The sequence below is a fragment of the Ramlibacter sp. AN1015 genome, from assembly GCF_037726105.1.
GTDB lineage: Bacteria > Pseudomonadota > Gammaproteobacteria > Burkholderiales > Burkholderiaceae_C > Ramlibacter.
This window is the reverse complement of sequence record NZ_JBBJUM010000001.1, coordinates 222,929-332,258: the sequence shown is the minus strand read 5'-3', so window position 1 is coordinate 332,258 and position 109,330 is coordinate 222,929. Positions and strand designations below refer to the sequence as shown.

The 109,330-nt window shown below is 70.1% G+C and carries 106 protein-coding genes, 1 tRNA gene, 2 pseudogenes and 1 riboswitch (2 of these 110 cut by a window edge); of the genes and pseudogenes, 54 read left to right on the top strand and 55 right to left on the bottom strand.

Features of this window, described 5'->3' with window-relative positions:
• The 3 genes in view from WG922_RS01630 to WG922_RS01620 are tightly spaced (at most 57 nt apart) and all read right to left on the bottom strand, a layout consistent with a single transcriptional unit that may run on beyond the window.
• Positions 1–757: the 5' portion of an HAD-IIB family hydrolase gene (locus WG922_RS01630; protein WP_340280162.1), read on the bottom strand. Its footprint begins 47 nt before the window's first position; only the first 757 of its 804 coding nucleotides appear in the window; its start codon is at positions 755–757; its stop codon lies beyond the left edge, outside the window.
• Positions 758–777: 20 nt separating this feature from the next.
• A complete protein-coding gene (locus WG922_RS01625; RefSeq protein WP_340280160.1) occupies positions 778–2,013 on the bottom strand; it encodes a S41 family peptidase in 1,236 nt (411 codons plus the stop codon).
• 57 nt (positions 2,014–2,070) lie between these two features.
• A complete protein-coding gene (locus WG922_RS01620; RefSeq protein ID WP_340280158.1) occupies positions 2,071–3,702 on the bottom strand; it encodes a peptide chain release factor 3 in 1,632 nt (543 codons plus the stop codon).
• A gap of 123 nt (positions 3,703–3,825) precedes the next feature.
• On the opposite strand from WG922_RS01620, the gene ligD reads away from it, so the two are divergent.
• Complete coding sequence (gene ligD / locus WG922_RS01615; protein WP_340280157.1) at positions 3,826–4,923, top strand: non-homologous end-joining DNA ligase; 1,098 nt, start codon at positions 3,826–3,828, stop codon at positions 4,921–4,923.
• A 54-nt stretch (positions 4,924–4,977) separates the two neighbouring features.
• On the opposite strand, the gene WG922_RS01610 is transcribed toward ligD, so the two are convergent.
• Positions 4,978–6,054, bottom strand: coding sequence for an ATP-dependent DNA ligase (locus WG922_RS01610; RefSeq protein WP_340280156.1), 1,077 nt, complete (start codon positions 6,052–6,054; stop codon positions 4,978–4,980).
• 55 nt (positions 6,055–6,109) lie between these two features.
• A riboswitch (S-adenosyl-L-homocysteine riboswitch) is annotated at positions 6,110–6,181 on the top strand.
• A gap of 64 nt (positions 6,182–6,245) precedes the next feature.
• Between WG922_RS01610 and ahcY the strand changes: the two genes are divergently transcribed.
• The 4 genes from ahcY to WG922_RS01590 are packed head-to-tail and all read left to right on the top strand — an operon-like array spanning position 6,246 to position 9,888.
• Positions 6,246–7,679: an adenosylhomocysteinase gene (ahcY, locus tag WG922_RS01605; RefSeq protein WP_340280155.1), complete on the top strand. Its 1,434-nt coding sequence runs from the start codon at positions 6,246–6,248 to the stop codon at positions 7,677–7,679.
• A gap of 35 nt (positions 7,680–7,714) precedes the next feature.
• Positions 7,715–8,485 (top strand): TlyA family RNA methyltransferase, encoded by a 771-nt coding sequence (locus WG922_RS01600; protein WP_340280154.1) that lies wholly within the window; start codon positions 7,715–7,717, stop codon positions 8,483–8,485.
• A 9-nt stretch (positions 8,486–8,494) separates the two neighbouring features.
• On the top strand, positions 8,495–9,319 hold the full coding sequence (gene metF / locus WG922_RS01595; RefSeq protein ID WP_340280153.1) for a methylenetetrahydrofolate reductase [NAD(P)H]: 825 nt from the start codon (positions 8,495–8,497) through the stop codon (positions 9,317–9,319).
• On the top strand, positions 9,319–9,888 hold the full coding sequence (locus tag WG922_RS01590; protein WP_340280152.1) for a septal ring lytic transglycosylase RlpA family protein: 570 nt from the start codon (positions 9,319–9,321) through the stop codon (positions 9,886–9,888). Before metF ends, WG922_RS01590 begins: the two co-directional genes overlap by 1 nt.
• Before the next feature lie 24 nt (positions 9,889–9,912).
• Here WG922_RS01590 and WG922_RS01585 read toward each other — a convergent pair whose 3' ends face one another.
• From WG922_RS01585 to WG922_RS01560, 6 genes are all read right to left on the bottom strand, one after another.
• Entirely contained in the window at positions 9,913–10,995 is a 1,083-nt protein-coding gene (locus tag WG922_RS01585) for a 2Fe-2S iron-sulfur cluster-binding protein (RefSeq protein ID WP_340280151.1), read from the bottom strand.
• 10 nt (positions 10,996–11,005) lie between these two features.
• The gene (gene paaD / locus WG922_RS01580) at positions 11,006–11,521 is read right to left on the bottom strand and encodes a 1,2-phenylacetyl-CoA epoxidase subunit PaaD (protein WP_340280481.1); all 516 of its coding nucleotides are present in this window, start codon (positions 11,519–11,521) and stop codon (positions 11,006–11,008) included.
• Positions 11,515–12,309 (bottom strand): 1,2-phenylacetyl-CoA epoxidase subunit PaaC, encoded by a 795-nt coding sequence (gene paaC, locus WG922_RS01575; RefSeq protein ID WP_340280150.1) that lies wholly within the window; start codon positions 12,307–12,309, stop codon positions 11,515–11,517. The genes paaD and paaC overlap by 7 nt, the downstream gene beginning before the upstream one ends.
• Positions 12,309–12,629 (bottom strand): 1,2-phenylacetyl-CoA epoxidase subunit PaaB, encoded by a 321-nt coding sequence (gene paaB / locus WG922_RS01570; protein ID WP_340280148.1) that lies wholly within the window; start codon positions 12,627–12,629, stop codon positions 12,309–12,311. Before paaB ends, paaC begins: the two co-directional genes overlap by 1 nt.
• The gene (paaA, locus tag WG922_RS01565) at positions 12,626–13,639 is read right to left on the bottom strand and encodes a 1,2-phenylacetyl-CoA epoxidase subunit PaaA (RefSeq protein WP_340280147.1); all 1,014 of its coding nucleotides are present in this window, start codon (positions 13,637–13,639) and stop codon (positions 12,626–12,628) included. The genes paaB and paaA overlap by 4 nt, the downstream gene beginning before the upstream one ends.
• 235 nt (positions 13,640–13,874) lie before the next feature.
• Complete coding sequence (locus tag WG922_RS01560) at positions 13,875–14,771, bottom strand: 23S rRNA (adenine(2030)-N(6))-methyltransferase RlmJ (RefSeq protein ID WP_340280146.1); 897 nt, start codon at positions 14,769–14,771, stop codon at positions 13,875–13,877.
• Between the two features lie 177 nt (positions 14,772–14,948).
• Here WG922_RS01560 and rplM point away from each other — a divergent pair, with 177 nt between their 5' ends.
• From rplM to erpA, 4 genes are all read left to right on the top strand, one after another.
• Positions 14,949–15,380 (top strand): 50S ribosomal protein L13, encoded by a 432-nt coding sequence (rplM, locus tag WG922_RS01555; protein WP_340280145.1) that lies wholly within the window; start codon positions 14,949–14,951, stop codon positions 15,378–15,380.
• Positions 15,381–15,389: 9 nt separating this feature from the next.
• Positions 15,390–15,782, top strand: coding sequence for a 30S ribosomal protein S9 (gene rpsI / locus WG922_RS01550; protein ID WP_340280143.1), 393 nt, complete (start codon positions 15,390–15,392; stop codon positions 15,780–15,782).
• A gap of 167 nt (positions 15,783–15,949) precedes the next feature.
• Positions 15,950–16,345, top strand: coding sequence for a bactofilin family protein (locus tag WG922_RS01545; RefSeq protein ID WP_340280480.1), 396 nt, complete (start codon positions 15,950–15,952; stop codon positions 16,343–16,345).
• A gap of 60 nt (positions 16,346–16,405) precedes the next feature.
• The gene (gene erpA / locus WG922_RS01540) at positions 16,406–16,774 is read left to right on the top strand and encodes an iron-sulfur cluster insertion protein ErpA (RefSeq protein WP_340280142.1); all 369 of its coding nucleotides are present in this window, start codon (positions 16,406–16,408) and stop codon (positions 16,772–16,774) included.
• 36 nt (positions 16,775–16,810) lie between these two features.
• Here erpA and WG922_RS01535 read toward each other — a convergent pair whose 3' ends face one another.
• Positions 16,811–17,923 carry an anhydro-N-acetylmuramic acid kinase gene (locus tag WG922_RS01535; RefSeq protein WP_340280140.1) on the bottom strand — a complete coding sequence of 371 codons (1,113 nt, stop codon included), beginning with the start codon at positions 17,921–17,923 and terminating at the stop codon, positions 16,811–16,813.
• A gap of 19 nt (positions 17,924–17,942) precedes the next feature.
• Positions 17,943–19,286: a M23 family metallopeptidase gene (locus WG922_RS01530; RefSeq protein ID WP_445322784.1), complete on the bottom strand. Its 1,344-nt coding sequence runs from the start codon at positions 19,284–19,286 to the stop codon at positions 17,943–17,945.
• A 185-nt stretch (positions 19,287–19,471) separates the two neighbouring features.
• On the opposite strand from WG922_RS01530, the gene tyrS reads away from it, so the two are divergent.
• Genes tyrS through dtd form a run of 3 tightly spaced genes read left to right on the top strand, consistent with a single transcriptional unit; the run spans position 19,472 to position 22,123 of the window.
• Positions 19,472–20,707 (top strand): tyrosine--tRNA ligase, encoded by a 1,236-nt coding sequence (gene tyrS, locus WG922_RS01525; protein WP_340280138.1) that lies wholly within the window; start codon positions 19,472–19,474, stop codon positions 20,705–20,707.
• Between the two features lie 31 nt (positions 20,708–20,738).
• Positions 20,739–21,686 carry a cation diffusion facilitator family transporter gene (locus WG922_RS01520; protein WP_340280136.1) on the top strand — a complete coding sequence of 316 codons (948 nt, stop codon included), beginning with the start codon at positions 20,739–20,741 and terminating at the stop codon, positions 21,684–21,686.
• Positions 21,683–22,123, top strand: coding sequence for a D-aminoacyl-tRNA deacylase (gene dtd / locus WG922_RS01515; protein WP_340280134.1), 441 nt, complete (start codon positions 21,683–21,685; stop codon positions 22,121–22,123). Before WG922_RS01520 ends, dtd begins: the two co-directional genes overlap by 4 nt.
• A gap of 126 nt (positions 22,124–22,249) precedes the next feature.
• On the opposite strand, the gene ybeY is transcribed toward dtd, so the two are convergent.
• Entirely contained in the window at positions 22,250–22,702 is a 453-nt protein-coding gene (gene ybeY, locus WG922_RS01510) for an rRNA maturation RNase YbeY (protein ID WP_340280132.1), read from the bottom strand.
• The gene (locus tag WG922_RS01505) at positions 22,699–23,658 is read right to left on the bottom strand and encodes a PhoH family protein (protein WP_340280130.1); all 960 of its coding nucleotides are present in this window, start codon (positions 23,656–23,658) and stop codon (positions 22,699–22,701) included. The genes ybeY and WG922_RS01505 overlap by 4 nt, the downstream gene beginning before the upstream one ends.
• A gap of 26 nt (positions 23,659–23,684) precedes the next feature.
• On the opposite strand from WG922_RS01505, the gene ruvA reads away from it, so the two are divergent.
• From ruvA to WG922_RS01475, 6 genes are all read left to right on the top strand, one after another.
• Positions 23,685–24,260, top strand: coding sequence for a Holliday junction branch migration protein RuvA (gene ruvA / locus WG922_RS01500; protein ID WP_340280128.1), 576 nt, complete (start codon positions 23,685–23,687; stop codon positions 24,258–24,260).
• A gap of 74 nt (positions 24,261–24,334) precedes the next feature.
• On the top strand, positions 24,335–25,825 hold the full coding sequence (locus WG922_RS01495) for an endoproteinase ArgC (protein WP_340280127.1): 1,491 nt from the start codon (positions 24,335–24,337) through the stop codon (positions 25,823–25,825).
• Positions 25,826–25,850: 25 nt separating this feature from the next.
• The gene (gene ruvB, locus WG922_RS01490; RefSeq protein ID WP_340280126.1) at positions 25,851–26,921 is read left to right on the top strand and encodes a Holliday junction branch migration DNA helicase RuvB; all 1,071 of its coding nucleotides are present in this window, start codon (positions 25,851–25,853) and stop codon (positions 26,919–26,921) included.
• Positions 26,922–26,932: 11 nt separating this feature from the next.
• Positions 26,933–28,225 carry an efflux RND transporter periplasmic adaptor subunit gene (locus WG922_RS01485; RefSeq protein ID WP_340280124.1) on the top strand — a complete coding sequence of 431 codons (1,293 nt, stop codon included), beginning with the start codon at positions 26,933–26,935 and terminating at the stop codon, positions 28,223–28,225.
• A gap of 12 nt (positions 28,226–28,237) precedes the next feature.
• A complete protein-coding gene (locus WG922_RS01480) occupies positions 28,238–29,470 on the top strand; it encodes an ABC transporter permease (protein ID WP_340280123.1) in 1,233 nt (410 codons plus the stop codon).
• Between the two features lie 7 nt (positions 29,471–29,477).
• Positions 29,478–30,191 carry an ABC transporter ATP-binding protein gene (locus WG922_RS01475; RefSeq protein ID WP_340280122.1) on the top strand — a complete coding sequence of 238 codons (714 nt, stop codon included), beginning with the start codon at positions 29,478–29,480 and terminating at the stop codon, positions 30,189–30,191.
• Positions 30,192–30,212: 21 nt separating this feature from the next.
• On the opposite strand, the gene WG922_RS01470 is transcribed toward WG922_RS01475, so the two are convergent.
• Entirely contained in the window at positions 30,213–30,800 is a 588-nt protein-coding gene (locus WG922_RS01470) for a 5-formyltetrahydrofolate cyclo-ligase (protein ID WP_340280121.1), read from the bottom strand.
• A gap of 9 nt (positions 30,801–30,809) precedes the next feature.
• Here WG922_RS01470 and WG922_RS01465 point away from each other — a divergent pair, with 9 nt between their 5' ends.
• The 4 genes from WG922_RS01465 to WG922_RS01450 all read left to right on the top strand — a co-directional run bounded on the left by WG922_RS01465 (position 30,810) and on the right by WG922_RS01450 (position 35,454).
• Positions 30,810–32,816, top strand: a complete 2,007-nt coding sequence (locus WG922_RS01465; RefSeq protein ID WP_340280120.1) for a lytic transglycosylase domain-containing protein — start codon at positions 30,810–30,812, stop codon at positions 32,814–32,816.
• A 32-nt stretch (positions 32,817–32,848) separates the two neighbouring features.
• On the top strand, positions 32,849–33,382 hold the full coding sequence (locus WG922_RS01460; protein ID WP_340280118.1) for an MgtC/SapB family protein: 534 nt from the start codon (positions 32,849–32,851) through the stop codon (positions 33,380–33,382).
• 102 nt (positions 33,383–33,484) lie between these two features.
• Complete coding sequence (locus tag WG922_RS01455) at positions 33,485–34,174, top strand: glutathione S-transferase family protein (RefSeq protein WP_340280117.1); 690 nt, start codon at positions 33,485–33,487, stop codon at positions 34,172–34,174.
• 32 nt (positions 34,175–34,206) lie between these two features.
• Positions 34,207–35,454: a multifunctional CCA addition/repair protein gene (locus tag WG922_RS01450; protein WP_340280116.1), complete on the top strand. Its 1,248-nt coding sequence runs from the start codon at positions 34,207–34,209 to the stop codon at positions 35,452–35,454.
• A 219-nt stretch (positions 35,455–35,673) separates the two neighbouring features.
• Here WG922_RS01450 and WG922_RS21945 read toward each other — a convergent pair.
• Positions 35,674–36,099, bottom strand: a pseudogene (locus tag WG922_RS21945) (hypothetical protein); the annotation flags it as partial.
• Between WG922_RS21945 and WG922_RS01445 the strand changes: the two are divergent.
• From WG922_RS01445 to WG922_RS01425, 5 genes are all read left to right on the top strand, one after another.
• Positions 36,020–37,204: a D-alanyl-D-alanine carboxypeptidase family protein gene (locus WG922_RS01445; RefSeq protein ID WP_340280115.1), complete on the top strand. Its 1,185-nt coding sequence runs from the start codon at positions 36,020–36,022 to the stop codon at positions 37,202–37,204. The pseudogene WG922_RS21945 and the gene WG922_RS01445 overlap by 80 nt on opposite strands.
• Before the next feature lie 268 nt (positions 37,205–37,472).
• Complete coding sequence (locus tag WG922_RS01440; RefSeq protein ID WP_340280114.1) at positions 37,473–38,504, top strand: sodium:calcium antiporter; 1,032 nt, start codon at positions 37,473–37,475, stop codon at positions 38,502–38,504.
• A gap of 169 nt (positions 38,505–38,673) precedes the next feature.
• Entirely contained in the window at positions 38,674–38,880 is a 207-nt protein-coding gene (locus WG922_RS01435; protein WP_340280113.1) for a hypothetical protein, read from the top strand.
• Between the two features lie 46 nt (positions 38,881–38,926).
• A complete protein-coding gene (locus WG922_RS01430) occupies positions 38,927–39,421 on the top strand; it encodes a DUF421 domain-containing protein (RefSeq protein ID WP_340280112.1) in 495 nt (164 codons plus the stop codon).
• A 183-nt stretch (positions 39,422–39,604) separates the two neighbouring features.
• Positions 39,605–40,162: a hypothetical protein gene (locus tag WG922_RS01425; protein ID WP_340280110.1), complete on the top strand. Its 558-nt coding sequence runs from the start codon at positions 39,605–39,607 to the stop codon at positions 40,160–40,162.
• A gap of 117 nt (positions 40,163–40,279) precedes the next feature.
• Here WG922_RS01425 and WG922_RS01420 read toward each other — a convergent pair whose 3' ends face one another.
• Genes WG922_RS01420 through WG922_RS01410 form a run of 3 tightly spaced genes read right to left on the bottom strand, consistent with a single transcriptional unit; the run spans position 40,280 to position 42,509 of the window.
• Positions 40,280–41,206, bottom strand: coding sequence for an ROK family protein (locus WG922_RS01420; protein ID WP_340280108.1), 927 nt, complete (start codon positions 41,204–41,206; stop codon positions 40,280–40,282).
• 11 nt (positions 41,207–41,217) lie between these two features.
• Positions 41,218–41,412 (bottom strand): DUF2905 domain-containing protein, encoded by a 195-nt coding sequence (locus tag WG922_RS01415; RefSeq protein WP_340280107.1) that lies wholly within the window; start codon positions 41,410–41,412, stop codon positions 41,218–41,220.
• Positions 41,413–41,414: 2 nt separating this feature from the next.
• Positions 41,415–42,509, bottom strand: coding sequence for a class I SAM-dependent methyltransferase (locus WG922_RS01410; protein WP_340280106.1), 1,095 nt, complete (start codon positions 42,507–42,509; stop codon positions 41,415–41,417).
• An 18-nt stretch (positions 42,510–42,527) separates the two neighbouring features.
• On the opposite strand from WG922_RS01410, the gene WG922_RS01405 reads away from it, so the two are divergent.
• Both WG922_RS01405 and WG922_RS01400 read left to right on the top strand, forming a co-directional pair.
• Positions 42,528–43,313 carry an SDR family oxidoreductase gene (locus tag WG922_RS01405; protein ID WP_340280104.1) on the top strand — a complete coding sequence of 262 codons (786 nt, stop codon included), beginning with the start codon at positions 42,528–42,530 and terminating at the stop codon, positions 43,311–43,313.
• Complete coding sequence (locus tag WG922_RS01400) at positions 43,313–43,678, top strand: dihydroneopterin aldolase (RefSeq protein ID WP_340280102.1); 366 nt, start codon at positions 43,313–43,315, stop codon at positions 43,676–43,678. Before WG922_RS01405 ends, WG922_RS01400 begins: the two co-directional genes overlap by 1 nt.
• 18 nt (positions 43,679–43,696) lie before the next feature.
• Here the strand turns inward: WG922_RS01400 and WG922_RS01395 are convergent, their stop codons facing one another.
• From WG922_RS01395 to WG922_RS01385, 3 genes are read right to left on the bottom strand one after another with little or no spacing between them, the layout of a single operon-like run.
• Positions 43,697–44,926: a Tm-1-like ATP-binding domain-containing protein gene (locus WG922_RS01395; RefSeq protein ID WP_340280101.1), complete on the bottom strand. Its 1,230-nt coding sequence runs from the start codon at positions 44,924–44,926 to the stop codon at positions 43,697–43,699.
• Positions 44,927–44,931: 5 nt separating this feature from the next.
• Positions 44,932–45,372: an SRPBCC family protein gene (locus WG922_RS01390; RefSeq protein WP_340280100.1), complete on the bottom strand. Its 441-nt coding sequence runs from the start codon at positions 45,370–45,372 to the stop codon at positions 44,932–44,934.
• 12 nt (positions 45,373–45,384) lie between these two features.
• Positions 45,385–46,215 carry a phosphoenolpyruvate hydrolase family protein gene (locus tag WG922_RS01385; protein ID WP_340280099.1) on the bottom strand — a complete coding sequence of 277 codons (831 nt, stop codon included), beginning with the start codon at positions 46,213–46,215 and terminating at the stop codon, positions 45,385–45,387.
• 49 nt (positions 46,216–46,264) lie between these two features.
• On the opposite strand from WG922_RS01385, the gene WG922_RS01380 reads away from it, so the two are divergent.
• Positions 46,265–47,131 carry a helix-turn-helix transcriptional regulator gene (locus WG922_RS01380; protein WP_340280097.1) on the top strand — a complete coding sequence of 289 codons (867 nt, stop codon included), beginning with the start codon at positions 46,265–46,267 and terminating at the stop codon, positions 47,129–47,131.
• Between the two features lie 18 nt (positions 47,132–47,149).
• Here the strand turns inward: WG922_RS01380 and WG922_RS01375 are convergent, their stop codons facing one another.
• From WG922_RS01375 to WG922_RS01335, 9 genes are all read right to left on the bottom strand, one after another.
• A complete protein-coding gene (locus WG922_RS01375; protein WP_340280096.1) occupies positions 47,150–48,391 on the bottom strand; it encodes an ABC transporter substrate-binding protein in 1,242 nt (413 codons plus the stop codon).
• A 399-nt stretch (positions 48,392–48,790) separates the two neighbouring features.
• On the bottom strand, positions 48,791–52,009 hold the full coding sequence (locus WG922_RS01370) for a 4Fe-4S dicluster domain-containing protein (RefSeq protein WP_340280095.1): 3,219 nt from the start codon (positions 52,007–52,009) through the stop codon (positions 48,791–48,793).
• A gap of 145 nt (positions 52,010–52,154) precedes the next feature.
• Complete coding sequence (locus WG922_RS01365; RefSeq protein ID WP_340280094.1) at positions 52,155–52,544, bottom strand: response regulator; 390 nt, start codon at positions 52,542–52,544, stop codon at positions 52,155–52,157.
• Positions 52,545–52,568: 24 nt separating this feature from the next.
• A complete protein-coding gene (locus tag WG922_RS01360) occupies positions 52,569–53,987 on the bottom strand; it encodes an RAD55 family ATPase (protein ID WP_340280093.1) in 1,419 nt (472 codons plus the stop codon).
• Positions 53,984–54,790: a sensor histidine kinase gene (locus WG922_RS01355; protein WP_340280091.1), complete on the bottom strand. Its 807-nt coding sequence runs from the start codon at positions 54,788–54,790 to the stop codon at positions 53,984–53,986. Before WG922_RS01355 ends, WG922_RS01360 begins: the two co-directional genes overlap by 4 nt.
• Positions 54,787–55,938 (bottom strand): hybrid sensor histidine kinase/response regulator, encoded by a 1,152-nt coding sequence (locus tag WG922_RS01350; RefSeq protein ID WP_340280090.1) that lies wholly within the window; start codon positions 55,936–55,938, stop codon positions 54,787–54,789. Before WG922_RS01350 ends, WG922_RS01355 begins: the two co-directional genes overlap by 4 nt.
• The gene (locus WG922_RS01345; RefSeq protein WP_340280089.1) at positions 55,935–56,522 is read right to left on the bottom strand and encodes a chemotaxis protein CheB; all 588 of its coding nucleotides are present in this window, start codon (positions 56,520–56,522) and stop codon (positions 55,935–55,937) included. Before WG922_RS01345 ends, WG922_RS01350 begins: the two co-directional genes overlap by 4 nt.
• Positions 56,519–57,358: a CheR family methyltransferase gene (locus tag WG922_RS01340; protein WP_340280087.1), complete on the bottom strand. Its 840-nt coding sequence runs from the start codon at positions 57,356–57,358 to the stop codon at positions 56,519–56,521. The genes WG922_RS01345 and WG922_RS01340 overlap by 4 nt, the downstream gene beginning before the upstream one ends.
• Entirely contained in the window at positions 57,358–60,858 is a 3,501-nt protein-coding gene (locus tag WG922_RS01335; protein ID WP_340280086.1) for a response regulator, read from the bottom strand. The genes WG922_RS01340 and WG922_RS01335 overlap by 1 nt, the downstream gene beginning before the upstream one ends.
• 100 nt (positions 60,859–60,958) lie before the next feature.
• On the opposite strand from WG922_RS01335, the gene ttcA reads away from it, so the two are divergent.
• From ttcA to WG922_RS01315, 4 genes are read left to right on the top strand one after another with little or no spacing between them, the layout of a single operon-like run.
• Positions 60,959–61,876, top strand: coding sequence for a tRNA 2-thiocytidine(32) synthetase TtcA (ttcA, locus tag WG922_RS01330; RefSeq protein WP_340280083.1), 918 nt, complete (start codon positions 60,959–60,961; stop codon positions 61,874–61,876).
• Positions 61,877–61,919: 43 nt separating this feature from the next.
• Positions 61,920–62,549: a DUF4136 domain-containing protein gene (locus tag WG922_RS01325; RefSeq protein ID WP_340280081.1), complete on the top strand. Its 630-nt coding sequence runs from the start codon at positions 61,920–61,922 to the stop codon at positions 62,547–62,549.
• Positions 62,550–62,591: 42 nt separating this feature from the next.
• The gene (locus WG922_RS01320) at positions 62,592–63,236 is read left to right on the top strand and encodes a histidine phosphatase family protein (protein ID WP_340280080.1); all 645 of its coding nucleotides are present in this window, start codon (positions 62,592–62,594) and stop codon (positions 63,234–63,236) included.
• Entirely contained in the window at positions 63,220–64,392 is a 1,173-nt protein-coding gene (locus WG922_RS01315; protein WP_340280079.1) for a DSD1 family PLP-dependent enzyme, read from the top strand. The genes WG922_RS01320 and WG922_RS01315 overlap by 17 nt, the downstream gene beginning before the upstream one ends.
• 41 nt (positions 64,393–64,433) lie before the next feature.
• On the opposite strand, the gene WG922_RS01310 is transcribed toward WG922_RS01315, so the two are convergent.
• Positions 64,434–65,417, bottom strand: a complete 984-nt coding sequence (locus WG922_RS01310; protein ID WP_340280077.1) for a LysR substrate-binding domain-containing protein — start codon at positions 65,415–65,417, stop codon at positions 64,434–64,436.
• 107 nt (positions 65,418–65,524) lie between these two features.
• Between WG922_RS01310 and WG922_RS01305 the strand changes: the two genes are divergently transcribed.
• From WG922_RS01305 to WG922_RS01295, 3 genes are all read left to right on the top strand, one after another.
• Positions 65,525–66,037 (top strand): DUF2917 domain-containing protein, encoded by a 513-nt coding sequence (locus WG922_RS01305; protein WP_340280076.1) that lies wholly within the window; start codon positions 65,525–65,527, stop codon positions 66,035–66,037.
• Complete coding sequence (locus tag WG922_RS01300; protein WP_340280074.1) at positions 65,980–66,642, top strand: TetR/AcrR family transcriptional regulator; 663 nt, start codon at positions 65,980–65,982, stop codon at positions 66,640–66,642. The genes WG922_RS01305 and WG922_RS01300 overlap by 58 nt, the downstream gene beginning before the upstream one ends.
• A gap of 65 nt (positions 66,643–66,707) precedes the next feature.
• Positions 66,708–67,697 (top strand): MBL fold metallo-hydrolase, encoded by a 990-nt coding sequence (locus WG922_RS01295; RefSeq protein WP_340280072.1) that lies wholly within the window; start codon positions 66,708–66,710, stop codon positions 67,695–67,697.
• A 61-nt stretch (positions 67,698–67,758) separates the two neighbouring features.
• Here the strand turns inward: WG922_RS01295 and WG922_RS01290 are convergent, their stop codons facing one another.
• Positions 67,759–68,904 carry an MFS transporter gene (locus tag WG922_RS01290; protein ID WP_340280070.1) on the bottom strand — a complete coding sequence of 382 codons (1,146 nt, stop codon included), beginning with the start codon at positions 68,902–68,904 and terminating at the stop codon, positions 67,759–67,761.
• On the bottom strand, positions 68,904–69,779 hold the full coding sequence (locus WG922_RS01285) for a DUF6279 family lipoprotein (protein ID WP_340280068.1): 876 nt from the start codon (positions 69,777–69,779) through the stop codon (positions 68,904–68,906). Before WG922_RS01285 ends, WG922_RS01290 begins: the two co-directional genes overlap by 1 nt.
• Positions 69,780–69,798: 19 nt before the next feature.
• Here WG922_RS01285 and glmU point away from each other — a divergent pair, with 19 nt between their 5' ends.
• Positions 69,799–71,205, top strand: coding sequence for a bifunctional UDP-N-acetylglucosamine diphosphorylase/glucosamine-1-phosphate N-acetyltransferase GlmU (gene glmU, locus WG922_RS01280; RefSeq protein ID WP_340280066.1), 1,407 nt, complete (start codon positions 69,799–69,801; stop codon positions 71,203–71,205).
• 108 nt (positions 71,206–71,313) lie between these two features.
• Here the strand turns inward: glmU and WG922_RS01275 are convergent, their stop codons facing one another.
• The gene (locus tag WG922_RS01275) at positions 71,314–71,814 is read right to left on the bottom strand and encodes an Lrp/AsnC family transcriptional regulator (protein WP_340280064.1); all 501 of its coding nucleotides are present in this window, start codon (positions 71,812–71,814) and stop codon (positions 71,314–71,316) included.
• Positions 71,815–71,937: 123 nt separating this feature from the next.
• Between WG922_RS01275 and glmS the strand changes: the two genes are divergently transcribed.
• Positions 71,938–73,812, top strand: a complete 1,875-nt coding sequence (gene glmS / locus WG922_RS01270) for a glutamine--fructose-6-phosphate transaminase (isomerizing) (RefSeq protein ID WP_340280062.1) — start codon at positions 71,938–71,940, stop codon at positions 73,810–73,812.
• A gap of 21 nt (positions 73,813–73,833) precedes the next feature.
• On the opposite strand, the gene WG922_RS01265 is transcribed toward glmS, so the two are convergent.
• Together WG922_RS01265 and bla are read right to left on the bottom strand one after the other, a co-directional pair.
• Positions 73,834–74,946, bottom strand: coding sequence for a Fic family protein (locus tag WG922_RS01265; RefSeq protein ID WP_340280061.1), 1,113 nt, complete (start codon positions 74,944–74,946; stop codon positions 73,834–73,836).
• Between the two features lie 421 nt (positions 74,947–75,367).
• Positions 75,368–76,234, bottom strand: coding sequence for a class A beta-lactamase (gene bla, locus WG922_RS01260; RefSeq protein ID WP_340280059.1), 867 nt, complete (start codon positions 76,232–76,234; stop codon positions 75,368–75,370).
• 100 nt (positions 76,235–76,334) lie between these two features.
• Between bla and WG922_RS01255 the strand changes: the two are divergent.
• Positions 76,335–76,518, top strand: a pseudogene (locus tag WG922_RS01255) (LysR family transcriptional regulator); the annotation flags it as partial.
• Between the two features lie 54 nt (positions 76,519–76,572).
• Here the strand turns inward: WG922_RS01255 and WG922_RS01250 are convergent.
• The 4 genes from WG922_RS01250 to WG922_RS01235 form a co-directional block, all read right to left on the bottom strand.
• Entirely contained in the window at positions 76,573–77,550 is a 978-nt protein-coding gene (locus WG922_RS01250; protein WP_340280057.1) for a Bug family tripartite tricarboxylate transporter substrate binding protein, read from the bottom strand.
• An 87-nt stretch (positions 77,551–77,637) separates the two neighbouring features.
• Positions 77,638–78,438, bottom strand: coding sequence for an SDR family NAD(P)-dependent oxidoreductase (locus WG922_RS01245; RefSeq protein WP_340280055.1), 801 nt, complete (start codon positions 78,436–78,438; stop codon positions 77,638–77,640).
• Positions 78,435–79,730, bottom strand: a complete 1,296-nt coding sequence (locus tag WG922_RS01240; protein WP_340280054.1) for a Rieske 2Fe-2S domain-containing protein — start codon at positions 79,728–79,730, stop codon at positions 78,435–78,437. Before WG922_RS01240 ends, WG922_RS01245 begins: the two co-directional genes overlap by 4 nt.
• Positions 79,731–79,818: 88 nt before the next feature.
• A complete protein-coding gene (locus WG922_RS01235) occupies positions 79,819–80,604 on the bottom strand; it encodes an IclR family transcriptional regulator (RefSeq protein WP_340280053.1) in 786 nt (261 codons plus the stop codon).
• A 242-nt stretch (positions 80,605–80,846) separates the two neighbouring features.
• Between WG922_RS01235 and WG922_RS01230 the strand changes: the two genes are divergently transcribed.
• Positions 80,847–81,737, top strand: coding sequence for an alpha/beta fold hydrolase (locus tag WG922_RS01230; RefSeq protein ID WP_340280052.1), 891 nt, complete (start codon positions 80,847–80,849; stop codon positions 81,735–81,737).
• A 156-nt stretch (positions 81,738–81,893) separates the two neighbouring features.
• Here the strand turns inward: WG922_RS01230 and WG922_RS01225 are convergent, their stop codons facing one another.
• Together WG922_RS01225 and WG922_RS01220 are read right to left on the bottom strand one after the other, a co-directional pair.
• The gene (locus WG922_RS01225) at positions 81,894–82,607 is read right to left on the bottom strand and encodes an RNA pseudouridine synthase (protein WP_340280051.1); all 714 of its coding nucleotides are present in this window, start codon (positions 82,605–82,607) and stop codon (positions 81,894–81,896) included.
• Complete coding sequence (locus tag WG922_RS01220) at positions 82,597–82,887, bottom strand: GIY-YIG nuclease family protein (protein ID WP_340280050.1); 291 nt, start codon at positions 82,885–82,887, stop codon at positions 82,597–82,599. The genes WG922_RS01225 and WG922_RS01220 overlap by 11 nt, the downstream gene beginning before the upstream one ends.
• 133 nt (positions 82,888–83,020) lie before the next feature.
• Between WG922_RS01220 and WG922_RS01215 the strand changes: the two genes are divergently transcribed.
• On the top strand, positions 83,021–83,794 hold the full coding sequence (locus WG922_RS01215; RefSeq protein ID WP_340280048.1) for a ParA family protein: 774 nt from the start codon (positions 83,021–83,023) through the stop codon (positions 83,792–83,794).
• 230 nt (positions 83,795–84,024) lie between these two features.
• The gene (locus WG922_RS01210) at positions 84,025–84,819 is read left to right on the top strand and encodes a DUF2189 domain-containing protein (protein WP_340280046.1); all 795 of its coding nucleotides are present in this window, start codon (positions 84,025–84,027) and stop codon (positions 84,817–84,819) included.
• A 46-nt stretch (positions 84,820–84,865) separates the two neighbouring features.
• Here the strand turns inward: WG922_RS01210 and WG922_RS01205 are convergent, their stop codons facing one another.
• Entirely contained in the window at positions 84,866–85,552 is a 687-nt protein-coding gene (locus WG922_RS01205; protein WP_340280045.1) for a DUF3472 domain-containing protein, read from the bottom strand.
• Positions 85,553–86,139: 587 nt separating this feature from the next.
• Between WG922_RS01205 and WG922_RS01200 the strand changes: the two genes are divergently transcribed.
• The 9 genes from WG922_RS01200 to WG922_RS01160 all read left to right on the top strand — a co-directional run bounded on the left by WG922_RS01200 (position 86,140) and on the right by WG922_RS01160 (position 94,385).
• Positions 86,140–86,916, top strand: coding sequence for an HAD family hydrolase (locus WG922_RS01200; RefSeq protein ID WP_340280043.1), 777 nt, complete (start codon positions 86,140–86,142; stop codon positions 86,914–86,916).
• 437 nt (positions 86,917–87,353) lie between these two features.
• On the top strand, positions 87,354–88,535 hold the full coding sequence (locus WG922_RS01195; protein ID WP_340280041.1) for a sialidase family protein: 1,182 nt from the start codon (positions 87,354–87,356) through the stop codon (positions 88,533–88,535).
• Positions 88,532–89,173 (top strand): hypothetical protein, encoded by a 642-nt coding sequence (locus WG922_RS01190; RefSeq protein ID WP_340280040.1) that lies wholly within the window; start codon positions 88,532–88,534, stop codon positions 89,171–89,173. Before WG922_RS01195 ends, WG922_RS01190 begins: the two co-directional genes overlap by 4 nt.
• Positions 89,170–90,012: a hypothetical protein gene (locus WG922_RS01185; protein WP_340280038.1), complete on the top strand. Its 843-nt coding sequence runs from the start codon at positions 89,170–89,172 to the stop codon at positions 90,010–90,012. Before WG922_RS01190 ends, WG922_RS01185 begins: the two co-directional genes overlap by 4 nt.
• 245 nt (positions 90,013–90,257) lie before the next feature.
• On the top strand, positions 90,258–90,605 hold the full coding sequence (locus WG922_RS01180) for a hypothetical protein (protein WP_340280037.1): 348 nt from the start codon (positions 90,258–90,260) through the stop codon (positions 90,603–90,605).
• Between the two features lie 240 nt (positions 90,606–90,845).
• Positions 90,846–91,292 (top strand): tripartite tricarboxylate transporter TctB family protein, encoded by a 447-nt coding sequence (locus WG922_RS01175; RefSeq protein ID WP_340280035.1) that lies wholly within the window; start codon positions 90,846–90,848, stop codon positions 91,290–91,292.
• A 9-nt stretch (positions 91,293–91,301) separates the two neighbouring features.
• Positions 91,302–92,861 carry a tripartite tricarboxylate transporter permease gene (locus WG922_RS01170; RefSeq protein WP_340280033.1) on the top strand — a complete coding sequence of 520 codons (1,560 nt, stop codon included), beginning with the start codon at positions 91,302–91,304 and terminating at the stop codon, positions 92,859–92,861.
• A gap of 129 nt (positions 92,862–92,990) precedes the next feature.
• Positions 92,991–93,371 (top strand): polyhydroxyalkanoate granule-associated phasin, encoded by a 381-nt coding sequence (locus WG922_RS01165; protein ID WP_340280031.1) that lies wholly within the window; start codon positions 92,991–92,993, stop codon positions 93,369–93,371.
• A 255-nt stretch (positions 93,372–93,626) separates the two neighbouring features.
• The gene (locus tag WG922_RS01160; RefSeq protein WP_340280029.1) at positions 93,627–94,385 is read left to right on the top strand and encodes a response regulator; all 759 of its coding nucleotides are present in this window, start codon (positions 93,627–93,629) and stop codon (positions 94,383–94,385) included.
• Here the strand turns inward: WG922_RS01160 and WG922_RS01155 are convergent.
• The 11 genes from WG922_RS01155 to selA all read right to left on the bottom strand — a co-directional run bounded on the left by WG922_RS01155 (position 94,382) and on the right by selA (position 105,915).
• The gene (locus WG922_RS01155) at positions 94,382–97,711 is read right to left on the bottom strand and encodes a PAS domain-containing hybrid sensor histidine kinase/response regulator (protein WP_340280027.1); all 3,330 of its coding nucleotides are present in this window, start codon (positions 97,709–97,711) and stop codon (positions 94,382–94,384) included. The genes WG922_RS01160 and WG922_RS01155 overlap by 4 nt on opposite strands.
• A 136-nt stretch (positions 97,712–97,847) precedes the next feature.
• Positions 97,848–98,240 carry a hypothetical protein gene (locus tag WG922_RS01150; RefSeq protein ID WP_340280025.1) on the bottom strand — a complete coding sequence of 131 codons (393 nt, stop codon included), beginning with the start codon at positions 98,238–98,240 and terminating at the stop codon, positions 97,848–97,850.
• 107 nt (positions 98,241–98,347) lie between these two features.
• A complete protein-coding gene (locus WG922_RS01145) occupies positions 98,348–98,518 on the bottom strand; it encodes a hypothetical protein (RefSeq protein WP_340280023.1) in 171 nt (56 codons plus the stop codon).
• 223 nt (positions 98,519–98,741) lie between these two features.
• Entirely contained in the window at positions 98,742–99,080 is a 339-nt protein-coding gene (locus WG922_RS01140) for a TfoX/Sxy family protein (protein ID WP_340280021.1), read from the bottom strand.
• A complete protein-coding gene (locus WG922_RS01135) occupies positions 99,077–99,697 on the bottom strand; it encodes a DUF938 domain-containing protein (protein ID WP_340280020.1) in 621 nt (206 codons plus the stop codon). Before WG922_RS01135 ends, WG922_RS01140 begins: the two co-directional genes overlap by 4 nt.
• A gap of 43 nt (positions 99,698–99,740) precedes the next feature.
• A complete protein-coding gene (locus tag WG922_RS01130) occupies positions 99,741–100,358 on the bottom strand; it encodes a glutathione S-transferase family protein (protein ID WP_340280019.1) in 618 nt (205 codons plus the stop codon).
• 19 nt (positions 100,359–100,377) lie between these two features.
• Entirely contained in the window at positions 100,378–101,181 is an 804-nt protein-coding gene (locus WG922_RS01125; protein WP_340280018.1) for an aspartate dehydrogenase domain-containing protein, read from the bottom strand.
• Positions 101,181–102,161: a Bug family tripartite tricarboxylate transporter substrate binding protein gene (locus WG922_RS01120; protein ID WP_340280017.1), complete on the bottom strand. Its 981-nt coding sequence runs from the start codon at positions 102,159–102,161 to the stop codon at positions 101,181–101,183. The genes WG922_RS01125 and WG922_RS01120 overlap by 1 nt, the downstream gene beginning before the upstream one ends.
• A 200-nt stretch (positions 102,162–102,361) precedes the next feature.
• Positions 102,362–102,452, bottom strand: a tRNA-Sec gene (locus tag WG922_RS01115).
• Positions 102,441–104,483, bottom strand: a complete 2,043-nt coding sequence (gene selB / locus WG922_RS01110) for a selenocysteine-specific translation elongation factor (protein ID WP_340280015.1) — start codon at positions 104,481–104,483, stop codon at positions 102,441–102,443. The genes WG922_RS01115 and selB overlap by 12 nt, the downstream gene beginning before the upstream one ends.
• A 1-nt stretch (position 104,484) precedes the next feature.
• A complete protein-coding gene (gene selA / locus WG922_RS01105) occupies positions 104,485–105,915 on the bottom strand; it encodes an L-seryl-tRNA(Sec) selenium transferase (protein WP_340280014.1) in 1,431 nt (476 codons plus the stop codon).
• Between the two features lie 223 nt (positions 105,916–106,138).
• Here selA and WG922_RS01100 point away from each other — a divergent pair, with 223 nt between their 5' ends.
• Complete coding sequence (locus WG922_RS01100; protein WP_340280013.1) at positions 106,139–106,399, top strand: hypothetical protein; 261 nt, start codon at positions 106,139–106,141, stop codon at positions 106,397–106,399.
• A gap of 77 nt (positions 106,400–106,476) precedes the next feature.
• Positions 106,477–109,330, top strand: the 5' portion of a protein-coding gene (fdh, locus tag WG922_RS01095; RefSeq protein ID WP_340280479.1) for a formate dehydrogenase. Its footprint extends 266 nt past the window's final position; 2,854 of the gene's 3,120 nt are visible here — the first part of the coding sequence; it begins with the start codon at positions 106,477–106,479; the stop codon falls past the right edge of the window.

Genomic DNA, 109,330 nt, shown 5'->3' with positions numbered 1-109,330 from the left:
CGGCGAAGCCCCGGCCCCGCTCGGAGGGCGTGACGTACTTCGGCGGATGGCGCAGCTGCGCCTCGAAGCGGCGAATGTTGGCGACGCCTGCGCAATGCGTGAAGCGCTCGAACATGCATTCGTCGTTGGTGGAGTCGCCGACGTAGACCCAGTGGTCCAGCTCGGCGTCCAGCTCGCGGCCCAGCAGCGTGCGCAGGATCCAGCGTGCACCGGCGAGCTTGTCGTGCGTGCCGTACCAGCCGTTGACGTGGATGGAGCTGACCGTCGCGGTCATGCCCTCGGCGCGCATCAGCGCCACGACCTCGCGCACCTGCGCCGGCGCCAGCTGCGTGAACTCGCTGTGATCGATCGCGATGTCGGTTTCGCGGCCGGCGCTGTCGCGGGCGAGCTGCGCTCCGGGCACCGTGGCGACGATGCGCGCAGCCACCTGCTGCATGCGCGCGAAGTTGCGCGCGCGGGTGGCGGCGTCCTGCTGGTAGTGCTTGCGCAACGCACCGTCGCAGCCGCGCACCAGGGCGACCGCGCCGTTCTCCGCGACGATGGCGTCGATCGGCCATTGCAGCGCGAAGGGCTCGCTCCAGCCCACCGGGCGGCCGGTGATGGCGATGGCGTGCAGGCCCGCTTCGCGCAGCGCCGCCAGCGCAGCCAGCGCCTCGGGGCTGGCGCTGCCGTCGCTGGTCAGGGTGTCGTCGATGTCGGTCAGGACGCCGGTGATGCCGCGGCGCGCGGCGAGGGGCCAGTCGGAGAGTGGGAGCATGGGGACGCTGGGGACGGCCGTCATTGTGGCGCAAGCAGCCGCCCGGCCAGACCATCCCAGGGGTCGGAGGCGCGCTTCGTGGCGGCCGCTTCCAACGGCGCGGGCGCCGCCGGGCAGGCGCCGGTGTCGATGTGGTGCAGCGCCGCCGCCAGCAGCGGCTCGCGCGCATCGCCCAGCGGGATGCGCCGGTCTTCCTGCACGGGACACTGCGGTGCCATGCCGCTGGCGTAGTCGCCGAAGCCGACGGCGTTGACGCTCTGGAACTCGATGGCGAAGTAGCTCTTGCCGCAGTTGTCCTTGCGATGGAAGCCGTACGGCTTGCCGCAGGTGGGCTGGCCGACCAGCACCACCTCGATGCCGACGCCGCGCAGTCCGTTGACGATCGATTCGCTGGCCGAGCAGGTGGCGCCGGATGCCAGAACGTACAGGCGCGGCAGCCCCAGCTGCGGCAGCGGGTGCCCCTTGGGATAGCGGCTTTCGGCGGTCTGCACGGTGCCGGTGAACTGCAGCCGCGTGCCCGCGCCTTCTGCGCGGCGCTTGTCGCTGTAGCGCAGCTCTTCGAACAGCTTGCCGTTGTGGTCGGCCCCGGCCACCATCGACGCGACGGCCTGCGCCACGTAGAGGTAGCCGCCCGGGTTGTTGCGCAAGTCCAGCACCAGCTCGGGCACCTCTGCTGCCCGAAGGGCTTCGAAGGCGGCGATCAGCGCGTCCTGCGCACCCTTGCCGTGCCGGTCGAACTGCAGGTAGCCGACCGCGCGGCCGCCCGGGCTGGACAGCGTAGCCACCAGCGGCACGCCGGCGCGTCCCGTCGCGAGCACGGCCGCCATGGGCGTGGCGACGGCGGTGAGCATCGCGTCTGCCTGCGATGTCGTGAGCACTGCGCTGTAGCGGTCGGTGGGCCGGCCGCTGGCGTCCGGCTCGCGCAGCAGGAGCGCGCCGAAGTACGACTGCACGCTTGCGTGCTCCTGGGAGGCCACCTCGGGCACGCGGTCCCACCAGAGGTATCGGTCGTTCAGGTAGCTGCGGGCGAAGGCCTGCTCGCCCTGCAAGGTGCAGATGCCGGCCAAGGACGGGGAAGGCGCCAGCGCGGCGGTGGGGGTCACCAGCTTGCCGGGGTCGGCTGCTGCGCCATCTCCTCCGCCCCCGCCGCCGCCGCAGGCGGCGAGCAGCAATGCAGCCGCGAGACCGACCAAGCGGGTGGCCGTGCGCCGGCCGGGAAAACGAGTCGAGAGGGTCGAGGGGGTCGGGTGCGACACGCGGAGCTCCTGATGAGCTCCGGATTATCGAACTGATGAGCTAGCGCGCTGCTGTGCTCAACCTTGCAGGGACAGCCCGGCGTGTTCGCGCAACAGATGGAAGTGGATTTTGGGAAATCGTTCCTGGGCCAGGCGCACGTCGTAGGGCGAGGTGCACAGGAAAGCCAGGGCGTCGGCGGCGTCCAGCGCCATGCGCTGGGGGTAGGCGTCGCTGAAGGCGCGCAGTTCGGCCGGGGTGTCGGCGGTGATCCAGCGCGCGCCCGTGTACTGGCAGCCCTCCAGGCGGATGTCGGCGTCGTATTCGGTGAGCAGCCGGTGCTGCACCACCTCGAACTGCAGCTGGCCGACCGCCCCGAGCAGCATCGCTCCGCCGGCCTGCGGCCGGAACACCTGGATGGCGCCTTCCTCGCCGAGCTGCGCCAGCCCCTGCTGCAACTGCTTGGTGCGCAGCGGATTCTTCAGCAGCACCGTCATGAACAGCTCGGGCGCGAAGAAGGGCAGCCCGGTGAACTGCAGGTTGGCGCCGTCGGTGATGGTGTCGCCCAGCTGCACGCCGCCGTGCGTGGTGAAGCCGATGATGTCGCCGGCATAGGCTTCGTCCACGGCTTCGCGCCGCTGCGACAGGAAGGTGACGACCGAGGTGGGACGCAGCTCCTTGCCGGTGCGCTGCACCTTGAGCTTCATGCCGGGCGTGTAGCGCCCCGACGCCATGCGCACGAAGGCGATGCGGTCGCGGTGGTTGGCGTCCATGTTGGCCTGCACCTTGAAGACCACGCCGGAGAAGGCAGCGTCCTCGGGGGCAATCACCTTTTCGACAGGCTGGCGGTTCACCAGCAGGGAGCTGGTGCGCGGCTGCGGCGCGGGGGCGAGATCGACCAGCGCGTCCAGCACCTCCATCACGCCGAAGTTGTTGACGCCGGAGCCGAAAAATACCGGCGTCTGGCGCCCTTCCAGGAACGCCTGGTGGTCCCAGGAAGGCGAGGCGCCGGTGGCCAGCTCCATGCTGTCGGCGGCAGCCTGCCACTCGTCGCTGAAGCGCCGGCGCAGCACATCGTCCTGGCTCAGCGGAATGGTCTCGAAATCCTGCGGCCGGCGTTCGCTGCCGGACTCGAACACGGTCATGGCCTGGGTGCGCAGGTTCATGATGCCGCCGAAGGACTTGCCCTTGCCCACGGGCCAGGTCATGGGCACGCAGGGCATGCCGAGCTCGCGCTCGACTTCGTCGAGGATGTCCAGCGGCTCGCGCACCTCGCGGTCCATCTTGTTGACGAAGGTGATGATGGGTGTGTTGCGCTGGCGGCAGACCTCGATCAGGCGGCGGGTCTGGGCTTCCACGCCGTTGGCGGCGTCGATCACCATCAGCGCCGAATCGACCGCGGTGAGGACGCGGTAGGTGTCTTCGGAGAAGTCCTTGTGGCCGGGCGTGTCGAGCAGGTTGATCACGTGGTCGCGGTACAGCATCTGCATCACCGACGACGCCACCGAGATGCCGCGCTGCTTCTCGATTTCCATCCAGTCGGAGGTGGCGTGGCGCGAGGCCTTGCGCGCCTTGACGCTGCCGGCGATCTGGATCGCGCCGGAGAACAGCAGCAGTTTCTCGGTGAGCGTGGTCTTGCCCGCGTCGGGGTGGGAAATGATGGCGAAGGTGCGGCGGCGCCGGGTCTCGGCGGCAAAGGGCGAGGCAGACAAGGCAGGAAACTCCGGGGGGATGGCTGGCGGGAGACCGGGGCGCGCGCGTCGGCGTGCGCTTGCGGCCGTGCATTTGGTTGCAGCCAGCCCCGTATTGTGCCCAAGCGGCTTAGCCTGCGATCCATGTCCGCCGAGAGCCCGCGCGCTGCCAAGGAGTCGGTCACCGTCCAGGCCGGCCCGCATGCAGTGCGCGTGTCCAGCCCGGGCAAGCTGATGTTTCCGCAGGCGGGGGTGACCAAGCTCGAGCTGGTGCAGTACTACCTGTCGGTGGCCGAGGGCGCGCTGCGCGGCGCCGGCATGCGGCCCTGCGTGATGAAGCGCTACCCGGACGGGGTGGAGGGCGAGGCCTTCTTCCAGAAGCGGGCGCCAGCCAAGCACCCCGAGTGGGTCTGCGTGACCACCCTGCGCTTTCCCTCGGGCCGCACGGCCGAAGAGGTGGTGCCCTGCAACGCGGCGACGCTTGCCTGGATGGCCAACCTCAACTGCATCGAGCTCCACCCGCACCCGGTGCGCGCCGACGACCTGGACCACCCCGACGAGCTGCGCATCGACCTGGACCCGACGCCCGGCGTGCAGTGGCCGCAGATCGTGGAGGTGGCCGCGGTGGTGCGGGAGGTCCTGCACGAGATGCGGCTGACCGGGTTCGCCAAGACCTCGGGCTCGCGCGGGGTGCACGTGATCGCGCGGATCGAGCGCCGCTGGGGCTTCGACGAGGTGCGGCGCGCCGCCCTGGCGCTGGCGCGCGAGGTCGAGCGTCGGGCGCCGAAGCTGGCCACCAGCGCGTGGTGGAAAGAGGAGCGGCACGGCGTCTTCCTCGACTACAACCAGAACGCCAAGGACCGTACGGTCGCATCGGCCTATTCGGTGCGCCCGCGTCCCGACGCGCGCGTGTCCGCGCCGGTCGGCTGGGACGAGCTGCGCGCCTGCGATCCGGCCGATTTCACGCTGCGCACGATGCCCGAGCGCTACGCGCGGCTGGGCGACCTGCACGCCGCCATCGACGATCAGGCCTGCTCGCTGGACGCACTGCTGGAGCTGTCGGCGCGGCAGGCGGCCGGTGGACAAGGCGACGCGCCCTGGCCGCCGCATTACGCCAAGCAGGCCGGCGAGCCGCCCCGTGCCCCGCCGTCGGTGCGGCGCACGCGCGAGCCCGTGGCCGCCGACGCGAAGGAAAGCGCCTCGGCCAGGCCGCGGACGCAGCGCAAGGCCGGGCCGAAGTAGGGGGGGCCAGCCGCCGACGCAGGCTCGCGCAGGACAGGGCGACGCAAGGCGAGCTCAGGCGCCGAACACCTGCGCCAGCTCGAAGGGCGCCGTGACGTCCAGCTGGTCGTAGCGGCAGTCGGCGGGCGCCTTGTCGGTGCGCCAGCGCAGGAAGGTGGTGGCGTGGCGAAAGCGCCGGCCCTGCAGGTGGTCGTACTTCACCTCGCACACACGCTCGGGGCGCAGCGCCTCCCAGCGCAGGTCCTTGCCGCCGCTCCAGCGGCTCTTGGCGCCCGGCATCCGGTCGGCATCGCCGACGGAGGCGCTGGCCCAGTCGCGCCAGGGGTGGTTCTCCAGCGCCTGCTCGCGCAGCGGCGCAAGCTCGTCCACCAGCTCGGTGCGGCGGGCCATCGTGAACGACGAGGTGATGCCCACGTGCTGCAGCATGCCCTCCTCGTCATACAGGCCCAGCAGCAGCGAGCCGACGGCGTCCTGCTGGTCCTTGTACCAGCGGAAGCCGGCCACCACGCAATCGGCCGTGCGGACGTGCTTGATCTTGAACATCGCGCGTTTCGCCGGCTGGTAGGGCGCGTCGGCCGGCTTGGCGATCACCCCGTCGAGGCCCGCACCTTCGAAGCGCTGCAGCCATTCCTGCGCGGTGGCGCGGTCGCGGGTCATCGGGGTGAGGTACAGCGGCGGGCGCGCCTGGCCCAGCAGGCGCTCCAGCCGCAGCCGCCGCTCGTGCTGCGGCAGCGCCATCGTGCTGCGCCCGCCGGCGGCCAGCAGGTCGAACGCGACGAATGCGGCCGGTGTCTCGCGTGCCAGCCGCGCGATGCGCGACGCCGCAGGGTGCACCCGCTGCTGCAGGGCATCGAAGTCGAGGCCGTTCGGGCCCGCCACCACGATCTCGCCGTCGAGGATGCAGCCCTTGGGCAGCGCTTCGTGCAGCGCCTTCTCGAGCTCGGGGAAATAGCGGTTCAGCGGCTTGAGGTCGCGGCTTTGCAGCGTGACCCCGTCGTTGCCCCGGAACACGATGGCCCGGAAGCCGTCCCACTTGGGCTCGTAGAGCACGGCATCGCCCTGCGGCAGCTCGTCGGCGACCTTCGCGAGCATGGGGTCGATGGGGGTGGCGAAGAGGGCGTTTTCGGGCATCGCCTTTTGTACCCCAGCCAGCCGCGGCCGTGGGGTGGCTGCCTATAATCGCGTCCCATCCGAGGAGCGTTGCAGCACTGTTCAGTGCGAGGCTCGGATTTCCCACCCGCAACGACGCTCACCCACTGTTTCCTGTGTGGTGAGTTCCCCAGAGAAGTAGTGGCCTATTCAAACCCTGTTTTGGAGAATCCATGAACGCCGTTCTCAAACCCGTTTCCGCCGACGACTGCGCCATCGCCGACCTGTCGCTGTCCGACTGGGGCCGCAAGGAAATCCGCATCGCCGAAACCGAGATGCCGGGCCTCATGGCCATCCGCGACGAGTTCGCCAAGGCCCAGCCGCTCAAGGGCGCGCGCATCACCGGCTCGCTGCACATGACCATCCAGACGGCCGTGCTGATCGAGACGCTGCAGTCCCTGGGCGCGCAGGTGCGCTGGGCCTCCTGCAACATCTTCTCGACCCAGGACCACGCCGCCGCCGCCATCGCCGCCGGCGGCACGCCCGTGTTCGCCATCAAGGGCGAATCGCTGGCCGACTACTGGGACTACACCCACCGCATCTTCGACTTCGGCCCCAAGGGCTCGGCCGGCGAAGGCCCGAACATGATCCTGGACGACGGCGGTGACGCAACGCTGCTCATGCACCTGGGCAAGCGCGCCGAGAAGGACGCCTCCGTGCTCACCAACCCCGGCAGCGAGGAAGAGCGCCTGCTGTTCGCCGCCATCAAGGCCAAGCTCGCGCAGGACCCCACCTGGTACAGCCGCAAGAGCGCCGAGATCATCGGCGTGACGGAGGAGACCACCACGGGCGTGAACCGCCTCAAGCAGATGTCCGTGCGCGGCGAGCTGATGTTCCGCGCCATCAACGTCAACGACTCGGTCACCAAGAGCAAGTTCGACAACCTGTACGGCTGCCGCGAGTCGCTGGTAGACGGGATCAAGCGCGCCACCGACGTGATGGTCGCCGGCAAGGTGGCGCTGGTGGCCGGTTACGGGGACGTGGGCAAGGGCAGCGCCCAGGCCCTGCGCGCGCTCTCGGCGCAGGTCTGGGTCACCGAAATCGACCCCATCTGTGCCCTGCAGGCCGCGATGGAAGGCTACCGCGTGGTCACCATGGAGTACGCCGCCGACAAGGCCGACATCTTCGTGACGGCCACCGGCAACAAGGACGTGATCACGCACGACCACATGGCCCGCATGAAGGACCAGGCGATCGTCTGCAACATCGGCCACTTCGACAACGAGATCGACGTCGCGTCGCTCGAGAAGTACCAGTGGGAAGAGATCAAGCCGCAGGTCGATCACGTGATCTTCCCCGACGGCAAGCGCATCATCCTGCTGGCCAAGGGACGCCTGGTGAACCTGGGCTGCGGCACCGGCCACCCGAGCTACGTGATGTCCTCCAGCTTCGCCAACCAGACCATCGCGCAGATCGAGCTGTTCGCGCATGCCGACAGCTACGACGTGGGCAAGGTCTACACGCTGCCCAAGCACCTCGACGAGAAGGTGGCGCGCCTGCAGCTCAAGAAGCTCAACGCCACGCTGACCGAGCTGTCGGACGAGCAGGCCGGCTACCTGGGCGTGCCCAAGCAGGGCCCGTTCAAGCCGGACACCTACCGCTACTGATTGCGCCGCTGCGGCAGCCCGACCCCGGACAGCCGATGCGCGCCGACCAGTTGCTCGTCGAACGCGGCCTCGCCGCCTCGCGCGCGCAGGCCCAGCGCCTGATCGCTGCCGGCGTGCGCTGGCGCGCCGGCGCCGACTGGCGTGCGGTTGCGAAGAACGGCGAAGAGCTGCCGGCCGATGCGCTGTTCGAGCTCGGCGACGCGGCCGAGGCGCGTTACGTCTCGCGTGGCGGACTCAAGCTCGAAGGCGCATTGCGCGCCAGCGGCATCGATCCTCGGGGCTCGCGCTGCCTCGATGTGGGCCAGTCCACGGGGGGCTTCACCGACTGCCTGCTGCAGCGCGGCGCGACCAGCGTGGTGGGCGTCGATGTCGGGCACGGCCAGTTGCACCCGCGCATTGCAGGCGACCCGCGCGTGCGCTGCATCGAACGCGTCAACGCGCGCAGCCTCGACGAGGCGCAGCTCGCTGCCGTCGGTGGCGCGCGCTTCGAGCCGTTCGATCTGGTGGTGGGCGACCTGTCCTTCATCTCGCTCACGCTGGTGCTGCCGGCGCTGGTGCCGCTGCTCGCACCCGCGGGCGACCTGCTGATGCTGGTCAAGCCGCAGTTCGAGCTGCAGCCGGGGCAGCTCGGCAAGGGCGGTGTCGTGCGCGACGCCACGCTGTATGCGCAGGTCGAGCGCCGCGTGCGCGACGCCTGCCGCGCGCTCGGCCTGCGGGTGCTCGGCTGGCACGACAGCCCGGTGACCGGCGGCGACGGCAACCGCGAGTTCTTCATCCATGCCCGACCGGGCGAACACGACACCTGAGGAGGGCGCATGCTGCCCATCAGCCTGGAATTCTTTCCGCCCAAGACCGAGGAAGGCGCAGCCAAGCTGCGCGCGGTGCGCCAGCAGCTGTATGCGCTGCGGCCCGAGTTCTGTTCGGTGACCTTCGGGGCCGGCGGCTCCACCCAGGACGGCACCTTGCAGGCGGTGCGCGAGATCATGGCCGACGGCGTGTCGGCGGCGCCGCACCTGTCGTGCATCGGCCAGAACCGCGAGAGCATCCGCGAACGCCTCGCCGCCTACCGCGAGGCGGGCGTGCGGCGCATCGTGGCGCTGCGCGGCGACCTGCCCAGCGGCTACGGCGCGGGTGGCGAGTTCCGCTATGCGAGCGACCTGGTCGGCTTCATCCGCAGCGAGACCGGGCGCCACTTCCACATCGAGGTGGCGGCGTACCCGGAAACGCACCCGCAGGCGCGCTCGCCGCACAGCGACCTCGAGGCCTTCGTCGCCAAGATCGAGGCGGGCGCCGACACGGGCATTACGCAGTACTTCTTCAACGCCGATGCGTACGCGCGGTATATCGAGGAGTTGCGTCGCCTGCGCATCGATGTCTCCGTGGTGCCGGGCATCATGCCCATCACCAGTTCGACGCAGCTGCTGCGGTTTTCAGATGCCTGCGGCGCCGAGATCCCGCGCTGGATCCGGCTGCGGCTGCAAAGCTTCGGCGACGACACGGCCTCGATCAAGTCCTTCGGGCTGGACGTGGTCGCGCGGCTGTGCGAGCAGCTCGCCCGGGCCGGCGCGCCGGGGCTGCACTTCTACACCATGAACCAGGCCCAGGCCACACTGGCGATCTGCCGCCAGCTGGGCGCCTGATGCATACGACGCGCCTGACGCGCTTCGCACCGGGGCTGCTGGTGCTGATGCTGGCGCTGGGCACTGCGGCATCGATGCCGGTGATTGCGCAGGCGCCGAACGAGGCGGGGCCGAATTCGCACGGCGAACTGGCAGCGCCGCAGCCCGCGGCGGCAACTCGCCCGCCGGGGCCGCAGCCCAAGGCCGCAGCGCCGTCTCCGTCGCCCGACGCCGCCCGCGCACCGGTGCGCGGGCTGGCGTCGTGGTACGGAAAGCCCCTGCACGGGCGGCCGACGGCGAGCGGCGAAACCTACGACATGCACGCGCTCACGGCCGCGCATCCCAGCCTGCCCTTCGGCACCTGGGTGGAAGTGCGCAGCCTTTCGGACGGCCGCACGGTGCGGGTGCGCATCAACGACCGCGGGCCCTACGCCGGCCGCCGCGTCATCGATCTCAGCCGCGCCGCCGCCGCGCGCATCGGGCTGGTCGGTCTCGGCATCAAGCGCGTCGAGCTGCGCGTGCTCGACCCGGAGGAGGCCGCTGCCGCGCGGCTGGACCTGGCCGCAGGTGAGCCCGCCGATTCGAAATAGGCGCTGCTTTGCGCATGACGCGGCTCAGCGCTCGTCGTAGCTCACCACCAGCTTCTCGCCATCGACGGCGCGCGCCTGGCAGGTGAGCACGAAGCCCTGGGCGATCTCGCCGTCCTCGAGCGTGTAGTTGCGCTCCATCTCGGTGCTGCCTTGCAGCACGCGGGCGCGGCAGGTGCAGCACACGCCCCCCTGGCAGGAGTAGGGCAGGTCGAGCCCCGCAGCGAGCCCGGCGTCGAGGATGCGCTCGCCGGGGGCGAGCCGCAGGTGCCAGGTCTTGCCGTCGAGCACGACATCCAGCGGCGTGCTCGCGCCCGTATCGACCGCAGGCGGCGGGCGGTCGCGCGCAACCACCGGCCGGCCGCTCGCGAAGCGTTCGGTGCGGATGCGGTCGGCGGGAACGCCCGCTTCGCGCAGCGCGTCTTCGGTGGCAGCGATCATGCCTTCGGGGCCGCAGACGAAGGCCTCGTCGATGTCCTCGGCGGGCACCATGGTGGCCAGCAGCTCGCGCACCTTCGCGGCGTCGAGCCGGCCGTTCAGGAGCGGCGTCTCCTGCGGCTGGCGCGAGAGCACGTGAATGAGCGTGAGGCGCTCGGGGTAGCGGTCCTTGAGATCGGCCAGCGCTTCGTTGAACAGGATGGTGCCGGCGCGCTGGTTGCCGTAGACCAGGGTGAAGCGCGCCTGCGGATCCGCGGCGAGCGTGGTGGCCACGATCGACAGGATGGGGGTGATGCCCGATCCCGCCGCGAAGCCGACGCGGTGCCGCGCGCCCGGCACGCTGCAGGTGAAGCGCCCGTCGGGCGGCAGGCTCTCCAGCGTGGCGCCTTCAGCGAGTTCGCGCACGGCCCAGTTCGAGAACGCGCCGCCTTCCACCGGCTTGATGCCGACGTCGAGCTCGCCCGCGCCTTCGTAGCGCTGGCGCGGGCTGCAGATCGAATAGCTGCGGCGCAGCTCCTCACCGCCGAGACGGGTGCGCAGCGTGAGGTATTGACCCGGCCGGAAATCGAACAGCGCGCGTGCGGCCGGCGGCACCGCCAGCGTGATGGCGGCGGCGCCGGCCACGTCGGGCGTGATGCGGCGCACGGTGAGCGGGTGGAATTGCGGCGCCATGGGGTGTGACTCAGTAGGGCTTGAAGTGGTCGAAAGGCTCGCGGCACGCCAGGCAACGGTGCAGCGACTTGCAGGCGGTGGAGCCGAAGTGCGAGATCTCGGTGGTGTCGAGCGAGCCGCAGCGCGGGCAGGCGATGGCGCTGCGGGGTGCGCGCGGTGCGAAGCGCAGCGGTCGGGCGCCGCCCTCGCTCTGCGACGCCGGCCCGGCAGGCGGAGCGATGCCGTAAGCGCGCAGCTTCTCGCGCGCCGCCTCGGTGATCCAGTCGGTGGTCCAGGCCGGGGCGAGCTGCGAGCGCACCCGCGCCACCAGCCCGGCCTGCGCCAGCGCGGCATGCACGTCGGCCTCGATCTGCTCCATGGCCGGGCAGCCGCTGTAGGTGGGCGTGATGACCACCTCCAGGCTGCCGTCGGCGTCCTCGCGCACCTCGCGCAGGATGCCCAGCTCGGCGATCGACACCACCGGAATTTCCGGGTCGGGCACCGCCTCGAGCGCGTGGCGTGCGGCCTCGGTGCGCGCACTCACCAGCGCGCTCCCGGGTGCTGACGGGCCAGCGACTGCATCTCGGACAGCAGATAGCCGAGGTGCTCGGAATGCAGGCCTTCCTTGCCGCGCGGCAGATGGCCGCCCGGCGCGGGACGCCGCAGCGTGGCCTCGTGCAGCCAGGCGTCGATCGCCTCGTCCCAGGCGGCACGCAGGGCGCGGGGGTCGTCGCCGGTGCCGTCCTGCAGCGCCTGCGCCTCGTCGGGCGAGAGGGTCCAGAACTCCTGCGTGTACGGCATCAGGTGGTCCAGCGCTGCCTGCGTGCGCGCATGCGAATGCGGGGTGCCATCGCCGAGCTTGACCAGCCAGTCGCAGGCGTGGCGCAGGTGGTAGCGCACCTCCTTGAGCGACTTCGCTGCGATGGCCGCGAGCTGCGCGTCCGCCGAGCGGGCGAGTGCCTCCCAGCGCAGCACCATGAACTGGCTGGTGAGGAAGTTGCGCACGATGGTCGTGGCGTAGTCGCGATCGGCCGCGGCCGTGCCGGCGAGCGGCCCGTGGTGCGGCAGCTCGGCCAGCGTGTGGTTGCGAAACGCGCGCACGTCGCGGAAATAGGCGAGCGTGTCCTCGGTGGCGCCCTCGCCCTGCACGGCGGCGGCGTGCTGGTACAGGAGGCGCGCCTGGCCGATCAGGTCGAGGCTGATGTTGGCCAGCGCGATGTCTTCCTCGAGCACCGGGCCGTGGCCGCACCATTCGGCGTTGCGCTGGCCCAGTATCAGCGCGCTGTCGGCCAGGTGCAGCAGGAAGCCCAGGGGGGCATGCACGGTGGCGAGCATCACATGTGGCCCACGTCGTCGGGAATCGAATAGAAGCTCGGGTGTCGGTAGATCTTGTCCGCGGCCGGCTCGAAGAACTCACCCTTGTCGTCGGGGTCGCTGGCGGTGATCTGCGCCGAAGGCACGACCCAGATGCTCACGCCCTCCTGCCTGCGGGTGTAGACATCGCGCGCCATGCGCAGGGCCTGCTGGGCGTCGGCCGCGTGCAGGCTGCCGCAGTGCTTGTGCTCCAGTCCCTGGCGGCTGCGCACGAACACCTCCCACAGCGGCCACTCGCGCGCGGGGGCGGGCGCCTGCCGAGCGTTGGTCTCCTGGCTCATGCGGCCTCCTTCAGGGCGCGGGCCTGCTGCTTGCGCGCGTGCGCCAGGGCGGCCTCGCGCACCCAGGCGCCGTCCTCGTGCGCCTTCACGCGGGTGGCCAGCCGCTCCTTGTTGCAGGGGCCCTTGCCGTTGACCACGTTCCAGAAATCATCCCAGTCGATGGCGCCGTAATCGTGGTGCCCGCGGGCTTCGTTCCAGCGCAGGTCGGGGTCGGGCAGCGTGACGCCCAGCACCTGGGCCTGCGGCACCGTGGCATCGACGAACTTCTGGCGCAGCGCATCGTTGCTCAGGCGCTTGATGCCCCAGCGCATGCCCTGGGCGCTGTTCGGGCTGTCGGCATCGGGCGGGCCGAACATGGCCAGCACCGGCCACCACCAGCGGTTCACCGCGTCCTGCACCATCTCGCGCTGCGCCTCGGTGCCCGCCATCAGCACCATCAGGCTCTCGAAGCCCTGGCGCTGGTGGAAGCTCTCTTCCTTGCAGATGCGGATCATGGCCCGCGCATAGGGCCCGTAGGAACAGCGGCAGATCGGCACCTGGTTCATGATCGCCGCGCCGTCCACCAGCCAGCCGATCACGCCGACATCGGCCCAGGTGAGGGTGGGGTAGTTGAAGATCGAGCTGTACTTGGCCTTGCCACGGTGCAGCGCCTCGACCATCTGGTCGCGGCTGGTGCCCAGGGTCTCCGCGGCGCTGTACAAGTACAGGCCGTGGCCGCCCTCGTCCTGCACCTTGGCCAGCAGGATCGCCTTGCGCTTGAGAGAAGGCGCCCGCGAAATCCAGTTGCCCTCGGGCAACATGCCGACCACTTCGCTGTGCGCGTGCTGGCTGATCTGGCGCAGCAGGGTCTTACGGTAGGCATCGGGCATCCAGTCCTGCGGCTCGATGCGGCCGTCCGAATCGATCTTCGCGTCGAAGCGTGCCTGGCGTTCGGCGTCGGTCGCGGACGGCTCGGCCGCGACCTGCAGCGCGCGCCGGTTTTCCGGCATGTCGAGGGCTTGGGTGTACATGCGGGCAAGTATAGGGAATTCCCAAACCGAGCGGTCGGGGAATTGGTTGCGCAGCCGCTTGTACGGCCGCTGACGTAAGGCTTCAGGGCCTCGAACCCCCTGTCAATTCGTCCAGCAAACATGGGGTTTCTACATTGGTTAGGTTGCTGTTCTCCCGAAATGCGCGACCCTCCAGTTCGACGCCGCAGCAACCTCGGCTATCGGTGGTTCGCGCCTGCCGTGCGTCGTCGCCAACTCAGCCGCCGCTCTCCAGCGTCTGAGCCTTCCCGCGGCCCCTCCCCAGCACCTCCAGCAATTGAGGCAAGGCCGCCGACAGCGCGGGCTTGAGCGTGTGCGGCGGGTTGATGACGAACATGCCGCTCGCCGTCAATCCGGGGCGCCGGCGCTCCTCGAGGCCGACCGGGTCCGGCTCTTCGCGCTGCCCGATCGCCAGGGTGGCATGCAGCCACGGCTTGCCGGCCTGGTTGGCGAGTGTCTTCAGGCGCCGCGGCACGTCGTGCGCTTCGGGCCGCGGAATGATGGGGTACCACACTGCGTACGTGCCGGTGGAAAAGCGCTTCAGACTGTCCTGCAGGCACGCCACTACCTTGGCGTAGTCGCTCTTGATTTCGTAGCTCGGATCGATCAGCACCAGCGCCCGGCGCGAAGGCGGGGGCAGCAGCGCCTTGAGCGCCTCGAAGCCGTCCTGTCGCGCCACGCTGACCTGGCGGCCCGCCTCGAGCTGCGCCACGTGGGCGACGAGCGCCTGGCTGTCGGTCGGGTGCAGCTCGAACAGCTTGAGCCGGTCGCGCGCCTCCTGGCGCAGCAGCGGCTGGATGACGAAGGGGGAGCCGGGGTACAGCTTGAGAGCGCCGCTGCGGTTCACGCCGCGCACGGCCTCGAGGTAGTCCGTGATGGCCGGTGCAGGCTCCGCCAGCGTGGCGTCCACCAGCTTGAGAATGCCGTCCGCGGCCTCGCCGGAGGTGCGCGCGTAGTCGTCGTCCAGCCGGTACAGACCGGCGCCGGCGTGGGTATCGACCACCAGCAGCGGTGCGGGCTTTTGCGTGAGGTGCTTGACGATCCCGATCAGCACCAGGTGCTTGAGCACGTCGGCATGGTTGCCGGCGTGGAAGGCGTGTCGGTAACTGAACATGCGGGGATGGTAAACCCCCGGCTTGGCCACCGGGCTTGCGGCTTCGTATAATCGCGGGCTCTGCAGCGCCTTGCGGCCCCGCGGCAGATGACAGAAACCCCACCTAAGAGGTCTCCAGCAGAGAGACACCGACCGTGGAAAAGGGCCCGTCAAACCACTTCCCCTGCAGGAAAACTCATGACCAAGACGTTCAGCGCGAAACCCGCTGACGTGACGCACGAGTGGTTTGTGATTGACGCCACCGACAAGGTGCTCGGAAGGATTGCCAGCGAAGCAGCCCTCCGTTTGCGCGGCAAACACAAGGCCATTTACACGCCTCACGTCGATACCGGCGACTACATCGTCGTCATCAACGCGGACAAGATCCGTGTCACCGGCTCCAAAGAGCTCAACAAGAAGTACTACCGCCACTCCGGCTTCCCCGGCGGCATCTACGAGACCAACTTCCGCGACATGCAGGCCCGGCATCCCGGCCGCGCGCTGGAGAAGGCCGTCAAGGGCATGCTGCCCAAGGGCCCCCTGGGCTATGCCATGGTCAAGAAGCTGAAGGTGTATGCCGGCGCCGAGCACCCGCACACCGCGCAGCAGCCCAAGGCGCTGGAAATCTAAGGAGCCGAGATGATTGGTGAATGGAACAACGGCACCGGCCGCCGCAAGAGCAGCGTCGCACGCGTGTTTCTGAAAAAGGGCAGCGGCAAGATCACGGTCAACGGCAAGGACATCGAAGAGTTCTTCGGCCGTCAGACCTCGATCATGATCGCCAAGCAGCCGCTGGTGCTGACCAACCATGTCGAGACCTTCGACATCCAGGTCAACGTGCACGGCGGTGGTGAATCCGGCCAGGCCGGCGCCGCCCGCCACGGCATCACCCGCGCGCTGATCGACTACGACGCAGCACTCAAGCCGGCGCTGTCGGCTGCCGGCTTCGTCACCCGCGACGCCCGCGAGGTCGAGCGCAAGAAGGTGGGCCTGCACTCCGCCCGCCGCCGCAAGCAGTTCAGCAAGCGCTGATCTCCTGTTGCAGCAGCCCTGCTGCTGTACAAGAAAGGCCGCCAGAGCCCCGCTCTGGCGGCCTTTTTCGTTGCAGGCGCCGGCGCGCAGCAAGCTCAGCGTTGTCCGACACGGCTGCTGGCTCGGCCGTGGTACAAAACGTGCCCGCCGTCCTCCAGGAGACCCGCATGTTCGGCAAGAAAGCACAACCGCCCATCAAGGGCTTGCTGGCACAGGGCTGCCGCATCACTGGCCAGCTTGAATTCACCGAAGGCATGCGCATCGACGGCAGCGTGGCCGGCGACATCCGCGCCGTGGCCGACCAGCCCAGCCTGCTGGTGATCTCCGAGTCGGCCGTGGTGGAAGGTGAGGTGGTTGCAGACCATGTCATCGTCAACGGCACCGTCCGCGGCCCGATCCGCGCAGCCGAGCTGCTGGAGTTGCAGCCGCGTGCGCGCGTCGAGGGCGACATGCACTATGGCGTGCTGGAGATCCATCAGGGTGCCAGCATCACGGGCCACCTCTGCCCGCTTCCGGGCGCCGAGGAAAAGCCCTTACTCAAATTGGCGGCAAACAACGGCTGAAGCCGAATACGCGCTGCGATTGGCCTACCATTGCGCGCTGGAACTCAAGGAAACACCAGGATGAGCGCAGTCGCCGAAACCCCCCAGACCGAAGAGATGCCCGCACCGCTGCTGTTCACCGACAGCGCAGCGGCCAAAGTGGCCGACCTGATCGCCGAGGAAGGCAACCCCGACCTCAAGCTGCGTGTGTTCGTGCAGGGCGGCGGATGTTCCGGCTTCCAGTACGGCTTCACCTTCGACGAGATCACCAACGACGACGACACCGTGATGTCGAAGAACGGTGTGTCGCTGCTGATCGATGCCATGAGCTATCAGTACCTGCTCGGCGCCGAGATCGACTACAAGGAAGATCTTCAGGGTGCGCAGTTCGTGATCAAGAATCCCAACGCCACGACCACCTGCGGCTGCGGATCCAGCTTCTCCGTCTGACCCATCCGGCGTAGGCCGGGCACACGCCGGCCGGCCTCAGGCCGGGTACAGACACCCCAACACACGGGCGCCTCGGGCGCCCGTGGTGCTTGTGAGGTCCAGCGGTACGTGCTCGACGAGGCGGCTCGCCAGCCAGGCGAACGCGGCCGCCTCGACCTGCAGGGGCGGCAGTCCACGGTCGGCGCTGGCGACCACCTCCGTGTTGGGCAGCAGGGCCGAGAGACGGCGCAGCAGGTGCAGGTTGTAGGCGCCGCCTCCGCAGACCACCAGTTCGGGAAGGCGCGGCGCCTGCCGGCGCACGGCGTCCGCGCAGCAGCGCGCCGTGAGTTCGGCCAGCGTGGCCTGCACATCGATCGGGGCGGCATCCGGCGCAGCGGCCGCCAGCCGCTCCTGCAGCCAGAGCGGATGAAACAGATCGCGCCCCGTGCTCTTGGGGGGCGGCCGCATGAAATAGGGCTCTGCGAGCAGCGCCGCGAGCAGATCGTCTCGAACGCAGCCCTGGGCCGCCCAGGTGCCTTCTGCGTCGAAGGCGTGACCGCGATGGCGCAGGCACCAGTGGTCCAGCAATGCGTTGCCAGGGCCGCAGTCGAAACCCAGCAAAACACCGTCGGGCTCGAGCACCGTGAGGTTCGAGATGCCGCCGATGTTCAGCACGCCCACGGTGCGGCCCGGCCGATTGAGCCAGGCACGGTGGAAGAAAGGGGCCAGCGGCGCGCCCTGCCCACCGGCGGCCACGTCGCGGCTGCGGAAGTCCGCGGCTACGGCGATGCCCGTGCGTTCGGCCAGCAGCGCGGGTTGCGCGAGCTGGATGGTGTAGCCGGTGCCGTCGAACTCCTGAGGGCGGTGTCGCACGGTCTGTCCGTGCGCACCGATGGCACGTACCTGTGCAGCGCGCAGCCCGGCGCGCTGCAGGAGGTCGAGCACCACCCCGGCGTAGACCTCCATGAGGGCATTGGCCGCCAGCGCGGCACGGTGCAACTCGTCGGATCCGGAGGCGTTCAGCGCCAGCAACTCGCTGCGCAACGCGCTGGGCATGTCGCGGCTGGCGTATGCGTGCACATGGATGGCGCCATCGGCGAAGTCGGCCAGCACGCCATCGACGCCGTCCAGCGAGGTGCCGGACATCAGGCCGGCATAGATCGCTGCCATGGCAAGCGGCGCCGGGGTGCTATTCGGCGCTGGCGACCTGCGCCACGCTGGCGGCCGCATCGAGCTTGAGCCGCATCGCCAGGGCCGCGCTCTGGAAGGCCGGCCGGGCATCGGCGGACAGCTTGACGCCCTCGCTCTTGCGGGCGACCACCAGCGGGTCCTGGTGCTCTCCGTTGACGCGGAATTCGAAGTGCAGGTGCGGCCCGGTGGCCCACCCGGTAGCGCCGACCGCGCCGACGCGCTGACCCTGGTTCACGCTCGCGCCCTTGCGGACATCGATGCGGCTCAGGTGGGCGTAGAAGGTGGTGTCGCTGGCGTTGTGGCGCACGACGACCACGTTGCCGAAGCCGCTTTGCCACCCGGCGAATTCCACCACGCCGTCACCCACGGTCCGCACCGGCGTGCCGGTGGGCGCGCCGTAATCCACACCCAGGTGCTTGCGCCACTGCTTGAGGATGGGATGGAAGCGCATCGAAAAGCCGCTGGTGACGCGCGAGAATTCCATTGGCGAGGCCAGATAGGCGCTTTGCAGGCTCGTGCCGTCCAGCGCGTAGTAGGCGCCTTTCTTGCCGGGCTGCTGGAACCACATGGCCGTGTGGGCCTTGCCGTCGTTGATGAACTCGACCGACAGCACCCGTCCGCTGCGCATGGGCTCGCCGTCGGCGGTCAGCACTTCGTAGACGACGTTGAACCAGTCGCCCTTGCGCAGCCCGCGGTGGAAATCGACGCGGCTGCCGAAGATGTCGGCAACCTGCGCCGCGATCTCTTCGGGGATGTTGGCCTCATCGACGGCGGCGAAGAGCGAACTGCGGATGACACCGCTGCCCAGCCGGGTCGAGGGCTGCAGCAGGCCGCTCTCGACACGCGTTGCCAGGTGCCCGTCGGGCGTGCGCTCCACCACGAGGCGGCGGAACTGGCCGTCCTCGTCGGCAGGCCAGCGCGCGATAAGTTTTTCGAGTCCGTGGCTGTCGTTGGCCTCTGCCGTGATCATGCGGCCGGGACGGCCCAGGATCTTGGTGCGAAACAGGGCGTCCTTGCGCAGATAGGCAGACGCGTCGGGGTCGTGCAGCCCGAGGCGGCCGAGCAGCGACTCGACGGAGTCGGTGGACCGCAGGAATTCGGTGCGGAACAGCCGCAGGGTATGGACTTCGAGCGCTTCGATCTGCGTCTGAATGGGCAGCGGCTCCACCCGCTCGACCACCTGGCGCACCGGCATGTCTGCCGGATCGGGCCCGAACGACGCCACCGCGAAAGCACCCCCGCCTCCGCCCAGAAGAAGAGCAGCAAGAACGGTCGTGATGTGGCGGGGGTGGCGGGCGAACACGTACGCCGCACGCGAGCGCATCTGATCGCCGAAAGCCATGAGTCGCTTGGTCAAACCGCGGGTCCTTACTGCGTTGTCTCGTTCGTGTGAAAAGACCGTCGAGGCGCTTTTGTTGTCGTGCGGGAGGCCGTCGGGCGCCAAAACCAGCGCATCTAGAATCCGACGCTTCCTCAATCCCGCGAGAGTATAGCCATCCTCGTGGTAGAGCTATTCAAAAAAGCGTTATGAATCAAGCCGTTGTAACGAAAAGCTTCGCAATGACTGATCGGACCCGCGAAGCACTGGCAGTCACCCTGCGCGGATGCGAGGAACTGCTGCCGCGGGACGAATGGCTTCAGAAGCTCGCGCGCAGCGAGGCGACCGGCGTGCCGCTGCGCATCAAGCTGGGACTGGACCCCACGGCGCCGGACATCCACGTCGGGCACACCGTCGTTCTCAACAAGATGCGGCAGCTGCAGGATCTGGGGCACACCGTCATCTTCCTGATCGGTGACTTCACCACGCTCATCGGCGATCCGTCGGGGCGCAACAGCACCCGGCCGCCGCTCACGGCCGAACAGATCCAGGCGAACGCCGATACGTACTACCGGCAGGCGAGCCTGGTGCTGGATCCCGCACGGACCGAGATCCGCTACAACAGCGAGTGGTCCGACGCGCTCGGCGCGCGCGGCATGATCCAGCTCGCGGCCAAGTACACCGTGGCCCGCATGATGGAGCGCGACGACTTCCACAAGCGCTTCACCGAGGGGCGCAGCATCTCGGTGCACGAGTTCCTCTACCCGCTGATGCAGGGCTACGACTCGGTCGCCCTGCGCAGCGACCTCGAACTCGGCGGGACCGACCAGAAGTTCAACCTGCTCATGGGACGCCACCTGCAGCAGGAGTGGGGCCAGGAGCCGCAGTGCGTGCTGACGATGCCGCTGCTCGAAGGGCTCGACGGCGTGGACAAGATGTCCAAGAGCAAGAACAACTACATCGGCATCAGCGAGGATGCGAACACCATGTTCGCCAAGGTGATGTCGATCTCGGACACGCTCATGTGGCGCTGGTACACGCTCCTGAGCTTTCGCAGCGAGGCGGACATCGCCTCGCTGCGCGCCGAAGTCGAAGGCGGGCGCAACCCGCGCGACGCCAAGGCGATGCTGGCGCGCGAGATCACCGCGCGCTTCCACAGCGCCGCGGCCGCCGAAGCCGCCGAGCAGGACTTCGTCAAGCGCAGCCGCGGCGGCGTGCCCGACGAGATTCCCGAGGTTTCGCTCGGCGGGGCGCCGGTGGGTATTGCAGCGCTGTTGAAGCAGGCCGGCCTCGCGCCTTCTACTTCCGAAGCCAACCGCCTGATCGATGGTGGCGGCGTGCGCATCGACTCGTCGGTGGTCGGCGACAAGGGCCTGAAGCTCGCGGCCGGCACCTATGTGCTGCAGGTCGGCAAGCGCAAGTTCGCCCGGGTGACGCTGGCCTGAAGCCGGCACGGCGGCCGCGTCCACCCTGGCGATGCGTACCAACCCGCTCCAGCACTTCTCGCCGCGCGGCCTGCTGGTCGTCTCGATCGGCGTTGCGCTCCTCACGATCACGCTCAAGACCCTGGCCTGGTGGTTGACGGGTTCGGTCGGCCTGCTGTCCGACGCGATGGAGTCGCTGGTCAACCTGGGAAGCGCCGTCTTTGCGCTGGTCATGGTGACGGTGGCCCAGCGGCCGCCCGACAAGGAACACCCGTTCGGGCACCACAAGGCGGAGTATTTCTCTTCGGGTTTCGAAGGGCTGCTGATCATCGTGGCGGCGGCCGCGATCATCTGGGCGGCCGTGCTGCGGCTGGCACAGCCGCAGCCGCTCGAGCGCGTCGATTGGGGGCTCGGCTTGTCGGTGCTCAGCTCGGTGTTCAACGGCGCGTTGGCCTGGGTGCTGCTGCGCGCCGCGCGCGAGCACCGGTCCATCGCGCTGGAGGCCGACGGGCGCCACCTGGTCACCGACGTCTGGACCTCGGCCGGCGTCGTGGTGGGCGTCGCCGCCGTCGCCGCCACGGGGTGGCTGTGGCTAGATCCGCTGGTCGCCATCGGCGTGGCGCTGAACATCCTGCGCGAAGGCGTGTCGCTGGTGTGGCGCTCCTCGCATGGCCTGATGGACCACGCGCTCGAGCCGAAGGTGGTGCTCGAGATCCAGCGCACCCTGGGGCGTTTCGCGCAACCCGGCGTGCGCTTCGACCATGTCGCCACGCGACGTGCCGGCCAGCGTCGCTTCGTCGATCTGCACATGCACGTGCCGGCACACTGGACGCTCGGCCGCGCCGCCGAATTGCGCAACGGCGTCGAGCGCGCGCTCATGCAGGCGGTGCCGGGCCTGCGCGCCTCCATCCAGCTGCTGCCTACCGACGTCGAGGCGCATGCGCCCATGACGGCGCAACCCGAGGACGACGCGCCAGGCAAGCCGGAGGGTGCGCCGTGATCGCGGTGGCGCAGCGCGTGCGCGAAGCGCGAGTGCGTGTTGCCGATCGCACCGTCGGCGAAATCGGCGTCGGCCTGCTGGTGCTGGTGTGCGCCGAGCGCGGCGACACCGAGGCGCAGGCCGAGCGCCTGCTGGCCAAGCTGTTGAAGCTGCGCATCTTTGCGGATGCGGCGGGCAAGATGAACCGCAGCCTGCAGGACGTGCAGGGCGGACTGCTCCTGGTGAGCCAGTTCACGCTGGCGGCCGACACCTCCGGCGGCAACCGGCCGAGCTTCACGCAGGCGGCGGCGCCGGACGACGGGCGGCGACTGTACGACTACCTGGTCGCCATCGCCCGCACGGCCCATCCGCAGGTCGCGACAGGTGAGTTCGCCGCCGACATGCAGGTGCATCTGGTGAACGACGGCCCGGTGACGATCCCGCTGCGCATCGTGTGAGCCGATCGAAGAGGCTGTGCTTTGCCCGGCCTCTCGATCAGGGCGTCGCACGAGACCAGCCGCGCAAGGTCATGTCCGCCGTCACGCTGGCCTGCGGTCGATCCAGGCCGCGCCGCCGCCCTTGTTTCAGTACGGATTGGCGTAGCCCAGCGATTCCAGCAGCAGCACCTCCAGCGCCTCCATCGCCAGTGCGTCGGCCTCGCCGCGTTCGTGGTCCCAGCCCTGCGCGTGCAGCGTTCCGTGCACCAGCAGGTGCGCGTAGTGCGCTTCGAGGGTCTTGCCCTGCTCGCCGGCTTCGCGCGCGACGACCGGCGCGCACAGCACCAGGTCGCAGGCCAGCACCGGCACGCGGGTGTAGTCGAAGGTGAGCACGTTGGTGGCGTAGTCCTTGCCGCGGTACTGGCTGTTCATCGCGCGGCCCTCGTCCTCGCCCACCACGCGCACCGCGACTTCGGCCCCGGGCCGCTCCAGCGCATGGGACACCCAGCGCGCCACCCGCGCGCGCCGCAGCAGTGCGCGGTGCACCTCAGCGCCTTGGAAACGCCCGAACTGCAGACTCAGCTGAAGCCCGACGCTCATGCGGCTGCGCCCGCCGCCGCCGCCTTCTTGCGCGCGGCGTCGTAGGCATCGACGATGCGCGCGACCAGCGGGTGGCGCACCACGTCGGCACTGGTGAAGCGCGTGTGGGCGATGCCCTTGACCCGCTTGAGGATGTGCTCGGCTTCCACCAAGCCCGAGAGCTGGCCGCGGGGCAGGTCGATCTGGCTGATGTCGCCCGTGACCACGCACTTGCTGCCGAAGCCGATGCGGGTGAGGAACATCTTCATCTGCTCGGGCGTGGTGTTCTGCGCTTCGTCCAGGATGACGAAGGCGTTGTTCAGCGTGCGCCCGCGCATGAAGGCCAGGGGAGCGATCTCAAGCGCATTGCGTTCGAAGGCCTTGGTCACGCGCTCGAACCCCATCAGGTCGTAGAGGGCGTCGTAGAGCGGCCGCAGGTAGGGATCGACCTTCTGCGTCAGGTCCCCGGGCAGAAAGCCGAGCTTCTCGCCCGCCTCGACCGCGGGGCGCGTGAGCACGATGCGCTGCACGCTGCTGCGCTCGAGGGCATCCACCGCGCAGGCCACGGCGAGATAGGTCTTGCCGGTGCCCGCCGGGCCGATGCCGAAGGTGATGTCGTGCCCGGCAATGTTGTCGAGGTAGACACCCTGGTTCGGGGTGCGGGCCTTGAGATCGGTGCGGCGCGTGTGCAGCACCAGCGCGCCGTCGGGGTCCTCGGCCAGCGTCTGGTCGCCGGCCAGCATGAGCTGCAGGGTTTCCGGCGACACGGGCCGCGCGGCGATCTCGTACAGGGCTTGCAGCACTTCCAGCGCCCGCTGCGCCTTGGGCTTGGGGCCGTCCACCTTGAACTGCTCGTGGCGGTGCGCGATGGACACCTGCAAGGCCAGCTCGATGGTGCGCAGGTGTTCGTCGGCGGGACCGCACAGATTGGCCAGGCGCGTGTTGTTGGGGGGCGAGAAAGTGTGGCGGAGGATCAAGCTGATAATTCCCGGGGAGGACCCGCATGATAGGCAAACTGACCGGAACCCTGGCCGACAAGAACCCGCCGCAGGTGCTGCTGGAGTGCCACGGCGTCGGCTACGAGGTCGATGTGCCGATGAGCACCTTCTACAACCTGCCGGGCGTCGGCGACAAGGTCTCGCTGCTTACGCACTTCGTCGTGCGCGAAGACGCGCAGGTGCTCTACGGCTTCGGCACCGCGGGCGAACGCGAGGCCTTCCGGCAGCTCATCCGCATTTCGGGCGTCGGACCCCGCACCGCCTTGTCCGTGCTCTCCGGCATGAGCGTGTCCGACATCGCGCAGGCGGTGACGGCGCAGGACAGCGCCCGCCTGACCAAGGTGCCGGGCATCGGCAAGAAAACGGCCGAGCGCCTGCTGCTGGAGCTCAAGGGGCGCATCGGCGCCGACCTCGGCCCGGCCGCGCCCGGAGGGGTCAGCGATGCGCAGGCGGACATCCTGCAGGCCCTGCTGGCCCTCGGCTACAACGAGCGCGAGGCCGGCGCCGCGCTCAAGGCGCTGCCGCCCGGCGTCGGCGTGAGCGAGGGCATCAAGTCGGCGCTCAAGGCACTGGCCCGATAGAGCCGCTCAGCAGCACGCCTGGTCCGCTTGCAGCCACAATCCCCGCTTCAGTCAATGTGGCACAAGGGAAGAACATGAACAGCCTGATTCGCGCGGCCTGCCTGGGCCTGCTCGTCAGTGCACTGGCCGCCTGCGGCGGCGGCGGCGATGAACCGAGCGATCCCGGCAACGCACGCGGCAGCGATGCCAGCGGGCCCGTGATCGAGGGATACGACCTTGCTGCGCGGGCCGTACCCAAGAGCGCCGCCGCTCCCGCTGCCACGCCGGCCGGGGTTGCTGCGACCCCCGTGCGGCTCGAGGCCTTGCCCGAGGCCGCACGCACCGCGATGGCGGGGCGCACGCCGGCGTCCGGGCAGCGCAACCCGGTGCGCCAGATCGGGCAGGGCAGGGCGCTTGCCGCCACGGCGGACGTGCAGTCCACGGCGCGTCTGCTCAACTGGCAGCCGGCGCCGTCCGGCGGCACGGCGGCGGCAGCCCGTTTTCACTCGGAGGGCGCCACGGCGCTGCGACTGGGGCTGCGTGTCGAGCGCCTGCCGGACGCCGCCACGGTGCGGGTGTTCGCGCCCGACGGCAGCGACAGCGTCGCCTTCACGGGTGAGCAGGTGCGCCAGACCCTGGAGCGCAACGCCGCCGCCGGCTTCACCGGTGCGGTCGGGCGCACCTTCTGGCTGCCACCCGTCGGCGGCCCGGAGGCCGTGCTCGAGATCGAGCTGCCGGCGGGGGTTGCACCCCAGGAGGTGCAGGTGGCGGTGCCGCAGCTGTCTCACCTGTTCGTCGATCTCGCCCGCGGAAAGGACGCGTTCCTCAAGATCGGGGAGGCCGGCACCTGCAACCTCGACGCGAGTTGCGCGCCCACCTTGCAGGAAGAAACCCGGGCCGTGGCCCGGATGGAGTTCACCGGAAGCGACGGCGGCTCCTACTACTGCTCCGGCACGCTCATGGCCGACGTGCCCGCCAGCGGCACGCCCTGGTTCCTCAGCGCCGAGCACTGCGTCTCGGACCAGGCGTCCGCCTCGACCCTGGTCACCTACTGGTTCTACCGCTCGGCAAGCTGCAACAGCAGCCTGCTGAGCCCGCTGGCGACACGCGTGTTCGGCGGCGCGGAGCTGCTGTATGCCTCGGGCGAGACCGACACGTCCTTCATGCGCCTGCTGCGCAGCCCGCCCGCCGGCGTGCGATTCGCCGGCTCGCTGCTGGTCGCGCCGCCGGTGCAGGGCGCCGTGGCGGGGCTGCACCACCCGTTCGGCGACCTGCTCAAGTACAGCGCAGGCCTGATGGAGTCGTACGCCCGCTGCGACGGATTGCGGTGTGAGCCGCAAAGCAGTGCCAGCGGAGCACGGTTCCTGCGCGTGCGCTGGCAGAGCGGGACCACCGAGTTCGGCAGCAGTGGTTCGGCCCTGTTCGCGCCGCTGGGTGGGCGCCAGTACGTCGCTGGACAGTTGTTCGCCGGATTGGCCAGTTGCGCAGCCGATCGACGCTTCGAGCCCGACTACTATGGCCGCTTCGACCTGGCCTACCGGGCAAGGCTGAACGAGTGGCTCGGGACCCCTCCCGTCGCGCCCTGATGCGAGACCGCAGTCCGACCCCGCCATGAGCATCCAGACCGACGATTTCGCTCCCGCTCCAGCCGCTCCGCGTCGGGTCATGTCGCCGGCCCCGGCATCTCCGGCCGAGGAGGCGCTCGAGCGCGCGCTGCGGCCCAAGCTGCTGCAGGAGTACGTGGGCCAGGCCAAGATCCGCGAGCAGCTCGAGATCTTCATCGGCGCGGCTGCCCGGCGCGGCGAGGCGCTCGACCACGTGCTGCTGTTCGGGCCACCGGGGCTGGGAAAGACCACGCTGTCTCACATCATCGCGCACGAGCTCGGCGTCAACCTGCGCCAGACCTCCGGCCCGGTGCTGGAAAAGCCCAAGGACCTGGCGGCCCTGCTCACCAACCTAGAACGCAACGACGTCCTCTTCATCGACGAGATCCACCGCCTGTCGCCCGTGGTGGAGGAGATCCTCTACCCCGCGCTGGAGGACTACCAGATCGACATCATGATCGGCGAGGGGCCGGCGGCGCGCTCCATCAAGCTCGACCTGCAGCCCTTCACGCTGGTGGGCGCCACCACCCGCGCGGGCATGCTCACCAACCCGTTGCGCGACCGCTTCGGCATCGTCGCCCGGCTGGAGTTCTACACCCCCGAGGAGCTCGCGCGAATCGTCCAGCGCAGCGCCGGCCTGCTGGGCGCGCCCATGGACGAGGCCGGCGGCGCAGAAATCGCACGGCGCTCGCGCGGCACGCCGCGTATTGCCAACCGGCTGCTGCGGCGCGTGCGCGATTACGCCGAGGTCAAGGGCACCGGCCGCATCACCCAGGACATCGCCCAGAAGGCCCTGGTCATGCTCGACGTGGATCCGCAGGGATTCGACCTGATGGACCGCAAACTGCTGGAGGCGGTGGTGCACCGGTTCGACGGCGGCCCCGTGGGCCTGGACAACATCGCCGCCAGCATCGGCGAAGAGGCCGGCACCATCGAGGACGTGATCGAGCCCTACCTCATCCAGCAGGGCTACCTGCAGCGTACGCCGCGCGGCCGCGTTGCCACCGTGGCAGCGTGGCGCCACCTCGGGCTTACGCCGCCCCAGGCCAGCGGCGGCCTGTTCCCCGCGGGCGCCTGAGGAGCGGCGCCGTGGCGACCGCGGCCCTGCGCAAGCATCCGCTCGCATGGGCGCTGCTCGCGCTGGTGCTGGTTGCGCTGCTGGTGCTTGGCTGGCGCGTCCTGCGGCCGCCGCAGGTGGACGCGCTGCGCGTGCAGGCGGTGCCGCTGGTGCGCACCCTGCAGGTCTCGGCCCGGGTCGCCACCGACGCGCGCGTCGAGGTCGGCGCCACTGTCACCGGCCGGGTCGAGCGCGTGCTGGTGCAGGAGGGCGAGGCCGTGCGCGCCGGACAGCCGCTGGTGCAGCTCGAGCAGGACGAACTCCAGGCCGCTCTGGCGCAGGCAGAGGCTGCCCTCGTACAGGCGCAGGCACGCGTCGCCGGGCTGCGCGGCACGGGGCGCGACGCCCTTGCGGCTGCCGTGGCGCAGGCCGATGCGCAACTGCGCAGTGCGCGCGCCGAGCTGGCGCGCAACGAGCAGCTGGTGGCGCAGGGTTTCGTTTCTGCTGCCCGGCTGGACGAGTCGCGCCGCGCGGTCGATGTGGCGGCCGCCCAGCGGGCCGCGGCCGTGGCGCAGTCGCGAGCCACCGGCGACGGCGGCACCGATCTCGCGCAGGCGCAGGCCCAGGTCACGGTGGCGCGCGCCGCGGTGGACGCCGCCCGCGCACGGCTGGCGCAGACAAGTCTGGTGGCGCCAGCCGATGCCCGGGTGCTGGCCCGCCAGGTCGAGCCGGGCCAGATCGTGCAGCCGGGCCGCGCCTTGCTGCGGCTGGCCCTGGACGGCCCCCGCCAGCTGGTGGCGCAGGTCGATGAACGCTTTCTCGAGCAGCTGCGCATCGGACACCCGGCAAGCGCCGTGGCCGACGCCTACCCCGGCCAGCGCTTCTCCGCCCGGGTGGCCAGCCTGGCGCCGGCCGTCGATCCGCAGCGTGGCGCCATCGAGGTGAAGTTCGCGCTCGGGCCGCAGCCGCCGGACTTTCTGCGCGAAGACCTCACCGTCTCGGTGGAGGTCGAAACCGGCCGGCGCGAGCAGGCGCTGGTGCTGCCGCTCGCCGCGCTGCGCGGGCCCGACACGGTGTGGGTCGTGCAGGCCGGGCGGGTCGAGGAGCGCAGGCTGCGCATGGGCCTGCGCACGCTGGAGGCGGTGGAGGTGCTCGGCGGCCTGTCGCCGGGCGACCTGGTGCTGCTGGACGAGGCCCGCGTAGGCGCCCGGGTGCGCCCGCGGGAGCTGCCGTGGCAGCCGCGCGGCGAGCCGTCCGCTGCGGCGCCCGGCACGGGCGGCTCCGACCCGCTCGGATCGCTCGCGGGTGGCGCCGTTGGGCGCTGACTGGGGCACCGCATGACAGGCGCTCTCGGGATCGGATTCGAGCTGCGGGTGGCGCTGCGCTTCCTGCGCGAAGGCCGCATGCAGACGCTGCTGATCGTGGTCGGCGTCGCCGCCGGCGTCGCGGTCATCGCCTACATCTCGGCCCTCATCGCCGGCCTGCAGGGCAACACGCTGGCCAAGACGCTGGGCGCACAGGCCCATGTCACCCTGCGCGCGCCACGCGACGTGGTGCTGCCGGCGCTGCCGGACGAAGACGGCGTGCTGCGATTGAGCCAGTCGCAGGCGCGGGCGCAACGGCCCCGTTCGCTGCCCGACTGGCAGGCGCTGCTGCCGCTGCTGGAAGCCGAACCGGGCGTCGAGGCGGCTTCGCCGCTGGTCGCCGGCAGCGGCCTGGCACTGCGCGGCGAGGCCAGCCAGGCCGTCGCGCTCACCGGGGTGGACCTCGACCGCTACGACCGCATCGTCGGCCTGCGCAGCAAGGTGGTGCAGGGGCGTGCGCGCGTCGAGCCGGGTGAGGCCGTCCTGGGCCGCGAACTCGCGGAAGACCTCGGGCTGCAGGTCGGCGACCGCGTGGCGGTGCAGACCACGCAGGGCAGCGAGCTGCTGCGGGTCACGGCGCTGGTCGATCTGGGCGTGCGCGACCTCAACCGCCGCACCCTGATCGTGGGGCTGCGAACCGCGCAGAACCTGCTGGGCCTGCCGGGCGGCGCCACCGGCATCGACCTCGCCGTCGGCGATGTCTGGGCGGCGCAGCGCTTTGCGCAGGACCTGCGAAGGCGCTATGCGCTGCGCATCGAGAGCTGGCAGGAGAGCAACGCCCAGCTGGTGTCGGCGCTCAACGCGCAGTCGGTCTCGACGCTGCTGATCCGGGCGGTCGTGCTGGTGGTGGTGGTGCTGGGCATCGCCAGCGTGCTGGTGGTCTCGGTGGTGCAGAAGCGCCGCGAGATCGGGATCCTGCGCGCCATGGGGGCCACGAGGGGCCAGGTGCTGCGCCTGTTCCTGTTGCAGGGGGCCGTCGTGGGAGCGGCCGGATCGATCGCCGGACTCGCGCTCGCCTGGGGCATGGTGGCGGCGTTCGTGCGCTTTGTGCGGGGCGCCGACGGACGCCCGCTGTTCGACATCGCGCTGCAGCCCGGTACCGCGCTGCAGGTGGCGCTGATCGCGCTGGCCTGCGGCGTGCTGGCCGCCATCGTGCCGGCGCGTCGCGCCGCCGCGATGGACCCGGCGCAGGCCATCCGGCTCTGAGGCGGGCATGCAGGCAGGAGAGCCGCTGATCGAACTCGCGCAGGTGCGCAAACGCTACAACGTCGGCCAGCCCAGCGAGGTCGAGGTGTTGCACGGGGTGTCGCTGGCGCTGCGCACGCGCGAATTCGCGGCCCTCATCGGACCCTCCGGTTCGGGCAAGAGCACGCTGCTGAACGTGCTGGGCCTGCTGGAGCCCATGACCTCCGGCAGCTACCGCCTGCAGGGCCGCGAGGTGGCCGGGCTCGCCGACGACGCACTCACGCGCATGCGCCAGCGCACGCTCGGCTTCGTGTTCCAGTTCCACCACCTGCTGCCTGCATTCAGCGCGCTGGAGAACGTCACCCTGCCCGTGCTGGCGGCCGAAGGGCGGGTGCCGGCGCAGCAACTGACCCGGGCGCGCGAGCTGCTGGCGGCCGTGGGCTTGTCGGCTGCGATGGACAAGCGGCCGGCGCAGCTTTCGGGCGGCATGCAGCAGCGCGTCGCGATCGCGCGGGCCCTCGTGCTGCAGCCGGCGCTGGTGCTGGCCGACGAGCCCACCGGAAACCTGGACACCGCCACCTCCGACGAAGTGTTCACGCTGCTGCGGCGAATCCACCACGAGCGCGGGACCTCGTTCATCGTGGTCACCCACGATCCGCGGCTCGCCGCGCGCTGCGACCGTGTGATCGAGCTGGTGGACGGACAGGTGGCCCGCGACGAGGCAGTGCCGACCGCGGCTTGAAGGCGCGAACCAGCTCGCCGCTCAGCGCGTCGGCCAGACCGTGCCGTTGTCGTTCAGGATGGCATCCAGCGGCACGTCGTGCGGCTCCGGGTTGAGGTCGGGCACGAAGGCATTCGTGTAACCGAGGCCCGCGGTGAACGGGCGCGGCGACAGCTCGGCGAGCGTGCGGTCGTAGAAGCCGCCGCCGTAGCCGAGGCGAAAGCCGCCCGGCCCGTAGCCGACGCAGGGCACGAAGAGCAGGGTAGGCACCACCACCTCGGTGTCGCGCGGCTTCGGAATGCCGTAGGCATCCTCCTCCATCGGACAGCCCGGATACCAGGCGTGAAATTTAAGCGTCCGGTGCTGTTTATCGACGACAGGCAGGCCGATGCGCCGGCGCTGCGGCTCGTCGAGCAATTCGCCGTCTTCCTTCCATCGGTGCAGCGCCGGAAGGGGATCGAATTCGCCCTTGATCGGCCAATAGGCGCCGATCACCACGTCGGGCCGGCCCACCAGCCAGATGCGCATGACGCGCTGCAGCCGCTCGGCGCGCGCGAGACGGTCCGGAAGGTCCATCCGCGCCTGCAACAGGCGCTGGCGCAAGGCTTTTTTGTCGTCCGACTTGTCCATAATCGCCTGATGAAGTTCCGATCGATTCTGACACTGATCGCGGCGCTCCTCGCCGGGTCGGTGCAGGCACAAGTGCGCGCAGAAACCGGCTCGCCGGCCGACGAGGTCCTGGTCGAGATGGGTCAGGCCTATCGCCAGAACAAGCAGGTGCGGCTCACGCAGTTGCTGCCGCAGGCGCGGGGCCACCTGCTCGAGCCCTGGGCCGCCTACTGGGAGCTTCGAGCGCGGCTCGATACGGCGCAGCCGCAGGAGGTCCAGGACTTTCTCACGCGCTACGCAGGCACCTACCAGGAGGACCGGCTGCGCAACGACTGGCTGCTGCTGCTCGGCCAGCGCCGCGAGTGGACTGCGTTTTCCGACGAGCTCCCGCGTTTTCGCATGAAGGACGACAGCCAGGTGCGCTGCTACGCGCTGCTGGTGCAGCACCTGCGCGAGGGCGCCACCCCCGCCATGGTCGAGGAGCTGCGGCGGCTGTGGTACGCACAGCGCGACGCCGAGGACGCCTGCACCACCGCCGCGCGCGACCTGTTCAGCGAGAGCCGCCGCGAGCCCGCGCGCCTCACGCCCCTGGACGTATGGCGCAAGGCCCGCCTGGCCATGGACGCCAACCGTCCGAGGGCCGTCGCGGCCGCCCTGGAGATCGTTGCGCCCGATGCCCTCGGGCAGTTGCGCCAGGTCCAGGCCAGCCCGGCGAAATACCTGGGCTCCAAGGTCGTGGCCGGCACGCGCACGCCCAAGGAGCTGGTCACGCTGGCACTGATCCGCCTGTCCGACACCGACCTCGAAGCGGCCGTTCGCGCACTCGACACCAAGTGGGAGCCGATGCTCACGCCCGAGGAGCGCGACTGGCTCTGGGGCGTGATCGGCCGGCGCGCGGCGCAGCGCCTGTCCACCGATGCGCTGGGCTACTTCGCGCGCGTCAAGCGCGACGAGCACCTCACCGACGACATGCTGGCGTGGAAGGCGCGCGCCGCACTGCGAACCGCCGGCGGCCCCGACTGGAAAGCGCTGCGTGCCGCCGTCGCGGCCATGAGCCCCAAGGCGCAGCGCGATGCCACCTGGCTGTACTGGCAGGCACGCGCGCTGCTGGCGGGCAAGCGCGAGGAAGACATCGCAGCGGGCCGCCTGCTGATGCAGTCCATCGCCGCGCCCGACGGCTTCTACGAGCAGCTCGCGATGGAGGAGCTCGGCATGGGCATCGCCCCACCGGCACCACCGGCACCGCTGACCGCGGCCGAACGCGACGCGGCCCGGCAGAACATCGGCCTGCAGCGGGCACTGCAGGCGTTCGCCCTGGGGCTGCGCTCGGAGGCGGTGCGCGAGTGGAACTACACCACCAACATGCACACGCCCGGCGGCATGGCCGACCGCGAACTGCTCGCCGCAGCGCAGCTCGCGTGTGAGCGCGAGGTCTGGGACCGCTGCATCAACACGAGCGAGCGCACCAAGGACAGCTTCGATGCGGCGCAGCGCTATCCGATGCCCTTTCGCGATGCGGTGGTGCAGCGCACCGGCGAGATCCAGCTCGATCCGGCGTATGTCTACGGCCTGATCCGCCAGGAGAGCCGCTTCATCACCAATGCGCAGTCGCACGTCGGCGCCTCGGGCCTGATGCAGGTCATGCCGGCCACCGCGCGGTGGACTGCCCGCAAGCTGGGCATGTCGGGCTTCAAACCCGACCAGATCAATGACCGCGACACCAACATCGCCATCGGCACCGGCTACCTCAAGCTCGTGCTGGACGATTTCAACGGCTCGCTGCCGCTGGCGGCTGCCGCCTACAACGCCGGCCCGGGTCGCCCGCGCGCCTGGCGCAACGGCCCGGTGATCGAGGCCGCTGCCTGGGCCGAGAACGTGCCGTTCCACGAGACCCGCGACTACGTGAAGAAGGTGCTCGCGAACACCACGCTGTACGCGGCCATCCTCACCGGCAAGCCGCAGTCGCTGAAGGCGCGCCTGGGGACCGTGGGGCCGCGCGAAGTCAGCGAGGCGCAGCCGAACGGCGAACTGCCGTAAGCGGCGCGACGGGCGCGCCGCGGACGAACACCATGGACACCTGGGCTCTGGTAGTCGCCACGGTCGCTTCCGAGTTCAGAGACCTTCACGAGGTCGAGGATCTCACGCGGGTCGTGGTGCGGCTGCTGGTGGCCGCGGCGTTGGGTGCGCTGCTCGGTCTGGAGCGCGAGCATGCGCACAAGTCGGCGGGGCTGCGCACGCACATGCTGGTGTCGCTGGGCTCGGCGCTGTTCGTGCTGATGGCGCTGCGCTCGGACTTCGGTCCGGAGGCGCTCGCCCGCGTGATCCAGGGCGTTGCCGCAGGCATCGGCTTCCTGTGCGCGGGCGCCATCCTCAAGTCGGAGACCTCCGAGCAGGTGCGCGGGCTCACCACCTCCGCCGGCCTGTGGATGACCACCGCCATCGGCCTCACGGCCGGCCTTGGCCACGAGGCGCTGGCCGTGCTGGGCACCGTGCTCGCCCTGGTGGTCCTGCGCCTGGAAGCTCCGGTGCGCCGCTGGGTACGCAAGGAGCAGGGCGAGCCGCAAGCCAGCGCGCCGTCCAGCCAGCCCGACGAGACGCCTTGACGCCGGCTCGCCGCGTGCCGTCGCGGCGCATCAATGCGGCTTACCGTTCGCATCAATGCCGGCCGTCATCGCCGCTAGCATGCGCTCCAGGAGGTTCACGCGATGCTCAAGCTCTTTATCGGCAACAAGAACTATTCGTCCTGGTCCATGCGGGCCTGGGTGCTCATGCGCCAGGCCGGAATTCCCTTCGACGAAGTCAAACTGCGCTTCGACTCCTTCGATGCCGATTCCAAGTTCAAGAATGCGCTGGCCCAGGTCAGCCCGGCCGGCACCGTGCCGGTGCTGGTCGATGAGAGCTTCGCGGTATGGGACTCGCTGGCCATCGCCGAATACCTGGCCGAGCGCTTCCCGGGCAAGCAGCTCTGGCCGGCCGACACCCGCGACCGTGCCCGCGCCCGCAGCATCTGCGCCGAGATGCATGCTGGCTTCACCGCCCTGCGCCAGCACTGTCCGATGAACATCGAAGCGACGCTGCGCGAGGCCGGCGAGCGCGTCTGGCGCGAGCAGCCGCAGGTGCGCGCGGACCTGGCCCGCATCGTCGCGATCTGGACCGAGCTGCTGGCCCAGCACCCGCACGGCGAGGGCATGCTGTTCGGGCGCTTCTCCATTGCCGACGCGTTCTTCGCGCCGGTGTGCATGCGCATCGTGAGCTATGCGCTGCCCGTGCCGGAGACGGTGCACACCTACATGGCCCGCGTGCGCGCGCTGCCCGGCGTGCGCGCCTGGATCGACGATGCGCTGGGTGAGCACGACTTCGTTCCGTTCGACGAGCCCTATCGCAGCGGCCGCTGAGGCGAAGTTTTCGGGCTCGCTACACTGGCCCGATGCAGATCTACGAAGTCGGAGGCGCGGTACGCGACGCCCTGCTCGGCCTGCCGGTGCACGATCGCGACTGGGTAGTGGTGGGCGCAACGCCTGAACAGATGATCCTTGCGGGCTTCCTGCCGGTCGGCAAGGATTTCCCCGTGTTCCTGCACCCCGAGACCCGCGAGGAACACGCGCTCGCGCGCACGGAGCGCAAGACCGCGCGTGGCTACCACGGCTTCAGCTTCCACGCCGATCCGGGCGTGACGCTCGAGCAGGATCTGGCCCGGCGCGATCTCACCATCAACGCCATGGCGCGGGGCGCCGACGGCGTGCTGGTCGATCCCTACGGCGGCCAGCGCGACCTGCATGCGCGCGTGCTGCGGCACGTGACCGAGGCCTTCCGCGAAGACCCCGTGCGCATCCTGCGGCTGGCCCGTTTTGCCGCGCGCTTTGCCGATTTCGCGATCGCGCCCGAGACCCTCACGCTCATGCGCGCGATGGTCGAGGAGGGCGAAGCCGATGCGCTGGTGGCCGAGCGCGTCTGGCAGGAGCTTGCCCGCGGGCTCATGGAGGCGCGGCCCTCGCGCATGTTCGAGGTGTTGCGCGCGTGCGGCGCGCTTGCCCGGCTGCTGCCGGAGGTCGATCGGCTCTGGGGCGTGCCCCAGCGGGCCGACTACCACCCCGAGGTGGACACCGGCGTGCACCTGATGATGGTGCTGGACATGAGCGCGCGCCTGCGCGCGCCGCTGCCGGTGCGCTTCGCCTGCCTCACGCACGACCTCGGCAAGGGCACCACTGCGCCCGACGTGCTGCCGCGCCATATCGGCCACGAGGAGCGCAGCGCGCGACTGCTCAAGGGCGTGACCGCGCGCCTGCGGGTGCCCACCGATTGCCGTGAGCTGGCCGAGGTCGTGGCCCGCGAGCACGGCAACATCCACCGCAGCGCGGGATTCGGCGCCGCGGCGCTCGTGCGCCTGCTGGAGCGTTGCGATGCGCTGCGCAAGCCGGACCGTTTCGCCGACGCGCTGCTCGCCTGCGAGTGCGACGCGCGCGGACGCCTCGGGCTGGAGGAATCTCCCTACCCTCAACGTGCGCACCTGCTGGCTGCGCTGGCGGCGGCGCAGTCGGTGGACACCGCAGCCGTCGCGCAGCGCGCCCAGAGCGCGGGGGCTGCTGGCCGCACGATCGGTGAATGGGTGCACCGCGCCCGCGTCAGCGCCGTCGCGGCGGCTGGCATCGTCAATGCGGCTGCCGGCGCCGCGTAGCCAGGTCGCTCGCAGGACCGGCAGATCGTTCTGAACAGCCGTTTCATCCGCATGTCGAGCAAGGCGCGTGGCGCGCCGCCCGGCCTCTTCCGTGGAGACGCGGCGCTGACGGCGCTGGAGGTGACAGCCCTCAGGATCGCCGCCCGCGGCAGGCGTTTGGGGCATTTCCATCCGGATGGTCTGCTTGGGGAACGGCACGCTGGCGGCCTTGACACGATCCACGGCCGAGAAGCGCACTTCCGACGCGGTCGATAGATAGTCCGATCGGTGCGAGTCGGTCCAGAACCGCAACTCGATCACGATGCCGTCCGGGTCTAGCGACCGCAGGCGCACGGACGGCTCGGGTTTCTGCAGCACTCCGGCGGTGTCGGATGCGGTTGCCAGAAGCTCGCGTGTGACGTGGCGCAGATCGACGTCGTATCCCAGGTGAAACTCCACGGATGCTCGCCGCACCGGTGATGCGGTGTTGTTCGTCACCCTGGAGGTGAACGTCTCCGCGTCGGGCACGACGCCAGCCGCCCGTCGTAGGTGGGCACGATCGTGGCGCGCAGTGCACACGGGCTCTATGCTTGAGCCCGCGCAGACTGCGAAGGCCTGCGTCACTGAAAAGACCACGCTGAAGACCGAGGGGGATCCGACCTGCATGCGCCGCTTTTTCCTGTCCACCGAGCTCTCCCGTCGCCAGCGCCGCCAGTACGTCCTGCTGGCCCTCTGTGGCGTGCTGCTGCTGGCCGCCGTAGCCGCCACGTGGCTCGCCGCCGGCTATCGAGATGCGACTGGCAGCGGCCCGGCGGAGCGTGGGTCGAACGCCGCGACTTCTGCGTCACCGGAGGCGCGGCACGCCGAGGCGCCGGTCGACAGCACTTCTGAGGGCGAGGCGGAGCTCGCGCGTGAAGACGCTGGCGCCGTCCAGGACGGCACCACCCAGCCCGCGGCCTTCAGGCCACCCCTCCTGAGTGACGATGCGAACCTGTCCTATGCGCGTCGAGGCGGGCTGCACCGTGCAGCCAATCCGCTGCTGCTGACGGCGAGCGCCGTGGTGCTGGCGGACCAGCACACTGGCGAGGTGCTCTACGCGCGCAACGACCGCGCCATCTTGCCCATCGCTTCCCTGACCAAGTTACTGACCGGCATCGTCGTCCTGGAATCCAAGCAGCCGTTGAGCGGGACGATCCGGATCGCGCAGGAGGACGTCGACAGGCTGCGCAACAGCCGCTCGCGCTTGCGCGTGGGCACGACGCTTACCCGCCGAGAGGCGTTGCGGCTGGCGCTGATGTCCAGCGAAAACCGGGCGGCGCACGCGCTGGCGCGCACCTTTCCCGGTGGTCCCGAGGCCTTCGTCGCCGCCATGAACACCAAAGCGCAGGCACTGGGCATGCGCCACAGCACGTTCGTCGATGCCACCGGCCTGTCCAACGGCAACCAGGCGACCGCGCGCGATGTGGCAACGCTCGTGACCGCGGCTGCGCGCTACCCGCTGCTGCGCAGCTATTCCACCACCTCCCGCCGTGTGGTCACGGTAGGTAAGACGCGGCTTCGCTACCTGAACTCGAACCGGCTGGTACGCACCGGCTGGCCGATCCAGCTGCAGAAGACCGGCTATATCGTCGAGGCCGGCCAGTGCATGGCCATGGCCTTGCGCACTGAGGGTCGCAAACTGGTCATGGTGCTGCTCGACTCCGGCAGCCGCGACACGCGGCGGGAAGACGCGCAGCGCCTGCGCCGATGGCTCGCGCGACAAAAGGGTTGACGCAGCGCCGGCCGCGTCGCCGCGAGGCTTGGCTGCGGGCCAGATGCAGGCCCGCCAAGCTCGCGCCCTGCTTCACGTCCCCGGCAGATGGGCGCGGAACGTTGCGCAACGCTTCCGTGTATTCGTTCGTGTCTCCTCTTTCTGCGTGGCAGCTTGCGGACGCAGTCTGTCGGTCGGTTCGGACACGCGGCGGGCCTCGAAGGGGGGAAGTTGCTGCATTCTCACGGGGGCTTTTCAGCCACTTCTGACGACTACACACAGCGCGCCCATGCTTGCCGATGCATCCCTCCTCGTGAATGCCTCTGTTCTGGTGGGCGTGGCCCTGGTGATCGGATGGACCGGCGTGCGGCTGTCAAGGCTTGCGGATCAGCTGAGCGATCGGCTGGGGTTGGGAGAGTCCATCGGAGGCACGTTCTTCCTGGGTGCGGTCACGTCCCTGCCAGAGATCGCGGCTTCGGTCCTGGCCGCATTGGAGGGGCGCCCGGCGCTCGCGCTCGGAAATGCGATCGGCGGAATCGCTTTGCAAACCACGTTCCTTGCCGCCGCCGACATCGCGCACCGCAAGGCGAATCTCGAGCACGCCGCCGCCTCGGTGCCGAACATGATCCAGACCGGCGTGCTGATCGCGTTGCTGGGGCTCGTTCTCATGGGATTCTCTGGGCCGGACGTCACGGTAGGCCATGTGCACGTGATCTCGCCCCTGCTCGTCCTCGCCGGGATGGCCGGACTGTGGCTGGCATGGAAGGCCAGGCGGCACCCCATGTGGAAGCCGACGAAAACCGACGAGACGGTGGTCGATGTACCTGAGGAGGGACAAACTTCGGCGAGTCTTCCCCGGATGCTCGTGGAGTTCGGTGTCATCGCATCGGTGATTGCGGTGGCCGGGGGCTTGGCTGCCCACACCAGCGGGAACATCGCTGATCAGACCGGCATGAACGAGGCACTGGCCGGCGCTCTCCTCACGGGCGTTGCGACCTCCCTGCCGGAACTGGTCACGACAGTGGCTGCCGTGAGGCGCGGCGCACTGACCCTGGCGGTCAGCGATATCGTGGGCGGCAGCCTTCTGGACGTACTGCTTGTCGCGATCGCCGACCTTGCGTTCGTCGGCGGATCCATCTTCCATGCACGTGGCGTGGGGGCAGACGAGAGCTTCATCGCAGCACTCGCGATCGTGCTCAACACCGTGCTGCTGGTCGGTCTGCTGTACCGGCAGCGCGACGGTCCCGGGAAGATCGGGTTCGAAAGCGTGACGATCGTAGCGCTGTACCTTGGTGGATTTGCCGTTCTCAGCCTGCTGTGACCTCTCTCGTGCGCGTAAGGCGGCGGCGTAGGGTGGCGTTCGGCATCGCGGCATCTGCAGGGCCGCGCCGCTGCGGCTGCGGCTGCGGCTGCGGTCGCACTCTATCTCCCGGAGCGATGCAGCCAGCCGATACGCTCCTACGCTCGTACACGCCAGCGCCGCCTCAGCCATGGCTCCCGACCCGGCGACCATGGCGGTCACGCAATCGATCGTTGCGGTCTACCCGTCGCCCGCACGGCGCTGCTGCTGGAAAGGCTCCGGTTTCGGCAAGCCGCTGCTTCAAAGGAAGGACCACATCATGGTGCCACTTGTCCTGTGGCTGCTCGGCGTACCGCTGATCGCGGTCGTGCTTCTCATGCTCCTGGGCATCTTCTGAGCGCCGATGCAAGCCGGCTGCCCTCCAGGCGTTCCCTTGTAGCGACGTGCTCGACATACTCGGTCTTGATCTGGACCAGAGCGCACTGCGTTGGTGGCACATGCTGGCGCGCGCTGTGGTGGTCTACCTGTTCGCCATCGTCCTCGTGCGCCTCGGCGAAAAGCGCTTCATCGGCAAATCGACGGCTTTCGACGTCCTGTTGGCCATCATGCTCGGATCGGTCCTGAGCCGCGCGATCACGGGGTCGAGTCCCTTCGTTCCCAGCCTTGCTGCGTCCCTCGGACTGGTGGCGATGCATTTCCTGCTTGCCGCAATCGCTTTCCGAAGCCACCGTTTCGGGGGGTGGATAAAGGGTGAGTCGCGCCTGCTGGTTTCGGATGGACGGATCCTGTGGGACAACATGCGCAAGAGCCACGTAAGCGAGGGTGACCTCATGCTCGCACTGCGCGAGAACGGGAAGACGGACGACCTGGCCCGCGTCCGTGTCGCTCGCTTGGAGCGCAGCGGTTCGATCAGCGTGCTGCTCAGAGAGAACGAATGAAGCACCCACTGGCTGGTGGTGGTGATGAGGAGCGACGACGGCACCACCGCTGGCCCGACGAGCCCTACGCGAACGGAGCGCTTGGTCCGAGCCTGCCGGCAATGCGCTGCATGGACGATAGACGGTCGAGAGGCAAGGAGCATTCGCTTGCCACGCCAGCAACACTCTAGACAAGGACACCTCATGAACTTCAAGCCGACGATTCTTGCAGCAGCTTTCGGAATTGCCAGCGGCATGGCCCTGGCACAAAGCCAGCCGACGCCGCTGGGGGGGCCGGCCGCCACCGGCGGCAGCAGCGCAAGCCCTGCCGGTGCAGGGACGTACAACAGCACCACCGGCTCCAAGGATGGTGCAAGGAACTCTTCCAGCGGGTCGTCCTCCCCCTCCGCTGCTTCCGGCGCGCCGGGCACCGGGACCTTGGGAGCCGCTTCGTCGGGAGCGTCGTCGGCCTCGGACCCCGTCCAGCGCCTCGAAACAGCCAGCGACCGGCTGCGTGATTCGGTGAAGGAGATCAAGGACAAGAGCGCCGGCGCCGAACGCCAGGACGCGATCCGCAAGGCCGAGCAGGCGTTGACCGAGACGCAGATGGCTCTGCAAGGGCTGCGGTCCCAGTCGATGGGTGCCGGCGGCAGCGGAGCCACGTCGGGAGCGGGTGCCGGAACATCGGCCGCACCTGTCGGCTCCGGCTCCGGCAGCACCAGCTCCGGTAGCCCGGGTGCTGCGGGGGCTACCACTCGCTGAGTGGCTATAAGCGAAGGCCGACGTGTGTCGGCGTCTTCGCAGCGGTAAATTTCCTGGGCCGGCCATGGCGCCGTGAGGCGCTGACCGGTTCCCGCCAGCGGGAAGGAGATTCGACGGCTAGTCGAGCAGCGCGACGGCGCCGAAGTCCCCCACCCGCAGCCCCAGCCCGGCTGGCAGCAGCTCGCAGCCCGCGGTGAGCGAGGGCAGCCGGCTCTTCAACTGCGCGGCCAGTCGCGGCAGCAGCAGGGTCTGGTTGTTGAGGAACACCGCCCCGCCCAGGCTGATGCGTTCGAGATCGAGCACGGCAGTGATGTTGTGCAGGGCTCGCCCCATCACGCGGCACAGCTCGTCCACCGTCGCCAGCGCCTGGGCGTCGCCCTGACCGGCGCGTGCAAACAGGGCGTGCGCCGGCGCGCCGAGGCGCCGCTCCAGGGCGTATCCACCGACCAGCGCTTCGATGTCTCCGACGTTGCCGCACCCGCAGACGGCGTGGGCATCGTCGGACGCGAAGCTGTGGCCCAGGTGGCCTGCGTTCCCCTGCTTGCCGTGCAGGACCCGCCCGTCCACGCACAGCCCGCAGCCCACCCCGGTGCTCCAGGTGACGTAGGCGCAGTGCGAGGCGCCTTGCAGCGCCCCCCAGCGGCGCTCGGCTTCGAGCGCGGCGACGGCGTCGTTCTCGATGCGCACCCGCGCAAAGCGCCGCAGCAGGGGAGCCTCCAGGGGCGCGGTGCCCCAGTCGTTGGGAAGTCGTCCGTGCGAGCCCGGAAGGCCGCCGCAGATGTTGGGTGTGGCCAGCTCGATGCGGCCATCGCACAGCACGAACGGGCCGGGCGCGGCAACGCCGACCTGCTGCACCTGTGCCGGGTCGATGCGCAGCTCGGCGCAGGCCTCTGCGACCATTCGGATGCATTGCAGCGCGACGGCTTCGGAGGTGCCGGTGTGCGCGGTGGGCTCGTGGCGCCGCGCCAGCAGCTCCAGGGGGCGGGCGGGATCGTTCAGGCTGACCGAGACTTTGGTGCCTCCGATGTCGATGCACGCGCGCATGCCAGGCGCTCCTATAGCAGGCGGGATATGCCGGCCGCAATCAGGCTCAGCAGGATGGTGGTGGTGAGCGGAATGAACCATTCCCGCCCGAACAGGCGAAAGCGCAGGTCGCCCGGCAGCTTGCCGAAGCCAATGCGGTGCAGCAGCGGCGTGAACCAGCTGATCAGCATCAGCGCGAGGAAGATGACGATGACCCAGCGAATCATGCTCAGAGTGTAGGGGTGCGGTCGCCGGCCCTGAAACCGAGTGCATCCCAGAAGGGGCCGCGGTGGAAGGCGATCACCTTGAACAGCTCGCCCATCTCGTGCTCGGCTATCAGCCGCTGCGCGTCGGTGCGCTCGCGCAGCGGTGCGGCCGCGAGATGCTCGGCCAGTCCGCAGTTGAGGAGGAAGCGGGCCTGGCTGGTGTAGCCCAGCGTCGGCAGGCCGGCCTCCTGCGCGGCGAGGGCGACACCCGTGAAGTTCACGTGGGCGGTGATGTCCTTCTGCCCGAGCTCCGACAGCGGATCGGTGTCCGCGCGGTGGGCGCGATGGCACATCAGCGTGCCCATGTGGCGTTGCGGGTGGTAGTACTCGGCTTCGGGAAAACCGTAGTCGATGAAGAAGGCGGCGCCGCGCTCGAGGCGGTCGGCCAGGGTGCGCACGAATGCCTCGGCCTGCAGGTGCAGTTCGGTCAGGTAATCGCCTCCGGCGCTCTCCACGGGTGGACGCAGCGCGGTGGGGTGCTCGGCCCAGGTGAAGTGATCCTGCTGCCAGCACACGCCGCGCTCGTGCCACTGCCCGTCCAGCCGCGCCAGCAGCTTGACCGGCATCGCATCGAGCACCTCGTTACCCACCACCACGCCCGCCATGCGCTCGGGCAGCTCGACGGCCCACTGCACGCGATCGGCAAATGGCGCCAGCGTCTGCTGCTGCCGCGCCCGCAGGGACGCTGAGAGCTCGACGATGGTGTAGCGGCGCACGCGGGAGCCGAGCGCGCCGAGCAGCTGCTCGGCCAGGGCCCCGGAGCCGGCGCCGAACTCCCACACCTCGTCGCAGCCGGTGGCGTCGAGCGCGTCGGCCACCGCCGCCGCGAGGCTCTGCCCGAACAGCGGGCTCATTTCGGGCGCGGTCACGAAATCGCTGCCGGACGCGGGAAGGCGCCCGAACTTGCGCGAGGCGTTGGCGTAGTAGCCCAGGCCCGGCGCGTACAGCGCGAGGGCCATGAAGCGGTCGAAGGGCAGCCAGCCGCCCGCGCGTTCGATGGAGGCGCGCACCAGGGCCTGCAGGGCGCTCGTTACACTGGCCGGGTTCTCGGATGTCACCCGCCGATTGTCCGCGCAATGTCCACCCCCCGGTCCGCTCCCCAGCCCGCTCCGCAACCCGTCGTCCTTGTCACCGGCGCCGCCCGACGGCTCGGCCGCGAGACTGCGCTCGGCCTGGCCGCGGCCGGCTGGCACGTGGCGGTGCACTACCGCGGCTCGGTCGGCGAAGCGGAGCAGGCCGCGCATGACTGCGCCGCGCTCGGCGTCGCCAGCGCGTGCTTCCAGGCCGACCTGGCCGACGAATCCGCCGCGCGGGAGCTCGTTGCGCGCGTGGTGCGCCATTTCGGCCGCTGCGACGCGCTGGTCAACAGCGCCTCGCTGTTCGAACACGACAGCGCAGACAGCTTCAGCTACGCCGCCCTGTGGTCCCACATGGCCGCCAACACGGCAGCGCCGGTGCTGCTCGCGCGCATGCTGCACGCCCACCTGGCCGAGCGCCAGGGGCAGGGGGCGGTGGTGAACCTGCTCGACCAGAAGCTCTGGAACCCCAACCCCGACTTCTTCAGCTACACCCTGTCCAAGGCCGCCCTGGAGTGCGCCACCACGCTGCTGGCCCAGGCGCTCGCACCGCGGCTGCGGGTGGTTGGCGTGGCGCCCGGCCTCACGCTCACCAGCCACATGCTCTCCCAGGAGAAGTTTCGCGAACTGCACCGGCTCTCGCCCCTGGGCCGCTCCTCGACGCCCGCCGACGTGGTGGCGACGGTGCGCTTCGCCCTGGAGAACGCATCGATCACCGGCACCACGCTGATCGTCGATGGCGGCCAGCACCTGATGCCCTTCGACCGCGACTTTTCCCTCATGTGATGAGCAAAGGCACCCAGATCCTCACCCTTACGGGGCTGCGCTTCGATGCCAACCTCGGCATCCTCGATCATGAGAAATCGTCGCCGCAGCCGATCCGCGTCGATGCCGAGCTCAACCTCGGCACGCAGCCGCTGCTGCCGCACGACGACGACATCCTGCACGTGCTCGACTACCGCAAGGTGCGCACCATCGTCATCGACGAGTGCACGGCGGTGCACGTGAATCTGCTGGAGAGCCTGATCGGCAAGGTGGCGCACCGGCTGATGCAGCTGCCCGGCGTCATCGGCGTGCGGGTGCAGATCGCCAAGCTGGAGATCTTCGAGGACTGCGAAGTGGCGATCCGCGTCGAAACCGGGCAGTGGTAGCCGGGTCGCGGCGGCGCCTCACGCGCCGTGGGCCGGCGCCGCCACCGGCACGCACTCCCGCGTCGCAGCGGCGAGAGCTTCGGCGAATGCCGGGTCGTTGATGTGCGCAGGCACCTCGACGAGCCGGTGCGAATCGCTCGCCTCGAAGTGCTGTGCCAGCGCCTCGAACAGCGCCGCATCCGCCTGCGGATCGTGGAACGGCGCGCCCGGCGCGTCCAGGGCGGACAGCCCGTGCAGCGGCAGCAGCAGTCGCACCGGGCCGCGCGCGCGGTTCAGGCGCTCGGCCAGCGTGCGCCCGGCCAGGCGCAGCTCCTCGGCAGTGCTGCGCATCAGGGTCACGTTGGCGTTGTGGGCATGGAAGCGCCGGCCCTGGAAGCGCTGCGGCACCGTATCCGGGGCAAACCAGTTCACCATGTCCATGGCGCCGACCGATCCGATCCAGGGCAGTCCGTGCCGGCTGGCGGCTTCCAGCCGGCCGGGGCCGGCGTCGCACACGCCGCCGACGATGTGTTGCAGCACCTCGGTGGTGGTCACATCGACGATGCCGTCCAGCAGGCCCGATGCGGCCAGCGCCTCCATCGCGCGGCCGCCCGACCCGTTGGCGTGGAACACCTGCACGTCGAAGCGATCCGCGAGCGCCGCGCGCAGCGCCTGCACGCAGGGCGTCGTCACGCCGAACATGGTGCAGCCCAGGGCGGGGCGGGTGTCGTCGCCCGCAGTGCTGCGGGGAGCGAGCACCATGCCCGCCATCGCATGCGCCGCGTTGGCGAGGATGGTGCGCGAGAGGCGGTTGAGCCCGGCGATGTCGGTCACCGGGAACATCAGCGTCATGTCCACCACGCCGACGAAGGCGCTGACATCCCCCGCGGCCATGGTGGACACCAGCAGCTTGGGCGTGCCGATCGGCAGCAGCCGCATGGCCGGTGCGATGAGGGAGGTGCCGCCGGAGCCGCCCACGCCGAGCATGCCGGCGATGGCGCCCTCGCGCATGCGCTCTTCGACCAGCGCGCACAGCGCCGTGCTCATCGCCGAAACGGAACTGCCCCGGTCGCTGCCGAAGACCGCCTGCCGCCCGCCGGGGTGGTGGCCCGCCACGTCCTCGGCGGCGATGTCCGCCTGCGCGGTGGGGCTGCGCGTGCCCACATCGACGGCGGTGACGGCCACGCCGCGCGCACGCAGCAGCCCGCACAGGTAGGCGAGCTCCTCCGCCTTGGTGTCCCAGGTGCCGACCACCCACACGCTGGCCATGGTGCCTAGCGTCCGGTGCGGCGCGCCTGATCGACGCACTCGAAGAAGGTGCGGAAGGTGCCCTCCACCCGGGCAATGGCTTCGGCCTCCTCCTCCTTGGGCACCTCGAACTCGGCCCACCATTGGCCGAAGCAGCGGTTGCCCTCGGTCACCGGGAACAGCCGCATCTCGGCGACGTAGTTCTTCCAGTTGGCATCGATGTGCAGGATGCGGTAGCGGCACAGGTGCTCGTCGTCGGACAGCGCGAGCAGCTGCTCGCGCAGGTAGCCCCCTTCACGCACCTCGAAGCGGCGCACGCAGCCGACCTGGTCCGCCGGCCGGCCTTCCTCGATGGTGGAGTTCTGGAAGTAGGGGTGGTAGTTGCCCAGGGCGCCGAAGTCGCGCAGGAAGGCCCAGGCTTCCTGCAGCGTCGCGTCCATCACTGCGCTTACGTACACGCGGGTCATGCGTCGGCTCCTTCAGAGATCGAGTTGCTTGTAGCGCTTGACGTGCGCCGTGATGGCCACCTCGGTGGGCAGCCGCTCCATGCTGCTGGCGCCGTAGAAGCCGTTGCAGTGCTGGCTGTGGCGCATCACGTAGGCGGCGTCCTCGGGCAGGGCGATGCGGCCGCCGTGGGCGATCACGATGACGTCCTTGCGCACCTTGCGGGCGGCTTCGGCCCATTCGTCGATCAGGCGCACCGACTCCTCGAGCGAGGGCGCGGTCTCCGCGCCGATCGTGCCGCCGACGGTCACGCCCATGTGGGGCACGATGAAGTCGGCCCCGGCCTGCGTCATGGCCACGGCTTCGTCGGCGGAGAAGACGTAGGGCGTGGTCAGCAGGTCGAGTTCGTGGGCCTGTCTGATCATGTCTACTTCGGTGGCGAAGCGGATGCCGGTCTCTTCCAGGCTCTGGCGAAAGCGGCCGTCGATGATGCCCACCGTCGGGAAATTCTGGACACCGGAAAAACCCAGCTCCTTGAGCCGGCGCAGGAACACCGGCATCACGATGAAGGGGTCGGTGCCGTTCACGCCGGCGAGCACCGGCGTGCGCTGCACCACCGGCAGCACTTCGCCGGCCATCTCGAGAACGATCTCGTTGGCGTTGCCGTAGGCCAGCAGGCCAGCCGACGAGGCGCGCCCGGCCATGCGGTAGCGGCCCGAGTTGTAGATCACGATGAGGTCGATTCCGGCGGCCTCTTCGCACTTGGCCGAAATGCCGGTGCCGGCGCCGCCGCCCACGATGGGCTCGCGGCGGCGGACCATGTCCTGGAACCGCTCCATCAGGGCGCGGCGTTCAAAGTAGGGCATAGGACTCCTGTTTTCTTGCCCGAAAGGGCGAACGTATGATCCCCAGCGCATGGCCGAGCACGTCGACCTTACGGTGGAAACCCATGTCATGGGGAGCCGCACGACCCTCACGGTCGTGCGGGCGGAGCAGTGCGAGGCGCTGGCAGCGCTGCACATTGCCCACGTGGCGGTGATCGACGCGTGCGCACCGTACGCGGTGGTGCGCACCAACCTCAGCGGCGCCTTCCTGCAGGTCTGCCTCGACGGTGCCGGGCAGACCCTGCTCGACGGGCGCTGGTACGCGCACCGGCCCGGGGTGGCCAGCTTCTCGCCCGCGCATGCGCTGCACGCCTTCCACTGCGTGCCGCGCAAGCGCTGGCGCACGGCCTGGGTGCGCTTCATGCCCACCTCGCCGCGCTCGGTGCACGGCGCCCTGGCGCCGAGCATGATGCGCTTCGACGGCACGGTGCTCGAGCACGCCATCCTGGGGCTGTCGCAGGAGGTCGCCACGGGCAACGACCCCGGAACCTGCGCGGTCTGGGTCGATGTGATCGACCGCTACGCGACGCGGCTGCTCGATCCGCTGCAGCGCGAGCCGCGGCTGGTCCTGGTGTGGAATGCGGTAGCCGGCGACCTCGCCCGCGACTGGTCGCTCAAGGAGCTGGCGCGCCTGGCGAGCACCAGCGAAGAGCACCTGCGCAGGCTCTGCCAGAAGAGCCTGGGGCGCAGCCCGGGCCGCCAGCTCGCGACCATGCGCATCGCGCGGGCCGCCCACCTGCTGGCCACCACCGGCGAGAAGGTCGAGGCGATCGCGCGCGAAGTCGGCTACGCGAACTCCTTCGCCTTCTCGAACACCTTCAAGCGCCTCACCGGGCTGCGGCCCTCCGACTTCCGGGCCCATCCGCGGCGGCACGAAGATCCGTCCGGGCTGCATTGAACGGGCCTGCACGCCGGATCAGGACGCCTTCTTCACGAGGTAGCAGCTGCTCTGCTCCAGGGGCATGAAGGCCTGGTTGCCGGGGATGGTCTTGACCAGCTTGAGGTAGTCCCAGGGGTGCTTGGACTCGGCCGGAGTCTTCACTTCCCAAAGGTACATGTCGTGCACCATGCGGCCGTCCGCACGAATGGTGCCGTTCTTCGTGAACATGTCGTTGATCGGGCGCTTGCGCATCTCGGCGGAGACCGCGTCGGCATCATCGGTGCCGGCGGCCTGGACGGCGCGCAGGTAGTGCAGCGTGGACGAGTAGTCGCCCGCGTGCGCCATGTTCGGCATATTGCCCACGCGCTGCTGGAAGCGCTTGGCGAAGGCGCGGGAGTCCTCGTTCATGTCCCAGTACCAGGCATTGGTGAGCACCATGCCCTGCGCCGTCTGCAAGCCCAGCGAGTGGATGTCGTTGATCCACAGCAGCAGCCCGGCGAGCTTCTGGTTCTTGGTGATGCCGAACTCGTTGGCCGCCTTGACCGCGTTCACGGCGTCGGCGCCGGTGGACGCGAGGCCGACGATCTTGGCCTTGGATGCCTGGGCCTGCAGCATGTAGGACGAGAAGTCCGTGGTGCCCAGCGGGTGGCGTGCGGCGCCTAGGACCTTGCCGTTGGACTTGCGCACGATATCGCCGACCTGCTGCTCGAGCCCGTGGCCGAAGGCGAAATCGACGGTCAGGAAGAACCACGTGTCGCCGCCGTTCTCGACCACCGCGCGGCCGGTGCCGTTGGCCAGCGAGTACGCGTCGTAGGCGTAGTGCACCGCGTAGGGCGAGCACTGGGCGTTGGTGATGCCCACGTTCGACGCGTTGTTGACGATCACGTGGCGCTTCTTCTCCTTGGCCAGGCCGGCGACCGCGAGTGCCACGCCCGAGTTGGCGAGGTCGTTGATCATGTCCACGCCGCCGATGTCGAACCACTCGCGGGCCTTCGCGGCGCCGATGTCGGCCTTGTTCTGGTGGTCGGCCGAGACCACCTCGATGCGCTTGCCGAACATGGTGCCGCCGAAATCCTCGACGGCCATCTTCACGGCTTCGACCGCGCCCTTGCCCGAGATGTCGGCATACACGCCGGACAGGTCGGTGAGCACGCCGATGCGCAGCACGTCGTCGGTCAGCTTGCCGGCGGGCGCCTGGGCAGGTGCCTGGGCACTGGCCGTGCCCAGGGTGCCGAGGACAACGGACGCCGCCCCGATGCATTGCAGGTACTTTTTCATAGTCTCCTCGTCTGGTGGGCCCCGGGCACGAACGCCAGGGCTGCGCTTATCGTAGGCACGCGTGCCGGGGCGCGGCCATGAGCCCAAGCCACAGCCATCTACTCAAAACCCACATCGCCGCAGAGCGGGAGAGGCTGAGGTGGCAGAGCTGGCGCAGCGGCCGCATTGCGCACTGCACATGGCTGCACATGGCTGCACATGGCTGCAGGTGGCTGCGCGGCGGCGGGAGCGGCGGGCCGGGAGGAGGAACGCTGGTGGGAACGGCGTCTGCCGAGGCTGGCGGAACGACGTGCGCAGCGGCAAGCACACCACCGGCCGGCGCGTGGTGCGGCACCCCCGCTGCGCAGCACCGGTGTGCCGCACGCCGGCCGCGACGCGGTCGCGCCGCTGCGCCTCAGGTCAGAGATCGACCACCAGTTCGCCGCCGGCCGCCTTCGGCCGCGAGCAGCACAGCACGACCTTGTGCTCGCGTTCCTTGCGGCTGAGCACGAAATCGCGGTGCTCGACTTCGCCCGAAGCCCCGGCGTCGTAGGGCGTGGCGCAGACGCCGCACAGGCCGTCGCTGCACTTCACATCGACGCGCACGCCGCAGGCGGCGAGCACGTCGGTCGCGCTCCGGTCGGCCGCGACCTCGAGCGTGCGGCCCGAGCGCGCGAGCCGCAGCGTGAACGGGTGGTTCACCCAGGCATCGGCCTCGGGCACGCTGAAATACTCGCGGTGCAGCGCTTCTTCGGGCCAGCCGTGCGCGGCGGCGGCCGCGAACACGCCGTCCATGTAGCGCACGGCACCGCAGGTGTAGAGGTGCGCTCCGGCCGCATACGTGGGCACCAGCGCCATCAGGTCGGCGCGCGCGCCCTCGTCCTTGAAGTGATAGTGCACCCGGTCGCGCCACGTCGCCTCGGCCAGCTCGCGCACGAAGCCCGCAGTGCGGCGGCTGGCCGCGCTGTAGTGCAGCGCGAAGGGCTTGCCCAGCGCGTGCAGCCGGTGCGCCATCGCCAGCATGGGCGTGACGCCGATGCCGCCGGCGAACAGCAGGGACAGCGTCGCGTCCTCTTGCAGCGGGAAGTGGTTGGCCGGCCGCGAGACGAAGACCTGCCGGCCCTCGCGGAAAGCCCGGTGCATCAGCGCCGAACCCCCACGCCCGCCGTTCTCGGGCGCCTCGCGCAGCACGCCCAGCACGTAGCGGCTGCGGTCGGCGGGGTCGCCGGCGAGGCTGTAGGCGCGCTGGTATTCGGGTGCGATCACCACGTCGATGTGCGCGCCCGCGTCGAAGGGCGGCAGCTCGCGCCCGTCCGGCGCCACGAACTCGTAGCGCGCGACGCCCTCCGCCATCTCCTCGCGCCGGTGCAGCACCACGGGAAAGACCGGGGGCTCGCCTTCGAGCGGGCGCGCCGCGGGCGCCAGGCCCTCGGTGTCGCCGGCCGCGACCCGGGCCTTGTACTGCTGCGGCGACAGCAGGGTGCGGTAGCGGGCGATCCCTTCGTCGCGATCGACCGGAAAAGGCACGGGGTAGGGCGGCGGCATCTTGTCGGCCGGATAGACGGCGAGGGTCTGGTCCTCGTAGCGCAGGTCCAGGTCCTTCTGCAGGCCGCGGCGGTTGGTCTGCGCGGCCTGCACGTAGCGGCCGCTGGCGCGGTCCAGCTCGATGTCCCACCACCAGGTCTTCTCCGGGTTGATGCTGCCGCGGTCGAGCGCATCGTCGAGCCGGGCCAGCAGCGGCGCCATGGCCGGGGCCTTCATCGCGACCTGCCGCCACACCCCGTCGGCGAGCAGCCCCTCCAGGTTCCAGGGACAGGTCTTCATGCAGCGCCCGCACATGCCGCCGGCGGCGTTGGCGATGCGGTAGCGCGCGCACTTCTCGGCGTCGCTCTTCCAGATTTCGTAGCCGTTGTACATGAGCTTCGGGCCGGCGGTGATCGCGCCCGAGGGGCACTCGCGCGCGCACTTGTTGCAGCCTTCGCAAAAGCGCTGCAGGCCGAAGTCGATGGGCCGGTCGGCGGCCATCGGCATGTCCGTGGTGACGGTGCCGCTCTTGAGGCGCGGTCCCAGGAAGGGGTTGAGGATCACCTCGCCGATGCGGCTGACCTCCCCCAGGCCGGACAGCAGCAGCAGCGGCGGCTGCAGCACGTCGCCGTCGAGCACCGAGTGCACCCGCGCCGAGTAGCCCAGGCGGCGGATCTGCTCGGCCAGGATGCCGCCCAGCAGCGAGAAGCGCAGGTAGGCGCGCATGCTCTGCGCCACCGAGATCCAGTCGTCGCCGCTCGCGCCCTCCATGGTCTCGTGGCCCTGGTCGATCAGCAGGTTCACCGCGTTGGCGTGGTAGGCCGGCATGGGGTTGCCGCCTGCGTCGTGCGAGTAGTAGGCCCACTCGGGCACGCCGCACAGGCCGACCGCATCGACGCCGAGGTAGTAGGCCGCGGCCTTGAGGTTCTCGGCGTTGCGCCGCGGCTCGGACGCGCCGGGCGCGACCGGGCCTCGGGCTTCGCCGAACTGCAGCAGCAGCAGCGCACCCAGCGCCCGACGGGCGCAGGCGCCGATCGGGCTCTTCATCACGTAGTATGCGTTCTTGGCACCGTCCTGCACCGGCTTGCCCAGATCGCCGAACAGCGCACGGGCAAAGAAGTCGGCGCGCTTGGGAAACCGCGGCACGCGCTCGTGGTCGATGAATGTGGTGGGCTCGTCCCGGCGGGTGAGCGTCTCGAACGGGAAGGCGCCATCCTTGAAGTCGCGCCGGGCGAACGCCTCGCGGTTGAATGCGCTCTTGAGCGTACCCTTGCCCAGCCACCACGCCGGCCCGTGGCTGGACCAGCGGTCCTGCTCCGGCGACAGCGGCCGGTCGGGAGCCATGTCGAAGGTGGTGCTGATCGCGGCCAGGCCGTAGCGCGTGCCCACGTAGGGGTTGTTGCCGTCGGGTTGGGCCAGCCCCGCGGCGACAGCGAGCCGACCCAGATCGAGTTCGCTGCAGCTGGCGGTGTGCGCGCGCGCCTCGAAGCCCAGCATGCGCAGATAGGTGGACAGCAGCACGGCGGTCTGCGCCGCCAGCACCGCCGCGCGGTGGGGCTGCGTGCCCGCGAGCCACTCGCAGCCTGCTTCATCCGGGCGCGGGTCGCGCGGCCATTCGACCAGCACCAGCAGCGCGTGGCCGTGGTGGTCGATGGGGCCGTGCCGCGTGCGGGCCGACTCGATGACATCGGCCAGGATCATGTCCATGCCGGCCGCGAAGCTCATGGGCTGGCTGCGCTCCAGTTCCTCGCCCAGTGCGGTGACCAAGGGGTTGCGCAGCGGCGTCGCCAGCCGCGCCGCCGCCGGGATGGCGCAGGTGGCCACCATGGACGCGTCGAAGTAGTAGCCCGCGGCCTTCAGGTGGCGGGCGCGCTCGAGCGGATCCTGGGGCACCTCGCCCTCGGCGGGGTTCACCGCGCCGTCGCGCACCAGATCGAACATGGCCATGTAGCGCGCCATGGCGTGCACCAGCGACTGCGGATCGGCCGCATCGAACCGCAGCGCCTGCATCGGCGGCACGGCTTCCAGGGGCTGCGGCTGGTCCTGGCGCGTCAGGCGTTCGAGGGGGTAGGGGCCCAGGTGGACCGGGCGGTCACGATAGGAGAAAAAGCGCATGGGTACTGCTGGTCTGGCGTGTTTCGCGAACCAGCTCCGTAGGGCCGGCGGCGACGGGCCCGCGGGGTGCGGACGGGACGGGCCGCACGCGAGTGCTCGTCGCGGGAGGCCGCGATTGTGCCCGTCGCCTGCCCCGCGTGCCCGGTCAGGGGGAGGGCTGTGTTCCGGTGTCCAGCTCGCGCAGGCGCCGCACGGTTTGCAGGAACTGCTCCAGGGTGAACGGCTTGCGCAGGAAAGCTTCGTAGGTCAGCTGGTAGGGGCGAAGCGCCGCCTCGGGGGCCCCACTCATGAGCAGGACGGGCAAGGCTGCATAGCCGGGCAGTGCACGCACCGCGCGCACCAGCTCGGCGCCATTGAGCACGGGCATCATGAAATCCGTGATCAGCAGCTGCGGCGCGGCCGTGGCCAGGCGTTCGAGGGCCTGACGCCCGTCCGCCGCCAGCGTGACGCGGTAGCCTTCCTGGGACAGGATGAGCCCGATCACCTCGGCGCTCGAGATCTCGTCGTCCACCAGCAGGATGCGAAAGTCGCTCACGTCCACCCCGGCACCGTTATGGCTTCACGCGACAACGTCGGGCTCCTGCCGTACGGACAACCCCTCCGCCCCGAGAGCGAGTTCGCGCACGCGCAGGTCGCTGCGCAGCATGCGGCTCTTGCCGAGCCACACGAAGCGGCGGACCGCCTCGTGCTCCGTCACCCGCAGGCGCAGGATGGTGTCGGCCACGGCGGACATGGCGGCGGCCTGAATGGCGCGCGAAGGATCGACATCCTCGATGGTCATGAGCGTCGTGGCGCCGAGTCTGCGCAGTTCGTTGGCGAAGGCGGCCAGGAAGCTTTCGCCGCGCTCGGCGAAAGCCGGCGCGCTGAGGAACCCGCCCAGCCCATCGACGACCACGCGCCTGGCGCCCGACTGCTCCACGCGCTCCAGCAGCCGCTGCGCCACTTCGTCCAGCAGGTTTTCGCCGAGTGGCTGCCAGAGGAACTCCACGTTCGGCCCGCACAGCACGCCGGCGGGGTCGATGCCGAGCCTTCGCGCGATCGCTTGCAGAAATTTCGGCGTCTCGTAGAAGCCGAGGAAGATGCCGCGCTCGTGAGCGGCCGATTGCGCGAGGAAGTGCAGGGCCAGGGTGGTCTTGCCGCTGCCGGAGGCGCCGGCGATGGTGGCGACGCTGCCCTGGGCGATGCCGCCGATGTCGAACATGCGGTCCAGGCCCGGGACGCCGAGCGATACGCCGACCGGAGTGGCCGCGAAATCGGCCGAGCCGCGCGGCATCGATTCGAGGCGCGGAAAGATGACGATGCCGGTGGGCCCGATCTGGAAGGAATGGTTGCCGCGCAGCGTGCGGCTTCCGCGGAATTTCACGACCTCGATGTTGCGCTCGCGCCGTGGGCCGAATGCCCGCTCCCGCAGCAGCAGGATGCCGTCCACCATGGTCTGCTCGGCCGTCACGCCCCGGTCGGCGGGAGCGCTGGTGAGCAGGAGGGTGGTGCACCCGCTCAGCGAGGAGTGGGCCTGCAGATCGCTCACGAACAGCTTCAGCGACTCGTCGGACGCGGCGGCCTCGGCGGCCATCACCAGCCCGTCGAGCACCAGCAGCCCGGCACCGCGTGCACGCATCTCGGCCTGCAGCAGCTTGACCACGCCGGGCAGCCCCTCGGAGCGCAGCGCATTGAAGGCGCTGATGTAGTAGATCCGCTCGGGCGCTGCCGACGGATCGAAGAAGGAGAACGACTGCATGTGCTGCAGCAGGCGCGCGTGCGACTCGGCCAGCAGCGTGACGTAGACCACGTTGCCGCCGCCGGCGGCGTGGTGGTAGGCGATCTGGTTGGACAGGATGGTCTTGCCCGCCCCGGGGGCCCCCTGCAGGATGTAGACGCCCGATTGGAGAAAGCCGCCGCCCGTCACCTCGTCGAGGCCGGGTACGCCGGTGGCGATGCGGGGCAGGGCTGCCTGCGGGCTCGCGGTGGTGTGGTTCACGTGTGCTGGTCCTTCACTCCCGCTGCGGCCACGCGCAACGGCAGCCGGATCGTAAACGTGCTGCCTGCGCCGGGCTGCGATGCGACCTCGATCGTTCCGGCGTGGGCAGCGGCCATTGTGCCCGCGATCCACAGGCCCAAGCCAAAGCCCCCACGGTCCGCGGCGCCAGCGACCACGCGCTCGAAGGTCTGCGACATGCGCGCGAGGTCGGCCGGCGGGATGCCAGGCCCGCCGTCCTGCACGCGGACCCAGGCCCAATCCGCCGGCCCGGCGCCGGCGTGCACGCGCACGGCCGTGCCGGCGCCGTACCGGATCGCGTTGGCCACGAGGTTGCCGATGATTTCCTCGACCATCTGCGCATCCCAGCACCCGACGGCATCGACCTCCACCGCTTCGCTGAGTTCGGCGCCGCGGAACGCCGCCTCGTCCTGGTAGGTCTCGACCACCTCGCGCACGACCTGCGATAGCGACACCGTGCCGAAAGTCGGCCTGAGCTGGCCGGTGGCGATGCGGCTCAGGTCCAGCAGAACCGTCGCACGGCGCACGCAGCGCTGGGCATTGCGGCGGGCCCGTTGCACCTGCTCGCGCAAGGCCGGATCGGTCTCGGCGGCGCTCCGTTCGAGCAGGGCGAGCTGCAGTCCCAGCGCGTTCAGCGGCGAGCGCAGCTCGTGCGCGGCGATGGCGAGGAACTCGTCGCGCGCGTGCAGACCCGCCCGAGCTTCGGCCAGGGCCCGCTGCGCCTCGCGCAGCTCGGCGGCGAGCGCCTGCGCATCGTGCGGCCGTGCCGGACCCCCGGCGCTCACGCGGTGCCCCGCGGGGCGCCCGCGGTCGCCGGCGGCAACGGAAGCGAGACCATGAACTCCGAACCCTTCCCGGGCGCGCTCTGCACGTGGATGCGGCCGCCATGGGCGTGCACCAGCTGCTGGCTGATGAACAGCCCGAGGCCCAGCCCCTGCACCGTCCCAGCCGAGCTGGTGCGCTCGAACTGGCCGAAGATGCGCTCCTGGTCGGCGGGTGCGATGCCCGGTCCCTGGTCCTTGACTGAGATCACGGCCTCCCCCGTCTGCTGGCGCAGCGTGACCTGCACGGGCCGGCCGCCGCCGTAGCGCAGGGCATTGGTCAGCAGGTTGGTGAGCACCTGCTCGAGGCGCACCTCGTCGCCGACGATCGGCAGGTGGGGCGGTGCCTCGACTCCCAGTGGCGTGTCGGAGGCGCGCGCCTGCTCCGACATCGCCTCGACGGCGCGGCGCACCAGCGCGGAGAGGTCCATCTCGCAGGGCGCCATGGCCAGACGCCCGGTGCGGATGCGCGAGACGTCGAGGATGTCGTCGAGCAGGCGGATCATGCTGTGGATCTGCCGCTCGTCGTTGTCTGTCATGGTCTTGAGCGTCGGCAGCTCGGGCGGGCTGCCGGTGCCGATCAGGCGCTTGCGCAGCTGCACCTGCAGGTACAGCGTGTTGAGCGGATTGCGCATCTCGTGCGAGACCATCGACATGAAGTCGTCGCGCATGCGCACCGCGCGCTGCAACTCGGCGTGGGCCTGCTGCAGCGCCTGGCGCTGGCGGAACAGATCGACGAAGACAGCCACCTTGCTGCGCACCATGTGCGCATCCAGCGGCTTGTAGAGGAAATCCACCGCGCCGCTCTCATAGCCGCGAAACGCGTGATTCAGCTCGCGGCCCGCCGCGGTGACGAAGACGATGGGAATGTGGCGCGTTCGCTCGGTGCCCCGCATCAGCTCGGCCAGCTCGAAACCGTTCATGCCCGGCATCTGCACGTCGAGCATGGCCAGCGCGAACTCGTGTTCCAGCATCAGCGACAGGGCCTCGTCGCCGGAGCGGGCGCAGAACACCTCGCGGTCGTTGCCGCGCAGCAGGGCCCGCAGGGCGACCAGGTTGCCCTCGAGATCATCGACCAGCAGGATTTTCACGATGGGCGCGGCGGATGTCATGGGCAGATCAAGGTAGGCAGGAGTTCTTGGATTGCCGCGAGCGGCAGCACCAGGTCGGCACCGGCAAGGTCCAGCGCCGCCTGCGGCATGGCGGCGTGCTGGGCCTCGCGCGGGTCCTGGACGACGGCCAGTCCGCCGCGTTCGCGCACCCGCGCAAGTCCCTGCGCGCCGTCCTCGTTGGCACCCGTGAGCACCACGGCCGCCAGGCCGGGCCCATAGGCTTCGGCGCAGGACTCGAAGAGCAGGTCGATGGCGGGCCGCGAGTAGTGCACCGGCGGCTCGCAGCTCAGGGAAAAGCTGCGGTCGGCCTCCACCAGGAGATGGTAGTCCGGCGGCGCGAAATACAGCCAGCCCGGCTCCAGGCGGCTGCCCGGAAGGGCCTCGCGCACCTGCAGGGGCAGGCGCGCCGCGAAGATCTCGGCGAGCCGGCTCTCGTGCGCGGCAGGCAGGTGCAGCACGACGATCACCGGCGCGCAGGTGGGCCGGGTGAGCCCGGCGAGCACGGTGAACAGCGCGTCGATCCCGCCGGCGGAGGCGCCGATCGCGAGTGCCTCGATGCGGCGGTCGGTGGTTGCTGCGCTCATGGGGTGGCCCCCTGCGGCAGCTTGCGGTAGAGCCGCTCGCGCCGCGCCACCGGCTCGAAGCGACCCGCCCACTTCGAGAATTCCAGCGTCTCCTTGGAGCCCAGGCCGAGATAGCCGCGGTGTGCGAGCGATTCGTGGAACAGGCCGAGCGCCCGGTCCTGAAGCGTGCGGTTGAAGTAGATCAGCACGTTGCGGCACGAGACCAGATGGGTTTCGGCGAACACGCTGTCGGTGGCCAGGCTGTGGTCGGCGAAGGTGATGCGCTCGCGCAGCGCGCGGTCGAACACCGCACCGCCATAGCCGGCGGTGTAGTAGCGCGAGAAGCTTTCCGCGCCGCCCGCCGCCTGGTAGTTCTGGGTGAACAGCTGCATGCTTTCGAGCGGGTAGATTCCCTTGCGCGCACGCTCCAGCGAGGCCGGGTTGATGTCGGTGGCGTAGACCATCGCGCGGTCCAGCAGGCCCTCCTCGCGCAGCAGGATCGCCAGCGAGTACGCCTCCTCGCCGGTGCTGCAGCCCGCCACCCACACCTTGATCGACGGATACGTGCGCAGCACCGGCGCCACCTGGCGGCGCAGCGCCAGGAAGTACGGCGGATCGCGGAACATCTCGCTGACCGGCACCGTGAGGTGCTGCAGCAGCTGCGCGAAGCCGCCCGGATCGTGCAGCACGCGCTCCTGCACGGCCGTGATCGTGGGCAGGGCCATCTGTTCGCGCGCGTGCTCGACCCTGCGGCGCAGGGAGGCCAGCGAGTAGTCGCGGAAGTCATGCCCCCAGCGCAGGTAGACAGCCTCCACCAGCAGTCGCACCTCGATGTCGGCAACGCTTCGGTTGGCCATCAGAGCAGTTCCATCTTGGGCAGCCACACGCGTATGAGCGAGAACAGGCGCTCCAGTTCGATCGGCTTGGCGAGGTAGTCGCTGGCCCCGGCAGCCAGGCATTTCTCCTGATCGTCGCGCATCGCCTTGGCGGTGATGGCGATGATGGGCAGCTTCTGCCACCGCGGATTGCGTCGGATCTCGCGCATGGCGGTGTAGCCGTCCATCTCCGGCATCATGATGTCCATCAGCACCAGGTCGTAGCCGTCCTTCTGGCCGTCCCTCTGGCCGAGCTGCTGCAGTGCCTCGATGCCGTTGCGCGCGACGTCGATCTGCGCGCCCTTGTGCTCCAGGGCGCTGCTCAGGGCAAAGATGTTGCGCACATCGTCGTCCACCACCAGGATGCGGCGGCCCTCGAAGGCCTTGTCGCGGCTGCGCGCGGTGCGCAGCATCTTCTGGCGCTCGCTGGAGAGGTCCGCCTCCACCTGATGCAGGAACAGGGTCACTTCGTCGAGCAGCCGCTCGGGCGATCGAGCTCCCTTGATGATGATGGAGCGCGAGTAGCGCAGCAGTTGCGCTTCTTCATGGCGGTCGAGGTTGCGCCCGGTGTAGACGATGACCGGGGGAAAGGAGCGGCTCTCGCCGGAGGCCATGCGCTCGAGCAGTTCCTGGCCGCTCATGTCGGGCAGCTTCAGGTCGATGATCATGCAGTCGAAGACCGCGCCGGCCAGCGCCTGCAGCGCCTGCCCGCCCTCGGCGACGGCGGTGATCTCCACGCCGTCTTCTCCGATCAGCAGCGAGACGCTCTCGCGCTGCCGGGGGTCGTCCTCGACCAGCAGCACGCGCTTGACCTTCTGGCTGAACTTGGACTCCACGCGCTTGAAGACGTCCTGCAGCTGCTCCCGGGTGGCCGGCTTGAGCGCGTAGCCCACTGCGCCCATCTGCAGGGCGGTTTCGGAGCGGTCCTCGGCCGAGAGCACGTGGACCGGAATGTGCCGCGTGCGTGGGTCGTCCTTCAGACGCTGCAGCACCGTCAATCCGTTGCTGTCCGGCAGCCGCATGTCCAGCAGCACCGCCTGCGGCTGGTGATCGATGGCGAGCCGCAGGCCCGACTCGGCATGGTGCGCCACCAGGCAGCGATAGCCCAGTTCGTGCGCGAGGTCGAACAGGATGCGCGCGAAGGTGTGGTCGTCCTCGACCACCAGCACCGTGCGGCGGCCCTCGGGCGCCTGCTCGCGGTCGTCGGGGAACGCCGGCCGCTCCGGTTCGGGCATCGGCGCCGGCACCGGGCGCGGGGCCATGCGCGAACCCGGTGCCGGCGTGGGCGCGGCAGTCGAGATGGCCCCAGCGGCCGGGGACGCCGCCTGGGGCCACTCGGCGGCGGGGCGATAGACGAGCGGCAGGGACAGCGTGAAAGTGCTGCCTTGCCCGGGTTCGCTGGTCAGGGTCAGGGTGCCGCCCAGCAACCGTGCCAGGTCGCGCGAGATCGACAGGCCCAGGCCGGTGCCGCCAAAGCGCCGGCTGACGGTCCCGTCGGCCTGCTGGAAGGCCTCGAAGATCAGCTCATGCTGTGAAGGATCGATGCCGATGCCGCTGTCGCGCACGTCGAACACCACCTGGTCGTCGTGCGTGCGCACGGTCAGGGCGACGGTGCCCTTGTCGGTGAACTTGACCGCGTTGGACAGCAGGTTGCGCAGGATCTGCTCGACCCGCTGCCGGTCGGTGACGAGCTGCTGCGGTGCGTCCGGAGCCACCTCGGTCTGGAAGCGCAGTCCCTTGCGGTCTGTCAGTGGCTCGAACAGCATGCGCAGCCCCTCGACCACGCCGGCCAGCGGCGTGGCGTCCGGCTGCACGTCCATCTTGCCGGCTTCGACCTTGGCGATGTCCAGCACGTCGTTGATCAGGGTGAGCAGGTCGTTCCCCGAGCTGTAGATCGACTGGGCGAACTTCACCTGTTCCTCGGTGAGGTTGTGGTCGGGGTTGTCGGCGAGCAGGCGCGCCAGGATCAGTGCGCTGTTGAGGGGGGTGCGCAGCTCGTGCGACATGTTGGCCAGGAATTCGGACTTGTAGCGGCTGGCCCGCTGCAGCTCCTCGGCGCGGGCTTCCAGCTCGCCCTGCGCCTGGCGCAGCTCGTCGCGCTGGTCGGCGAGCTGCTCGGCCTGCTCGGACAGGCGCAGGTTGGTCTGCTCCAGCTCGGCCTGCTGGTTTTCGAGGTTGGCCTGCGATTCCTTGAGCGCGCGCGAGTGCTCCTCCAGCTCCTCGTTGGCCGTCCGGAGCTCTTCCTGCTGCACCTGCAGCTCCTCGTTGAGCTGCTGGGTCTCTTCAAGCATGTCCTGCAGGCGCCGGCGGTTGCGGGCGGCTTCCAGCGAGGCGCCAAGATTGCCGCTGGCCATCTGCAGCAACTCGCCGTCGCGGGGCGAGACGGGGCGCAGCAGACCGACCTCGAGCACGCCGTTGAGCCGGCCCTCGTGCTCGATCGGCGCGATGAGCACCGACTGCACCGTGGCATGGCCGAGACCCGAGCTCACCCGCAGGTAATCGGCGGGGACCTGCTCCAGCGTGAACTGGCGACGCTGGGCCGCGCATTCGCCGATCAGCGAGCGATCGGCCGGCATGCGGGTGGAACTGCCCTCGAGTTCGGGCGACCACCCCCAGGTGCCCGCGCGCACGAAGCTGCCGTCTTCCTGCGGCAGATAGATGACGCCGACGGCGATGCCGAGATAGCGCGACAGGAACTCCAGTGCGCCGTGCGCGACCCCGGCGACCGCCTGCTCGCGCGCCAGCCGTTCGCTGAGCAGGGACTGGCCTTCGCGCAGCCAGGCCTGCGATTGCAGCGTCTCGGCCTGGCGTGCCTGTTCCTCGAATGCGCTGCTGTAGGCGCCAGAGACGGCCATCAGGTCGCGCCGGCCGCGCCATGCGAGCAGCATGCCCACCGACAGCATGAATCCGACGAACAGGGCGACCGAGACCTTGGCGTTGCGGTCGGCCTCCTGCACGCGCTCCAGGCGCAGGCGGCGCTCGTAATTGGTGAACGCCTCGAACTCGTCGCGTATCGCCCGCTTGAGCTGTCGCCCCTCGTCGAGCCCCTCGCCGCCGGCGTACTGGCTGTCGCGTCGCTTGCGCTCGATCTGGTCGGAGGCAAATCGGTTCCAGCGCGCCTGCAGGGCGGCGATGCGCTCGATGCGCTCGCGCTGCGGGGGCGCTGCGGCGGCCAGCTCGCGCAGGCGTTCGCGCTCGCCGCTGAGCCGGGACAGCGACTGCTCGTAGGGTTCGAGGTAGCGCGCATCGCCGGTGAGCAGATAGCCGCGCACGCTCGACTCCATGTCGAGGTCGAGGTTTTGCACCGCATACGCGCGGGTGATCACCTGGTCGGTGCGCTCCACCTGGGCGATGGCATCGAGCAGGTACAGGATGAGCCCGACGAACAGCGTGGCGCTGACGATGCCCAGGGCCAGCGGAAAGGAGACGTTGCGCGTGAGGATGCTGCGGAAAATGCGCGGATCGTTCGGCGTTTGGGGCATTGATCGTTGGGGCGAATACTGAACAGTGGCGAGGGGCGAGTGTGCCGCAAAGGGCAGCTCATCCATTGGCGCCCAGGGGACGGTGAGACAATCCGACACCATGAGCGCCGTCTGGAGTGACCCCCCCAATCCGACCCCCCGAGAGCAGAAGATCGAGCGCGAGACGCACAAGCTCGAAAAGCGGCTGTGCCGGCTGGCCGGACAAGCGATCGCCGACTACCGCATGATCGAAGCGGGTGATCGGGTGATGTGTTGCCTCTCCGGCGGGAAGGACAGCTACGGACTGCTGGACATCCTGCTGAAGCTTCGGCAGCGCGCGCCGGTGCATTTCGACATCGTCGCGGTGAACCTGGACCAGAAGCAGCCGGGATTTCCCGGCCACGTACTGCCTGAGTACCTGACGCGCCTGGGGGTTCCCTTCCACATCGAGGAACAGGACACCTATTCGATCGTCAAGGACAAGATTCCCGAGGGCAAGACCATGTGCAGCCTCTGCTCGCGCCTGCGCCGCGGCATCCTGTACCGCGTGGCCGGCGAGCTCGGAGCGACCAAGATCGCGCTGGGCCACCATCGCGACGACATCCTGCAGACCCTGTTCCTCAACATGTTCTTCGGCGGCAAGCTCAAGGGGATGCCGCCCAAGCTCGTGAGCGACGACGGGCGCCATATCGTGATCCGCCCGCTCGCCTACGTGGCCGAAAAAGACCTGGTGCGATGGGCCGCGCACCGCCAGTTCCCGATCATTCCCTGCACCCTGTGCGGCAGCCAGGAGAACCTGCAGCGCAAGCAGGTGTCGGCGATGCTGCAGGAATGGGAGCGCAAGCACCCGGGCCGGCTCGAGAACATGTTCTCTGCTTTACAAAATGTCGTGCCTTCGCATCTGGCCGACGGCGCACACTACGACTTCAAAGGTCTGCAGGCCACGGGGGTCGCCAGCGCGGACGGGGACAAGGCGTTCGATCCCGAGCCCTTCGCCGTGCCTTCCGCCCCGGCGGAGCTGCAGATCGTCCGCCTCTGAGCGCCCGGGCGGTCCGGGCGGCGGAGCGCGCCAGGGAGCTTGTATGACGCGTGCCTTTTCGCGCTGGGCCGGCCTGCTCGTGCTGGCCTCCGCCGCCTTCGTGTCCGGCTGTGCCACCGGCTACCGGGTCGATGCGGCCGTGCAGTCCTATTCGGCGCTGCAAGGCCTGCCTGCCAGCCCCACCTACCGATTCGAGTGGCTGCCTTCGCAGCGCGGCCCCGAACAGGCGCAGCTCGCGGCCCTGGCCGACCAGGCGCTGTTCCAGGCCGGCCTGCGCCGCGACGACGCTTCGCCGCGCTTCGCGGTGCAGGTCGATGTGAGCGGCCAGCGCATCCTGTCTCCCTGGGCCGATCCGTGGTACGGGGGCTGGGGCGGCTGGGGCGGGGGCTGGGGTCTGGGTGTCGGCGCCAACCGCGGCATCGGCATCGGCCTGGGCTTCGGTGCGCCCTTCTTCCCGCGCCCCGAGCCGCCCTGGTACCACCGCGAGGTGCGCGTGCTGGTGCGCGACCTGAGCGCCAACCAGGTGGTATACGAGAGCCGCGCCGTCAACGAGGGGCCCTGGGCCGATTCGGGCGCGGTGCTCTCGGCGATGTTCCAGGCGGCGATGCAGGGCTTTCCCAATCCTCCGCAGGGCGTGCGCCGGGTCGATGTGCAGATCGGGCAAGCGCGCTGAGCTCGCGCTCGGCGCGCTACGGCGGCCTGCCTAGAATGCCGCATGGAAGCGACCCGCATCATTGCCGTTCGCCACGGCGAGACTGCCTGGAACGTGGACACACGCATCCAGGGGCAGCTCGACATCGGCCTGAATCCCCGAGGGCAGTGGCAGGCGCGCCAGCTGGCGCGTGCGCTCGCGGGCGAACGCGTCGGCGGCATCTACAGCAGCGACCTGCTGCGGGCGCGGCACACGGCCGACGCCATCGCGGCGCGCAGCGGCGTTCCGGTGGTGGCCGAACCCGGACTGCGCGAGCGCCACTTCGGCGCGTTCGAGGGGCGCACCTTCGTGGAAGTGGAGCAGGCCTGGCCCGACCAGGCGCGCCAGTGGCGCACGCGGGTGCCCGATTGGGCGCCTCCCGACGGCGGGGAATCGCTGCTGGCAGTGCGCGCCCGCGTGCAGCAGACGGTGGATCGCCTCGCGGCGCGGCATGCCGGCGAGCTCATCGTGCTGGTCGCACACGGCGGTGTGCTGGACGCCCTGTACCGCCTCGCGACACGGCAGCCGGTCGAGGCGCCGCGCACCTGGGAGCTGATGAACGCCGCGATCAACCGCCTGCTCTGGTCGCGGGACGGGCTCAGCGTGGTGGGCTGGTCCGACACCCTGCATCTCGAGGACACGGCGGCGATCGATGAAGACGTTGCATGATCGCCTGAAGACCACCCTCGGCAGCGGCGTCGATGCGATCGACACGCCGGCCCTGGTGGTGGACCTCGACGCCATGCAGCGCAACCTCAATCGCATGGCGGAGTTCGCGCGCAAGCACGGCGTGCGCTGGCGTCCGCACGCCAAGATGCACAAGAGCTCGGTGCTGGCGCGCCTGCAGGTGCAGGCCGGCGCCTGCGGTGTGTGCGTGCAGAAGACCGCCGAGGCCGAAGCCCTGGCTGCCGGGGGCGTGCAGGACATCTACATCAGCAACGAGGTGATCGCACCGGCCAAGCTCGCCCGAGTGGCCGCGCTGGCGCACCAGCTCGCCGCCGTCGGAGGTCAGCTGGCGATCGCCGTGGACAGCGAAGAAGGCGTGCGGCGGCTTGCCGAGGCCATGAACGCGCAGCGTGCCGCCGGAGCGGCTGCCGCGGTGATCGATGTGTTCGTAGAAATCGACGTGGGGCAGGGTCGCTGTGGGGTGCCGCCGGGCACGCCCGCGGTGGCGCTGGTGCACGCGATCCGCCGCCACGCAGCGCTGCGCTTCGCGGGGCTGCAGGCCTACCACGGGCGGGCCCAGCACCTGCGCGGCGCGCGCGAGCGCCGCGATGCCGTCGCCGCCGTGGTGCGGGCCGTGCAGGCAAGCTGCGCGGCGATCGAAGCCGAGGGGGTGACCGTGCCGCTGGTGACCGGTGCGGGCACCGGAACGCTGGTGTGCGAGGCGGCCAGCGGCGTGTTCGGCGAACTGCAGCCGGGCTCGTTCCTGTTCATGGACGTGGACTACGCACGCAACGAGCGCGACGCGGCCCAGCCGGCGTTCGAGCATGCACTGTTCGTGCGCACCCAGGTGATCAGCGTGTCCGCGGACCACGCGGTCTGCGATGCCGGGCACAAGAGCCACGCGATCGACTCGGGGCTGCCCCTGGTCCATGCCGTCGGCGGCGAACCGGCATCGCTCGAATTCGCCAACGGCGGCGACGAGCACGGCCTGCTGCGCGGCGCGCGCCTGCCTGCACTCGGCGACTGCCTGTGGCTGGTGCCAGGGCACTGCGACCCGACGGTCAACCTGCACGACCACCTGATCGGTGTGGCGGGTGGCCTGGCGAAGGGGCGCATCCAGCGCATCATCCGCGTCGATGCGCGCGGTGCGCTGGGCTGATCCTGATCGCGGCTACGACCGGGCTGTCGGGCCGGACGGCGTCAGTCGATGTGGTCGAGCGTGTCGGGATCGGGCACTTCGCCGGTCGCCTGGCGGGTGCTCTGGCTCTCGGCCGTGAGCCACTCCTTGAACGCCACGATCTCTGGCCGCTGCACGCCGCGCGGCCCGAGGATCAGCCAATAGGCCATGGGCGAGTCCATGCGGAAGCCGGGCAGCGGCTCGACCAGGTCTCCGCTCGCCAGGCTCTCGGCAACCATCGGTGATCGCGCCAGCACAACGCCCTGGCCGGTGAGCGCCGCCTGCACCATCTGGTAGGCGTAGTTGAAGTAGAGCCAGCGCTTGGGCTGCAGCCGGCCGAGCTGCTGCTCGTCGAACCAGCGCCGCCACGTGAGCCACTGCAGGTGCGTGCGGTGCGCGTCGCCGGCCTCGATCAGCGTGTGCTGCGCCAGGTCGGCCGGTGCCTCCAGAGGTGGCCCGCTCTTGAGCAGCCAGGGGCTCGCCACCGGCATCAGCTGCTCGCCGAACAGACGCTGCGACTGCGGCGGCATGTTGGCCGCGGGTCCGTAGCGCAGGGCGAGATCGACGTCGGCGATGTCCAGGTCGAGCGAGGCGTCGCTCGCGTCGATGCGGATGTCGATGTCCGGGTGCGCGCGCTGGAACTGTTCGAGCCGCGGGATCAGCCACATCGAGGCGAAGGAGGCGAAGGTGGTGAGCGAGACGCTCTTGCGGCCCGCGCTCTGGCGGATCTGGCGCACCGCGCCGTCGATGCGGGGCAGGCTTTGCGAGACCGCCAGCAGCAGCTGCGCGCCGGCGCTGGTCAGCTCCACGGCGCGCGTGTGGCGCAGGAACAGCCCCACCCCCACTTCTTCCTCCAAGGCCTGGATCTGCCGGCTCACGGCCGACTGCGTCAGGGCCATCTCCTCGGCGGCGGCGCGGAAGTTGAGGTGGCGCGCGACGGCTTCGAAGGCCCGCAGGTGGCCGGCGGAAATGGGCCGGGTGCGCAGGTGGGTGTGGGAGTGCTGCATGCGTGGATTGATGCCGTGCGGGAATGAATAGCCTAGCTGCAAATCATTGGACTGCCAACCCAGGCGCGCCGATCATGCAGTGCCAAGCATCCTCTCAGGAGAGCGCCATGCACGCCCAAAAACCTCCCTTCACGCATCAATCGAGCGACTGTGCCGGCGCCTGGAAGCTGGCCGCGCGCGACGCCGTGAGCCTGCGTCCGCGCGAGGCCAGCCTGCTGCGGGTGGTGCAGGGCCGCGTCTGGCTCACGATCGACACCGGCGGGGCGGCACCGGTCTGCGACCACGTGCTGGTCGCCGGCGAGGAGTTCCGCATTCCCGCCGGCAGCCACGCCGTCATGGAGGCCTGGAAGGCGCAGCCGGTGTGCTTCGCATGGGAGCCCGTGCCCGAAGTGGCCGTCGCGCGGGCGGCACGCCGCGAGGCGGTGCTGCGGCCGCTGGCAGATCTGCGCCAGGCGGGTGCACTGGCCGGCGGCGCGCTCGTGCGCCTGGCCGCCGGCCTCGCTGCCTGGGGTTGGGCGGTCGTGGCCGGCCGCGATAATGGTGGGGCACTCCTGAGCAAGCGATGGCTCGCCCCCGATCACAGCAGCACGATGTCAAGCGCGACGAAATCCTGGACGTAGCCGCCCAGTGCTTCGCCGAGCGCAGCTACCCGGCCGCCAGCATGAACGACATCGCGGCGGCGTGCGGTGCGTCCAAGGCGCGGCTCTATCACTACTACGAGAGCAAGGAGGCGATCCTGTTCGACCTGCTCGACCGCTACACCCAGCGCCTGCTGTCGCTGATCGGACAGGCCGAGGCCACGTCCCAGCGGCGCGATCTCGACGAGCGCGCCGCATTGCACGAGCTGGTGCGCGCCTTTCTCGTCGAGTACGAGACCTCGGCCACGCGTCATGTGGCCTTGCTGCACGACACCAAGTTCCTCGGAGATACGCAGCGCCAGCAGATCCTGGATCGCCAGCGCGACGTGGTCGCGGCGGTCACGCGCTTCCTGCGTCGCGCCTATCCGGGACACGTCACGCCGGCCAACCAGACGGCGCGCACCATGATGCTGTTCGGCATGATCAACTGGACCTTCACCTGGCTGCGACCGGGCGGACCCATGAGCTACGCCGCCTTCGCCGAGCAGGTGATCGGGGTGCTCGAACACGGAATGGCCGGACGCGGCGCGGACGACGGGGCAGTGCCCGGAGATCCGGCGCGGGCTTCCCAGTTCAACAATGCGTAACTGATTACGGTTAGGTAAAATCCGAGCCGACCTGCGCCGCCGGCGCACGACTTCCTGGAGACCCCATGTCCAAAGCCTTTGCCAGCCAAGCCGACCTGGCCGACAAGCAGATCACCTTCGAGCAACTCAGCCCGCACTGCTGGGCCTACACGGCCGAAGGCGACCCCAATTCGGGCGTGATCATCGGCGAAAAGTTCATCATGGTCAGCGACGCCACCGCCACCCCCGCGATGGCCCGCGACCTGATCGCCCGTATCCGCGAGGTGAGCGACAAGCCCATCAAGTACGTGCTGCTGACGCACTACCACGCGGTGCGCGTGCTGGGCGCAAGTGCCTTCTTCGCCGAAGGTGCGACCGAAGTCATCGCCAGCCAGGGCACGGCGGAGTTGATCGCGGAGCGCGGCAAGGAAGACATGCAATCCGAGATGGACCGCTTCCCGCGCCTGTTCCGCAATGCCGAGAGCGTGCCGGGCCTGACCTGGCCCACCATGGTGATCGGCGGCGGCGACCCCAATGTCGGCGAGGTCCCGGGCAAGCTCACGGTCGATCTGGGCGGCGTGAAGGTGCAGATCTGGCACCCCGGCAACGGCCACACCCGCGGCGACACCATCGCCTGGGTCGAGGAAGAGAAGGTTCTGTTCAGCGGCGACCTGGTCGAGTACAACGCCGGCGTCTACACCGGCGATGCGCACCTTGCCGAATGGCCTGCCACCCTCGAAGCGCTGCGCAGCCTCCAGGCCGAGGCGCTGGTGCCGGGCCGCGGTGAGGCGCTCAAGGGCGCCGAGCAGGTGAACAAGGCGCTGGACTACACCAAGCGCTGGGTCGAGACCCTCTATCGCTGCGCCTGCGAGGCGGCCCAGGCCAACATGGACCTGAAGGCGGCGATGGAGCACACCCGCAAGAGCATGGACCCGGTGTTCGGCCACGTCTTCATCTACGAGCACTGCCTGCCCTTCGACGTGAGCCGGGCCTACGACGAAGCGCGTGGCATCAAGACGCCACGCGTCTGGACGGCCGAGCGCGACAAGGAGATGTGGGAGTCGCTGCAGGCCTGAGGCCTTCGCGAATCATCCAGGCCGCTGCGGCTGGCGCATGGCGTGCCGGGCGCCAGTCGCCTCAGGCTGGCAAGGGCGCCGCCGGGTGGCGCGCCGCCGCCAGTGCAGCGAGCGCCAGCAGCGACAGCAGCAGCGCAAGCCCCGGGGCGCCGCTCCACTGCAAGGCGGCGCCGCTGGCGAGCGGTCCGATCGTGCCGCCCAGGGTGTAGCCGGTGATGATCGCCGCCGCGCCGCCGGCGGTGGCGCGCCCCTCGAAGGCGTGCGCCACCTGCACCATGGTGATCGTGTAGAGCGCGCCGCCCACGCCGCCCCAGATCAGTCCGCAGACCCAGAGCAGCGCGGGCACGCGGTCGGCCATGGCGAAGCACAGGCTGGTGGCGAGCAGCAGCAGCCCCGCCGCCCGGAACACCGCGCCCGGACGGAAGCGGTCGGCGGCCAGTCCCGCCGGGTACTGGCACAGGAAGCTGCCGGTGCCGATCGCCCCGGCCACGCTGGCCGCGGCGCTGAGGCCAAGTCCGCTGGCCGAGGCATATGCCGCGCTGATCGAACTCAGGCCCGCTTCGAACGTCCCACCGATGAACGCCAGCACCACCAGTCCGGGCACGGCCCGCAGGGCCGACCAGGTGCCGGCCTGGCCCGGTGGTGGCTCGTGCAGGTGGTGGTCCGGGATGGTGAGCGCCGTCATCCAGCACAGCGTCACCAGAACCGTCGCAGCGACCAGCAGCGGGCGGGCCGGCCAGCCCAGCAGCCCCGGAACGAACGGCCCGAGAGCGAAGGCCGCGCCCATGCAGGTCTGGTAGAGGCCCATTACCTGTCCACGCCGCTGGGGCGGGGCCTCGCGCGCAAGCAGCGCTTCGGTGGCGTTCCACAGGCCTGCCACGCCGATGCCGCCCACCATCGCCGCGGCGGTCCAGGTCCACAGTCCCGAGCCGGCCACATAGCCCAGCGCCGCCAGAACCTGCAGCACGCTGCCCCAGCGATAGACGCGCAGCACGCCCCATCGCGCGAGCAGGCGTGGCATCACCGGGATCAGCAGCACCACCATGAGGAAAGGCACCATGGCGAACGCGCCCACGGTGCTGGTCGCATGGCCGGCGCGCTGCAGCAGCACGGCGAGCAGCGGCGCCGTCATGCCATAGGCCAGCACCATGAGCGCGGTGCCGATTGCCAGCCGCCACACGATGGCCATCTGGGAGGGCGCGCGCATCAGGACTGGTCCACCAGGGTGTGCAGATCGCGCTGCCAGCCGCGCAGGCGTTCGGCCGCGCGTGCGCGCTGCTCGGCGCTCGCCGCGTTGTGCAGCTGCGCGAACGTCGCGCAGTGCTCCTGCTGCAGCGCCTGCTGGTAGCCGCGCCACTGGGCATCGGGCGAGTGCTCCAGGCGGTCGAGCCACGCGCGCACCAGCGCCTGCGCCTGCGCGGGCGCGAGGCCCGGTGCGCGCAGCTGCCGCAGCGTCTCGAGGGTGTCGGTCTGGCGTCGCGCACGCTCGGCGACGATGCGCTCGCCGTCGAAACGGGAGCTTGCAATGCGTTCGCGCAACACGCGGCGCTGCGCCGGCTCGAGACGGCCGTACAACCGCTCGGCGTGCTCCTGGAACTGCTCGACGCGCTTGTCCTCGCGTGCGACCGGATCGATACGGACCCACGTGCGACGGAACTCGCGCAGGTTGTGCTCCTGCCGGCGCGCGAGGTGCGCCAGCTGTTGCTCGCCGAGCGTCGCGCCGGTGGCGGCCAGCAGCGGTTCTGCCTGGCGACGCAATGCGGCCAGCCGCAGCCGCACCTCATCGACCACGCTACAGGCCTGTGTCGGCGTGAGCTCGCCGGGCGCGAGTTGCTCCAGCCGCGCCAGGACGTCGATGAAACGGGGCAGCTCGGCGCTGCGGTGCCAGCGATGCAGCGCTGCGAGGTCTTCGCGCACGCGCGGGCGCTGCTCGTCGTTAAAGGCGAGCGAGCGGTCGAGCCACCAGTAGGCAAGTTCCGGCAGGGTGTTGTAGCCCAGCTTCAAGGCACTGCAGCCCGACAGCATCAGACAGGCGATCAGCAGGCCGATAATGCGCCGGCCGAAGACGAATGCAGTGGTCATGAACGAAGGAAGTAACGGAATGTCAGCAGTTGACGTGGTGGTCATGGCCGCCGGCAAGGGCACGCGGATGAAGAGCCGCGTGCCCAAAGTGTTGCATCGATTGGCCGGCCGTGGGCTGCTCGAGCACGTGCTCGACTGCGCCGCGGGGTTGCAGCCGCGGCGCGTGGTGGTAGTCACCGGTCACGGCGCCCAGCAGGTCGAGGCGGCGGCACGCGCGGCCGCACAGGTCGTGGGCATCGGCCAGTGCGACGCGGTGCTGCAGGAGCCGCAGCTGGGCACCGGACATGCCGTGCAGCAGGCGACTCCGCTGCTGGAAGACGACGGCATCTGCCTGGTGCTCAACGGCGATGTGCCGCTGATCAAGCCCGACACCCTGCGCGAGCTGGTGCAGGCCTGCGGCGGCGAGCGGCTGGCGTTGCTGACGGTGGAGCTGCCCGATCCGGCCGGCTACGGACGCATCGTGCGCCAGGGCAACGCGGTGCAGGCCATCGTCGAGCACAAGGACGCCACCGAAGCGCAGCGCGCCATCGGCGAGGTCTACACCGGCTTCATGGCCGCGCCGACCCGGCTGCTGCGTGGCTGGCTGGGGCGGCTGACCAACGACAACGCGCAGCGCGAGTACTACCTGACCGACGTGGTGCGCCACGCCGTGGAAGACGGCCAGGCGGTCGCCGCGGTGCGCGCATCGGACGCGCTGCAGGTCGAGGGTGTCAACAGCCCGCACCAGCTCGCCCAGCTCGAGCGCGCCTTGCAGCGCCGCATCGCGCAGCGCCTCATGGACGACGGCGTGCGGCTGGCAGATCCGGACCGCATCGACGTGCGGGGCACGCTCGCCTGCGAGGGTGACGTGGAGATCGATGTGGGTTGCGTCTTCGAGGGCGGCGTGTCGCTGGGCGAGGGCGTGCGCATCGGCGCGCACTGCGTCATCGCCAACGCGCGCATCGCGGCCGGCGCGCTGATCCAGCCGTTCACGCACATCCAGGGCGAGCGCGCCGGTGTCGAGATCGGCCCCGGCGCCGAGATCGGGCCGTTCGCGCGGCTGCGCCCCGGCGCGCGACTGGGCGAGGCGGTGCACATCGGCAACTTCGTCGAAGTGAAGAACAGCACCATGGCGCGCGGCGCCAAGGCGAACCACCTGGCCTACCTCGGCGATGCGGTCGTGGGCGAGCGGGTCAACTACGGCGCCGGCTCGATCACCGCCAACTACGACGGTGCCAACAAGCACCGCACCGTGATCGAAGACGACGTGCACGTGGGCAGCAACTGCGTGCTCGTCGCGCCGGTGACGCTCGGCCGCGGCGGCACCGTGGGTGGCGGCTCCACCATCACCAAGGACACGCCGGAAGGTGCGCTCTCGGTCGCTCGCGGCAAGCAGGTCAGCATCGCCGGCTGGAAGCGTCCGCAGAAGCAGGCAAAGCCGCAGTAGGGTCAAGCCTGCGCGCGGTTGGGTAGGTGGTCAGGTGCGCACGTAGGCGAGCGCACAGGCGTCGAAGCCGCGCAGCGCACGCGAACCCTTCCGCCGAGCGCCTGCGCCTCAGGTGCGCCGCAGCGCGATGCGCGGCTCGAACTTCGCGCGCTTGATCGCGAAAAAGGCCTTGACGTTGCGCACGTTGGCGTCCGCGGTCAGCAGCCGCTGCTGCAGCGCCAGGTATTCGGGCATATCGGCGGCGCGCACGTGCAGGATGAAGTCGGGGCCGGGCGAGACGCGGTAGCACTGCTGCACCTGCACGTCGGCCACCACCCGCTGCTCGAACGCGTCCAGCGCCTCGGCGCCTTGCCGCTCCAGCGTCACCTCAAGGATGGCCTCCAGCCCGTGCCCGAGCAGCGGTGCCAGTCGCTGCGGCGCGAGGATGGCCACCTGCCGCTCGATCAGCCCGGCCTGCCACAGCCGCTTGACGCGCCGCAGGCAGGTCGGCGGCGAGACGTGCACGCACTCGGCCAGCGCCAGATTGCTCAGGCTGGCGTCCTGCTGCAGCAGCTCGAGCAGGTGCATGTCGATATCGTCTAGAAACGATCGGTCTTCTGTTTGGCTCATTGCGCAACTTAATTTCACATGCCTGTTTCGGCGGCATTTTATTTCTCCTTAGGTTGAATTTAGAACATAAATTTCTCTACTAGGCTCCTACAGTGGCGCACCTCAGGTTTCGGAGCATTTGCCATGTGTGGAATCGTCGCCTCGGTCTCGGACCGCAACATCGTCCCGATCCTCGTGCAGGGCCTGCAGCGCCTCGAATACCGCGGCTACGACTCCTGCGGCGTTGCCGTCTATGACGGCGGGCTGCGCCGGGCCCGCAGCACGGCCCGCGTGGCGGAACTGCTGCAGCAGGTGGCGGCCGAGCAGATCGAAGGCACGACCGGCATCGCCCACACGCGCTGGGCGACCCACGGTGCACCGGCGGTCCACAACGCCCATCCGCACTTCAGCCACGGCAGCGGCGACGAAGCGGCCGGGCGGCCGGGGCGCATCGCGCTGGTGCACAACGGCATCATCGAGAACCACGACGAGCTGCGTGCGCGCCTGCAGGCCCGCGGCTACGTATTCGCCAGCCAGACGGACACCGAGGTGATCGCGCACCTCATCGACAGCCTCTACGAGGGCGACCTGTTCGAAGCGGTGCAGTCCGCCGTGGCCCGCCTGCACGGCGCGTTCGCGATCGCGGTGTTCTGCAAGGACGAGCCGCACCGCATCGTCGGAGCCCGCGCCGGATCGCCGCTGGTGCTGGGCGTCGGCCAGGACGGACGCGAGCACTTCCTGGCCAGCGACGCGATGGCGCTTGCCGGCGTTACCGACCAGATCGTGTATCTGGACGAGGGCGACATGGTCGATCTGCAGCTCGGGCGCTATTGGGTGCTCGACCGCCAGGGCCAGCGCGTCGAGCGGCCGGTGCGCACGGTGCAGGCGCACAGCGGCGCGGCCGAGCTCGGGCCCTACCGCCACTACATGCAAAAGGAGATCTTCGAGCAGCCGCGGGCCATTGCCGACACGCTGGACGGCATTCAGGCGGTGGTGCCCGAACTGTTCGAAGCCTCGGGCAACCACGCCCCCGGCGAGGGGGCGCACCGCGTCTTCGCGCAGGTGGATTCGGTCCTGATCCTGGCCTGCGGCACCAGCTACTACAGCGGCTGCACGGCCAAGTACTGGCTCGAGTCGATCGCGAAAATTCCCACCCAGGTCGAGATCGCGAGCGAGTACCGCTATCGCGATTCCGTGCCCAACCCCAACACGCTGGTGGTGACCATCACCCAGTCCGGCGAGACCGCCGACACGCTGGCCGCGCTGCGGCATGCCAAGTCGCTGGGCATGCGCCACACCCTCACCGTGTGCAACGTCTCCACCTCGGCGATGGTGCGCGAGACCTCGCTGGCCTACATCACCCGTGCGGGCGTGGAGATCGGCGTCGCATCCACCAAGGCTTTCACCACCCAACTCGCCGGCCTATTCCTGCTCACGCTGGCGCTGGCGCAGGCCAAGGGCCGCCTGAGCGAGACGCAGGAGGCCGAGCACCTCAAGGCCATGCGCCACCTGCCGGCGGCGCTCTCGGCGGTGCTGGCGCTCGAGCCGCAGATCATCAGCTGGGCCGACGATTTCGCGGGCAAGCAGAACGCGCTGTTCCTGGGGCGGGGCCTGCACTACCCGATCGCGCTGGAGGGCGCGCTCAAGCTCAAGGAGATCACCTACATCCATGCCGAGGCGTATGCCGCCGGCGAGCTCAAGCACGGGCCGCTCGCCCTGGTGACCGGCGAGATGCCGGTGGTCACCGTCGCGCCGAACGACGCCTTGCTGGAAAAGCTCAAGAGCAACATGCAGGAAGTGCGGGCCCGTGGCGGCGTGCTGTACGTGCTGGCCGACGCCGACTCGCGCATCGAACGCCAGGAGGGCATCCACGTGATCCGCATGCCCGAGCACTACGGAGCGCTCAGCCCGCTGCTGCACGTCGTGCCGCTGCAGCTGCTCGCCTACCACACGGCCGTCGCGCGCGGCACCGACGTGGACAAGCCGCGCAACCTGGCCAAGAGCGTGACGGTGGAGTGAAGGGGGAAGCGCCCCGCCTCCTCACCCCAGCTCGTAGCTGGTGCTCCGACCGCCCGCTTCCGACTTGCGCAGCATCCCCCAGGCGATGAGCTGGTTGATATCGCGCAGCGCTGTGTCCGGCGAGCACTTGGCGATCGCACCCCACTTGGTGGCGGTGAGCTTTCCGTCGAAGCCGTCCAGGAGGCGCAGCAAAAGCTTCTTCTGGCGCTCGTTCGGCGCCGCCTCCGGAAAGCGCTGCCAGAACCGGCCCTTGGCCAGCACCGCGTCCACCGTGTCGTTCGCCTTCGCGACGGCGCGTCCGACGCAGTCGATGAACCACAGCACCCACTCGGTCACGTCCAGATCACCCTTCTGCGTGCGCTCGAGGATCTCGTAGTAGGCCTCGCGTTCGCGCTGGATCTGCGCGGAGACGCTATAGAAGCGCTGCGAAGTCTTGTCGGCGCGCGCGAGCACCAGGTCGCCGACGGCACGAGCGATGCGGCCGTTGCCGTCCTCGAATGGGTGCACGGTGACGAACCAGAGGTGGGCCAGCGCCGACTTGAGCAGGGCGGGGCTCGCGTCTTCGGCCACCCAGCGCAGGAACGTGGTCATCTCCTGCGTGATGCCTGCGGCTTCAGGCGCTTCGAAGTGCACGGTGCGCTTGTCCTGCGGCCCGGAGACCACCTGCATCGGCCCGCTCGATCCGTCGCGCCACTGAGCCACCAGGATCCTGGTGAAGCCCGAATAGCCGGTGGGAAAGAGCGCCGCGTGCCAGCCCCAGAGGCGCTGCGGCGTCAGAGGCTCCTCGCTTCGTTCCGTGGCGTCCAGCACCATGGCCACGACGCCTTCGACGTGCCGGTCCGCCGGCGTCAGGCCGGCGATCTGCACGCCCAGGCGCCTGGCCAGGGACGAACGCACCGCTTGCAGGTCCAGCATCTCCCCTTCGATGGCGCTGGTCTTCACCACGTCCTCCGCCAGGGCCTCGAGACTGGCCGCGCTGCGCAGCGTCATTCCGACGTCGGCGAGCCGACCGAGCAGGCTCCCCTGCGCCCGCGACACCTCCGCCAGCGGCCCAGAGACCGCAGCGGCGTCGTAGCGCCATTGGGGCCAATCCGGGCGCTGCCAGACATAGAGAGGTGCTTCGCCGCGTTCCATGCGGAGATTATGGAGTGCAATCTCCGCAGGGCCGCTAATCACCGCATCCATTGCGGTGATTAGCGCTCCAATCTCCGCACCGGAGCTCGACGGCTCCCCAGCCGCAAGAAGAGCGGCTGCGGAGCACCGCGGCCGGAGCGTGCGGCCCCGCAATCTCCGCACGAAACGCGGCGATTCGCCCCTGTATGGTTCGGCAGTGTCCGGAGAGGGGCAAGGCAGTCAATCTCCGCACGAAGGCTCGACGGCTGAGGCGCAAGAAAAGTTGCTGCGCAGAGCCGCTGCGGCTGCCGGAACGCTGGCCTGGCGTTCGAGCAGCGATGACTTCCGGTCTGGCGTGCATAACCGCCGGGCCCGAGCAGAGGAGATCCCGCTGCAGATGCCCGCCGCCTCATCACCCCGTCAGCCACGGTCCCTTCCGCCATCAGCTCCTCGACGTCACCCGCGCCGCCACCCGGGCGATCGCGCCGCTGCGCGTGGCTTCGTCCGCTTCGCTTTCGGTGAGGTAGACCGCCACGATCAGCGGCGGCCGTGCGGGCGGCCAGAAGATGCCGACGTCGGCGGTGGTTCCTCGCGGCCCGGTGCCGGTCTTGCTGCCCATGTCCCAACCCGGGGGCAGGTTGGCGCGCAAGCGCTGGCCGTTGGTTCGCGTGGCCTGCATCCAGCGTGCGAGCTGGCGGCGGCTGGCCGGAGACAGGGCGTCGGCCACCAGGTGCGCGTGGAGCAGGTGCGCCATGGCGCGCACGGAGGTGGTGTCGCGCGGATCGCCGGGCCGTGATTCGTTGAGCGCCGGCTCCCAGCGGTCCAGCCGCGTGACCGCGTCTCCGCGCGCACGGACATAGCCGGTCAGCGCTTGCGGGCCGCCGAAGGTGGCCAGGATCAGGTTCGCGGCTGCGTTGTCGCTGACCGTGATGGTGGCCCGGCACAGCGCGTCCAGCGTCATGCCCTGCCCACCGACGTGCTGCGACGTGACGGGCGAGTGCGGCAGCAGCACGTCCTTGCCGACACGGATGCGCCGCTCCAGCGTCTCCAGCCCCTGGTCCACCCGGTGCAGCACGTACGCTGCCGCGAGCCATTTGAAGGTGCTGCACATGGGAAAGCGCTCGTCGAGGCGATGCCCGTCGAGTCGATGGTCGGCGTGCAGCGTGGCTACGCCCAGGCGACCGCCGGACTCGCGTTCGATTGCCGACCAGCTTTGGCTGCCGGCCTGCGCGCGAGCGGCGAAGGCTGCAAGGGGCGTGGTTGCCGCAAGGGCGGAGAAGGCCTGAAGGTTGAAGATGCGTCGTTGCATGAAGGCTGTGGGTGCCGGTGGAAAGTGCGTGACGGTAGTCGAGTGCCTCGCAACCCACAAACGCTGTTTTCCGTGGACAGACGCAAGAAAAATCCGGGGCATGAGCCTGCCCCTGCATGCACTGCATGCCTTTGAAGCGTCTGCGCGGCACCTGAGCTTCACGTGTGCCGGTCTGGAGTTGAACGTGACGCAGGCGGCGGTCTCCGCCCGGGTAAAGAACCTCGAGGCGCTCCTGCGCGTGCTGCTGTTCAGGCGGCTCGCGCGGTCTTGCATTGATGGACGAGCGGTGCCGGCCGCAGTGCGACCGCCGGAGACGGTCGCGGCGGTGCCTGCGCGGCTTACTCGGCCTTGGCGCCAGTCGCCTTGATCACGCGACCCCAGCGCGGGATCTCCGAGCGGATCCAGTTGCCGAACTGCTCGGGCGTGCTGGCGACGACCTCGAACTCCATGTCGCGCAGCCGGGCCTGGATGTCGGGCATCTGCAGAATCTTCACGAGTTCGCGGTTGTAGCGCTCCACGATCGGCTTGGGCGTCTCCGCCGTGGTGAGGAAACCGATCCACGAGGTGGCCTCGAAGTCCTTGAAGCCCAGTTCGGCCACCGTCGGGACGTCAGGCGTGCTGGGGAAGCGCTTGGTGCCACTGGAGGCGATCAGCTTGAGCCTTCCGTCCTTGGCGAACTGCTGGACGTTGCCGGGCACCATGAACGCGGCATGGACGTTGCCGGCCACCAGGTCGGTCAAAGCCGGAGCGGCGCCCTTGTAGGGGATGTGCGTGAGGTTGACGTTGGCTGCCGACTTCAGCATCTCCATGGTCAGGTGCGACGCGCTGCCGACGGCTACCGAGGCATACGAATACTTGTTCGGCTCGGCCTTCGCCTTGGCCAGCAGGTCCTGCAGGCTGGTGATGCCCGAGGCCGGGTTCACCACCAGGTACTGCGGCGACTTCACGGCCAGCGTGATCGGCTGCAGGTCCTTCAGCGGGTCGTACGGCATCTTGTCGAACAGGCTCACGTTGATCGCAAGCGGGCCGTTGTAGCCCACCAGCAGCGTGTGCCCGTCCGGCGGCGACTTGGCCACCAGGTCGGCGCCGATGTTGCCGCCGGCGCCCGGCTTGTTCTCGACCACCACCGGCTGTCCCAGCGCCTCCTGGAGCTTGGGTGCGACGAGCCGGGCCAGCACGTCGTTGGTGCTTCCGACGATGGGCACGATGATCCGGACGGGCTTGTTCGGAGCCCACTCCGGGGTCTGCGCGAAGGCGCCGCCGGCGAGGGCGGCTGCGGCGAGCGCCAGGACGGCGCGGCGGGGGATGCGGCTCATGGTTGTCTCCTATGGCTTGTAAGGGGTCGGGATAGGTGAGGGCGGACAAGGGGCGGCGGGCGCAGGTAAGCGTCCATCGCCGGCTGGCTACTTGATGTGCAGTCCACCATCGACCACCAGGGTGGTGCCGGTGATGAAGGACGCTTCGTCCGAGGCGAGCCAGACGATGGGCCAGGCGATTTCGACGGGGTCGGCCCAGCGCCCGAGCAGCGAGGTGTCCTGCCGCTGCGTCTTGAGCTCGTCCACGCTCCGGCCGGCGGCCTGGGTGCGGTTCACGTGAAAGTCCGTCAAGGTCGAGCCGGGGCAGATCACGTTGACGCGGACCCCGTGGCCGGTCTCTTCGAATGCGAGGGTGCGCGTCATCGCGATCATGGCTGCCTTGGTGGCGTCGTACAGCGCCATCCCCTTGCGGCCCTTGACCGCGTAGCACGAAGACACGTTGACGATGGCTCCCCTGCCGCCCCGGCGCAGCAGCGGCAGCGCAGCACGGCAGAAGTTCGCGTTTCCGATCATGTTGACGCCGACGACCGCACTCCAGGCCTCGGGCGTCGCGTCGGCGAAGGCGTCGTAATTGCGCATGGCCGCGTTGTTGACCAGAACGTCGAGCTTGCCGAAAGCGTCGTGGCAGCGCGCGACGGCCTGCCGAGCGGTCGCCTCGTCGGCGACGTCGCCCGCCACGACCTGCAGCGTGGCGCCGCGCAGGGCCTCGCGCACGGCATCTGCCGTGCGTTGCGCCGCGGCGGCGTCGCGATCGACCAGCAGCACCTGCGCACCCTGCTCGCAGAACAGGCGGGCGGTGGCCGCGCCGATACCGCCGCCGCCGCCGGTGATCACGGCGGCCTTGCCGGCCAGCCGGCCGCGCGATGGCGCTGCCGTGCCCTCGCTCATAGCGTGTACACCGGCTCGTTCTCGCCGTAGACCAGGTGCACCTTGGCCCACTCCTGCGGCTTCTGGTCGCGGGGCAGCAGCACACCGGCCGAGCGCACGCGCTGCGTGCGCGGCTCCAGCCCGGGGGGCTGCTCGCCCTGCGCCAGCGCATTTGCGGCGTCGAACAGCATGCGGCGGGCCATCACGATGGCGCGGTCCGAGGGCAGCAGCTTCTCCAGCTCATGGTCCTGGATGGGGCCCATGCTTTCCTGCAGGGACGCGTCCTGCGCGGCGAAGCCGAACACGCCGCTGAACGAGCGCCGCTCCTTCTGGGCCTGGCGATCGACCAGGTAGTCGTTGTCCTTGTTGGCCTTGGGGCGCCAGGTGCCGCCCGGCACGTCGGTGCCCGGTTCGTACTCGCAGTGAATGCCGCGGCCTGCCTCGAGGTGGCTGCGCTCCTCTTGCGACAAGGGCTTGTCCGGGTGGAAATTGATGCTCCAGGCCCAGCAGCTCTCGTCGTCGATCGGCACCCACACGTGGCCGCCCAGTGCGTGGTCGCCGAAGGGCGGAATGAGCGTGTACCAGGGGAAGATCCACTGCGTGACGCGCCAGTAGAACGAATCGGGCTCGCCATTGCGCCGGCCGAACAGCGTCAGGCCGCCCGCATGCTTCTCGACCTCGAAGATGACGTTGCCGTCCTTCTTGATGTACTCGTTGGCCTTGGTGCCCTGGTGAAACGGGTCGTCATCGACCTCGAACTTGTGCACGAAGGACACGTGGCTCGTGTCGATGCCGCCTTCCATGGCCTGCAGGAAGTTGCATTCCTGCAGCCGCTTGGACACGAAGATGTGGCTGTCGGGCAGGTTGGCCCACTCGACTCCGGGCGGCTCGGGCTGCTGGTCCTTCGGGCCCATGTAGGCCCACACGATGCCCGCGCGTTCCACGCACGGATAGCCCTTGATCGACATCCGCTCGCATACCTGGGGCGAATCGGGCGCCTGCGGCACGTCCACGCAGCGGCCGCTGATGTCGAACTTCAGGCCGTGGTAGCTGCAGCGGATGCCGTTCTCCTCGTTGCGGCCGAAGTACAGCGACACGCCCCGATGCGAGCAGAACTCGCTGATGAGACCCGGGCGCCCTTCGCTGTCGCGGAACGCGAGCAGTTGCTCCCCGAGGATCTTCACCCGGATCTGCGGCCCGTCGGGCTCGGCGATTTCGCTCGAAAGCAGGATCGGCACCCAGAAGCGGCGCAGCAGGTTGCCGCTGGGGGTGTTCGGGCCGGTGCGCACCAGCGTCTTCATCATCTCGTTCATGGCAGGGTTCGATATCGGGCCGTCCGTTCGGAGGCGGCATGTCCGTTGGGTGACTAGCCTGTCCATTCTATGGACCGATCTACCCGGGTCAAGGCCGGCGGTCGCTTCCAAGTGTTTCCGACAACCGCTGTGCCAGTCCACACAAGAGCCTGCCGAACCCGTGCACCTGCTCCTCGGTGAGCCGGACGTCCGGCCCGAACAGGCCCAGCGAGCCGGCCACCCCACGGCTGTCGAAGAAAGGCGCGGCGACCGAATACGCGCCCTGGATCAGCTCGTTGTGACCGATCGCGTAGCCGCGTTCGCGCGTCAGCGGGAACTGCCCGCGCACCCACTCGACGTCCACCGACGTGCCGGCCGCGAAGGCTTCCAGCTGGCCAGGTGCGAGTTGCGTGTGCGCCAGGATCGCTCGCCCGCTGGCGCCGCGCACCAGGCTTTCGCTGTAGCCGACCCCGCGCCGAAAGCTCAGCGGCTGCGGGCTCGGCATCTCGGCGATGCACAGCCGGCGGTCGTCCCGCGGCACGAACAGCGCCACGGTTTCAGACGTCTGCGACCACGCCTCGAGCATGAAGGGGCGGGCGATGTCCGCCAGTTCCAGGCTGGCGCTCCACACGTGCGCCAGCCGGGCCACCGCCGGGCCGAGCCGGAAGCGCTGCGGTTCGCCCGAGGCCACCACATAGCCCTTCTTCTCCAGGGTGTGCAGCAGCCGGTACAAGGTCGGGCGGCTCAGGCCCACCCGCTTGACGAGGTCGGCCACCAGCGGCTCGCTCTGGTCCGCCGAGAAGGCCGACAACACGTCCAGTGCGCGCTCGACCGCGCGCACGCCGTCGGCGGCCTTCTCCGGAGGGGTGGGCTTGGTGTCCTTGCTGGGGTCCATGGCGTCCTGGTCGATGCCTGCGCAGGCAGGCGCTTTTCTGGGCCGGAGGATAGCTTTTCGGCAGCGGTGCCCGTGCCGGCGCCCCGCGGCTTCGATGCGCATCTCCCACCAGGGTGCTGGGCCCCACGGAATGGACGAGCGCCAGGTGCAGCCGGCCCGCAACGCGGCGTAGGACGCCGTTGACCCGGGCGTTCGGCGCGTCCCGACCGGGGAGGGGCCGCGCAGCGTCTACCTTGGCCCCCATGTCCACCGCCCCAACCCAGCTCGAGCCCACGGTGCTCGCTGGCAACGGCCAGGAGTTCAGCGCGATGCAGGCCGGTCCCGCCTCGGGCGAGCTCGTGATGCTGCTGCACGGCTTTCCCGAAGGCAGCTACTCCTGGCGCCACCAGGTGGATGCGCTGGCCGGCGCGGGCTTTCGCGTGCTCGCGCCGGACCTGCGCGGCTACGGGTTTTCTTCCAAGCCCGCGGATGTGAGCGCCTATGCGATCCCCGAGCTGGCCCGCGATGTGCTCGCCATGGCGGAGAGCGTCGGGCAGGAGCGCATGAACCTGGTCGGGCACGACTGGGGCGCGGTCCTCACCTGGTATCTCGCGCAGGAGTTTCCCGCGCGCGTGCGCCGCGGCGTGGTGATCAACGGGCCGCACCCGGCCACGGTGCTGTCGCACGCGCTGCTGAACCCCACGCAGTTCGTCAAGGGCTCCTACGTGGGCTTCTTCCAGCTGCCGCTCGTGCCCGAGGCGACGCTGCGCGCGAACGGCTTCGCGGTGCTGCGCCAGGCGATGTGTGCGAGCGCACGCGAAGGCACCTTTTCGGACGAAGACCTCGACCGCTTCCAGGCCGGCTGGGACGTGGACGGCGCGCTGACGGCCATGCTGAACTGGTACCGCGCGCTGGTGCTCAGCCCGGCGGCGATCGCGGCGTCGAAGATTCGCGTGCCGATGTGCGTGCTGTGGGGCGACAAGGACGCGGCGCTCGACGCGCAGCTCGCCGACGCCGGTGCCGCGCTGTGCAGCTCGGTGGAACTGCATCATTTTCCCGACGCATCGCACTGGCTGCACGAGGAAGAGCCGGAGGCGGTGAACGCGATCCTGCTGGAGATGCTGTCCAGAAGCGAGACCATCGACCCTGCGTGAAACGACCGATGGCACCGTTGCGCGCGGGCGCTGCGCTCATGCGGCAACGTCACGGCGCGCCCCGCTTTTCTCCTGCCTCACGCCCTCGGTAGCCCGGGCGGACGTGGCGCGCCTTGCCGGGCAGAAGCACCCGGCGGCGGGTTCCGGGACGCACGGCTAGAAGCGCTCGCCCGGCGCGAGCAAGCGCCACTGCCCCGGAGGCAGCCCCGCCATCGGCACGCGGCCGATGCGGATCCGCTTGAGCGCGACCAATCGCAGGCCGACCTGCGCGCACATCCACGGCACCAGCTCCGGGGCGATGCCCTTCACGGCGAAGCGCAGGCGCCCCTCGCTCTGCCAGCTCACGCGGGCCGGCGGCACGGCACGTCCTTCGTGCACCAGCCCGGACTGCAGGCGCACAAGACCGTTCGCGGCCATCTCGCCCGTCACCTGCGCCACGAGTTCCTGCTCGAGCAGGTCGGCGTCTTCGCGCAGCTTGCGCACGACGCGGCCGTCCTGGCTGAACACGCACAGCCCCTCTGCCGGCTGTGGCAGCGCCAGCAGCGGCACGAGCGCGGTGTTATGGCTCTTCAGGCGTCGCAGGCCGGAGGCATCGCCCTGCCAGCGCGCGTCGGCGCGCAGCATCGCCTGGGCTTCGGCGGTGCCCACCCCGGCGGGCTTGTGGATCAGGAAGGTGGCCGGTGTGGCCGGCTGCAGGCGCGCACGGGGATCGACCTCGACCCGTTCACCGGCCACGCGAGCCTGCGGCTCTTCCACGACCGAGCCGTCCACCCGCACCCAGCCTTCGACGATGTACTGCTCGGCTTCCCGCCGCGAGCACGCCACCAGGGCTGCAACCACCTTGGACAGACGCTGCGGTTCAAGCGCCATGATCGACACCCTCCAGGAAGAAGGACAGCTTGCGTGCGCGCGGCAGTGCCTTCAGCCGCAGCTCGGCGCGCAGCGCATCGCCCCTGCTCGGATATTCCCGTGCGGCCAGCAGCCGCAGCGGCGGTCGGGCCCGCGTGAACCGGGCCCCCAGGCCGCAGGCGTGCTGGAAGAAGCGGTGCTCCACGTCGAGGGCGATGCCCGCGTAGTACACGCCGCCCTCGCATTCGAGCAGATAGAGCCAGTACGGCGGGGGCGGGGGAGTGGTCGAGGTGTCTGGCACGCACGCATTGTCCTGCGGCGCGGGTGCGGCCGGCCTGATGTGCGCAGATGGCTCGTCCGTCGCGTCCAGCGGCCGGTACCGCGTCCGATCGCCGGGATAATCGCGCCACACAGTGAACTTCGGCGGGCAACACATGGGTCTGGTGGTCTTCAACCAAAAAGGTGGCGTAGGCAAGTCCACCATCACCTGCAACCTGGCCGCCATCAGTGCGCAGCAGGGACACAAGACCCTGGTCATCGACCTGGACCTGCAGGGCAACTCCACCCGTTACCTGCTGGGCGCCGCGGCCGCGGAGGCGGGCGAGGGCATCAGCGGCTTCTACAGCCAGATACTCAAGTTCGCGCTGCGACCGACTCCGATCGGCGCGTTCGCCGCGCCGACGCCATTCGAGAACCTGTGGGTGCTGCCACCGGGGGCGGAGCTCGAGGACCTGCATGGCAAGCTCGAATCTCGCGGCAAGATCTACAAGCTGCGCGAGGCGATCGAGACGCTCGCCGAGGAGTACGACCGCATTTACGTGGACACGCCGCCGGCCCTGAATTTCTACACGCGCTCGGCGCTCATCGCGGCGAGCGGTTGCCTGATCCCCTTCGACTGCGACGAATTCTCCCGGCAGGCGCTGTACACGCTCCTGAACAACGTGGGCGAGATCAAGGCGGACCACAACCACGGCCTCACGGTGAAGGGCATCGTGGTCAATCAGTTCCAGCCGCGTGCGAACCTGCCGCGCCGCCTGGTCGGCGAGATGCTCGCCGAAGGCCTGCCGGTACTGGGCACCTACCTGAGTTCGTCGGTGCGGGTGCGCGAGTCGCACGACCTCGCACGGCCACTGATCTACCTGGATGCGCGCCACAAGCTCACCGAGGAATACGTCGCGCTGCACGACGCGCTGCACGCCACGGCATAGGAGCGTGCGCAAGCCCGCGCCACACCGGTGGTGGTGCTGGGGCTGCGCATCGCGCCATGCTCCCGCGGCAGCGGGCTGCGGCCCGAGGGCGGGCCTCGTCCAGGGGAGGCGAGCTGGAGTTCCGATGCAGGGCCGTACGACGCGACGGGCGCGCGGTGACGGCGCCGCACGCGGGTGATCCCCATGCCGCGCAAGACCGCCCGACGGTACCCTCCTGCCGAGGAGACCCCATGGACACCCCGGCTGCCGACACTGCCCCGCCCGAAGCCCAAGCCCCCGCACGGCGTCCGCGCGTGGCTTCCATCGGCCTGCGCGCACCGCTGCGCTGGCTCATGCGTGGCGCGCACGACCTGGCCGCCGCGCCCGGCATCGCCCTGTTCTACGGCCTGTGCTTCTGGGCCATGGCGGCAACCTTGGGGGCGGTGTTCCAGCGCAGCCCGCAGTACACGATGACCATCGTCTCGGGCTGCCTGCTGGTGGGGCCCTTCCTGGCCATGGGCCTGTACGAGGTGAGCCGCCGGCGCGAGCAGCGCCTGCCCCAGTCGCTGGGCGAATCGCTCACCTGCTGGGACCGACACCTCGGCAGCATGGGCCTGCTGGTGCTGGTGCTCACCGTCCTGGAACTGCTGTGGGGGCGTGCTTCGCTCGTGGTGTTCGCCGTTTTCTTCGACACCGGCATGCCCTCTACGGCAAGCGTCCTGCAGGCGCTCCTCGACCGGGCGAACTGGCAGTTCCTGCTGGTCTATGCGCTGGTGGGCAGCGTCTTTGCGGCGCTCGTCTTCTGCACCACGGTGGTGGCGATTCCGATGATCCTCGACCGCGATACCGATGCGGTCACGGCGGCACTGACCAGCTTCGCCGTGGTGCTGGCGAATCTGGCCACGATGCTGTTCTGGGGTGCGCTGGTGGTCGCACTCACGCTGCTGGCGCTGTGGCCGTGGGCGCTGGGGCTGGTCGTGGTGGGACCCTGGCTCGGGCACGCCAGCTGGCATGCCTACCGCGAAGCCGTCGTTTGGGAGGGGTAGGGGCGGCACCCCACGGGGCTTGCGGCAATCGAAGCCGCATGCGGCGTCATCGGCCCGTCGGCGGCGCCACGCCCACCTCGTGTACGGACACCCCGCCCGGAGCGATGAACCCGCGTGCCCACGGCGCGCACGGACCGTACGACTGCGCATCCTGGGCCGGCACCGAGGCACTGTCGAACTCCAGGCCGGAGAACGTGGCGCGCGCCGGCGGCATGGCTTCGCAGCCGGCGACAGGCGTGAAGTACTCCGTGAACTGCGGCAGCCAATGGCCGAGGTGCACGGGGGAGCTGACCTGGATGCGCCCCAGCGCGATCGGCGCCATGCCGGGGGCGGTCACCTGCAGTGCCCACCAGCGGGGATCGGCTTGCCGTTCCATGAGGAAGCTGTACGGGACGTTCTCGCGCCATTCGAAGGGCTGGCGCACGCTATAGCCGATCCCTTCGCCTCTGAAGGCCTGGGCGGTCGCCCCCGGTCCCGCTTCCGCGGTCACGGCGTTCCAGATCGAAAAGATCAGCATCTTCCCGACCACGCGCTCACCGATCACTGCGCCGGTCTGCAGGCCGAAGTAGCCGCCGTGATCGATCGGGCCGATCGGCCGGAACTGCTGCGCCCAGAAATAGGTGCCGGCCGGAACCGGCTCTCGCTCGATCGTGATCGTGACCCGCAACGAACTCGCCTGGTCATGCAAACCGATGCCCTGGCTGGAAACGACCCCGCCGGGGGTGACCGGCACGGGTGCGGGTGCGGGTGCGGGTGCGGGAGTCGGAGTCGGAGTCGGAGTCGGAGTCGGAGCCGGAGCGGGGTTCGGCAGCGGAGCCGGGGCGGGAGCCGGGGGCGTACCAGCGTCGGGGAACGGAGTCGGGTCCCTCGGCGGGGCGGCCGCAACCGGCGGAGGGTCCGGGAGTGTCGGCGCGCTGTCGCTGTCGCTGCCGCCTCCGCAGCCGGTCACAGCCGCGCTCGCGGCCAGAACCGTCACGACAGAGCATCTGCGAATCACGCGCACCCCTGGAGACCTTGTGGATCTGCAGTCTGTGACGTGGGACGGCTGCTCCGGCGGAACATTCGGTAACAGAGCGCGCGACGTGTTTTCTGCGCGCGCCGGTCGCCAGGGCGCGGAGGGTGGGGGGCGGGAGGCGCAGGAAGCACACGCCCGGGATGCAGCACGCCGCGGGCGGCAGACGGCAGACGGGCGGCAGATGCCGGCTGCACGAACGCCACGACTGCACGAGATGCACATGCGCTTCACCGACTGCGCGCATGCACCGAGGCCCACCCCCCCGTGACGCCCACGGGCGCCACGGGCGTTCGTACACTGGCCACATGCCCCTCGAGCTCGCCCGTATCCGTGCCCTGTGCTTCGATGTCGATGGCACGATCGCAGACACCGACGACCACATCGTCGCGCAGGTTGCCGGGCTGCTCTATCGCATGCCGCTCGTGAGCGGTCGCCGGGCCGAACGGCTGGCGCGGCAGATCGTGATGGGGGCGGCCAGTCCGGTGAACCGCGCGTACGGCCTGCTCGACAGAATGCATCTGGACGGTCCCTTCCATCGCCTGCGCGCCAGGATGGGGCGCCTGCGCCGCGCCAGTCCCGGCCCGGCCCACCAGCCCACCGCGCAGGCGGCGGACGAGGTGCCGCACGAGATGATGGCCGGCGTGCAGGAGATGATCGAACTCCTGGCGGCGCGCTTCCCGCTGTGCACCATTTCCACCGGCACCGCCGAGCGCGTCGAGCGCTTCCTGGAGCACTACGGCGTGCGCCGGCACTTCGTGGCCGTGGTGGGCGCACAGACCACGCGGCGCATGAAGCCGCACCCGGAACCGCTGTGGTTCGCTGCCGAAGCGATGGGCGTGCCGCCGGCGGCCTGCCTCATGATCGGCGACACCGGGGTGGACATCGCCACCGGCGTGTCGGCCGGCGCGCAGACGATCGGCGTCTTGTGCGGCTTCGGTCGCGAGGACGAGTTGCGCGAGAGTGGAGCCGACCTGATTCTGCCCACCACCTCCGACCTGCTGGCGGTGCTGCTGCCCGGCGAGGATGCGCTCGGCAGATCCGCGGTGCCGCACGCACGCCTTCCGACGTCCGTGCGCAATTAGCCAGGCCCGGTGTCTCTGATCGTGCACCTTGCACCCGAAGCCCGAACTTCGGCGCCTGGCACCTGCAGGCCCTAGTCGGCAATCGGAGCTGGCACTCGACAGCTGCACTCGGCCCGCGGCAGTTATCGGTGGGCAGTGGGCAAGTGGGCACCCGCCTGCGGCCCTAGGCGCCCCGTGTCCCCGCCCCAAGCTCGCCGGCGCCCACGCGGGCCCGCGCTTGCCCGCCACCTATACTCGCCGGCGTGCCCGCCATGCAGGCCGCGAAACTTGATCCGGCTCGCGCCGCCGCCGCACCAGTTCTCCTTCGATGCCGACCCTCTCTCCTGCGCTTCCCGCCGCGGCGCGTGCCCACCGCATGTGTCGGCGGCGCGCACGTGGCGGCGCCTCTGGCTGCAAGCGCCCGCGGCGCCGGTCCGCGCGCCCGTGACCCCATGCCGATGACGCTCTGGACTACGCTCAGGCACGGCACGAGTGCCTGGCCGCCGCTGCGCACGGCCCTCCTGGTCAGCCTCCTGGGTGCAGGGCTGCTTGCCGAGGGCGTGCGCTGGAGCACGGCCGGTAACGCGCATCCACCACCTGCCGCCGCCGGGGTGCCGGCGCAGCCGACGCAGCACCTGACGCTCAGCAAGCGCTCTTCCTCCCTCATCGACATGCCCGCGGGCGCGCCCGCCGCGCACGCCAGCGCACTGGCGGTGCTCCCGGGCGACGAGATGCTCGCGTTCTGGTTCGCGGGCAGCCGCGAGAGCGGGCCCGACGTGCAGATCTACTCCTCGCGGTGGACGAACGGAGACTGGGGCCCTGCACGCCCTGTGGCCAGTCGTGAAAGCCTGGGGGATGCGCTGGGCTTCGCGGTGCGCCGCATCGGCAATCCCGCAGCCTGGGTGGACCGCGAGGGCAGGGTCAACCTGTTCGTGGTTGCGACAGGGCTGGGCGGCTGGGCAGCGTCGCGCGTGGTGCACCTGGTCTCACGCGATCAGGGCGCGAGCTACGAGGTTCGCCGTGTGCTGCCGATGTCGCCGCTTTTCAACACCAGCGTGCTCGTGCGCACCACGCCGGTCGGGCTCCCTGACGGTGGCTGGTGGTTGCCGGCGCACTTCGAACTCGGCAACAAGTACCCCCTGATCATGTCCTTCGATCCGGATGGCGAGCCGCGCTGGATCGCGCGCATCGGCGAGCGCACGACCGCGCTGCAGCCCGCCTTGGCCGCCATCTCCGGGCGCGAGGTGCGTGCGTGGATGCGCGACGTCAGCGAGCAGCGACGCCTGCAGCAGGCGGTGAGCCGAGATGGCGGCGCGACCTGGGAAGACCTCCCGGCACTGGACCTGAGCAACGAGGACAACTCCGTGGCCGTGCTGAAGCTTCGGCGGGGCGGCTTCGTGCTCCTGCACAACGTCGGCTCGGACACCCGGGGCGCGCGCAACGTGCTGCGCCTGTCGGTCTCCGACGATGCGCGCCGCTGGTCGCCGGCGTTCGATGTGGTGGCCGGACAGCCCGGCGACGAATATTCCTATCCGAGCGTGCAGGAGGTCGGCAACGAGCTGCACGTGACCTACACGCACCAGCGGCGCGCCATCGCGCACCAGGTGTTCGAGCTGCAGTACGAGGCGGGCACCCCGTGAACCTCCCCGATCTCGACCTGCAGATCCTCTATGCCAGGCTGTCCTGGGGCCTCGTGCTGGCCGCCGTCGTGGTCGCCCTCGCGGGGCGGTGGACCGAGCGTCTGCGACCCGCCACCGTGCTCGTGCTCACCGGCGCCGCCGCGGCAGCGCAGTGGCTTCCCGCGCCACTGTCGCCCGCCTACTGGCTGGGGCTTGCGTTCCAGTCGCCGAGCGCGCTTACGACGGCGCTGTGCGCGCTCGTCCTGCGCCGCCACTGGATCGGCGACGCCGCCGCAAACGGCACCCTCGCGCCCGCTGCGGCGGCGGCGCTGGCGGCCGCCGGCGGCTGGCTGTATCTCGACGCCAGCGGCTGGACCGCGCAGGGCATCTACTTCCTCGGCTTCGGGCCGACCGGCGCCCCACTGGCAGCGCTGCTGATCGGCGCAGCCTGCATCGTCGCCATCGTGCGCGGCGTCGCTGTGCCGACCGCCTGTGCGGTGCTCGCGGCCGTGTCGCTCTTCATGCTTGTGCGCCTGCCGACCGGCAACCTCTGGGACGCCCTCATCGATCCCTTCGCCTGGGTCTGGTCGCTGGTGGTGTGCGCGAGGGCACTGCACGCGCGCCGCCGAAAAACCGAACCCCTTGGAGAACTGCGTTGAGCCCGAACATTTCTCACCCGGCAGGGCAGGGCACCAGCCCGCTGCGCGATGCGACCATCGTCACCGGCATCGTCGTCAACGTGCTGCTCTACGCCTACGCACTCTGGATCGCCCGCTCGGGCGCAGCGGGGCTCGACCGGCTGCTGGTCGAGGACAGGCTTGTGGAATGGCTGCAGTTCCTCGGCTTCACGGCGCTCGCCGGCCTGCTCGCCTTGGTTGCGGTGCATCTCTGGCGGCGCCGCGTTGGACTGGGGCTGGACGCGCTCGTGCTCGCCGGTGGCGCCGCGGTCGTCGCGCTGGCGGCGCTCGAGGAGATCAGCTGGTTCCAGCGGGTGCTGCAGGTGGAGACGCCCGAGTTCTTCCGCAACAACAACCGCCAGGGCGAGACCAACCTGCACAACCTCGCGCTGGGCAGCTCGAGCGTCAACAAGAGCGTGCTGGTGAAGCTCATCTTCCTGGTCGGCATCACGCACAACCTCGTCCTGCCGCTGCTGGCGCGCCGCATGCCGCGCGTGCGCTCGTTCGTGGAGTCCTGGGGCCTGTACCTGCCGCCGCTGTGGCCGGCCGTGACCTACCTGGTGCTGGTCGCGCTGTCGCAACTGACGATCGGGCACGGCCGCGTGGGCGAACTCGGTGAAGCCTTCGGGGCCGTGCACTACCTGACCACGGCCTTCGCGGCCTACGCGCTCGGTGTCGGCCGAGGCGGCGAACCGCTCTTCACGACGGCCGTCGATCGGCGGCGTGCTTCGGCGCTTTTCTCCGGCTTCATCGTGCTCCTGGTGTTCTTCGCCTGGCTGCTTGCCGCCGGCTACGCCGGCCGTCCGCTGACGCCGGGGTAAGTCGCGGGCGCGAGCTGCGCGTGCCGTCCGCGGGGCAGTTCCCATGGCGGGCCGATTCGCCGCTATCCACCATTCGCCACCGCCGTCCGCCATCGGTCATCGGCCTGCAGCGTCCGCGACGCCCGCCCGCGTACTGATCTCCGCCTGCCAGGCCACCGCGCGGCACGCATGCATTCGCGGCCATTTCCTACTGGAGCTGCTGCCTCGGCCGGCATGATGGATACGGTCGCAACCGGAGCCCCATCGTGAAGCCTCTACCGACCCTCGTGGCCCTCTCGCTGCTGCCGGCGCCCCTCGTGGCCGCCGTCGCCGCGAGGCTTCCTCCTCCCGAGTCCACTGTGCTGCGGCAGGCGGACGACGCGTTCCATGCCGCGAAGCAGACCTGCCAGGAAGCGGGTGTTGCAGACCGCGCCCTGTGCATCGACCGCGCGCGACGAGCCCACGCCGAGACCCTCGCGCAGGCCGGAGTGCGTTCCTTGCCGGCGCTGCAGACGCAGTCCTCGGCGGTGAGCGCCACCGGCGTGGCGGCCAACGCCGTCAGCGAACGGGTACACGGAGCGCCCGATCCGCTGCCGCGGCACGCGGTTCCATAGCGCCTGGGCGCGGCGGCGGCTCGGGGCGGCGTGCGGCGTCAGCAGCACGCGCAGCCCGAGCGGCGGCGGCAGCAGCAGCGTGCAGGTGCCCTGCTAACCCTCTTTTACGAGGCATACGCACGAACCCGTACGAGATGCGGGGCTCGCGCCGACTCCAAAGAGATCGCAAGCGTGAATGCGCACGCCATCGGCCTGGCGCACGCGCGGCCATCGACGACAACGTACACAAGGAGCGACAACGTGACCGGACGCGATACACGGGACATCCTCGGTGGTGTCTTGCTGACCATGGTCGGCATCTTCTTTGCGCTGCACGCGCGCAACTATGCCTTCGGCGAAGCGGCGCGCATGGGGCCCGGCTACTTCCCCACGGTGCTGGGATGGCTGCTCGCCGTGCTCGGCGTCGCCATCGCGGTACCGGCGCTTCGGCGGCCCGGCGAGCCCATGGTCGTTCGCTGGAAGAGCCTCGCGCTGGTGCTTGCCGCCGTCCTGGTCTTCGCCTTCGGCCTGAACCGCTTCGGCCTGGTGCCCACTGTCTCGGCGACGGTGTTCATCGCTTCGCTGGCCGACGACGACCTGCGCTGGAAAGGCAGGCTCGTCCTGTCCATCGCCGTGCCGGTCCTGATGGTGGCGATCTTCGTCCAGGCCCTGAGCATGAACCTGGCGCTGTTCGCGTGGCAGCTGTAGGAGGGCAGCATGGAGCTCTTCTCGAACCTCGCCCTCGGCTTCTCCGAAGCCTTCTCGCCGGCCACGCTGCTCTATTGCTTTGCCGGAGTGTTCCTGGGAACACTGATCGGCGTGCTGCCCGGCATCGGCGCCCTGGCCACCATCTCGCTGCTGCTGCCCATCACCTACCACATGACGCCGGCCACGGCGATCATCATGCTCGCGGGCGTCTATTACGGCGCCTCGTACGGCGGCTCCACTGCGTCGATCCTGCTGAACCTTCCCGGCACACCGTCCGCGGCTGTCGCGTGCCTGGACGGCTACCCGATGTCCAAGCAGGGGCGCGCCGGTGTCGCCCTGTTCATCACCACGGTGGCTTCCTTCGTCGGCGCGCTGCTCGGGCTCCTCATCATGGCGGCCTTCACGCCGAGCATTGCCGAGCTCGGCCTGAAGTTCGGGCCCGCCGAGTACTTCGCCATGATGCTGCTGGGGCTCATCGCGGCATCGACCATCGCCACCGGCAACCCGGTCAAGGGCATTGCGATGGTGGTGCTGGGGCTGTTGCTCGGGATGGTCGGCACCGACGTGAACACCGGCGTCGCGCGCTATTCCTTCGACGTGCCGGAACTGACCGACGGCATCAACCTCGTGGCTCTGGCCATGGGCATCTTCGGCATCTCGGAGGTCATCAACAGCATCAACCAGATCCACCGCGGCCGGGCCGAGAAGATCACCTTCCGCTCGATGGCCCCGACGCGCGAGGACACCCGCAGGGTGGTCGCGCCCATTCTCCGTGGCGCGGGTGTCGGCAGCTTCTTCGGCGCGCTCCCCGGCACGGGTTCGTCGATCGCGTCGTTCATGTCCTATGCGATGGAGAAGAAGGTGGCCAAGGAGCCCGACCGCTTCGGCAAGGGTGCGATCGAAGGCGTCGCAGCGCCCGAGGCGGCAAACAATGCGGCCGTGCAAACGGCCTTCGTTCCCACGCTGTCCCTCGGCATCCCGGGCGACGCCGTGATGGCCCTGATGCTGGGCGCGCTGATCATCCACGGCATCCAGCCGGGCCCGATGATGATTACCGAGCAGCCGCAGCTGTACTGGGGCCTGATCGCCAGCTTCATCATCGGCAACGTCATGCTGGTGGTGTTGAACATTCCCCTGATCGGCCTGTGGGTGAGCCTGCTGCGCATCCCCTACAACATCCTGTTTCCCGCGGTCCTGGTGTTCATCTGCCTGGGGGTCTACAGCGTCAACAACAACACCTTCGACGTCTACATGGTCGCCTTCATCGGTGTCGTCGGCTACCTGATGATGCTGTTTCGCATGGAGGCGGCACCGCTGCTGCTCGGGTTCATCCTCGGTCCGATGATGGAAGAGAACCTGCGCCGGGCGCTGCTGCTGTCGCGGGGCGACGCGATGGTGTTCGTCGAGCGTCCGATCAGCGCGTCCCTGCTCGCCTTCGGTGCGTTGCTGCTGCTGTGGAGCTTCTGGAGCAGCCTGCGCACACGCGGCACGGTGCGGGCGCAGGCAGCGGGCGTGGCGCAGCCTGAGCCGCAGCCGCCGCGTCCACCCGAGCGGCGCCAGGGCGCCTGATCGCCTTCGGCACGTGGTACTCGACAGGCCCGGTGCGGCGGGCGCAGCGCACCGAGTGTTACTTCCGCGGCACGCCCGCCCGTGCCGCAGCACGCGACACTCGGTCAACAGCAACTTCACGACAGCCGCATGCCCGCGCACCGCTCACGCTCCCACCACCAACTCCTTTCCCAGTCGCTGGCCCTGTCCATGGCCACACCCCAGGTCGTGACTCATCGGCTCGTGCGCATGGCGCGGGCAGGGCCGGTCCTTTCGGCACGGGACCGGCGCGAATTTGAAGGCATGGTCTGGGAAAAGTCGGCGGCTTTCTGGGAATCCTGGGCGGCGATGTGGGCCGAGGGCGCCAAGGCCGGCGCGACGCTGGCGGCGGCGAGCCTTGCCGCGCCCTGGTCGGCCACCCGCTGGGCCGAACAGCTCGGCGCGGCAATGCTGTCCATCACCGCGCAGGGGCTCATGCCGGTGCAACGGCGCGCCACGGCCAACGCTCGGCGGCTCGGCCGCATGCGCTGAGCACCTCGGCTGCGAGCACCGGGCCGCTGGCGTGCCGCGCCCGTCGGGCTGCAGTACTGAGCAGGTAGAGCTCGCCGATGGTTGGGCCTGGGGCGCCCTCGGGCGCCTGCGCGTCGTATGCATCAGCCTGTCCTGCCCTCGTTCGGTGCGCCGGCTCGTACTCGACGCCAGCGGGTGCCTGCGCAGTCGATGCGGATGGTTCCAATGTGTACAGGGACCTCGTCACGCGCGGCGGCCCGTCGCAGAATCCGCCGCATGGATCCGAGCGCACGCCTGCTCGTCGTCGATGACGATGTGTCGATCCGCGCCATGCTGCGCGAGTACCTGCAGGCGCACGGCTACCAGGTGGCCGAGGCCGACAATGGCGTGCAGATGCGCGAGCGCATCGAGCACGACACGCCCGACGCCGTCCTGCTGGACGTGCGTCTGCCGGGCGAGGACGGGCTCCTTCTGGCGCGCTACCTGCGCGAGCGCTATGACCTCGGCATCATCATGGTGACGGCCTCGGGCGATGTGGTGGACCGGGTCGTCGGGCTCGAGCTGGGCGCCGACGATTACATCGCCAAGCCCTTCGATCCGCGTGAGCTGCTGGCGCGCCTCAAGAGCGTGCTGCGCCGGCTGCAGGCCCGCCCTGCCGACGCGCCGGCACAGCAACAACAGCACGAACAGCAGCAGCGCCAGCCGATCGCCGTCCGGCGCCAGGGCTTCGGGCGATGTGAAGTCGATCTGGAGGGCCGCCGCCTGTTCGAGGCCGGCGGGCGCGAGGTCACGCTCACGGCCATGGAGTTCGACCTGCTGCGCGCCTTCCTGGCCAACCCGAACCGCGTGCTCTCGCGCGACCAGCTGCTGCTGCAAACGCGCAAGCGCGAGTGGGAGCCGTTCGACCGCTCCATCGATATCCGCATCGGCCGCCTGCGCCGCAAGGTCGAACCCGATCCGGCTGCGGAGCCGCGCGTGATCCGCACGGTGCGCAATGCGGGCTACATGTACGTGCCGCTGGACAGCGCCCTTTAAGGCTTGCGCGCCAGCAGCTCCCCCAGCAGTTCGCGCAGCGCCGACGGATCGACCGGCTTGCGCAGCAGGGCCGCCACTCCCGCGTCGGCAAGCTCGCCGGGCCCGATGTCTGCGGCGTTGCCGGTGTACACCACCACCGGCAATCCGGGGCGGCAGCGCAGCGCCCGGCGTGCCAGGGTGAGCCCCGTGATGCCCGGCATGGTCTGGTCGGTCAGCAGGCAGGCGAATGCTTCGGCCGTCGTGGTGAGGCGGCGCTCGGCCGCGAAGGCGTCGCGCTCCAGGGTCACGTGCAAGCCCCATCCCTCCAGCAGCTCCTGCATGTAGTCGCCCACCATCGGCTCATCCTCGACCAGCAGCACGCGCCCGCGCATACGGGGCGCGCTCACCACATCGGCGCTTGCCGGTGCCGAATCGGCGTCGCTCGGGCCGGGCGCCGCCTCAGGCAACAGCACCTGGAAGGTCGATCCCACGCCCGGGGTCGACTCGACATGGATGTGGCCTCCATGGTCGTGCACGATGCCGTGCACCATGGCCAGTCCCATCCCGGTCCCGCGCCCCGCGTCCTTGGTGGTGAAGAACGGCTCGAACATGCGCTCGAGCACCTCGCGCGTCATGCCGCGCCCGTCGTCGCCGACCGCGATGGCGGCCCAGCGGTTGGCCTCCAGCCAGGCACCGCAGGACGCGCAGTGGCGCGCCGGGCCTGCCCGCCCGATGGAGACGCGGATGGTGCCGTGCTGGCCGATGGCATCGCGGGCATTCAGGCAAAGGTTCATCAGCACCTGCTCGAGCTGCACCGCGTCGGCCTGCACCGTGGGGAGTGCATCGTGCACTCCGGTGGGCGCGTCGAACTCCACCGCGATGGAGGTCGGCAGGTTCGGCCGCAGCAGCTGCAACGCTCCGCGGGCGATCGCTGCCGCGGACACCACGCGCCGCTCGCCGCGGTGGGGCCGCGAGAACGCCAGCAGCTGCGCCACGTGGTCACGGGCGCGCTCGGCAGCGAGTCGCGCCTGCGCCAGTTGACGTCCGAGCGTGCTGTCCTGCTCCGCTGCGGGACGCTCCTGCGCCATGGCCAGGTAGCCCAGCACGCTCGTGAGGATGTTGTTGAAGTCGTGCGCAAGGCCGCCGGTGAGCTGGCCGATGGCCTCCATCTTCTGCGACTGGCGCAGCTGCCGCTCCAGCTCGGCGCGGCGACGCTCGGCGGCCATGCGCTCGGTGATGTCGCGCACCGCGTACAGCACGTGCGGGCGGCCCCGGTAGCTCATGGGAGTGCCGCGTACCTCGGCCTGCCAGGCGGAGCCATCCTTGCGCGTGATCGTCACTTCGAAGCGCAGCTCCTTGCCGGCGAGCGCCAGGTCGTGCTCGACGCGGTGGCGCGCACGCAGCGCATCGTCGGTCTGCGTCAGCACATGGTCGGCCTGCATCACCTCTTCGCGCGTGTAGCCGCTCACCAGCGTATAGGCCGGGTTGACCTCCACCGCGCGGTACTGGGCATCGCGCAGCACCAGGGCATCGGCCGAGGCGTTGAAAATTGCGCGGTACTGCTCCTCGCTGTCGCGAAGCGCCTGTTCGGCGCGCTTGGCCTGGGTGATGTCGCGGCCGATGTAGAGCACGTGCCGCTGGTCCCGGTAGAGCGTCGGGACACCGCGCAGCTCCAGCTCGAAGCAGTGGCCGTCGCGGCGCACGAGCTGGGTCTCCAGCCGCACGGTTTCGCCGGCGAGCGCCGTCTCGTGCAGCTCGCGGATGCGGGCGCCTGCTTCCGGCGGGTTGGCCAGCACGCGGTCCACGCCCAGCACCTCGGCGCGCGAATAGCCGCTCATCACCTCGTAACTCGCGTTGACATCGACGATGCTGAAGTCGGCCGCGCGAAGCACCAGTGCATCGACGGAGGAATTGAAGATGGTGCGGTACTGCTCTTCGCTCGCGCGCAGGGTGCGCTCGTTGCGCCGGCGCTCGGTCACGTCGCGCAGCACCGTGAGTGCGTGCGGTCGCCCGGCCTGCGCGAAGGGCATCACGTGCAGGTCCGCCTCGAAGCTGCTGCCGTCGGGGCGCAGGACGACGCCTTCCATGTGCGTCGTGCGGCCGGCAAGCGCGTCGCGCACCATCTGCAGGCGCGACTCGACATAGTCCGCCGGCATGCGTGCGCTGATGGTGCGGCCGATCACGTCCTGCCGGGAAAGCCGGTGCATCGCCAGCGCGGCGGGATTCACGTCCACGATGCGCAGGGCCTCGTCCCACACGATCAGCCCGTCCTGCGAACTCTCGAACACCGCGCGGTACTGCTCCTCGCGCTGGCGCAGCGCCTCCAGGGCGGCCCGCTGCTGCTCGCTCGCGCGCAGCCGCTCGACCTCGGCCGCCGCGCGCACCGAGAGGATTTCCAGCATGGACCTCACCCGATCGACCTGCGCCAGGGGCCGGCGCGATGCCACCGAGATCACGCCCAGCGTGGAGCCGTCGGGCCCGACCAGCGGATAGCCGGCATAGCTCTCCAGGCTTTGCTCGCGCGCCTCCGCGTCGTCCGGGAAGCTGGCCTGCAGACCGCTGCAGTAGGCGCGAAAGCGTTGCCCCAGCACGGTGCCGCAGGGCGTGCCCGCGATCGGATAGCGATCCCCGGGCGAAAGGAGCCGGTTGTCGCAGACCATCGCCAGCACGTGCAGCATGCCGGCACGCGCCGGCTCGCAGCAGGCGATGAAGGCGATCTCGACGTGCAGGATGGCCGCGGCCATGCGTGCGAGCTCGTCGAATACCGTGCCGCTGGGTGCGGCGGAGACCGCCAGGGCCACGCTGTGCATGGCGGCGTCGGAGCGCTGCCGCTCGATCTCGGCGGCCATCCGGCTGGCGACGATGGTGAGCATGGCCTCGGCGATGCGTGCCTGCCCCTGCGCCACGGGTTGGTGGTCCAGCGCCAGCAGCACGCCCAGTGCTTCGCCCGCGCTGTCGCGCAGCATCAGCGCCGCACAGGCATCGAACTCGTCGCAGCCGGCGTGACCGAGTGCGCCGAGGCGGCCGCGCAGCCCGGCGCGCACGTAGCGGAAGTCCTGCTGGGGGAGGGCCTCGGGCGGCAGCCGCGCCGCTGCGATGTCGATGTGATGGGAAAGGGGGCCGTCCGGGTGGACCGCCAGGGTATGCAGCAGGTCGTGGTGGTCGTCCGCGAACACCGCGGCGAGCACCAGCGGGGCCTGCAACCCGGCCGCAAGCTCGGCGATGAGCTGGGAAAACAGGGCCGGACCGCCGGGACAGCCTGCAGCCAGGCCCACGCGCAGGAGCGCCTGCGCAGGATCCATCACGGGTTCCGCGGGCACCGGCCGGATCAGCGCTGGCGTGCTCATGATGGCCAGTCTAGAGTGGTCCAGGACGTGCCGGGCCCGTGATTTCCGCGCCGATACGCAGCGGATACGCAGCGAATGCAATTCGGCACGACGGGCTCGCGGGCATGCCTGGACTGGGGCTGAGCAGCAGCAGACCTCAGCGCAAGCTGCTGCCCGCCAGCATGCGGCCGGGCGGCACCTGCACCACGTGCTCGGCCAGGTAGGCCGAACCGCTGTCCTCGCCGGTGCGTGCTTGCACTTCCTGGCGCGCGTTGATGAACTCGGCAGCGACCTGCGCGCGCGTCGGACCATCGGCGCGCGGCTGAAACGTCTGCTGGTTCAACGTCCACTCGTTCGCAGCGCGCATCTCGGCGCGCGAATCGATGACCTCGGTCAGCACGTCGGCGCGTGTGCGGGAAGCGGCGAAAGGCATGCTGGACTCGACGGCGATAGGGCCTTCGGCGCGGGCCGTGACGGCGATCAGCGTGGCGGACAGCGCAGCTGCGGCGACGGTGGTGCCGTAGGCGATGGAGTAGACGATGCGGTTCATGGTGATCTCCTGGCGAAGTGATGGTGGAGGGGGCAGGGTGGCCTTCGCCGTGTGTTCCGCCGTGCCCCGTGGCATGGCTTGCACTGTGGAAGCCGCAGGTAATCGCGTCATTTCGGCCGTTCGCGGATTTGTAATGCGCTCGTAGCTGCGCGGCAGAGGCCGCATCGCGCGAGATCTACGCTGCGGACATCGACATCGACATCGACATCGACATCGACATCGACATCGACATCGACATCGACATCGACCGGAGCGCGTCCCCGACCGCCTGGGGGCACCAGAGACTGCGTTTTCCTGCTGCCTGTGCCCGTACGCCGTACGTCGCACGCCGCCGCCGCACGCGAATGTCCGTTGAAGAACGTCTGTCGAAGAACGTCGAACCACGAACACCACTGGCGATCATGCTGGCCGCGGCGTCCCCGGGCCGACGCGCGCGGAAGCTCCGTGTGAGGGCCTCGGCACACCTGGCGCTCTGAGCGGGCGCGTTCGCGCCAGGGTGCGCTAGGAAGAGGCGGTCGGGCGTGCGCCTGCGTGGCGCCGGCCGGCGTGCTGCGACAGCTGCGCGTCCAGCGCCAGCAGCAAACTGGTGCGATGCAGGCGCGCCACCTCCCGCCAGGGGCGTGCGGTGAGTGCGCCTTCGAGGGCCCACAACAGGTTCAGAGACACCTTGGCACCAACGTGCCGGGTGGCGACGTACGCAGCGACCGCGCCCACGCGGCGCAGGTCGCCCGCCGTGCGCAGCCCGGCGCACGCCAGCATCCGCGCCGACGCGGCGCCGAGATTCGGCAGCTGTCGCAGCGGCGTCTCGTCCCCTGGAGCGCCGGCGTCGCCTCGCGTCATGATGCGGCGAACACCAGCAGCAGGTTGTTGGCCGGCATGGGGTGCCGCTCGCGCAGCGCCAGGCCGGCCCGGGTGGCTTCCGCGACCACCTCTTCCAGCCGGCGGATGCCCCAGGCGGGATCGCGAGCGCGCAGGCTTTCGTCGAAGCTCACGTTGCTCTGCGCCGTGGGGACGCCCTGCTCGAAATAGGGCCCGTAGGTGATCAGCACACCGCCCGGCGCGAGGTACTGCGCGGCGCCGCGCATCAGGCCGGCGCATGTCTCCCACGGCGCGATGTGCAGCATGTTGGCGCAGTAGATCGCGTCGAATCGCTCGGAAAACGGCGGACCCTCGGACGGCCAGACGGGTGCCCTCACGTCCAGCCGCCGCGGCCTGCGGACGTTGTCCAGGCCGGTCTGCGCGGCCCAGCCCGCGATGGCGGGAAGCATGGTGGGGTCGGCATCGGTGGGTTGCCAGCGCCAGGCATCCAGCGCCGCCGCGAACCACACCACGTGCTGCCCGGTGCCGGACGCGATCTCCAGGCCGGTGCCCCGCGCCGGCAGGATGCCGCGCAGGTGCATCAGGATGGCCTCCTTGTTGCGGTCGGCGGCGGGGCTGTGCGGCAGGTGGTCGGTCATGGCGGAGCGCCCATTGTCCACGGCTGCAACCGTCGAGCCGCCTTCAGGACAGCGGCAGGTCCAGCACGCCGGCCGCGGCCGGCAGCGAGCGCATGCGCTCCCACCAGCGATCGAGGTGCGGACGCTCCTGCCAGGGCAAGGGCAGGCCGCGCCAGCGATGCATCTCGCAGGCCAGCGGGATGTCCGCCACGCTCATCGCGTCGCCGGCCACGAAGGCCTGCTGCGCGAGCTGTGCGTCCAGCAGGTCCCACAGCGGCTCGGTGGCGGCGACCGACTGTGCCAGCAGGTCGGGGCGGCGTTGCGCAGGAGGCGTGCGCACCAGCTGGATGAAGGCCTCGCGGCCGGCGACGTTCAAGGTGGTCTGCTGCCAGTCCATCCAACGTTCGGCGTCGAAGCGCTGGCGCAGCGCGGTCGGCAGCAGGGCGCTGCCCTGGCGGGCCGCCAGGTAGCGCACGATCACGTTGCTCTCCCACAGGGTATGGCCCGCGTCGTCGAGCAGCGGCACCAGGGCGTTGGGGTTGTGCGCCAGGTACTGCGGGGTGCGCACCACGCCGAAGGCGCCGCCGGCGTCCTTGCGTTCGAAAGGCAGCTCCAGCAGTTGCAGCGCGAAGACCACCTTGCGCACGTTGATGGACGAGATGCGCCCCCAGAGGAGGATCATGCGCGGCCCTCCCGTTCCATCAGACGAACGCCACCGGTTCGAGCAGGCCCGCGGCCCGCACCAGCGACGCGTACTGCGACTCGAACATCTCCGTGCCCGAGACGCCCTGCGCCGGCTGCTCCTTGCGCATCTCCAGGCGTGAGCCGTCGCTGCCCCGGGCAGTCACCTCGGCCACGGCGAGGCCCGGCGTCGCGCCGGCGACCAGGCGCGCCCGGCAGCGGTCCAGGCCGACCGTCGCGAGGGCGCAGGTCACCATCGTGTTCACGTTGCGCGGGAACAGGTGCGCGATGCCACGCGCGGAGCCGTCGTAGAGCACGTCACCGGCTTGCACGCCGGCCGGCTCGCCGCCGGCGGCGCTGAAGTCGATGTTGGACGGGTGCTTGACGAAGGTGATCGTGACCTCCTCCCAGGCGTGGCGCCACTCGCGCAGGCTGTCCAGCCCCATCAGCGCACCGTGGGGAATGGCCAGCGTGGTGCCGGCGGCGCGTGCCTGCGCCTCCATGCGGGTGCGCAGGTTGTCGTCGGCCAGCGCCGTGACCGACAGCGGCAACAAACTGGCGTGCCGCAGAATCGCCTCGCCCCAGCGGCGGGAGTAGTCGGGGTGGGCCATCTCCACCACGAGGTCGGGCCGGCGCGTGGCGATATCGGCCAGGTCGTGCAGGCGCAGCGCCTCGGGTACCTCGGCGAGCGCGTCGGGCGAGCGGTTGTGGACGAACGCGATCTCCAGCGGGCCGCCGATGTCGGCCGCCATGCGCCGATACACCTGCCGGCCGATGAAGCCGAAGCCGATCAGCCCGATGCGGCGCTTGGGCGCGCGGGCCATCACTGCGGAACGAAGCCGGAGCTGCGCACCACCGGCGTCCAGAACTCGGTGCCGGCACGCACCAGGCGGCCCAGCGCCTCGGGCGAGCCGTGCGCCGGATGGAACTCGATGGCCTGCATGCGCTGGCGCACCTGGGGCTTGGCCAGGGCCTTGGCCAGTGCCGCGTTGATGCGCGCGACCTCCGCGGCTGGCGTGCCGGCGGGCGCGAACATGCCCAGCCAGTACTCCCAGTCGATCTTGTAGCCCTGCTCCGCAAAGGTGGGCACCTGCGGCAGCGCGGGCGAGCGTCGCTCGCCGAGCACGCCGATCACGCGCAGCTTGCCGGCTGCCTGCGGCTCCAGGAAGTCACCCAGCGCAGTCGTGCCGGCGGTGATCTGACCGGCCATCAGGTCCTGCACCAGCGGGGCCGAGCCGCGGTAGGGCACGGCGACCAGCGGCGCGCGTGTCTGCTGGCCCAGCAGGTGGACCATGAACTGCGGGATGCTGCCGGGCGCCGGGATGCCGACGTTGGCGCGGTCCGGGTTGTTGCGCGCCCAGGCGAAGAACTCGTCCATGGACCGCGCCTCGACGCGCGTGGACACCGCCAGCCCGCCGGGATAGCGGGCGACCTGCCCGACCGGGGCGAAGTCGGTCTGCGGCTTGAATCCCGGCGCCTTCACGGTCAGCGGCAGCATCACCATCGTGTGGTCCGGGCTCAGCAGCAGCGTGCGCCCGTCGGGCGGCGCCTGCAGCAGTTGCTGGGCCGCGATCTGCCCACCCGCACCGGGGCGGCTGTCGATGACGACCGGGGCGCCCAGGTCCTCCTTCATCTCGTCGGCCAGCAGGCGCGCGACCACGTCGATGGTGCCGCCGGCCGGGAAGCCGACCAGGATGCGGTAGGGCTGGGATGGAGACTGGGCCTGGGCTGGCGCAGCCGCGGACAGGGAGACGAGCGCAAGCGGCAACAGGAGCGCCGAGGCGAAGCGGGACAAGAAGGGCATCTTGCAGGTTCCGGTGAGGCGGCTGGCGGTCGCCGGCCTGGGCGAACGATGGTGCCAGAAGCGATGCCCGCTGGACAGCCGGCGCGCAACGGGGTTTTCCGCAGGCTTTCTCGAGACACTGGCGGCGGCGCAGAGGAGTCGCAGGCGGCGGTGCGGCAAGAGGCGGTGCGGCCGGCACCGGCGGAGCGGGGAGGCGGAGGCGGAGGCGGATGGGAATCGAACCCACTGCCCGCCGCGAAGCGGGCCACTGGTTTTGAAGACCAGGGAGGCCACCAGACCTCATTCGCCTCCTGATGTCGGGGCCTGCTGCTGCACGAAGGCATGCAGGTCGCCTTGCCGGCGGGTCTGGCCGGTGGCGTGCAGGTGCTGCAGCAGGGGCACGGTGAACTTGCGGGTCGATCCGAGCAGCTCGCGCGCCTGGGACACTGTAAAGCCTTGCGGAGCCGGAAAGGCGGCGGCGAGTGTGCCGCGCGCCTGCCGCACCGCTTCGGCGTGCAGGCCGATGCGCTGGGTGGGCGGCTGGCCCGGCAGCAGCAGGATGTCGCCACGCGTGACCAGCAGGTCCAGCAGCGCCCGCAGCCGCGCATCGCTGCCGGGCCGCGGCAGGTCAGGCGGCGCCATGCCGCCTTCGCGGAATGCGCTCTCCAGGGCCTGTAGCGCGTCGCGCGTCGCCGGGTCCATGGCCTGCACCGGATCGTGCCGCGGCAGCGCGGCCAGGCTGTCCCTGCGCACCAGGGAGCCGGCGGCCTCCAGCCGTTCCAGCAGCCTGCGCCACAGCACGTCTCCCACCTGTTCCGGCAAGCTGGCGCGGCACAACGCGAGCGGCGCCCCGGGGCGCAGCGGCAGCGCGGCGTGGTAGTTGCGCAGCATCGCCAGCAGCCGGTTCTCGAGCTGCTCCACCACGGCGAGCGACCAGGCCCGCTGTCCATCGACCAGGGCGAGCTGCTGCACTACCGACTGCAGCGGCCCACCGGCTGTTCCCGTGCGATCCGCAGCACCTGCAACATCCCTTCCCGTTGCCGACGCAGTTGCCGCAGTCGTCGCCTTCGCTGGCGTCGCCGGGGCGACTGCCGCCTTCTCCTGCAGGGCCCCTCGGATGCCCAGCAGGGCGTGCAGGTCGGCCAGAGGCAGGCCCGCGGGTCCGGCGCTGCGCAGGCGCTGCTGCAGGACGTCGTGCGCGCTGCCGCCGGCCAGGATGCGCAGGCGCTCGACCGCGGCGCCGTCCGATCTCGCGTGGCGCGCCGGGGCGGCGTCCAGCACGACGCCGCCGCCCAGCGTGGCAGCGGGCGACTCGCGTCGCAGCAGGAAGGGCTCGCCGGGCACCGCGGGCACGGGGCGCGTGGTGCGCAGCTGCACCAGCAGCCGCTCGCCGGTGCGGCCAAGCACCCGCGCGGTGGCCCCGACGTCGGTGGTGCCGCACAGCAGGCGCAGCCGGCAGCGGTCGATCTGGCTGGCCGGCACGCCCGCGGCCAGCTGCAGCACGCCGTCCAGCAGGACGCCCGGACGCAGCCGGCCGGGCGGGGCCAGCACGTCGCCGCGCGACAGGGCGCCGGGCTTCAGGTGGCGCAGGTTCACGCCCACGCGTTGCCCGGGAAGCGCCTCCTCCACCGGTGCGTGGTGCACCTGCAGCTGCCGCACGATGCCGCTCGCGCCGCCGGGCAGTGCCTCCAGCGTGTCGCCGACGCGCAGGGGCCCACCGCGCAGCGTGCCGGTGGCCACCGTTCCATGCCCCGCCAGGGCGAAGGCACGGTCGATCGGCAGCCAGGCGTGCCCGGTGCGCGCCGCTGCCGTGGGCAGCCGCAGCAGCAGCGCGCCGAGCGCCTCGCGCAGCTGCTGCAGGCCTTCCCCGGTGGTGGCCGACGTGGCAACGACCGGCGCGAATTCCAGGTGGGTGCCGCGCAGCAGCCGGCGCAGCTCGCGCCGCGTCTCGGCATGGCGGGCGGGATCGACCCGGTCGCTCTTGGACAGCGCCACCACTCCCACGCGCAGCCCGAGCAGGTCGGCGATGGCCAGGTGCTCCACCGTCTGCGGCTTCACGCCTTCGTGCGCATCCACCACCAGCAGGCTGGCCTCGATCCCCGTGGCGCCGGCGACCATGGTGCGCACGAACTGCTCGTGTCCGGGCACATCGACCAGGTCCAGCGTGCCCTGCGGGAGGGCCAGGTGCGCGAAGCCGAGAACGATGGACATGCCGCGGCGCTTCTCTTCCTCCAGCCGGTCGGTGTCGATGCCGCTCAGCGCCTTCACCAGGCTGGTCTTGCCGTGGTTGACGTGGCCGATCACGCCGACGGTGGCACGCCGCACCGGCGCCTGCGCGGCCATGTCAGCCCTCCTGCCCCTGGGCTGCCGCGGCCAGCACCTCGAGCAGCGGCGCGAGCTCGCCATCGGCAACGGTGCGCAGGTCCAGCGCGAAGTGGTCTTCGACCACGCGGCCCACCACGGCGGGGCGGCCGGCGCGCAGGCGCCGCGCCAGCGCGTCGGCCGAGAGCGTCGCATGCCGCAGCAGCAGCAGGCGGGTCGGCAGCTGCGCCTCGGGGAGGGCGCCGCCGCCCGCGAGCGAGTGGTCGTCGCGCAGCGTGCAGTCCAGCGCCGGCGCACGGCGGCGCAGCCGGCGCGCGAAGAGGCCGGCGCGGCGCGCGATCTCGGCCTGCGATTGCGCCAGCATGCGCAGCGCCGGCACGCGCGCCTGCGGCGGCTCGGCGCCCTCGTACAGGGCCAGGGTCGCCTGCAGCGCGGCCAGCGACAGCTTGTCGATGCGCAGCGCGCGTGCCAGGGGGTGCGCGCGCAGCGGCTGCACGAGCCGTGACGGGCCGACCACGATGCCGGCCTGCGGACCGCCCAGCAGCTTGTCGCCGCTGAAGGCGACCAGACCGCCGCCGTCGCGCACGCAGGCCTGCACGGTGGGCTCGGCGGGCAGGCCGAAGCGGCGCAGATCGACCAGCGTTCCGCTGCCGAGGTCTTCCATGAAGGGGACGTTGTGGCGCTCGGCCAGGGCGGCCAGTTCCGCGCGCTCGGGTTGCGCGGTGAAGCCGAGCACGCGGTAATTGCTCGGGTGCGTGCGCAGGATCAGGCGGGTGGCGGGCCCGATGGCGCGCTCGTAGTCGGCCAGGCGGGTCTTGTTGGTGGTGCCGACCTCGACCAGGCGGGCGCCGCTCTGCGCGATCACGTCGGGAACGCGGAAGCCGCCGCCGATCTCGACCAGTTCGCCGCGCGAGACCAGCACCTCGCCGTCGCGCGCCCAGGCGGTGAGTGCCAGCAGCACGGCCGCCGCGCAGTTGTTGACGACCAGCGCCGCCTCGGCGCCGCTCAACCTGCACAGCAGCGCCTCGAGGTGGGCGTGGCGCGATCCGCGCGTGCCCGCCTCGAGGTCGTATTCGAGGTTGCTGTAGCCGCGCGCGACCGCGTCCATGGCGTCCAGTGCTTCGGGCGCGAGCGGGGCGCGGCCGAGGTTGGTGTGCAGCACCACGCCGGTCGCGTTGATCACCGCGCGCAGCCCGGCGAGGCGCGGCGCCTGCAGGCGCGCCTCGGCCTCGCGGAAGAAGGCGGCGTCGCCCGCGGCGTGCGAGGGCATGTCACCCGCGACCAGGGCGCCGCGCAGCTCGGCCACGCCTTCGCGCAGCGCCTGCGCCACCCGCGCGCGCGGGAACTGTGCACACAGCGCCTGGGCCGCCGGCGTCTGCAGCAACTGGTGCAGCGACGGCAGCTGCCGCGCACGGGCGGTCGCGTCGCCGGACGGCGCGGGCGGTGCACGCAAGGGCAGTACGGTGGAAGGGCGCGAGGGCGGCAAGGGCGGGCTGTCCGAATCGAATGGATCAAAGGCGGGTCCCGCTGCGAGGGAACAAACTGCAACAGGGCCCCACGGCCGAACCTGGAATGTCCAGAATGGGCCGCAACCATTCTGGCAAGTTTCGTGGCCCGTGTGGGCCGCCGCCGCTGTGCGGCGGCCTGCGATGGGCGCGGCAGACATCGCATACGGCATGCAGGCAAGCGGAGTCGTCACGGTCGTGCAGGAGCACCGCTTCGAGCTGCGCGGTGACGACGGCACGCACCGGCGCTTCACCCTGGCGCCCGGTGCGCCGCTGGGCTGGCAGGAGCTGGTGGCGCTGGAGCGCGCAGGATGCCGCGTCACGCTGGATCACGATGTGCCGCGGCCCGGCACCACCACCGCCGCGGTGCATGCGGTGCACCGGCTCGCGCCGCGGCAGCCGGGCGGGCAGCACGCAGGCAAGGAGGAGTGAGCGAGTTGAAACCGATCCGACGCACGACCGGCGCCACCGCGCTCGGTTTCCTCAGGAACTGGTCACTGCCGCGCCAGATGGCCGGGCAGGACGGCGCATCCGACGCGGCTCGCAGCGCCGCGTCGCAGCAGCTGCGCCCGCGCGTGGAGGACGCCGACGAGGTGGGTACCGGCATCTGCCCCTACTGCGCCGTGGGCTGCGCGCAGAAGATCTACGTGAAGAATGGCCGCGTCATCCAGATCGAGGGCGACCCGCGCAGTCCGATCAACGAGGGCACGCTGTGCCCCAAGGGCGCCGCGACCTACGGCTGGCTCACCAGCGAGCAGCGGCTGAACCGGGTGCTCTATCGCGCCCCGTATTCGGACCATTGGGAAACGCGGCCGCTCGAGTGGGCGATGGACCGCATCGCCGAGCGCGTGAAGGCTACGCGCGAAGCCACCTGGGTGGACCGCCTGCCGGACGGCGAGCCGGTGAACCACACCCTGGGCATCGGCTCGCTGGGCGGCGCGACGCTGGACAACGAGGAGAACTACCTCATCAAGAAGCTGTTCGCCGGCGGCCTGGGCATGGTCTGGGTCGAAAACCAGGCGCGAATATGACATAGCGCTTCGGTGCCCAGTCTGGGTGCCTCCTTCGGCCGCGGCGCCGCCACCATGCCGCAGTGGGACGTCGCGAACGCCGACTGCGTGCTGGTCATGGGGTCCAACATGGCGGAGGCCCATCCGATCGCCTTCCGCTTCGTGCTGCAGGCGAAGGACCGGGGCGCCACGCTGATCCATGCCGACCCGCGATTCACCCGCACCTCGGCGCTCGCGGACCTGCACGTGCCGCTGCGCGCGGGCAGCGACATCGCGTTCCTCGGCGGCATCATCCGGCACCTGCTGGAGCACGACCTCTGGTTTCGCGAGTACGCGCTCGCGTACACCAACCTTTCGACGATCATCGACGAGCGCTTCCGCGATGCCAGCGAGCTCGACGGGCTGTTCTCGGGCTGGAACCCGGACTCGGGCGCCTACAAGTACGACAGCTGGCAATACGAGGGCATGACGGTGCCGGCGTCGCTTGCCGAGCATTCGGTGAACACCACCGAGTCGTTTTCCGACGAGACCAAGCGGCTGTCGCAGCAGCAGGTGCCGCGCGACGAGACGCTGCAGCACCCGCGCTGCGTCTACCAGATCCTGCGGCGGCACTTCGCGGCCTACACGCCCGAGAAGGTCGAGGAGATCACGGGCTGTCCGCGCGATCTGGTGGTGCGGGTGGCCGAGACGCTCGCGCGCAATTCAGGGCGCGAGCGCACCAGCACCATCTGCTATGCGGTCGGCTGGACCCACCACAGCACCGGCGTGCAGATGATCCGGGCGGCCGCCATCATCCAGGCGCTGCTCGGCAACGTGGGGCGGCCCGGTGGCGGCATCCTGGCGCTGCGCGGACACTGCAGCATCCAGGGCAGCACCGACATTCCTACGCTGTACAACATGCTGCCGGGCTATCTGCCGCATCCGCACGCGTTCAAGGCGCATGGCAGCCTGGCCGAGTACATCGAGAGCGAGCAGACGCCCACCGGCTGGTGGCACGCGTTCCCGAAGTACGCGGTGAGCCTGCTGCGCGCCTGGTACGGCGAACACGCGACGCAGGCCAATGAATGGGGCTTCCGCTGGCTGCCGCGCAACGTCGGCGACCACTCGCAATTGCCGATGACCCTGGCGATGCGGGACGGGCTGATCCGCGGCATGTTCATGCTGGGGCAGAACCCGCTGGTGGGCGGCAGCAGCACCGACCGCGTCGTCGATGAAGGGTTGGCCCAGCTCGACTGGCTGGTCGTGCGCGACTTCACCGAAACCGAAACGGCCTCCTTCTGGCACGCCGGCCCTGGGGTGCGCGCGGGGCACCGGCGGCCGCAGGACATCGCGACCGAAGTGTTCCTGCTGCCGACCGCGCTCGCGTGTGGCGAGAAGGAAGGCACCTTCACCAACACGCACCGGCTGCTGCAGTGGCACGACCGGCTGGTCGATGCGCCCGGAGATTGCCGCTCCGACCTGTGGTTCGTCTACCACCTGGGGCGGCGACTGCAGGCGCTCCATGCCGCCAGCGATGCGCCGTGCGACGAGCCGATCCGCAATCTGCACTGGGACTATCCGGTGCACGGCCTGCACCAGGAGCCTTCGGCCGAGGCGGTGCTCAAGGAGATCAACGGCTACACCTGGGCGGACCGCAAGCCGGTGCCCGACTACAAGGCGCTCGAAGACGACGGCTCCACCGCCTGCGGCTGCTGGATCTACAGCGGCGTGGTTCCCGAGGAGGGCCGCAACCTCGCGCGCGGCCGCACGCCCGACGGCCCGGACGGGCCGGGCACGCACCTCGGCTGGGGCTTCGCCTGGCCGTCGAACCGGCGCACGCTCAACAACCGCGCGTCGGCGGATCCCGAGGGCCGGCCCTGGTCCGAGCGCAAGAAGCTGGTGTGGTGGGACGGTGAGCAGCGCCAGTGGCAAAGCCCCGATGAGATCGATTTCGAGAAGGACAAGCCGCCCGACTACCAGCCCGACTGGGACCGCAACCCGCAGGGCATGGATGCGATCTCCGGCAGCGACCCGTTCATCATGATCGCCGACGGCCGCTGCTCGGTGTTCGTGCCCTCAGGGCTGAAGGACGCGCCGCTGCCCACGCATTACGAACCGGTCGAATCGCCGGTGCACAACGCGCTCTACCAGCAGCAGGACAGCCCGGTCGCCAAGAAGTGGCCGCACGACGCCAACACCTACCACGCGGTGGGCGACCCGCGCTATCCGCACGTGCTCACGACCTACCGCCTGACCGAGCACCACTCGGGCGGCTCTCCCACCCGCTCGGTCGCCAGCACGGCCGAACTGCAGCCCGAGGGCTTTGCCGAAATCCCGGTGGAGCTGGCGCGCGAGCTGGGCATCGAGAGCCTCG

What these genes read in the sequence shown, in the direction of transcription:
- ligD (WP_340280157.1), top strand. Translation starts at nt 3,826, where the DNA reads ATGTCCGCCGAGAGCCCGCGCGCTGCCAAGGAGTCGGTCACCGTCCAG.
- WG922_RS01610 (WP_340280156.1), bottom strand. Translation starts at nt 6,054, where the DNA reads ATGCCCGAAAACGCCCTCTTCGCCACCCCCATCGACCCCATGCTCGCG.
- ahcY (WP_340280155.1), top strand. Translation starts at nt 6,246, where the DNA reads ATGAACGCCGTTCTCAAACCCGTTTCCGCCGACGACTGCGCCATCGCC.
- WG922_RS01600 (WP_340280154.1), top strand. Translation starts at nt 7,715, where the DNA reads ATGCGCGCCGACCAGTTGCTCGTCGAACGCGGCCTCGCCGCCTCGCGC.
- metF (WP_340280153.1), top strand. Translation starts at nt 8,495, where the DNA reads ATGCTGCCCATCAGCCTGGAATTCTTTCCGCCCAAGACCGAGGAAGGC.
- WG922_RS01590 (WP_340280152.1), top strand. Translation starts at nt 9,319, where the DNA reads ATGCATACGACGCGCCTGACGCGCTTCGCACCGGGGCTGCTGGTGCTG.
- WG922_RS01585 (WP_340280151.1), bottom strand. Translation starts at nt 10,995, where the DNA reads ATGGCGCCGCAATTCCACCCGCTCACCGTGCGCCGCATCACGCCCGAC.
- paaC (WP_340280150.1), bottom strand. Translation starts at nt 12,309, where the DNA reads ATGCTCGCCACCGTGCATGCCCCCCTGGGCTTCCTGCTGCACCTGGCC.
- paaB (WP_340280148.1), bottom strand. Translation starts at nt 12,629, where the DNA reads ATGAGCCAGGAGACCAACGCTCGGCAGGCGCCCGCCCCCGCGCGCGAG.
- paaA (WP_340280147.1), bottom strand. Translation starts at nt 13,639, where the DNA reads ATGTACACCCAAGCCCTCGACATGCCGGAAAACCGGCGCGCGCTGCAG.
- WG922_RS01560 (WP_340280146.1), bottom strand. Translation starts at nt 14,771, where the DNA reads ATGTTCAGTTACCGACACGCCTTCCACGCCGGCAACCATGCCGACGTG.
- rplM (WP_340280145.1), top strand. Translation starts at nt 14,949, where the DNA reads ATGACCAAGACGTTCAGCGCGAAACCCGCTGACGTGACGCACGAGTGG.
- rpsI (WP_340280143.1), top strand. Translation starts at nt 15,390, where the DNA reads ATGATTGGTGAATGGAACAACGGCACCGGCCGCCGCAAGAGCAGCGTC.
- WG922_RS01545 (WP_340280480.1), top strand. Translation starts at nt 15,950, where the DNA reads ATGTTCGGCAAGAAAGCACAACCGCCCATCAAGGGCTTGCTGGCACAG.
- erpA (WP_340280142.1), top strand. Translation starts at nt 16,406, where the DNA reads ATGAGCGCAGTCGCCGAAACCCCCCAGACCGAAGAGATGCCCGCACCG.
- WG922_RS01535 (WP_340280140.1), bottom strand. Translation starts at nt 17,923, where the DNA reads ATGGCAGCGATCTATGCCGGCCTGATGTCCGGCACCTCGCTGGACGGC.
- WG922_RS01530 (WP_445322784.1), bottom strand. Translation starts at nt 19,286, where the DNA reads ATGGCTTTCGGCGATCAGATGCGCTCGCGTGCGGCGTACGTGTTCGCC.
- tyrS (WP_340280138.1), top strand. Translation starts at nt 19,472, where the DNA reads ATGAATCAAGCCGTTGTAACGAAAAGCTTCGCAATGACTGATCGGACC.
- WG922_RS01520 (WP_340280136.1), top strand. Translation starts at nt 20,739, where the DNA reads ATGCGTACCAACCCGCTCCAGCACTTCTCGCCGCGCGGCCTGCTGGTC.
- ybeY (WP_340280132.1), bottom strand. Translation starts at nt 22,702, where the DNA reads ATGAGCGTCGGGCTTCAGCTGAGTCTGCAGTTCGGGCGTTTCCAAGGC.
- ruvA (WP_340280128.1), top strand. Translation starts at nt 23,685, where the DNA reads ATGATAGGCAAACTGACCGGAACCCTGGCCGACAAGAACCCGCCGCAG.
- WG922_RS01495 (WP_340280127.1), top strand. Translation starts at nt 24,335, where the DNA reads ATGAACAGCCTGATTCGCGCGGCCTGCCTGGGCCTGCTCGTCAGTGCA.
- ruvB (WP_340280126.1), top strand. Translation starts at nt 25,851, where the DNA reads ATGAGCATCCAGACCGACGATTTCGCTCCCGCTCCAGCCGCTCCGCGT.
- WG922_RS01480 (WP_340280123.1), top strand. Translation starts at nt 28,238, where the DNA reads ATGACAGGCGCTCTCGGGATCGGATTCGAGCTGCGGGTGGCGCTGCGC.
- WG922_RS01475 (WP_340280122.1), top strand. Translation starts at nt 29,478, where the DNA reads ATGCAGGCAGGAGAGCCGCTGATCGAACTCGCGCAGGTGCGCAAACGC.
- WG922_RS01470 (WP_340280121.1), bottom strand. Translation starts at nt 30,800, where the DNA reads ATGGACAAGTCGGACGACAAAAAAGCCTTGCGCCAGCGCCTGTTGCAG.
- WG922_RS01465 (WP_340280120.1), top strand. Translation starts at nt 30,810, where the DNA reads ATGAAGTTCCGATCGATTCTGACACTGATCGCGGCGCTCCTCGCCGGG.
- WG922_RS01460 (WP_340280118.1), top strand. Translation starts at nt 32,849, where the DNA reads ATGGACACCTGGGCTCTGGTAGTCGCCACGGTCGCTTCCGAGTTCAGA.
- WG922_RS01455 (WP_340280117.1), top strand. Translation starts at nt 33,485, where the DNA reads ATGCTCAAGCTCTTTATCGGCAACAAGAACTATTCGTCCTGGTCCATG.
- WG922_RS01450 (WP_340280116.1), top strand. Translation starts at nt 34,207, where the DNA reads ATGCAGATCTACGAAGTCGGAGGCGCGGTACGCGACGCCCTGCTCGGC.
- WG922_RS01445 (WP_340280115.1), top strand. Translation starts at nt 36,020, where the DNA reads ATGCTTGAGCCCGCGCAGACTGCGAAGGCCTGCGTCACTGAAAAGACC.
- WG922_RS01440 (WP_340280114.1), top strand. Translation starts at nt 37,473, where the DNA reads ATGCTTGCCGATGCATCCCTCCTCGTGAATGCCTCTGTTCTGGTGGGC.
- WG922_RS01435 (WP_340280113.1), top strand. Translation starts at nt 38,674, where the DNA reads ATGGCTCCCGACCCGGCGACCATGGCGGTCACGCAATCGATCGTTGCG.
- WG922_RS01425 (WP_340280110.1), top strand. Translation starts at nt 39,605, where the DNA reads ATGAACTTCAAGCCGACGATTCTTGCAGCAGCTTTCGGAATTGCCAGC.
- WG922_RS01420 (WP_340280108.1), bottom strand. Translation starts at nt 41,206, where the DNA reads ATGCGCGCGTGCATCGACATCGGAGGCACCAAAGTCTCGGTCAGCCTG.
- WG922_RS01415 (WP_340280107.1), bottom strand. Translation starts at nt 41,412, where the DNA reads ATGATTCGCTGGGTCATCGTCATCTTCCTCGCGCTGATGCTGATCAGC.
- WG922_RS01405 (WP_340280104.1), top strand. Translation starts at nt 42,528, where the DNA reads ATGTCCACCCCCCGGTCCGCTCCCCAGCCCGCTCCGCAACCCGTCGTC.
- WG922_RS01400 (WP_340280102.1), top strand. Translation starts at nt 43,313, where the DNA reads ATGAGCAAAGGCACCCAGATCCTCACCCTTACGGGGCTGCGCTTCGAT.
- WG922_RS01395 (WP_340280101.1), bottom strand. Translation starts at nt 44,926, where the DNA reads ATGGCCAGCGTGTGGGTGGTCGGCACCTGGGACACCAAGGCGGAGGAG.
- WG922_RS01390 (WP_340280100.1), bottom strand. Translation starts at nt 45,372, where the DNA reads ATGACCCGCGTGTACGTAAGCGCAGTGATGGACGCGACGCTGCAGGAA.
- WG922_RS01385 (WP_340280099.1), bottom strand. Translation starts at nt 46,215, where the DNA reads ATGCCCTACTTTGAACGCCGCGCCCTGATGGAGCGGTTCCAGGACATG.
- WG922_RS01380 (WP_340280097.1), top strand. Translation starts at nt 46,265, where the DNA reads ATGGCCGAGCACGTCGACCTTACGGTGGAAACCCATGTCATGGGGAGC.
- WG922_RS01375 (WP_340280096.1), bottom strand. Translation starts at nt 48,391, where the DNA reads ATGAAAAAGTACCTGCAATGCATCGGGGCGGCGTCCGTTGTCCTCGGC.
- WG922_RS01370 (WP_340280095.1), bottom strand. Translation starts at nt 52,009, where the DNA reads ATGCGCTTTTTCTCCTATCGTGACCGCCCGGTCCACCTGGGCCCCTAC.
- WG922_RS01350 (WP_340280090.1), bottom strand. Translation starts at nt 55,938, where the DNA reads ATGACATCCGCCGCGCCCATCGTGAAAATCCTGCTGGTCGATGATCTC.
- WG922_RS01345 (WP_340280089.1), bottom strand. Translation starts at nt 56,522, where the DNA reads ATGAGCGCAGCAACCACCGACCGCCGCATCGAGGCACTCGCGATCGGC.
- WG922_RS01340 (WP_340280087.1), bottom strand. Translation starts at nt 57,358, where the DNA reads ATGGCCAACCGAAGCGTTGCCGACATCGAGGTGCGACTGCTGGTGGAG.
- WG922_RS01335 (WP_340280086.1), bottom strand. Translation starts at nt 60,858, where the DNA reads ATGCCCCAAACGCCGAACGATCCGCGCATTTTCCGCAGCATCCTCACG.
- ttcA (WP_340280083.1), top strand. Translation starts at nt 60,959, where the DNA reads ATGAGCGCCGTCTGGAGTGACCCCCCCAATCCGACCCCCCGAGAGCAG.
- WG922_RS01325 (WP_340280081.1), top strand. Translation starts at nt 61,920, where the DNA reads ATGACGCGTGCCTTTTCGCGCTGGGCCGGCCTGCTCGTGCTGGCCTCC.
- WG922_RS01320 (WP_340280080.1), top strand. Translation starts at nt 62,592, where the DNA reads ATGGAAGCGACCCGCATCATTGCCGTTCGCCACGGCGAGACTGCCTGG.
- WG922_RS01315 (WP_340280079.1), top strand. Translation starts at nt 63,220, where the DNA reads ATGAAGACGTTGCATGATCGCCTGAAGACCACCCTCGGCAGCGGCGTC.
- WG922_RS01310 (WP_340280077.1), bottom strand. Translation starts at nt 65,417, where the DNA reads ATGCAGCACTCCCACACCCACCTGCGCACCCGGCCCATTTCCGCCGGC.
- WG922_RS01305 (WP_340280076.1), top strand. Translation starts at nt 65,525, where the DNA reads ATGCACGCCCAAAAACCTCCCTTCACGCATCAATCGAGCGACTGTGCC.
- WG922_RS01300 (WP_340280074.1), top strand. Translation starts at nt 65,980, where the DNA reads ATGGCTCGCCCCCGATCACAGCAGCACGATGTCAAGCGCGACGAAATC.
- WG922_RS01295 (WP_340280072.1), top strand. Translation starts at nt 66,708, where the DNA reads ATGTCCAAAGCCTTTGCCAGCCAAGCCGACCTGGCCGACAAGCAGATC.
- WG922_RS01290 (WP_340280070.1), bottom strand. Translation starts at nt 68,904, where the DNA reads ATGCGCGCGCCCTCCCAGATGGCCATCGTGTGGCGGCTGGCAATCGGC.
- WG922_RS01285 (WP_340280068.1), bottom strand. Translation starts at nt 69,779, where the DNA reads ATGACCACTGCATTCGTCTTCGGCCGGCGCATTATCGGCCTGCTGATC.
- glmU (WP_340280066.1), top strand. Translation starts at nt 69,799, where the DNA reads ATGTCAGCAGTTGACGTGGTGGTCATGGCCGCCGGCAAGGGCACGCGG.
- WG922_RS01275 (WP_340280064.1), bottom strand. Translation starts at nt 71,814, where the DNA reads ATGAGCCAAACAGAAGACCGATCGTTTCTAGACGATATCGACATGCAC.
- glmS (WP_340280062.1), top strand. Translation starts at nt 71,938, where the DNA reads ATGTGTGGAATCGTCGCCTCGGTCTCGGACCGCAACATCGTCCCGATC.
- WG922_RS01265 (WP_340280061.1), bottom strand. Translation starts at nt 74,946, where the DNA reads ATGGAACGCGGCGAAGCACCTCTCTATGTCTGGCAGCGCCCGGATTGG.
- bla (WP_340280059.1), bottom strand. Translation starts at nt 76,234, where the DNA reads ATGCAACGACGCATCTTCAACCTTCAGGCCTTCTCCGCCCTTGCGGCA.
- WG922_RS01250 (WP_340280057.1), bottom strand. Translation starts at nt 77,550, where the DNA reads ATGAGCCGCATCCCCCGCCGCGCCGTCCTGGCGCTCGCCGCAGCCGCC.
- WG922_RS01245 (WP_340280055.1), bottom strand. Translation starts at nt 78,438, where the DNA reads ATGAGCGAGGGCACGGCAGCGCCATCGCGCGGCCGGCTGGCCGGCAAG.
- WG922_RS01240 (WP_340280054.1), bottom strand. Translation starts at nt 79,730, where the DNA reads ATGAACGAGATGATGAAGACGCTGGTGCGCACCGGCCCGAACACCCCC.
- WG922_RS01235 (WP_340280053.1), bottom strand. Translation starts at nt 80,604, where the DNA reads ATGGACCCCAGCAAGGACACCAAGCCCACCCCTCCGGAGAAGGCCGCC.
- WG922_RS01230 (WP_340280052.1), top strand. Translation starts at nt 80,847, where the DNA reads ATGTCCACCGCCCCAACCCAGCTCGAGCCCACGGTGCTCGCTGGCAAC.
- WG922_RS01225 (WP_340280051.1), bottom strand. Translation starts at nt 82,607, where the DNA reads ATGGCGCTTGAACCGCAGCGTCTGTCCAAGGTGGTTGCAGCCCTGGTG.
- WG922_RS01215 (WP_340280048.1), top strand. Translation starts at nt 83,021, where the DNA reads ATGGGTCTGGTGGTCTTCAACCAAAAAGGTGGCGTAGGCAAGTCCACC.
- WG922_RS01210 (WP_340280046.1), top strand. Translation starts at nt 84,025, where the DNA reads ATGGACACCCCGGCTGCCGACACTGCCCCGCCCGAAGCCCAAGCCCCC.
- WG922_RS01200 (WP_340280043.1), top strand. Translation starts at nt 86,140, where the DNA reads ATGCCCCTCGAGCTCGCCCGTATCCGTGCCCTGTGCTTCGATGTCGAT.
- WG922_RS01195 (WP_340280041.1), top strand. Translation starts at nt 87,354, where the DNA reads ATGACGCTCTGGACTACGCTCAGGCACGGCACGAGTGCCTGGCCGCCG.
- WG922_RS01170 (WP_340280033.1), top strand. Translation starts at nt 91,302, where the DNA reads ATGGAGCTCTTCTCGAACCTCGCCCTCGGCTTCTCCGAAGCCTTCTCG.
- WG922_RS01165 (WP_340280031.1), top strand. Translation starts at nt 92,991, where the DNA reads ATGCCCGCGCACCGCTCACGCTCCCACCACCAACTCCTTTCCCAGTCG.
- WG922_RS01160 (WP_340280029.1), top strand. Translation starts at nt 93,627, where the DNA reads ATGGATCCGAGCGCACGCCTGCTCGTCGTCGATGACGATGTGTCGATC.
- WG922_RS01155 (WP_340280027.1), bottom strand. Translation starts at nt 97,711, where the DNA reads ATGAGCACGCCAGCGCTGATCCGGCCGGTGCCCGCGGAACCCGTGATG.
- WG922_RS01150 (WP_340280025.1), bottom strand. Translation starts at nt 98,240, where the DNA reads ATGAACCGCATCGTCTACTCCATCGCCTACGGCACCACCGTCGCCGCA.
- WG922_RS01140 (WP_340280021.1), bottom strand. Translation starts at nt 99,080, where the DNA reads ATGACGCGAGGCGACGCCGGCGCTCCAGGGGACGAGACGCCGCTGCGA.
- WG922_RS01135 (WP_340280020.1), bottom strand. Translation starts at nt 99,697, where the DNA reads ATGACCGACCACCTGCCGCACAGCCCCGCCGCCGACCGCAACAAGGAG.
- WG922_RS01130 (WP_340280019.1), bottom strand. Translation starts at nt 100,358, where the DNA reads ATGATCCTCCTCTGGGGGCGCATCTCGTCCATCAACGTGCGCAAGGTG.
- WG922_RS01125 (WP_340280018.1), bottom strand. Translation starts at nt 101,181, where the DNA reads ATGGCCCGCGCGCCCAAGCGCCGCATCGGGCTGATCGGCTTCGGCTTC.
- WG922_RS01120 (WP_340280017.1), bottom strand. Translation starts at nt 102,161, where the DNA reads ATGCCCTTCTTGTCCCGCTTCGCCTCGGCGCTCCTGTTGCCGCTTGCG.
- selB (WP_340280015.1), bottom strand. Translation starts at nt 104,483, where the DNA reads ATGGCCGCGCAGGCGCCGGTGCGGCGTGCCACCGTCGGCGTGATCGGC.
- WG922_RS01100 (WP_340280013.1), top strand. Translation starts at nt 106,139, where the DNA reads ATGCAGGCAAGCGGAGTCGTCACGGTCGTGCAGGAGCACCGCTTCGAG.